Annotated in this window: 65 protein-coding genes and 1 pseudogene; 37 read left to right on the top strand and 29 right to left on the bottom strand. The window is 39.4% G+C overall.

What is annotated here, in order from left to right:
• The first annotated feature begins 254 nt into the window (after positions 1–254).
• Genes LBQ60_00600 through LBQ60_00585 form a run of 4 tightly spaced genes read left to right on the top strand, consistent with a single transcriptional unit; the run spans position 255 to position 8,349 of the window.
• Complete coding sequence (locus LBQ60_00600; protein MDR2036400.1) at positions 255–3,434, top strand: TonB-dependent receptor; 3,180 nt, start codon at positions 255–257, stop codon at positions 3,432–3,434.
• A 10-nt stretch (positions 3,435–3,444) separates the two neighbouring features.
• Positions 3,445–5,385 carry a RagB/SusD family nutrient uptake outer membrane protein gene (locus LBQ60_00595; protein MDR2036399.1) on the top strand — a complete coding sequence of 647 codons (1,941 nt, stop codon included), beginning with the start codon at positions 3,445–3,447 and terminating at the stop codon, positions 5,383–5,385.
• An 18-nt stretch (positions 5,386–5,403) separates the two neighbouring features.
• The gene (locus LBQ60_00590; protein MDR2036398.1) at positions 5,404–6,702 is read left to right on the top strand and encodes a DUF4959 domain-containing protein; all 1,299 of its coding nucleotides are present in this window, start codon (positions 5,404–5,406) and stop codon (positions 6,700–6,702) included.
• A gap of 27 nt (positions 6,703–6,729) precedes the next feature.
• On the top strand, positions 6,730–8,349 hold the full coding sequence (locus LBQ60_00585) for a DUF4998 domain-containing protein (protein ID MDR2036397.1): 1,620 nt from the start codon (positions 6,730–6,732) through the stop codon (positions 8,347–8,349).
• Positions 8,350–8,425: 76 nt separating this feature from the next.
• Here the strand turns inward: LBQ60_00585 and LBQ60_00580 are convergent, their stop codons facing one another.
• A complete protein-coding gene (locus tag LBQ60_00580; protein MDR2036396.1) occupies positions 8,426–12,376 on the bottom strand; it encodes a PAS domain S-box protein in 3,951 nt (1,316 codons plus the stop codon).
• A gap of 466 nt (positions 12,377–12,842) precedes the next feature.
• Here LBQ60_00580 and LBQ60_00575 point away from each other — a divergent pair, with 466 nt between their 5' ends.
• Positions 12,843–13,385 carry a hydrolase gene (locus tag LBQ60_00575; protein MDR2036395.1) on the top strand — a complete coding sequence of 181 codons (543 nt, stop codon included), beginning with the start codon at positions 12,843–12,845 and terminating at the stop codon, positions 13,383–13,385.
• A gap of 25 nt (positions 13,386–13,410) precedes the next feature.
• Complete coding sequence (locus LBQ60_00570; GenBank protein MDR2036394.1) at positions 13,411–15,468, top strand: HDIG domain-containing protein; 2,058 nt, start codon at positions 13,411–13,413, stop codon at positions 15,466–15,468.
• A 104-nt stretch (positions 15,469–15,572) separates the two neighbouring features.
• Here the strand turns inward: LBQ60_00570 and LBQ60_00565 are convergent, their stop codons facing one another.
• The 3 genes and pseudogenes from LBQ60_00565 to polA form a co-directional block, all read right to left on the bottom strand.
• On the bottom strand, positions 15,573–17,399 hold the full coding sequence (locus LBQ60_00565) for an ABC transporter ATP-binding protein/permease (protein MDR2036393.1): 1,827 nt from the start codon (positions 17,397–17,399) through the stop codon (positions 15,573–15,575).
• Positions 17,400–17,456: 57 nt separating this feature from the next.
• Complete coding sequence (locus tag LBQ60_00560) at positions 17,457–18,749, bottom strand: IgA Peptidase M64 (protein ID MDR2036392.1); 1,293 nt, start codon at positions 18,747–18,749, stop codon at positions 17,457–17,459.
• 24 nt (positions 18,750–18,773) lie between these two features.
• A pseudogene (gene polA / locus LBQ60_00555) lies at positions 18,774–21,560 on the bottom strand (DNA polymerase I).
• Positions 21,561–21,778: 218 nt separating this feature from the next.
• On the opposite strand from polA, the gene LBQ60_00550 reads away from it, so the two are divergent.
• The 3 genes from LBQ60_00550 (at position 21,779) to LBQ60_00540 (ending at position 24,692) form a co-directional block, all read left to right on the top strand.
• Positions 21,779–22,708: a Gfo/Idh/MocA family oxidoreductase gene (locus LBQ60_00550; protein ID MDR2036391.1), complete on the top strand. Its 930-nt coding sequence runs from the start codon at positions 21,779–21,781 to the stop codon at positions 22,706–22,708.
• Positions 22,709–22,843: 135 nt separating this feature from the next.
• Positions 22,844–23,614 carry a hypothetical protein gene (locus tag LBQ60_00545; protein MDR2036390.1) on the top strand — a complete coding sequence of 257 codons (771 nt, stop codon included), beginning with the start codon at positions 22,844–22,846 and terminating at the stop codon, positions 23,612–23,614.
• Positions 23,615–23,660: 46 nt separating this feature from the next.
• Positions 23,661–24,692, top strand: coding sequence for an iron ABC transporter permease (locus LBQ60_00540; protein ID MDR2036389.1), 1,032 nt, complete (start codon positions 23,661–23,663; stop codon positions 24,690–24,692).
• A gap of 414 nt (positions 24,693–25,106) precedes the next feature.
• Here LBQ60_00540 and LBQ60_00535 read toward each other — a convergent pair whose 3' ends face one another.
• From LBQ60_00535 to LBQ60_00520, 4 genes are all read right to left on the bottom strand, one after another.
• The gene (locus LBQ60_00535) at positions 25,107–25,886 is read right to left on the bottom strand and encodes a radical SAM protein (protein MDR2036388.1); all 780 of its coding nucleotides are present in this window, start codon (positions 25,884–25,886) and stop codon (positions 25,107–25,109) included.
• Between the two features lie 250 nt (positions 25,887–26,136).
• Positions 26,137–27,324 carry a glycine C-acetyltransferase gene (gene kbl, locus LBQ60_00530; GenBank protein ID MDR2036387.1) on the bottom strand — a complete coding sequence of 396 codons (1,188 nt, stop codon included), beginning with the start codon at positions 27,322–27,324 and terminating at the stop codon, positions 26,137–26,139.
• A gap of 87 nt (positions 27,325–27,411) precedes the next feature.
• Positions 27,412–28,362, bottom strand: coding sequence for a signal recognition particle-docking protein FtsY (ftsY, locus tag LBQ60_00525; protein MDR2036386.1), 951 nt, complete (start codon positions 28,360–28,362; stop codon positions 27,412–27,414).
• 238 nt (positions 28,363–28,600) lie between these two features.
• Positions 28,601–28,765, bottom strand: coding sequence for a hypothetical protein (locus tag LBQ60_00520; GenBank protein ID MDR2036385.1), 165 nt, complete (start codon positions 28,763–28,765; stop codon positions 28,601–28,603).
• A gap of 398 nt (positions 28,766–29,163) precedes the next feature.
• Between LBQ60_00520 and LBQ60_00515 the strand changes: the two genes are divergently transcribed.
• Positions 29,164–30,249: a glycoside hydrolase family protein gene (locus tag LBQ60_00515; protein ID MDR2036384.1), complete on the top strand. Its 1,086-nt coding sequence runs from the start codon at positions 29,164–29,166 to the stop codon at positions 30,247–30,249.
• Between the two features lie 41 nt (positions 30,250–30,290).
• On the opposite strand, the gene LBQ60_00510 is transcribed toward LBQ60_00515, so the two are convergent.
• From LBQ60_00510 to LBQ60_00495, 4 genes are all read right to left on the bottom strand, one after another.
• Complete coding sequence (locus LBQ60_00510; GenBank protein ID MDR2036383.1) at positions 30,291–31,394, bottom strand: LptF/LptG family permease; 1,104 nt, start codon at positions 31,392–31,394, stop codon at positions 30,291–30,293.
• Positions 31,391–32,521 (bottom strand): tRNA guanosine(34) transglycosylase Tgt, encoded by a 1,131-nt coding sequence (gene tgt / locus LBQ60_00505; protein MDR2036382.1) that lies wholly within the window; start codon positions 32,519–32,521, stop codon positions 31,391–31,393. The genes LBQ60_00510 and tgt overlap by 4 nt, the downstream gene beginning before the upstream one ends.
• A gap of 66 nt (positions 32,522–32,587) precedes the next feature.
• Positions 32,588–33,343, bottom strand: coding sequence for a YdcF family protein (locus tag LBQ60_00500; protein ID MDR2036381.1), 756 nt, complete (start codon positions 33,341–33,343; stop codon positions 32,588–32,590).
• A 22-nt stretch (positions 33,344–33,365) separates the two neighbouring features.
• Complete coding sequence (locus LBQ60_00495; protein MDR2036380.1) at positions 33,366–33,989, bottom strand: lipoprotein signal peptidase; 624 nt, start codon at positions 33,987–33,989, stop codon at positions 33,366–33,368.
• Between the two features lie 133 nt (positions 33,990–34,122).
• On the opposite strand from LBQ60_00495, the gene LBQ60_00490 reads away from it, so the two are divergent.
• The gene (locus tag LBQ60_00490) at positions 34,123–36,363 is read left to right on the top strand and encodes a glycosyl hydrolase family 2 (GenBank protein MDR2036379.1); all 2,241 of its coding nucleotides are present in this window, start codon (positions 34,123–34,125) and stop codon (positions 36,361–36,363) included.
• A 350-nt stretch (positions 36,364–36,713) separates the two neighbouring features.
• Here the strand turns inward: LBQ60_00490 and LBQ60_00485 are convergent, their stop codons facing one another.
• The 5 genes from LBQ60_00485 to LBQ60_00465 form a co-directional block, all read right to left on the bottom strand.
• Positions 36,714–37,706, bottom strand: a complete 993-nt coding sequence (locus LBQ60_00485) for an HNH endonuclease (protein MDR2036378.1) — start codon at positions 37,704–37,706, stop codon at positions 36,714–36,716.
• A 14-nt stretch (positions 37,707–37,720) separates the two neighbouring features.
• Positions 37,721–39,592, bottom strand: a complete 1,872-nt coding sequence (locus LBQ60_00480) for a DUF262 domain-containing protein (protein ID MDR2036377.1) — start codon at positions 39,590–39,592, stop codon at positions 37,721–37,723.
• 3 nt (positions 39,593–39,595) lie between these two features.
• A complete protein-coding gene (locus LBQ60_00475) occupies positions 39,596–40,048 on the bottom strand; it encodes a hypothetical protein (GenBank protein ID MDR2036376.1) in 453 nt (150 codons plus the stop codon).
• Positions 40,049–40,158: 110 nt separating this feature from the next.
• Positions 40,159–41,376 carry a plasmid recombination protein gene (locus LBQ60_00470; GenBank protein MDR2036375.1) on the bottom strand — a complete coding sequence of 406 codons (1,218 nt, stop codon included), beginning with the start codon at positions 41,374–41,376 and terminating at the stop codon, positions 40,159–40,161.
• Between the two features lie 262 nt (positions 41,377–41,638).
• Positions 41,639–42,871: a site-specific integrase gene (locus tag LBQ60_00465; protein ID MDR2036374.1), complete on the bottom strand. Its 1,233-nt coding sequence runs from the start codon at positions 42,869–42,871 to the stop codon at positions 41,639–41,641.
• 355 nt (positions 42,872–43,226) lie between these two features.
• Here LBQ60_00465 and LBQ60_00460 point away from each other — a divergent pair, with 355 nt between their 5' ends.
• A complete protein-coding gene (locus LBQ60_00460; protein MDR2036373.1) occupies positions 43,227–43,688 on the top strand; it encodes a hypothetical protein in 462 nt (153 codons plus the stop codon).
• A 158-nt stretch (positions 43,689–43,846) separates the two neighbouring features.
• Here the strand turns inward: LBQ60_00460 and LBQ60_00455 are convergent, their stop codons facing one another.
• The 5 genes from LBQ60_00455 to LBQ60_00435 form a co-directional block, all read right to left on the bottom strand.
• Positions 43,847–45,163 carry a UDP-glucose/GDP-mannose dehydrogenase family protein gene (locus LBQ60_00455; protein ID MDR2036372.1) on the bottom strand — a complete coding sequence of 439 codons (1,317 nt, stop codon included), beginning with the start codon at positions 45,161–45,163 and terminating at the stop codon, positions 43,847–43,849.
• A gap of 163 nt (positions 45,164–45,326) precedes the next feature.
• Positions 45,327–46,841 carry a carboxypeptidase-like regulatory domain-containing protein gene (locus LBQ60_00450; GenBank protein MDR2036371.1) on the bottom strand — a complete coding sequence of 505 codons (1,515 nt, stop codon included), beginning with the start codon at positions 46,839–46,841 and terminating at the stop codon, positions 45,327–45,329.
• A 235-nt stretch (positions 46,842–47,076) separates the two neighbouring features.
• Entirely contained in the window at positions 47,077–47,904 is an 828-nt protein-coding gene (locus LBQ60_00445) for a FecR family protein (protein MDR2036370.1), read from the bottom strand.
• 12 nt (positions 47,905–47,916) lie between these two features.
• Positions 47,917–48,390, bottom strand: coding sequence for an RNA polymerase sigma-70 factor (locus tag LBQ60_00440; protein MDR2036369.1), 474 nt, complete (start codon positions 48,388–48,390; stop codon positions 47,917–47,919).
• Positions 48,391–48,454: 64 nt separating this feature from the next.
• Positions 48,455–49,729, bottom strand: a complete 1,275-nt coding sequence (locus LBQ60_00435) for a carboxypeptidase-like regulatory domain-containing protein (GenBank protein MDR2036368.1) — start codon at positions 49,727–49,729, stop codon at positions 48,455–48,457.
• Between the two features lie 188 nt (positions 49,730–49,917).
• On the opposite strand from LBQ60_00435, the gene LBQ60_00430 reads away from it, so the two are divergent.
• From LBQ60_00430 to LBQ60_00405, 6 genes are all read left to right on the top strand, one after another.
• Positions 49,918–50,709 (top strand): DUF3108 domain-containing protein, encoded by a 792-nt coding sequence (locus tag LBQ60_00430; protein MDR2036367.1) that lies wholly within the window; start codon positions 49,918–49,920, stop codon positions 50,707–50,709.
• Between the two features lie 76 nt (positions 50,710–50,785).
• Positions 50,786–52,057: a DUF2851 family protein gene (locus tag LBQ60_00425; protein ID MDR2036366.1), complete on the top strand. Its 1,272-nt coding sequence runs from the start codon at positions 50,786–50,788 to the stop codon at positions 52,055–52,057.
• Positions 52,058–52,258: 201 nt separating this feature from the next.
• Positions 52,259–52,534, top strand: coding sequence for a hypothetical protein (locus LBQ60_00420; protein ID MDR2036365.1), 276 nt, complete (start codon positions 52,259–52,261; stop codon positions 52,532–52,534).
• A 530-nt stretch (positions 52,535–53,064) separates the two neighbouring features.
• On the top strand, positions 53,065–54,300 hold the full coding sequence (locus LBQ60_00415) for a site-specific integrase (GenBank protein MDR2036364.1): 1,236 nt from the start codon (positions 53,065–53,067) through the stop codon (positions 54,298–54,300).
• A gap of 18 nt (positions 54,301–54,318) precedes the next feature.
• Positions 54,319–55,614: a site-specific integrase gene (locus LBQ60_00410; protein ID MDR2036363.1), complete on the top strand. Its 1,296-nt coding sequence runs from the start codon at positions 54,319–54,321 to the stop codon at positions 55,612–55,614.
• 4 nt (positions 55,615–55,618) lie between these two features.
• Positions 55,619–55,978 carry a protein-tyrosine kinase gene (locus tag LBQ60_00405; protein ID MDR2036362.1) on the top strand — a complete coding sequence of 120 codons (360 nt, stop codon included), beginning with the start codon at positions 55,619–55,621 and terminating at the stop codon, positions 55,976–55,978.
• A 265-nt stretch (positions 55,979–56,243) separates the two neighbouring features.
• Here the strand turns inward: LBQ60_00405 and LBQ60_00400 are convergent, their stop codons facing one another.
• Genes LBQ60_00400 through LBQ60_00390 form a run of 3 tightly spaced genes read right to left on the bottom strand, consistent with a single transcriptional unit; the run spans position 56,244 to position 57,198 of the window.
• On the bottom strand, positions 56,244–56,543 hold the full coding sequence (locus tag LBQ60_00400; GenBank protein MDR2036361.1) for a helix-turn-helix domain-containing protein: 300 nt from the start codon (positions 56,541–56,543) through the stop codon (positions 56,244–56,246).
• A 47-nt stretch (positions 56,544–56,590) separates the two neighbouring features.
• On the bottom strand, positions 56,591–56,890 hold the full coding sequence (locus LBQ60_00395; protein ID MDR2036360.1) for a DUF3876 domain-containing protein: 300 nt from the start codon (positions 56,888–56,890) through the stop codon (positions 56,591–56,593).
• Positions 56,887–57,198: a helix-turn-helix domain-containing protein gene (locus tag LBQ60_00390; GenBank protein ID MDR2036359.1), complete on the bottom strand. Its 312-nt coding sequence runs from the start codon at positions 57,196–57,198 to the stop codon at positions 56,887–56,889. Before LBQ60_00390 ends, LBQ60_00395 begins: the two co-directional genes overlap by 4 nt.
• Before the next feature lie 594 nt (positions 57,199–57,792).
• Here LBQ60_00390 and LBQ60_00385 point away from each other — a divergent pair.
• From LBQ60_00385 to LBQ60_00320, 14 genes are all read left to right on the top strand, one after another.
• Positions 57,793–58,314, top strand: a complete 522-nt coding sequence (locus LBQ60_00385; protein MDR2036358.1) for a DUF3408 domain-containing protein — start codon at positions 57,793–57,795, stop codon at positions 58,312–58,314.
• A gap of 303 nt (positions 58,315–58,617) precedes the next feature.
• The gene (locus LBQ60_00380; GenBank protein MDR2036357.1) at positions 58,618–58,992 is read left to right on the top strand and encodes a MobC family plasmid mobilization relaxosome protein; all 375 of its coding nucleotides are present in this window, start codon (positions 58,618–58,620) and stop codon (positions 58,990–58,992) included.
• Positions 58,982–60,232, top strand: coding sequence for a relaxase/mobilization nuclease domain-containing protein (locus tag LBQ60_00375; GenBank protein ID MDR2036356.1), 1,251 nt, complete (start codon positions 58,982–58,984; stop codon positions 60,230–60,232). The genes LBQ60_00380 and LBQ60_00375 overlap by 11 nt, the downstream gene beginning before the upstream one ends.
• 108 nt (positions 60,233–60,340) lie before the next feature.
• Entirely contained in the window at positions 60,341–60,550 is a 210-nt protein-coding gene (locus LBQ60_00370) for a helix-turn-helix domain-containing protein (GenBank protein ID MDR2036355.1), read from the top strand.
• A gap of 4 nt (positions 60,551–60,554) precedes the next feature.
• On the top strand, positions 60,555–62,129 hold the full coding sequence (locus LBQ60_00365; GenBank protein ID MDR2036354.1) for a type I restriction-modification system subunit M: 1,575 nt from the start codon (positions 60,555–60,557) through the stop codon (positions 62,127–62,129).
• Complete coding sequence (locus LBQ60_00360; protein ID MDR2036353.1) at positions 62,119–63,348, top strand: restriction endonuclease subunit S; 1,230 nt, start codon at positions 62,119–62,121, stop codon at positions 63,346–63,348. The genes LBQ60_00365 and LBQ60_00360 overlap by 11 nt, the downstream gene beginning before the upstream one ends.
• Before the next feature lie 7 nt (positions 63,349–63,355).
• Positions 63,356–64,540: a toll/interleukin-1 receptor domain-containing protein gene (locus LBQ60_00355; protein ID MDR2036352.1), complete on the top strand. Its 1,185-nt coding sequence runs from the start codon at positions 63,356–63,358 to the stop codon at positions 64,538–64,540.
• Positions 64,522–65,118 carry a hypothetical protein gene (locus LBQ60_00350; protein MDR2036351.1) on the top strand — a complete coding sequence of 199 codons (597 nt, stop codon included), beginning with the start codon at positions 64,522–64,524 and terminating at the stop codon, positions 65,116–65,118. Before LBQ60_00355 ends, LBQ60_00350 begins: the two co-directional genes overlap by 19 nt.
• Positions 65,119–65,123: 5 nt before the next feature.
• Positions 65,124–65,585 carry a TIR domain-containing protein gene (locus tag LBQ60_00345; GenBank protein ID MDR2036350.1) on the top strand — a complete coding sequence of 154 codons (462 nt, stop codon included), beginning with the start codon at positions 65,124–65,126 and terminating at the stop codon, positions 65,583–65,585.
• 12 nt (positions 65,586–65,597) lie between these two features.
• Entirely contained in the window at positions 65,598–66,206 is a 609-nt protein-coding gene (locus LBQ60_00340; GenBank protein MDR2036349.1) for a TIR domain-containing protein, read from the top strand.
• A 6-nt stretch (positions 66,207–66,212) separates the two neighbouring features.
• Positions 66,213–66,776: a toll/interleukin-1 receptor domain-containing protein gene (locus tag LBQ60_00335; protein MDR2036348.1), complete on the top strand. Its 564-nt coding sequence runs from the start codon at positions 66,213–66,215 to the stop codon at positions 66,774–66,776.
• A 7-nt stretch (positions 66,777–66,783) separates the two neighbouring features.
• Entirely contained in the window at positions 66,784–69,993 is a 3,210-nt protein-coding gene (locus LBQ60_00330; protein ID MDR2036347.1) for a type I restriction endonuclease subunit R, read from the top strand.
• A gap of 12 nt (positions 69,994–70,005) precedes the next feature.
• Positions 70,006–71,037, top strand: coding sequence for a virulence RhuM family protein (locus LBQ60_00325; protein MDR2036346.1), 1,032 nt, complete (start codon positions 70,006–70,008; stop codon positions 71,035–71,037).
• Between the two features lie 33 nt (positions 71,038–71,070).
• On the top strand, positions 71,071–73,206 hold the full coding sequence (locus LBQ60_00320) for a DEAD/DEAH box helicase (GenBank protein ID MDR2036345.1): 2,136 nt from the start codon (positions 71,071–71,073) through the stop codon (positions 73,204–73,206).
• 385 nt (positions 73,207–73,591) lie between these two features.
• Here LBQ60_00320 and LBQ60_00315 read toward each other — a convergent pair whose 3' ends face one another.
• Positions 73,592–74,455 carry a helix-turn-helix domain-containing protein gene (locus LBQ60_00315; protein ID MDR2036344.1) on the bottom strand — a complete coding sequence of 288 codons (864 nt, stop codon included), beginning with the start codon at positions 74,453–74,455 and terminating at the stop codon, positions 73,592–73,594.
• 372 nt (positions 74,456–74,827) lie between these two features.
• Between LBQ60_00315 and LBQ60_00310 the strand changes: the two genes are divergently transcribed.
• The 5 genes from LBQ60_00310 to idi all read left to right on the top strand — a co-directional run bounded on the left by LBQ60_00310 (position 74,828) and on the right by idi (position 79,972).
• Entirely contained in the window at positions 74,828–75,472 is a 645-nt protein-coding gene (locus tag LBQ60_00310; GenBank protein ID MDR2036343.1) for a PorT family protein, read from the top strand.
• A 19-nt stretch (positions 75,473–75,491) separates the two neighbouring features.
• Positions 75,492–76,676 (top strand): outer membrane protein assembly factor, encoded by a 1,185-nt coding sequence (locus tag LBQ60_00305; protein MDR2036342.1) that lies wholly within the window; start codon positions 75,492–75,494, stop codon positions 76,674–76,676.
• Between the two features lie 541 nt (positions 76,677–77,217).
• The gene (locus LBQ60_00300) at positions 77,218–77,790 is read left to right on the top strand and encodes a TetR/AcrR family transcriptional regulator; helix-turn-helix transcriptional regulator (protein MDR2036341.1); all 573 of its coding nucleotides are present in this window, start codon (positions 77,218–77,220) and stop codon (positions 77,788–77,790) included.
• Positions 77,791–77,877: 87 nt separating this feature from the next.
• Complete coding sequence (locus LBQ60_00295) at positions 77,878–78,168, top strand: hypothetical protein (protein ID MDR2036340.1); 291 nt, start codon at positions 77,878–77,880, stop codon at positions 78,166–78,168.
• 100 nt (positions 78,169–78,268) lie between these two features.
• The gene (idi, locus tag LBQ60_00290; GenBank protein MDR2036339.1) at positions 78,269–79,972 is read left to right on the top strand and encodes an isopentenyl-diphosphate Delta-isomerase; all 1,704 of its coding nucleotides are present in this window, start codon (positions 78,269–78,271) and stop codon (positions 79,970–79,972) included.
• A 207-nt stretch (positions 79,973–80,179) separates the two neighbouring features.
• Here the strand turns inward: idi and rsgA are convergent, their stop codons facing one another.
• The 3 genes from rsgA to LBQ60_00275 form a co-directional block, all read right to left on the bottom strand.
• Complete coding sequence (gene rsgA / locus LBQ60_00285; protein MDR2036338.1) at positions 80,180–81,235, bottom strand: ribosome small subunit-dependent GTPase A; 1,056 nt, start codon at positions 81,233–81,235, stop codon at positions 80,180–80,182.
• 4 nt (positions 81,236–81,239) lie between these two features.
• Positions 81,240–82,085 (bottom strand): class I SAM-dependent methyltransferase, encoded by an 846-nt coding sequence (locus tag LBQ60_00280; protein MDR2036337.1) that lies wholly within the window; start codon positions 82,083–82,085, stop codon positions 81,240–81,242.
• 400 nt (positions 82,086–82,485) lie between these two features.
• Positions 82,486–83,127: a DUF1062 domain-containing protein gene (locus LBQ60_00275; GenBank protein MDR2036336.1), complete on the bottom strand. Its 642-nt coding sequence runs from the start codon at positions 83,125–83,127 to the stop codon at positions 82,486–82,488.
• Positions 83,128–83,139: the final 12 nt, after the last annotated feature.

The following is an 83,139-nucleotide window of genomic DNA, read 5'->3' as shown; positions in this document are numbered from 1 at the left end:
AGATATTTTTCTTCCCTGTTTGTTTTAGTTAAAGTTCTAAAACGAACAGGGATTTTTTTGTTTATACCCATACTTGATCGTTTTCTTGAGAAAATATCTGTACTGCATACACATTTGCTACAATACTCGATAAACATTTGATTTATATATATAACCAATAATTAAAATGCCTATGAAAAAAGCAATATGAATTTACTGTATTAAAACCAATCAGCTAAAAATATGAGTAATAAAATCATTGAAAAATTTATAAAATGAAAAAAAAGCAAGCTATAATTTTATGTTTTATTTTATCTGTTTTTCCTTTTTTGGTACAGGCCAATAATAATGTTTTTCAGGGGACTGTGACTATTAAAGGAAAGATATTGGATGTAGATGTAAGCCCTATACCAGGCGCTTCAATACTTATAAAAGGTACTACACTGGGAACGGCTACAGATATGGAAGGCGATTATACATTAGCTAATGTTCCTGTCGGAAGCACTTTGCAATTTAGTTCTGTAGGTTATGTGACCCAGGAAATCGTTGTAGAAGCCAATAAAACGACCATTAATGTCCAATTATTGGAAGATACTCAACAACTGGATGAAGTGACTATTGTGGCATTCGGTACGCAAAAGAAAGAAAGTGTTGTTGCTGCAATTACTACTATTTCCCCGAAAAACCTGAAAGCTCCTACCAGTAATCTGACCACGACCTTTGCCGGTCAGATGGCGGGTATGATTTCGTACCAATCTTCAGGAGAACCTGGTGCAGATAATGCCGACTTCTTTATCCGTGGTGTTACCACATTTGGCTATAATGCCGATCCTCTGATCCTGGTAGATAATATTGAAATTGATAAAACGGAATTAGCGCGTATCCAGGCGGATGATATCGAGAGTTTTTCTATCATGAAAGACGCCGCAGCTACGGCGCTTTACGGAGCCCGTGGTGCAAACGGCGTTATTTTTATCAGGACTAAAGAAGGACATTCCGGTAAGGCGCAGTTTACCATCAGGTACGAAACAACCATTTCACAGCCGGCTAAAGAGGTTAAATTAGCCGACCCTGTTACCTATATGAAAATGCACAACGAAGCCATCATTACCCGTGCATTAGGTGATCCCCTGCTTTATTCGGATGAAAAGATAGAGAATACAGAGCTCGGCAGATACCCGATACTCTATCCGGCAACGAACTGGCGTGACGAATTGCTGAAGAAGCAAACCTTGAACCAGCGTGTAAATGTGAACATTAAAGGTGGTGGAAATGTGGCAACATATTATGTGTCAGCCGCTTACTCCAGGGATAATGGTGTTTTGAAAGTCGACTCCAGAAATAATTTTAACAACAATATTAAACTGGATGTATACAGTTTACGTTCCAATGTAAATATAAATGTTACCAAGACGACCGAATTGAAAGTGAGGTTGGACGGAACTTTTGAAGACCTTGAAGGCCCTTATGCCCCGCAGGATCAAACAGGAGGAAACTATATGTACAACCTGATCATGAAAAGTAACCCCGTGTTGTTTCCCGCATATTATCCAGTTGACGAAGACCATAGGTATGTAACTCACACGATGTTCGGTAATGCCGGCGATGGTCAGTACCTGAATCCTTATGCGGAAATGGTGAAAGGGTACCGTGAACGCAGTAAATCGGTAATGGGCGCTCAAGTGGAGTTAAATCAGAAATTAGATTTTCTTCTTGACGGACTTTCTGTCAGGGCGTTATTTAATACCAAACGGGAGGCAACGGACCAGATAGCACGTGAGTATGATCCGTATTTTTATAAATTAATCGATCAGAATTATCTGACCGGAGAATACGAGGTGGCGATCATTAATCCGGACGCCGATGGGGAAAGTCTGTCATCATTCATTTCTCTCCCGGAAATTATAAAAACCACCTATTTTGAATCGGCCGCCCTTTATACCCAGACCTTTCAGGATATACATGATGTGAGCGCCCAATTGATTTTTACCTTGCGAAATAGGACAGTTCCTGCTACTTCATCAGGAACCGTATTAGGATCATTGCCTTTCAGGAATGTGGGCCTGGCCGGAAGGTTATCATACGGATATAAAAGCAGGTATTTCGTAGAAGGTAACTTCGGATACAATGGTTCCGAGCGGTTTTCCACCAAGCATCGCTGGGGATTTTTTCCATCTATCAGCGCAGGATGGATGGTTTCTAACGAGGAATTTTTCGCACCATTGAAATCAACGATCACCCAGTTAAAATTCCGTGGTTCTTATGGGCTTGTAGGTAATGACAATATAAGTAGAGAGCGTTTCCTCTACCTTTCGGATGTGAGCCTTAATTCAGGCAGTACTGCTTATAGATTCGGCTACGAGCAGAATGGTTATATCCGTCCCGGTATTTCTATCAGCCGGTATGCCGATCCCGATATTACCTGGGAAGTATCCCACAAAGCGAATATAGCTATGGAATTATCCCTCTTTGGAAATTTAGACATTGTCTGGGAATACTTTACCGAAAAACGGACGAATATCCTGCAGGATCGTACGACTATTCCCTATTCTATGGGCTTATGGGTGAATCCGAAGGCAAATCTGGGTGAAGTAAAAGGTAAGGGGACGGATCTTTCCGTCACACAAAGTTTAACCGCAGGCAATTTCTGGGTACAGAGCCGTATCAATTTCACATATACCAAAAATAAATATACCAAGTATGAAGATTATGATTATGAAACGGAATGGTGGAAGTTACGCATAGGGAATAATGTTGACCAGATATATGGCTATCTGGCGGAAGGACTGTTTATCGATGATGCCGATGTTGTCAATTCCCCTCAACAATTCGGTAGCACCCAGGTACGGGCCGGCGATATTAAATATCGTGACCTGAACGGTGATGGTGTTATCAGCGATCGCGACATGGCACCCATCGGCTATCCTTCTAAACCTGAAATACAATATGGGTTCGGCGCTTCCATGGGATATAAGGGATTCGATTTTTCCTTTTTCTTTAACGGACTCCATCGCCGGTCGTTTATGATTAATTATAATTCAACATCGCCTTTCTTTAATACTACAGGCACCAATGGTAATCCTGGAAGCGTAGTAGGACATAATTCACTGATGCAATTTATTGCCGACGATTACTGGAGTGAATCCAACCGTAATCCTTATGCGACATGGCCGCGCCTGGCAACTGCAAGAACTCAGGTTACACACAATGATCAAAATAATACATGGTTCCTGCGTGACGGATCGTTTCTGCGTCTTAAATCGGTAGAACTGGGCTATACCTTACCCGAAAGAATCACCCAGAAAATACACATGAGTACCTTACGTGTATACGCTACATGCAATAATGTATTTTATTTTAGCAAATTCAAAGATTGGGATCCGGAAATGGCCGGTAACGGACTGGCATATCCTATTCAGCGTACCTATAACCTGGGTATTTTTATCACATTTTAATCATAGAACAATGAAAAAAATAAAACATATCATTATCATTTTATCGGTTTGTATGGCTTCGGCGTGCGACTACCTCGATATCGTACCCGATATGATCGCCACCATTGAGGATAACGCATTTTCAATGCGTTCGCAGGCTGAAAAGTTCTTTTTTACCTGCTATTCATATTTGCCGGCTGTCGGGGGATACGACGGAGACCCTACATTGCTGGGCGGCGATGAAATCTGGTTGGCTACCGAATATACAGCGGCCAACAATGCCAAATACCTTGCTTTAGGTAATCAAAGGTCCAATAATCCGTACTTTGATTTTTGGCGGACATCAGATAATTTGGGTGGAAAACCACTCTACCGTGGTATCAGCGATTGTAATATCTTTCTTGCCAATATCGGGCGTGTTCCCGATATGACCGAAGATGAACGAAATCGTTGGATAGCTGAAGTTGAAGTAATCAAAACCTGGTTGCATTTTTTTCTGATCAGGATGTACGGGCCTATTCCTATTAAGGATGTGAACCTGGATGTACAGGATGACACTGAGACTACCCATGTATTTCGTAATACCATGGACGAATGTGTGGAATATTGCATCAGTAAAATTGACGCTACTATCAATCGTAACCACCTGATGGTCACAGTTCAGGATCAGGCAACCGAGTTAGGGCGGATCACCAGGGGGGTAGCGCTGATGATGAAAGCCAAAATGCTGGTGACTTTTGCAAGCCCTTTGTACAATGGTAATACGGATTATATCGGCCTGAAGGATAAACGGGGTATCGAGATCTTCAATCCCAATAAAACCGAAGAAGAAAGAAGGGAATTATGGGTACGCGCCGCACAGGCTTGTAAGGATGCCATTGATTTCTATCATAATCCCGATATAGGGATCGATAAGCTGTACCGTTATACCGGTACCCAATTTGGTAATATTTCCGAACAGACGAGGCTTAAGCTCAGTATCAGGGGATCATTTGTGGAAAGGTGGAACGAGGAAGTACTCTGGGCCGATTCCCGTAACTGGCCACAGGCATACCAGTTACAGGCATATCCCAGGGATTTTAATGCGACCAATGCCAGCGGACAGACCTCCAACCGGAACAATTATGCCGTACCATTGAAGATCGTAAATCAATTTTATACCAAGAACGGTGTGCCGATCACCGAAGACAAAACGTGGAATTATAACGAACGTTTCACACCCCGTGTCGCCGGTCTCGACCAATTGTATTACCTGCAGACAGGCGAACGGACAGCCGGAATGTTTTTCGACCGTGAACCCCGTTTGTATGCCAGTGTTGGTTTCGACCGCGGCATCTGGTTCGGTCAGGGCAACACCAGTGAAACAGGGCAGGCGCCCCATGCCCGTGCCGGTGAATATACCCAAAATCAAATCGGGCATTCATGGAATATGACCGGTATGTGGCCTAAAAAACAACTTCACTGGCTGACCGTATGTTCCGCATCTACCACGGTAACCTATACCCTGTATCCGTTTCCGGCCTTTCGTTTGCCTGAACTTTATCTGATGTATGCCGAAGCGCTTAACGAAGCATATAATACACAGGATGCAAGGAATGAGGCCATTAGTTATATCGATATAGTAAGGGATCGAGCCGGTCTGAAAGGAGTAGCCGAGTCATGGAACAATTATTCCAATGATCCCGGAAAATATACGCGCCAAGCCGGCCTCAGGGATATTATCCAACAGGAAACATTGATCGAATTTGTATTTGAAGGACACCGTTTCTGGGATATCCGTCGCTGGAAAACAGCTATGAGCGAATACAATAAACCGATTACCGGTTGGAACCTGACCGCATCAGACCCTGTGGAATATTTTTCCGAAACATGGATATATACCCGTAAATTTACCCCTAAGGATTATTTCTGGCCGATACATGACGGAGAAATTCTGCGAAACAGTAATACACTTCAAAATTACGGTTGGTAACCTTTTAATTATATAATAATGACACGATATATTATTCTATTTATTACAGCCTGTTTATGGCTTTATTCTTGTAAAGAAGATGATTTAAACACTCCTAAGGGGAGTACCGAAGTTCCGAAACAGGTAACGGTTACCGGGGTCAGGGATATCAGCGGGGCTTCCGTTATTTATTACGACCGCCCGAACGACAAGCATCTGAAGTATGTAAAAGCTGTATGGACCACCGATGACGGCATCGAATACGATGCCACAGCCTCGTTCTATACCGACTCTATCCTGGTGGACGGTTTTGGCGCCGAAGGTACATATAATGTAAAACTGTATTCCATCAGCGACGGCGGAACCTATTCCGAACCGGTAGAGGCGACCGTCAATCCGGCTCGTCCTCCATACCTGGTTGCATATGATGAAATGAATATCCTGCCTTACTTTTTAGGTGTCCGTGTTGTTTCTGAAAATGAAACGATGGCGAAACTTACTTTCCGTACCTTTAAAAAAGATACCGTAATGAACGAATATGTCGAAGTAGGTACCGATTATTTGATAAGTCCGAATATACAATTCTATAACAAAGGGCATGCGGCAGATACACTACAACATTTTGGCGTACAGGTCCGCGACCGCTGGGGACACTGGTCCCCGATGAAAGAGGCCTCGGTTAAACCCTGGTTTGAAATGGAATTACCCAAGAATAAATTTGCAGAAGTAGCGTTGTGCAACCTGGATGGTGATGGTTCTTTTGTACCTGACCAGACTGGCCAATTACTACCTTCAAATTTCTGGGGGCATAAGATGCATACCTGGAGCGGTTCCACCACCGGAGTCAGATATTTATGGGATGGAAGCCACACATCAGGAGCATGCTATCATACCAAGCCCCTGGCCCCATTCCCGCAGCATGTGACCATTGATCTCGGAGCCCAGTATATGCTGAGCCGTTTACTGATATGGCCCAGGAATGACGCTGCCAATAAGTTCCGTAACGGGCATCCGCAGATTGTACGCGTATTCGCATCTACATATAATGGTAGTGATCCTACTGAACTGGTGGATGATATCAATGATCCCACCGCCTGGCTGGATCTGGGTATCTTCTACATTTCCCGCGCCGACGGCTCATTCGAGCCGTATCCCGGAAATAACGACCGTTCTGCTGAAGATGATGCATTGATAGAAGCAGGGCATGAAATGGCATTGGATGCTACGGACGGAAAAGTCAGGTATATACGCATCCAGGTTTTGAAATGCTTCTCTACCAATACAATAGCCAATGCAGTTATGATGGCTGAAATAAGTGTTTTCGGTTCAGATAAATAAATTTTCATTCATATTAATTTGTAAAACATGAATAATATCAGATATTTATTCTTATTCCTGATCGTTCTTGCAGGTGCCTGTTCGCCTATAGACGATAATTATAAAGATTTTGTAGACGATGGACCGATCACTTATCTTGCCAAACTGGATGAAGCTGAGTTAATAGCCATTGGCGAACGTAACCGTGTCCGTTTTATGTGGCCTAAATTAGAAGACCCACGTGGTGTTAAGGCTGAAATATACTGGTCGAATAAACAAGGACACCACACGCAACCATTTGATCCTTCTGTAGCAACAGATTTCTATATTAATGATCTGGCTGAAGCTTCTTATATTTTTGAAGTATATATTCTGGACGATGAAGGTAATACTTCTGTTCCTACTTCGGTAACTGCGACAGTGTACGGTTCCGTATGGGAATCATACCTGAATAACCGGAATATTATCAAAAATGACCAGATTGGCGCAGACCGGAAGATCGTATACAGGGAAAATGCCGACCAGACTGTCTTATATACGGATTTTGAGTGGAAACAGGACGGCAATGCTTTTTTCGTACAAATCAATTCTTCTGATACTGTAGGTTACCTGAATGATTTCAAAGCAAGCTCGTTCCGTTACCGTACTTCTTATATTCCAGAAGAAGGCGGCACTGACATTTTTCAGTCCCCCTGGCAGTATTTTGTAATGAATGCAACGGAAGCGGAAATAGATGCCGGATTTGATAAACCGACCAATAGTTTTACTTTGCCTGTACCAAATGATGGCTATTGGACCGGTTATGAATTCCGGTGGGTTGATATCACAACAGGTGAAGAAAAATCGCAATCCACTACCTCCAATACGATTACATTAACAGACTATAATGCGCTTGTAGTCAATTGTCTCAGATTATATCAATTTGATGATGTTTCGGTATCAACTACCATGCAGGAATATACAACAGCAAGGTATTTTGATATGGATAGAACCAATTGGTATGCAGATCCGGAAACAGATAAGGAAACCGGAAATCCTATAGCGACTGTGAATTATAAATCATCGGTAAATGACAAGAATAAGTCTCCGTATTTGTCACATCTTTTACCATACAATAACGCTGCACTCAGTAATACTTCCGGTGATGGGACCAACAGCCCAAGTGCTCATTTTGACAGTGACAGCCGCACATATCTGTCGATGGTAAAAGGTATCGGTACTGATGCTACCGATGGTGCCACACATAGTAATGGTGGAGTCAGCATTACTGAACCCAATGAAAAGCCATGGTTCATTATCCGTTTGGATCCGACTACACCTCAGCAATTTAATTATTTCAGTATGCGTTACAGAGAAAACGGAGGCAACGGAGCTGGTCTGAAACCACAGGGTGTAACTTTCTTTGGTAGTAATGATGATGATTGTATTACAGATGAAAGCAAATGGACGCAGATCAATGCCGAACCGATTGTACCTACAAGCTCAACGGCCGATTCCACTCAACCGACTGATAAAGGCGTATTTGCTCCCGGAGCTAATATGGAAAGCGGAAATGTACCACTTCCTGTAACATCTACCTACAAATATGTCAAAGTAAGGTATGATTTATGGACTTCAGCCAGTAATACCATGCAGATAGCTGATTTCAAGCTGGGCTATTATTATTAATGACCCTGAGTGAATGCTTTAAAAAAAGAAGATATCCAAACGGATATCTTCTTTTTTATTCAGTAAGGTATTGATTTTATTCAACAGATTGATGTTGAACGGTAAAATGAAAAGATGTCCCTTCTCCTTCCTTCGAATCGAAATGGATATCACCACCAAGCAGTCGTACCAGACTTTTAGAAATGGATAATCCTAATCCGGTTCCGGAAAGGTTCCGGATATTGTTGTCTTTCGCCTGCCGGAAACGTTCGAAAATGATCCCTTGTTTGTTTTCTGGGATACCGATACCGGTATCCGAAACTGTAAAATGGATGTACCCGTCATCGGGAATATCACATGTTACTTTAATGTGTCCTTTATCAATAAATTTAATGGCATTATCCAGTAAATTATCCAGGATTTGCCGCAAAATTATTGTATCTGTTAGAATGACAGGTAGTTGTGGTGTTTTGTGGCAGATGAACTTCACCTCATTTTTTTTTCTGATTTGTAATTCTTCTTTATAGAAAACGTCAAGTTCATCTAGAAAAATGTTCAAATCACAAAATGTTAAAGAAATATCCACCTGATTCGAGTCGATTTTTGATAATTCAATGATATCGTCAATCAATTTGAGCAGTAAATCACAATTATCTTTAATGATACCTGAGTATTGCTTGCCTTCTTCGGAGCTATGTTCTTCTACAATTAACTGGGAAAAACCAATGATCGCATTCATGGGTGTACGGATCTCATGCGACATATTGGCCAGGAATGCAGATTTTAACCTGTCTGATTCTTCGGCTTTATTTTTTGCTTCTATTAAGTCCAATTCCATTTTTTTCCGCTGGGTAATATCGATTCCTGTAACGATATGGGCCATTCGCCCATCAATCCATTGAAAATTCAGGGCATTTTGCTGCAACCAGATATTGTTACCCGGATTGTAGTGTTCATAAGCCACCACATCGTGTGACCTGTCGTTTTGTAATTCTTCAGGAATTTCTCCATAAATATCATTGATGGAAGAATGAACAATGCTGTTGTGTATGGTCTTTCTTACTCTCTGGTTGGCAAACAATAATTCATTATTGACGACATCCGTTACATAGATATGCAGGGGTGTATTGTCTAAAACCGTAATCATTGACATAAGGGCATTTTCTTTGCTTATTTCGGTTTTTAATTTCTGCAGGGAGTTGGACAATATTTGTGCAAATCCTTTAAGAAGAGATATTTCATCATCCGTCCATTGCCGTTTAAAGCTGCATTCACTGATGCTGATACATCCTTTCAGGATACCGTCCATATACAAGGGTATGAAAAGGATAGAACAGATCCCCTGTACCATTAGTGTTTCATTGAGTGGAGGAGATGCCTTCTCTACATCGTACACGCAAAAAGATTGTCCGGATTTCAGTGATTGGAATAGAAAGCGGTATGTATCATATGAATGGCGTTTAAATTTGTCGATTTGAGGTTCAATACCTGTATTGCACCACTCATAGCTGTAGGTCCAATACATCATATCATTGCTTATTTCATGCACTGATACTCTGCTCACATTGGTATAACGACCGATCTCACCTAATGCTTTCTGGATATTCTGACCCATATTTTTTGCTTTCTGAAGAGGAGTCAAAATCCTGTTTAATAATTCCTGTCGTTCCAGGTTCCGGGCAATATAGCGTTGAGCAGCCAGTTCAGAAGCTGCGGCTTTCTGCTTTTGAAGGGCGCTTGACAATATTTGGGAGAAACTAAGGAAAAGGCTTTCCTCGTCATGTTTCCATTCCCGTTTTCCGCAAACAGAAAAAGAAACCATTCCGAAAATACCCCCATCTACAAATAATGGGATCAATAATGTTGATTCGATCTTCCGTCTTTTTAAGAGGAGTACTACATCTTTACTGACCCGGTTAAAATTAGTGATGTGGATGATCTCATTTTCCCAGAAACGATCTATGGTCACTTCCTCGGATATGATTCCATCTTCAATCATGAATGTTTTTGATACAATAGATATATCATTTTCACTCCAGTCAAACAGGCATTTCATGATTTTCAGATCATCAGCGAACTCATATACTGATATACAGGCTATATTCAGAAATTTTCCGAATTGATTGATTGCATTTTGTATCACAGGGTCAATCACTTCAGTCCTTTGTAGGGGTATTAATATGTTATTTAACAGGCGATGGCGTAACAGGCTTCTTTCCATACGTCTTTGAGTTTCTACTTGCTTAGTAATATCGGTATGGGTAACCACCAGTCCGTTTACATAAGGATCATACAGCATGTTAACAATAGCGGCTTTTACTTCGGCAATTTCGCCATTGGATTTATAAAACCGGTATCTACATTCGGGTAATTCATTACATGTTTGTACATAGTTAATGTATTGGTTGACCGTTTGATTGTCTTCCGGATGTATATATTTAAAAATGGATTGATTAATGATATCATCCGTTTCATACCCGATTATGCTGCGGCAGGAAGGTGTAACATACGAAATGATACCGTTTGCATCCATGACAAGAACCATATCCTGAAGTTTGCTGACAATGGTTTTTAAGCGATGTTCGCTGAATTCTAATGCCTCGCGATATGCCATCTGCTCCGTAACATCCATAACAAATCCGTCGTTGACCAATATGTGGTTGTTTTGGGGATGTGTAATGCCGGATACATGATACCAGTTATGTTCCCGGTTATTTTCGCCAAGGAATGCAGTTGAAATAAAATCAATTGATTTGATATTATCTATTTCAGCTAATTTGTTCAAGCTATCCGGGGGCATCCGCTCAAATAAGATGTAGGGATCTTTCATTACACTTTCCCGATCCAAGCCTGTTATTTTTGTAAATCCTTTACTGAGGTAGGTAAATTTTATTTCTGATGTTTCTGTATTTTTTTCGAAACGGAATATGAATCCATTAGGGAAATTATCACTAAGCGTCCGTAGTTTTTGTTCATTTTCATATAAGGCCTGGGATTTTTTACGGACCAGTGCTTCCAATTCTTCATTATAATCCTTTACTTCCTGTTGATAAAAATATATTTCCGTCTTGTCCTGTAATATTGCGCCTATATATTTTTCTTCATCCACAACAACCGGGAAAAGGATTGTATGGATATAACGGGGCGTCCCGGAATGTGTGATCCGGAAATTATATTCTTCATGGAAAATATCATTTTTTTTACTTTTAATAATATCTTCTATCATTATTTTGTAATGATCCTTATAATCATCATATTGCCTGGGATTAGCCAATGTTGTTTGTGCTATATCCCAAAGATATTTTCCGATGCATTGTTTCTTGTTCAAGGAAAGAAATGTCTCTGCATTTTTATTACATCGTTGAATCTTTCCTGTTTTATCAAGAAGCAAAATGCCTTCGCGGGATTGTTCAAAGAAAGCTGTGAAGATCATCCTGTTTTCTTTTAAATCACTAATGGCCTTATTTTTTTCTGCTATTTGTTTTTCTAATTCTTTATTTGCAGAGGTATATTTTTCATGCACTGTATCCGGTTTCCGGATATTATTTTCCTGCAGACAGGCACAATTTTGCTGTATTTCTGAAGTGATATTTTTTGTTACGATACAAATGAGTTCTTCATTGTTGTCTTTTATCATAAAATAATCAATACACCTTTGTGTAGATGTCTTGTTATTTTGAGTGATTTGGTGAAGCTTGCGGCTTTTTTGTTGGGCTGCATTATATAATAAGGTCATTTTCTCCTCGTTTTCCGGATGTGGGATCATATCTTCCGTAAGATTTAACTCTTCATATTTATCCCAGAATGAATTTCCGATCATTTTTTCATGTCCGGTATGAGAATCACGTCTGGTCGAACTAACGTCTACAATATCTCCAGACATATCAATAGCTATAACACTGTTCGAAATGTTTGAAATGATTTGTTTGTATCTTGAATTGATTTTGGATAATCTGTCTACCTCGCTTCGTAATTTAGCGTTTTCTGTTCGAAGTCTTTTGGTACCCAATATTGCAAAATCGGATCTACTGTTATCCTTTTTCTTCATAGCAGAATGATTTATGGAAAATGTTACAATAAAATAATGGTATTGAAATTACTTCCTTATCAGGACAGGTTGATTCGTTTCTGTTTATATTTAAATTTAATGATTGTGTCAACTTCAAAAATAGAACAATATTTTTAATTTTTGGTAAATGATTATAAAATGGTTAATTTATTGATGTTTTTGGATAAAAAAGGTTTTACTTTTTTTGTCGTTTTTTAAAATATGCTATTATTTTAATTATCAATTAATTGTGCATTGTGTTATCAATGAGTAATTTGTGTTCTTTTCTGTGACTTTTCCTTTATGCAAATATAATTATTTTTTTGAATTTCACATACATATCAAAATGTAATATGAAATTGAGGAACAATTTTTGTATTCAATTTTTAGCGGAAGAGATGAATATTTTTGAATTTCTGGAAATTTTATCCAATGTTTTTCCCTTATTTTGTATGAAATATGTATTATGAGGATTGATAAAGAAAAAAGTATCGGATTGATCGTTGATGTTCAGGAGCGTTTGATTCCGGTGATACATGATCATGAGAAAATAATCCGGAACATACAGATTCTGGTACGTGGTTTGAAGATTTTGGGAGTACCATTGTTGTGGATGGAACAATATCGAAAGGGGTTGGGTGAAACAGTCGAATCTTTGCGAAAATTACTGGATCCGGTACATCCTATCGAAAAGGTATGTTTCAGTTGCTGTGATCATCCTGCTTTTATGGAAAATTTAGCATTGAATAATAAGCAGTATGTGATCATGGCTGGTGTGGAGTCACATATTTGTGTGATGCAGACGGCTATTGACCTGATATATTCAGGTTATACACCTGTAATTATCGAGGACTGTATATCGTCCCGTACTCCGGAGAACAGACGTATCGGGATCAAACGCATGCGTGATGAAGGTGCGGTAACCGGCAGCGTTGAATCTATCCTTTTTGAATTGTGCCGGGAAGCGGGGACCGATACATTTAAAGAAATATCAAAACTGGTGAAATAACCGGATGATTATATAATTGAATAGAATGTCAAGATTTTTACTTTTTATACGTACGCATACTTATGTTATATTGTTGTATATCATAAGTGTTGTTGTTATTTGTTTATTGTTTCCCAGGGAAGGAAAATATCCGTATGAATTTCAGAAGGGAAAGATATGGGGGCACAAAGATCTGTATGCGCCGTTTGATGTACCTATTCTAAAATCGGAATCTGAAATAGCCACGGAAACAGATAGTATTCTTCGTTCCTTTGCTGAATATTATAATTATCGTCCTGAGATTGCCGAACAACAGAAATCAGCTTACCAAAAAGTATTTAATACACATTGGGAAAATGGTCATTTAAATACTTACAAGAAAAAATACCTGTACGAAAAAGGATTATCCTTACTGGATTCTGTGTATAAGACCGGAATTTTTCAAGGCGATCAGCCTTCTTCGGATAACTTATCCAAACAGGTGATGATCATCAGAAACAATGTCGGAGAAGAAATGAATCGAAGTGATGTATTTACTCCGAAAACGGCTTATAGTTTAATTATAAGTCAATTGGACCTGATGGAGCATGAAGAGGAACGGAATTTTCTGAAAGGTCTTGATTTGAATGAATTTCTCCAGCCCAATGTTTTTTATAATGCAGAAATTACCAATACTGCCAAATCTGAAAGTATAAAAAAGATATCTCCTACAAAAGGAGTGATACCCACTAATCGTAAAATAATTGCTAATGGAGAGATCGTCAATGATGAAAAGTTCATTCAGTTGACTTCATTAAAGTATGAATTTGAACATAAGGTAGGCACATCCGGTAATTTCAGCCAGATACTTGTAGGGCAGATATCCGTCATTACGCTTTGTTTTATGCTGGTATACATTTACCTGATGTTTTTCCGTAAGGATATATTCCGGAGTACATTGCGGACAGGTTTTCTCCTGCTGATGATGGTTATGTTTGTCGGGATATCCTGTTTGGTGGTGCGTAATGGATATTTCAGCTTGTATAATCTTCCTTTTATATTGATACCTATTATTATATGTACTTTTTTCGATGCCCGTACGGCAACGTTTATTTTCATGGTATCCACATTATTGATCGGCTTTTTGGCACCTAACGGGTTTGAATTTATTTTCCTGAATTTTATTGCAGGAATTGTCGGAATAGTCAATGTGCAAGCCATTTATCGTCGGGGAACACTCTTTAGGGCTGTTCTTTGGATTATCGCCACCTATTCTGTTACGTATACAGCATTGATCATGATGCAAGGCATTAAATTTTCACAAATCGAATGGATGAATTATGTCCGTTTCGGAATAAGTGGGGCATTGTTATTTGTCGCCTACCCGAGTATATTTATTTTCGAGAAGATATTCGGGTTTATATCTGATATTACGTTGATGGAACTATCGGATACTAACCAGCCTTTATTGCGTAAATTATCAGAAGTTGCTCCCGGCACGTTCCAGCATTCATTACAGGTGGCGAATATTTCAGAAGAAGTCATACAGAAGATAGGAGGAAATCCTTTGTTGATGCGTACCGGGGCCTTATATCACGATATAGGGAAGATATCCCGTCCGGCATATTTCATTGAAAACCAATCCGGAGGAAGAAATCCCCATGAGGACATCAGTCCGGAAAATAGTGCACAAATCATTATTGAACATGTATCCAATGGAGTGGAGATTGCCAAGAAGAACAGGATCCCGCAGCATATCATTAATTTTATCCGCACCCATCATGGTACCACTACAGTCCGTTTCTTTTATCATCAATACCAAAAGCAACATCCCGACCAGAAAATAGACCGGTCTAAATTTACTTATCCGGGACCTATCCCTTTTTCAAAAGAAATGGTCATATTGATGATGTGTGATTCTATTGAAGCAGCTTCCCGGAGCTTAAAGGAAATCAACCAGGCAAGCATCAGCGACCTGGTTGACAATATCGTTAACTATCAGGTTCTGGAGGATCAATATAATGACGCCAATATTACTTACAGGGAGATCAACACAGCCAAGCAGATCATCAAAAACCGGCTGATGAATATCTATCATGTCCGGATCGAATATCCCAAAGACTAAATCGATACTATTTTAGATATTTTATTCAGATGAGCTGTTCGTAGATTGCAGATTTGCGAATAAAAATAGATATTGCACTTCTCCCGCAGATAAAAATGCTGCATTTATTTCACCTGTAACGAATGCAGGTGTTTGTATATTCCTTTTTCAATACGGATCAATTCATCATGTGTACCTTGCTCGACAATGCGCCCGTTATCGAGTACACAGATACAGTCTGCATGCTTGATCGTAGATAACCTATGTGCAATGACAACGGAAGTCCGGTTGGCCATTAATTTTGTCAATGCATCCTGTACCAAGCGTTCAGATTCAGTATCCAGTGCGGAAGTCGCTTCGTCAAGAATGAGAATAGGAGGATTTTTCAAAACTGCGCGGGCAATAGCCAGACGTTGGCGCTGTCCTCCGGATAACCGCATGCCTCTATCTCCGATATTGGTATAATATCCGTTCTCAAGTAAGACGATGAATTCATCGGCATTGGCTATTTTTGCTGCTGTTATTACCTGTTCTTCGCTTACATTTCCCATCCCGAAAGCAATATTGGCAAACACGGTATCATTAAAAAGGATCGGTTCCTGCGTGACAATTCCCATCAAACCAACCAGGTCATCAAGTTTATAATCTTTAATGTTCACATTGTCGATACATAGTTCTCCTAATGTGACATCATAGAATCGGGGTATAAGGTCGGCAATCGTTGATTTTCCCGCACCCGAATGTCCCACTAATGCATACATCTTTCCTTTAGGGATGGTGAGATTAATACTATGTAGTACAGGTTCGGAAGCGTATTGGAAAGTAACATCCCGAAAAGCAATATTTTCCCGAAAAGCACTGATCGCTAAAGGATGTTCCGATTCTGTTATTTTATTTTTTTGGTCCAGAATAGCAAAAATACGTTGGCCGGAAGCCATCCCCCTTTGTATATTACCATAAGAATTTGCTAAATTTTTAGCAGGAGCAAGAAGACTGTAATAAATGGCCAGATAAGACACAAAATCCTCCAAACCCATGTTCATTTTACCGTTGATCATCATGTAACCGGCATAAAAAATGATACAACAAACAATAGCTACTCCTAAAAACTCGGACAAGGGGTTTGCCAGTTCAATCCTATTCATAACCCGCTTATTAACTCTCCGATGTTTATTATTGGTTTCATCAAACTTGTTAGTGATATATTTTTCTGCATTAAAAGCCTTAATAATTTTAATTCCGGATATGGTTTCTTCAAAAATACTGAGAATCCGCCCTACTAATTCCTGCCCTTCTTTTGCATGGGTTTTAAGTTTCTTTACCAGCCGGCCAACAAAAAAAGAGGCTACAGGCAGTGCTATTAAAGTGAACAAAGTGAGTTGAGGAGAGAGATAGAATAAAACCCCCATAGCGACAATTATAGATAAGGGTTCACGGAAAACTACCTGGAAAGAATTTACGACAGATCCCTGTACCTCTGCTACATCATTAGAAATACTTGATAAAATATCTCCTTTTTGTTTGTCATGAAAGTAACCGACATTGAAATGACATATTTTATCAAATATAGCTTTACGTATATTTCGGATTACATTTACACGAAGTGATGTTAAAGTTCTTTGGGAAAGATAACGGAATGTATTGGCAATCAATGAAGCAAAAAGTAGTATGGAAATAACAAAAACCAAAGACCCCATACTTCCATGTTCAACAGTATAAACAGTAAGATAGTAATTGTACATATCTTTACAATAAGTTATCAAATCTTCTGTCATTTCCGGTTTTACCAAATCCAAGTCCGAGTGTCCATTAAAAATTACTTTTAGAGCTGGTGCTATCAATACATAATTGATAGTTCCCATTAAGGATCCAATAATGGTAAACAAAGCATACTTAGGCCAATACCTGCCATAAGGTTTGGCAAAACTTAACAGGCGAAGAAAATCTTTCATTAAATTATACTATTGAAATAAAGGCGTAAAAGTAAACATTTCCCTGATATTTTATACTTACTGATCAATGGTCAGGTCAATCATCCGGTTGATCGCTTTCTGGCATACAGGACAAAAATCGGCATGGTTGGTACGCATCCGGCAATTGATCATCGGACGGTATATACCTTTTGACAGGTATCCGCCTCCTTCATATACACCGGGCTTATCTTTATTTTCTTTTATGTCAGGAGTCGGGATCTGAATTCCCGGAGGCAACATATCTTTCCATTTTGAACTGAAATCGACCAATGTAGTGATGTTCGGTTCCCAAGGCTCGTTTTTCAGGTTATAAAAATCATTGTAGGCCACCTCTGCCGAAAAATATTCGTCGGCCAATCCGGCAAAACTATGGCCGAATTCATGGACGAACACAGGTTCGCTTAACGCATGGTCTGAAGTGCTGAGTCCATAATAATTATAAATGCCACCTCCTCCGTATACATTGGAATTAACCATTACATAAACCGCATCGCAGGAAACATTCCAGATACGGTCCCGTATGGCAGATAGATCGGGAGCAGTCAAATAACGGTCAATACCAAATGTATAGAAGTGAGCATTCAGTGTCGTATTTTTCCAGATGTTTTGTCCGGGAATATCCACACCGGATTCTTCAGACGGGCATTCCACTGCCCATATATTAAAGTCCTTTTTGCGTGTGGAATAGGGTGGTGTTTGAAAGAGATAATCAGAAAAACGGATCACATCTTTCCTGAATTTATCCATTTCTTCTTTCGTATATCCTTCTGCAACAAATACCAGATCGACTTTTCGGGCGCTTTCTCCATTGTTGAGAATAGGGGTTATGGGATATGAAGGCCGCTTTTCCCGGTTGATGTACATACTGTTAGGATCAACCCCTGTTTCGAATAAAGGAATGAATAAACCCGTTTGAAAATTTCTTTCCAGTATTTCCAGACGTATTTTATTCTTAGGGTAAGGAAACAAAATTACCTGATTATAAGAGCGGTTTATCGTTTTGGCTTCATCTGTGGTTCGCCATTCCTGGAAAAGGGAATTAAATCCCCTCTGGAAGATCAACTTTCCGGAAGCTTCATCATATATCCGGTAACAATATTCTCCATATCCGGGATGATCGGTAAGATGAGTAAACGGTCCTCCCCACAGCGGTTCCTCCCTGAAACAATTGATATATATATGTTGTTGTTCCGCATTTCCAGCCAGGTAAAAATCGAACCGGAGCGTTTTCGGCTCAAAAAAGTCTTTATATTCCGTTTGTCCGGAGAGTATCGAGAAATGGAAAACGATAAGAAAGGCAACCGGGATGAGATTTTTAGGAAATAACATTTTATATATCAGTTTTAAAACAGATTAATGAGCTTCCAGCCAATTATAACCTTCACCCATTTCCACTGTAAGCGGAATGGATAAAGGATAAGCGTTCTCCATTTCTTTACGGACAATTTCTTTCACTTGCTGAAGTTCTGACTTCAGCACATCAAAAACCAATTCATCATGTACCTGCAAAATCATTTTTGATTTCAGTTGGGATTGCTCAAAGGCATCATATATACGGATCATTGCTAATTTAATGATATCTGCTGCAGAGCCTTGTAGCGGGGCATTAATTGCATTGCGTTCGGCCATTCACCTTACTACGGCATTTGCAGACCGGATGTCGGGAATATAACGGCGTCGCCCCATCAACGTTTCTACATAGCCTTGCTCCTTGGCCTTGTTGATCGCATTATTCATATAGTTCCGCACTTCTTTATATGCATCAAAATACCCGGAAATTAAATCCTGTGCTTCTGTTCTTGGTATATTGAGCCTTTGGGAAAGTCCGAAAACCGAGATGCCGTAGATGATGCCAAAATTAGCCGTTTTGGCTTTGCGCCGCATGTCGGAGTTTACTTCAGCAACCGGGATCCCGTATATTTTTGCAGCGGTAGCTGCATGGATATCTTCGTTGTTCCGGAAAGCATCGAGCATATTAGGGTCATTACTCATGTGGGCCATTAATCTCAGTTCAATCTGGGAATAATCCGCCGAAAGTAATAAATGATCTTCATCACTGGGTATAAAAGCTTTTCTGATCTCTCGTCCCCTTTCTTCCCGGATAGGGATATTCTGAAGATTAGGATCCGTGGAACTGAGCCTTCCGGTAGAGGTTACAGCCTGGTTAAACGATGTGTGTATTTTTCCGGTATGCGGGTTAATAAGTTTGGGCAGTGCTTCGACATAGGTGGACAATAATTTTTTTAGCCCTCTGTATTCCAATATCTTTGAAACGATCGGATGTTTGCCGGTTAAACTGGACAAAACTTCTTCACTTGTGGAAAATTGTTTCGTTTTGGTTTTTTTGGTCCGGTCACCGTCGTTAATGTTTAGTTTGACAAATAACACATCGCCCAACTGTTTCGGAGATGCAATATTGAAACGGGTATCGGCCAGTTGATATATTTCTTCTTCCAGTTTTTCAGCATCTGCATTCAGTATCTGTGCCAGTTCGTCCATTGCCGATACGTCGATTTTTACTCCGGTTGCTTCCATGCAAGCAAGTACGCGGGCCAATGGCATTTCGACTGTTTGCGCCAGTTCCTCCATGCCTGATTGTCGAAGTTGTATTTCGAGTTTTTCTTTTAGCTGCAATGCGATATCTGCATCTTCAGCTGCATACGATGCAATTTTTTCCAGAGGCACATCGATCATGTTCATCTGGTTTTTCCCACTTTTACCAATCAGTGTTTCTATTTCCACAGGGGAATAATCCAGGTACTTTTCCGAAAGATAATTCAAATTATGCCGTTGTTCCGGCTGGATGAGGTAATGGGCTAACATGGTATCGAACAATGCTCCTTTTGTATCTACTCCATATTGCTTCAGAACCAACATGTCGAATTTCAGGTTTTGCCCGATTTTGCGTATTTCAGGATTTTCGAATAATTCCCTGAACTCAGCAATAATTTCTGATGATTCATCCTGAGGTACAGGTACATACCATGCGCTATGCGGTTTTACGGAAAATGATATTCCCACCAGTTTATTGTTAAAGGTTTCTAACCCCGTTGTCTCCGTGTCGAAACAGAATTCTTGCCGTGTATGTAAAATACGTATCAATAACTGCCTTTTTTCCTGGTTGTCGGCAATATGGTATTCATGTTCTACAGTGTCGATATTCTGATAGATACGTTCCTCGGGAGGGGTATCAGCTGTACCGGCGGTGGGAGTGGCCGAATCGAAAAGACTTAATTGTTGTGGTTGGGAGGATGTTTTCGGACTAATCTTATCTTCTAACCTGCTCAGAAAAGTCCGGAAGTTGAATTCTTTGAATAATTCCTTTAGCCGGGAAATATCCGGTGTTTTGATGGCATAATTTTCTTCCGAGAAAGTAATGGGAACATCTGTGCTTATTGTTACAAGGGTCTTGGATAAGAGTAAATCGTCTTTATGCTCGATAATTTTATCCTTGTTGGCTCCTTTTATATGGTCGATGTTTTCCAGCAGGTTTTCCACAGTTCCGAATTCATCTATTAACTTGGTTGCCCCTACTTCACCTATTCCTTTCACTCCAGGGATGTTATCCGATTTGTCACCCATAATAGCCAATACCTCAATGAATTGTATCGGCTCTTTTACTTTGTAGACCTCACGTACTTTTGCCGTGTCGAGTATTTCAGCCCCTTTTCCTGATCGTGCCGGCTTATACATATATATATGTTCATCTACTAATTGGGCATAGTCCTTGTCCGGGGTCATCATATAAACGTCAAAACCTATGGATGCTGCATGTTTGGCAATTGTCCCTATCACATCGTCTGCTTCATATCCCGGACATTCAATGATGGGTATACGGTATGCTTCAATTAATTCCCGGATACGAGGAACGGATTTTACTATTTCTTCAGGAGTCTCTTCCCGTTGTGCTTTGTATTTCGGATATAATTCATGCCGGAATGTCGGGGTAGGAGGATCGAACGCGACAGCAATGTGCGTTGGCTTCTCCTTATTTAATACTTCTTCTAATGTATTGGTAAAACCAAAAATAGTGGATGTGTTAAATCCGGATGTATTAAACATAGGATTCCGGATCAGCGCATAGTATGATCGGTAGATTAAAGCATAAGCATCCAACAGGAATAATTTTTTGTCAGCCATAATAGGGTATTTTTGATAGGATACAAAAATAATCAAAAGTCGTTCCCCTCTGAAATTTAATTGAAGGGTGCTTATATGGAAATATTCAGAAGCGCTTATGAATGAGCATTACCCGGTAATACGATCTTATTAACATTATTTAGTTGATAAAATGTTCATCAAAAATGAAGAACATCTGAATTCAAAATCTATATTTGTATCATTAATATAATGATTTTATGATTCGGATAGGAATTGTTGGGACGGATGTATTAGCTCATTTGCACACCGCTGTTTTAATGACCAATAACAGTTACGAAATTGTAGGATGCTATGCGTTGGAGAACAGGGAATCAATGGTCTTTGCCAGGCAAAACCGTTTGGTATCTTATTCTTCTTTAGATGCACTTTTTAAATATACGGATGCTATTGACATTACGGATGATGTTCCTGAAATAATGTTCATTGCAGAAAGAGCATTGAAAGAAATGAAGCATGTGTACATTACTCATCCGCAAAATCTTTCCTTAGATGAAATACAATACCTGGTTAAACTGGCCAACGAATCCGGAGTCATATTGCAATTAGCTACGAGACATCGTTATTGCCCTGTATATAACCATGTTTCCGAGTTGGGGATTCCACGTGTTGTTGAAGTCAAACACCATATGAAGAGGAACAAAAGTGAGTTGTGTACACAGATAAAATCCGAGCTGGCTTATGATCTTGATTTTATTTTGGGAATCATGAATGCCAACATTGCGAAGATTGATGTGAAAACATGGTCTGTATCGGAAAGAAATCCGGATTTGCTCAATTGCCGTCTGGAGTGTGATAATGGCAGCTATATCAATATAATGATGCATACAATCCTGGATGGCGATCCCAAAATAGACTTTATGTTTAATTTTCCGGATGTGATCGTTCAGGCTGACATTTTTAAGCCCGTAATTGAAAAACAATATTGTGCATACGATGTAGTTGACCAGATAGAGATTGAAAACTACAATTCGAAGATGGTTTATAAACAGGATTTTGTCAACTTTGAAAAGGCTATTCTTGATGATCCTGATATGTTGTCTCAAATAGAACAACAACTACAGTGTTTTGCGGCAGCCGATGTTATTGTTGAACGTATCAGGCAGGTACAGACAATAAATACTTATTGATTTCATTCTGTTTTGAGAGATGATTTTGTAAATCAGGTATATCATTGCATTCGGCAATATAATTTACATATCATTGACCTTCCGTCTCATTTCCCCGGCTTATTAGGTAAAGTTTTATACCTTCCGGACCGGAAAATGTTATTTCATCTTATTCCCTTCCCGTTTGATAGCACACAGGTAAGTGTGGATTTTTTTCAGAAAAAATCCCTTGAGTTCCTGTTATTTGGGATTCAGGTTATACACTTGTGGCACGACCAATGGATCAGGAGTGAAGATATTGTACGTTCAAGGATCTCGGCTCTTTTAGGATTCAGTACCTGTATTCCGGCTCGTCGGACGAATGTTTTACGTATTGATAAGGAACAGATGAGTGGCTTTTTATCCCTTAACCACTTGCAGGGTGCGGTTACAGCCCGGTATGCTTATGGGCTTTTTTATCAGGACCAATTGTCAGCTGTGGCATCATTCAGTGCCGGCAGGCTTATGGATAGGGGAGGAGTTATTTACCGGTCTTTTGAACTATTACGTTATGCAAATATGCTCAATCATACGGTGGTAGGTGGACTTGGGAAATTAATAACCTGTTTTATCAGAAAACATTCTCCTGAAGATATCATGACTTATGCAGATCTGGATTGGGGTTCGGGTATGGGATATAAAAAGCTTAATTTTAAACAAACCGACATTACTCCTCCTCAAATCTTTTGGGTTGATCCTCAGGAACAGGTTCGTTGGTATCCGCATCGACTTCCTGAAAGTCTTATAAATGAATTTAAGGAACAAGACCAATCAATAACTATCGATGACTTTTTAACCAGAAAGGGATATACAAAGATATATAATGCAGGAAACCTGAAATTTCTTTTGCAGGTTCGTGATATGTCGGATCAGGGAGAATCCTCATAAAAATGATATCTTTGCAACCAGATGAATTGTTTTAACGCATAAACCGATCTTCGTGAGGCATACCGTTATATATATCGTACTGGTTTTGTTGTTTGTTGTATGTTTTGTTCTGGTATTGCTGGTGGGTAACATCCATATCCCTATAAAGAATATTTTTCAGATCTTATTTACGGGTGAAAGTGCTGTGGAGGAATGGGGAACCATTATCCGGGAATTTCGCCTACCCAAAGCCATCACGTCCGTATTGGCCGGAATATCATTGAGTGTTAGCGGTCTGCAGATGCAGACGGTATTCCGTAATCCTTTGGCAGGACCTTATGTGTTGGGGATCAGTGCCGGAGCAAGCCTTGGGGTTGCCATACTGGTGATGGGAGTTTCAGGGATGGCGATTTTCAGTAATACTGGTGTCGTGGGGAACTGGATGATCGTTATTGCTGCTTTTTTAGGAGCATCGGCTGTTTTATTCCTCATTTTTTCCGTATCACTTCGTATTAAGGATGTCATGACAATATTGATCCTTGGTATCATGTTTGGAAGTATTACCTCTTCATTGATCAATGTGTTACAATATTTTACCAATGAATCTTTGCTGAAATCATTTACCACATGGACCATGGGTAGTATTCATGGAGTAACTGTCTCCCAGTTGAAAGTACTGGTTCCATGTGTATTTATTGGAGTATTGGTGGCTCTGTTATCTGTGAAAAGTCTTAATGCAATGTTGCTGGGAGAAAATTATGCCCGTTCGTTAGGGGTAAATATCATCTCATCCCGGTTATTGATATTTTTCAGTACAGGTATACTGGCTGGAAGTGTAACCGCTTTTTGTGGCCCCATAGGTTTTGTCGGTATTGCCGTTCCCCATATTTGCAGGATGCTTTTCCGGACGGCAGACCAGCGGACACTACTTTTAGCCTGTATACTTGTTGGTTCCATCGTGATGATGATGTGTGACCTGATTGCATCATTCCCAGGCAAAGGCGTCGTATTACCGATCAATTCCGTTACGGCATTTATCGGTATTCCTATTATTATATGGATCATAGTCCGCAATCACAAAATGTCGTCTATGATATAATATACCTTATAATTAGGTATGAAGAATATTTCCTTACTTTTCTTTATTACTTTTTACTCATGCATAAATTATTTTCAATGGTATTACGTGAAGGCTTCGCCGTTGACGCCGCAAAAAGTAACCAAAAACGGCTTGACAATTACTCCCTTCAGTCGTGAGAACGCTATGCTAAGTTTTAACTCACTCCGCCTATCGGGTTATTCACTTTGTTCACGAGGGCTTCGCCGTTTGTTCAGACAGAACTTAGCGTTAGCGTTCTCACGCAACGAAGTAAGTAAAATTGTCGAATATGGTAGGCTTCACCTGTTAAACGGACTTCGTCCGCACCATAATTAACATCTATTTATAGATTTCTCTTAATACAACTAATCTATATAAACACTAATATCATAAAAAGAATTGCAGCAAAAAGAATCAGGTAGACACATGTACCGGTATTCCTTGTTTTTCCATACGTAATGCAATGTCTTTCAATGTTTGTTCGGATACTTTTTGCAGGCTTTGGGCCGGAGTGTCCCGGGCAATGGTATAGATCATCAACTGTCGGGGCTTGATCTCAAGGATGGTTTTTTCCCAGGCATCCAATTCTTCCTGTGTCGTATTGTCAACTTTTTTTCCTTCATACATGCCATGGACAAACATGGTCTGGATAACGCATGCTCCCTCAAATGACTTTAACTGATCGATCAGTTTTTTTATGGATATCTTTCCGGCAGGTTGATTCAGCAATTGTATCGTTGATTCAATAGCCGAATCCAGTTTCAATATCGGCATATCTGTTTTTTTTAATGCTTCAACGATCCTGTTCCGGTGCAACATTGTGGCATTAGTCAATACCGATATTTTTGATTCTGGAGCATAACGGTTGCGTAACGAAATGGTATCATCAATAATTTCAGGAAAATCCGGATGAATGGTCGGTTCTCCATTTCCGGCAAAGGTAATGGCATCCGGTAATTCTCCGGATGATTGCATTTCCGTCAGTTTTTTTTCCAGGGCAGAATAAACATCCTGCCTTTTGGGAAGATGTATCCCTGCTGGTCGTTTATCTGCATTCCATCCACATTCGCAGTAAATACAGTTGAAATTACAGTATTTGCTTTCAATGGGTAGTAAATTGATCCCCAATGATATTCCTAATCTTCGGCTATGTACCGGACCAAAAACAAGTTGGTCGAATAAAAAAGTAGACACGACTTAATTCAGAAATCAATCAGGCATTTTGAACAAAAAAAGCATGGTTGTCCTCAGGCATACTATTCTGATAGAACGAAGGACAGTTACAAGGGGCTGCCTTACGCCGCTTTTTATAGGGGCTGTGTGATCTACTGCAAGCCCCTAACAAGAAACTGAGAAGCAACAATACAGATATTGTCTTACCTAATTTTACCAAATTTATATATTTTCAGGATGATATTGTATCATCCGTTGGTTAAAAACTTTATCAAATTACACCCAACTCTTTCCCTATTTTGGCAAATGCAGCCAGTGCTTTGTCCAGATGAGCCCGGGTATGAGCGGCAGATAATTGTACCCTGATACGGGCTTGTTCTTTTGGAACAACAGGATAATAGAACCCTACCACATATATGCCTTCTTGCAATAATCGTTCCGCAAATTTTTGTGAAAGAGGCGCATCATAAAGCATGACAGCAACAATAGCCGATTGGCTTGGTTTGATATCAAACCCCAATTTTTGCATGGCAGACATGAAATACCGTGTATTTTCGACCAGATGATCATGTAATTCGGTGGAACCTTCCAAAAGATCAAAAGCAGCAATACCCGCCCCGGCAACCGAAGGTGGAATGGAGTTGGAGAACAGGTATGGACGTGAACGTTGTCGTAACATCTGGATAATTTCTTTCCGTCCGGTAGTAAATCCTCCGATTCCACCCCCTAAAGCTTTTCCCAGGGTACCGGTGATGATATCTACTTTTCCGCGAACATTGAACAATTCAGTGACACCACGTCCGGTTGAACCTACCACTCCTGCCGAATGACATTCATCGATCATGACCAGCGCATCATATTTTTCTGCCAGTGCACAGATTTTGTCCATTGGGGCGACATTACCGTCCATAGAAAATACTGCGTCAGTGACAATAATCCGGAAACGGTGTTTTTGGGCTTCTTTGAGCTGTGCTTCCAGATCAGCCATATCTGCATTGGCATAACGGTACCGGGCAGCCTTGCATAAACGTACTCCATCTATGATAGACGCATGATTCAGGGAGTCGGAAATAATGGCATCTTCTTCGGACAATAACGGTTCGAAAACACCTCCGTTGGCATCAAAGCACGCAGCATACAAGATGGTATCCTCCGTTCCGAAATATTGGGCAATCCGCTGCTCCAGCTCCTTATGGATGTCTTGTGTGCCGCAAATAAAACGAACCGAAGACATACCAAATCCATGACTATCAAGAGACTCATGGGCGGCTTTTATGATGGCCGGGTGGGATGAGAGTCCCAGGTAATTATTGGCGCAGAAATTCAAGACTTCCTGACCATTATCCAACTTGATCTCAACTCCCTGGGGAGTAACAATGATCCGTTCGTTTTTGTATAAGCCGGCTTGTTGAATATTTTCCAGCTCTTTGGTTAAATATTGTTGCAGTTTTCCGTACATAGCTTTACCGTTTTTGAATAATAAAATGCTAATGTAGCATTTATCGGTAAATCATAATATGAGATTTATCATAAAGGGAAGAAACAGTTATTTAAACAGGGAATCGACAAATTCATATTTATTGAATACCAGCAGATCATCCATTTTTTCACCTACTCCGATATATCTTACCGGAATTTTAAATTGATCGGATATGCCAAGTATTACTCCCCCTTTTGCAGTACCGTCTAATTTTGTTAATGCCAACGCAGAGACTTCTGTTGCCAGGGTAAACTGTTTGGCTTGTTCGAAAGCATTCTGTCCTGTGGATCCGTCCAATACCAGCAATACTTCATGAGGGGCATCCGGGATGACTTTTTGTATTACTTTCTTGATTTTTGAAAGCTCATTCATCAGGTTCACCTTATTGTGCAGGCGCCCGGCCGTATCAATGATCACTACATCAGCATTATTCGCTTTTGCCGAACTTACCGTATCATACGCTACCGATGCAGGATCGGATCCCATTTGTTGTTTGACAATATCTACCCCGACACGTTCCGACCAGATGGTAAGTTGATCTACTGCAGCAGCCCTGAACGTATCAGCAGCCCCCAGGCAGACTTTTTTACCTGCTTTTTTGAACTGGTATGCCAGTTTTCCGATAGTGGTGGTTTTACCTACCCCATTAACACCTACCACCATAATTACGTAGGGTTTGTTTGTGATCACAGATGCAAAATCATCGATATTTCCGGTATTGTTTTCCTCCAATAGAGCTGCGATTTCTTCCTTTAAAATAGTATTCAGTTCATTCGTATTCATTACTTTATCGCGTGCAACCCTATCCTCAATTCGTTTGATGATCTTTAATGTAGTTTCTACACCTACATCGGAAGTGATCAGTACTTCCTCAAGATTGTCAAGGACTTCGTCATCTACCTTAGATTTTCCTGCAACAGCACGTGTTAATTTCTGAAAAAGACTCTCTTTGGTTTTTTCAACTCCCTTGTCGAGGCTTTCTTTTTTTTCTTTTGAGAATAATCCGAAAAATGCCATATGGATAATAATTTAAGCACTTGAGTGAAAACAAATGCAAAGATAGTTTTTTTGTGTTCATGCACAAGTTAATACATGATATGATTCTTATCGCTCTGTATGGTGATCAGGAAATCAAGAAAATTTTATACACCTGTGATCATATAAAAAACTACAGGTAATTACCTGTAGTTTTTTATATTTTACGTTAATCACGAATGTCGGTTGTTTGGACTATTTAGTCCTGCAAAACAAATTTTTAAAACCGGGTAGAGGTATTTATTTTTCTACCTTTTAATGCCTCTGTGAGAGTTGTGTCATCGATTTTTTTGATCAGATAATTCCTGAAAATGCCAACAGCCGTCCGGGCTTGCTTTTTATCCAGGTTCACCTCATTTTGCAACTGTGTTATTAGTTCTTTCATGACAATTATTTATTTTGTATTTTCTGCTACATAGTAATATAACAATTTAAATGCCAAAAAGTTTATTAAAATGTGAATACAAAATATTATTTATTGATGACAGGTCCAAATAGATTTAACATGCTGGCAGGAAAACAATCAAATAATGATCAGTAGCAGGTAATAAGTTTTATTTTCATAAGCATAAAAAATGATGATTATTTATCTTTTAGAAATTTTTAATGTAAATAGAAAAAATATGGGTGTAAATAAAAATTTGGATATTTTTATGATTGAAAATAGTATTTATATTTGAATTTCAGGAACTATAATGCTTTTTGGAAGTTACGATTAAATAAAATATTATTGTATAAATTTTATACCTGATACCAAAAATGATATTATCCCGACGAATATTTTTGAAACAGTCAACCTACGGTGTACTGGCTTTATCCCTTTTACCATTTTCGTGCAATGAAAGACAACCGGAAGCATTTATCGACAGATTACTGCCGGCACCTGTCGGTGGTGGATTCTCCATGGATGACTATTGGATTTGGGGATCGTCTGTTGTGAAGGGTAATGATGGAAAGTACCACATGTTTGTTGATCGTTGGGCTAAAAACCTGGGATTTGGGGCCTGGGTGACCAATTCGGAAGTTGTACACGCCATATCCGATACCCCGGAAGGGCCTTATGTCTTTTCCGATGTAGCTTTACCTGCCCGTGGCGCTGGGTATTTTGATGGTTTGGTGACTCATAATCCCCGTATTGTCTTTTTTGAGGGACAGTACTATTTGTACTATTTCGGGACTACTTATGATTTTCCGGTTCCTACGCCCGGATGCAAATGGGAAGACGATTGGTTTGAAAAGGCCTGGATGAATAAACGAATCGGTGTGGCAAGTTCACAATCCCTTTATGGCCCGTGGAAACGTATGGATAAACCGGTGATCGAACCTCGTCCGGGGCATTGGGATGCCACTATAACAACAAATCCATCTCCTGTCATTAATCCTGAAACCGGAAAAATTTTACTGATCTATAAATCATCACAATTTAGTTCCAGACCACCTTTGTTATTGGGTGCAGCAGAAAGCGAACATCCCCAGGGTATATACCGCCGGTTGTCTGATGATCCTATTTTTCGTTTTGATACGGATGCTCAAAAGGATAATGATGTTGAAGATCCTTTTGTCTGGTGGGCAGACGGCCATTATGAACTGATCATGAAAGACCGTTTCGGTCATGTGTGCGGAGAAGAGGGAGGAGGAGTACATGCTGTTTCCCAAAATGGAATCGACTGGAAATTATCTGATCCGGTCAAGGCATATTCCCGGCATATATTATGGGATGATCACACGGTTACGGTACAGGCTAATTTTGAACGGCCTTTTTTATTGTTTGAGGATGAAAAACCTGCCTATTTATTCGCTGCAACCGGAGAGGGATCAAGCCCATGGAATTTTAAGAGAACCTGGAATATGGTCATTCCACTGAAATAAATTCCTGTTTTCCGGTTCTGTAAAATAATGGATGGATCAGATTATTTAGGAGCCATGCGGTAAAGAATGATTCCCACTATTCCGAAAATGATGTTCGGGATCCATGCAGCTATAAAGGGACTGAGGTTCCCTTTTGTGGCAAATTCCGAAGAAAACTGCATGAACAGTATATAGAGGAAACAAATAGTGATCCCAATGGCGATATGTATACCGATTCCACCCCTTACTTTACGGGTCGATAAGCTGACACCAATTAAAGTAAGTATAAACGTGGAAAAAGGATTGGCAATCCGTTCCTGAAGGTCAATGATATACTGGTTGATGTTGTCGGCTCCCTGCATTCTCAATTCATCAATGAAATCTTTTAGTTCCCCCATATTCATCTGTTCTGTGAAATTCTCGCGTCTTTTGAATTCACTGGGATGCAGATTGATGGTAGTGTCGATTCTTTCGCCGGAAGTAATGGTTTCATTACCCAAAGAATCAATATCCCGGATATGGTATTTTACCACGGTCCATTTTTCCTTTTTCTTGTCCCATAGAGCTTTGTCAGATATGAGTTTGGATACCAAACGGTCCCCGTCAAATCTTTCCATGGAAAAACGGTATGCCTGTTCGGTAGCATTACTGAATGATTCCAGGTATACAAATAATCCGGGTTCAACCTGTTTATGCACATTTTGCTGCAAATACATCACCGGCTTTTTGATGTATTTGTCATCGAATGCCAGACGTTTCTGATTGGCCGAAGGCATGATCACATCATTCAGGAAGAAAGTAAAAATCACCAGAAAACAAGAACTGATAAAATAAGGGTATAGAAATCTCCGGAAGCTGATCCCACTACTCAGGATAGCAATAATTTCGGTGTTGTACGCCAACTTCGAGGTAAAGAAGATCACCGCGATAAAAATGAACAGGGAACTGAACATAGTAACAAAATACGGGACAAAATTGACGTAATATTCAAAAATAATGGCATTTAACGGGACTTTCTTTTCAAGGAAATCGTCGATTTTTTCAGAGATATCGAAGACAATAACAATGACAATGATCAATAACATCGAAAAGAAAAAAGTACCAAGGAACTTCTTGATGATGTACCAATCCAGGATGCCTAATTTTAATTTTCTTAGAAATCTCATAATTTTCTTGATAATTTCTCTACCATTTCAATTTTCCAACCGGCAAAATTGCCTTCTTTGATTTGTTTTCTTGCCTCGCGTGTTAACCATAAATAAAAAGCAACATTGTGAAGACTGGATATTTGTGCGCCTAATATCTCCTTTGAAATAATCAAATGGCGAAGATAGGCTTTTGAAAACATTTCATCAACAAAAGACGCGCCACCTTCTTCAATTGGCGAATAATCTTTTTTCCATTTTTCATTTTTGATATTGATCTGTCCCTCCCGGGTGAAGATAGAACCGTTGCGCCCGTTACGGGTAGGCATGACACAGTCAAACATGTCTACGCCTAATGAAATGGATTCCAAGATATTAACAGGAGTGCCCACCCCCATCAGGTAACGTGGTTTATGTTCAGGCAGGATCTGGTTTACCAGATGTATCATTTCATACATCTGGTCGGCTGGCTCACCAACGGCCAGTCCACCGATAGCATTACCGGGACAGTCAGTTTCCGCTGTCCTTTCTGCTGAGATCCGGCGAAGCTCAGGATAAACGCTTCCTTGTACAATAGGGAAAAATGCTTGTTGATAATCATAAACAGGATCGGTTTCCCCGAAACGTTTCAATCCGCGGTCCAGCCATCGTAATGTTCGTTCCATCGATGATTTGGCGTATTGAAAATCACAAGGATATGGAGTGCATTCGTCAAAAGCCATCATGATATCCGCTCCGATAGAACGTTGGATATCCACCACACGTTCAGGAGTGAAAAAATGTTTGGCGCCGTCAATATGGGAACGGAATTCAGCGCCATCTTCCTTTAATTTTCTGATGTCGGATAATGAGAACACCTGGAATCCTCCGCTATCGGTTAATATGGGGCGTTTCCATCCTATAAAGCGGTGTAACCCTCCTGCTCCCTCCAGGATATCAAGGCCCGGACGCAGAAATAAATGATAAGTATTTCCTAGAATAATTTGTGCCTGTACATCATCTGCCAGATCGCGTTGATTGATGCTTTTTACGGTTCCCTGTGTTCCCACAGGCATAAAAATTGGTGTTTCGATCTCTCCATGGCAGGTTGAGACGATGCCACACCGGGCAGCACTATGCTGGTCGCTGTCTGTTACCCTGAATTTCACTTAATTTTTTTGTATACAAAGATATGTTTTTATGGGGAGCCAATCTATAAAAATAATATAGCATTTTCATAGATAACCTCGTATCTTATAAGCCAGGATCCCTACCCATTCATTGATCAACCTGTCCCAATCCTTGAGTATTTCCGGGCGGGGAGTGATCCATTCCGCCCATATCCGCTTATCATGACGGGTAAGATGCTCTGCCGGGAAGGCATCAACCGGAAGTCCTACTTTTTTGGCGCAGCCCATTGCGCGGGGAATATGTATGGCTGAAGTGATGACCAGACACCGGGCATCCGGTTGTACGGAACGGATAATTTCAGCACTGTTGTTCAGGTTTTCAAAGGTATTCCTGGAAGCTGTTTCGAAGAGGATCACACTATCAGGGATACCGAATAAAATTAAACTTTCCCTGGTGGCTTCAGCTTCTGACTTAGTATCTTTTATTCCTCCTCCGCTGATGAGTATTTTTTTGATTTTCCCTTTTTTGTAAAGGTAGATGGCTTGCCAAATACGGTCTCCGGCATCATTTAGTTGGGTCTTTTGGTATTCGGGTAAATAGCGGGCAAAGCCACCCAGAACAATGCCGATGTCATAAATCCCATCTAACTGGTCGATATCTATTGGCTTAGGCTCCCATTTACTGAGTGAAAAATTCAGGAACCATGGATTGGAGAAGACAAGTAATACCAACAACGACGTAATCAAACATATTCTTTTCCATTTGGGTTTCCGGAGGAATACAGCCAATATCATCAGGATCACCAACCATGAAAAAGGTTTGGTAAGCAGTCCGATGGTTTTGGATAAGAAAAAAAACATTTTTGAAGTTTAAAATACTCAATCAGGATTTACTGATATTTTTCAAGTAACTCCAGTAAAACAATATAATGGATAGCACTCCTATAGTTACGGCAGAATCTGCGATATTAAATACCGGACGGAAGAAAAGGAATTCTTCTCCACCTACCAAAGGGAACCAGCCGGGATAGGTTCCATGAATGATCGGAAAAGAAAGCATATCCACTACTTTTCCGAATAAAAACGGTGCATATCCACCCCCTTCGGGAAGAAATTCGGCAACAATACCGAAGTTGCTTTCACTGAACAATAATCCGTAAAACGCACAGTCGATCATATTTCCCATAGCGCCGGCAAGGATGAGTGAAACGCATAAAATAAAACCATTGGGTGCTTTTTCCCGGATCAGGATGCGTATATACCAAATAATGGCTGCTATAGCTACAAGCCGGAACAGGCTTAATACCAGTTTTCCCCACTTCCCGCCGAGTTGCCAGCCAAATGCCATTCCCGGATTTTCTACAAAATGAATGTGAAACCAGTTTCCTAATAGAGGTATATCTTCACCAATACTCATATTGGTTTTTACCCATACTTTTAATATTTGATCGAATAAAAGGATCACAAAAACCAGAAGTGCCGATTTCCACGCGATAGATTGCTTCATTTGTAAAAAATTAAAAAGTGCACAAATGTAGCTAATTTTTGCTACATGCATATAATGCACCTGACCAATGCTGATTATTACCATGTTATTTATATCTTTGTATCAATAGAGTAATCTTTTTATAAATTTATCAATGAGGGAAATATACTGTTGTTTATTGTTTTTTTGGATATCAGCCTGTTCTTCCCCTGTAGACACATCCTGGCCGGAAACATGCAGGGAGAATAAACCCGGGGTTCGTTGGTGGTGGCTGGGTAATGCAGTCGATTCAGCCGGATTAACTATAAGTATGGAAGAATTGAAAGAGGCCGGGATCGGAAGTGTTGAAATTACACCTATTTATGGTATCGATAGCGCAGAAAGCAGGCATATTGACTATTTATCACCCCGGTGGATGGATATGTATCAACATGTGAAAGCGGAAGCAAAGAGACTGGACATGTCTGTTGATATGGCGACCGGAACCGGATGGCCTTTTGGCGGACCTGATGTAATGATCAATGATGCTGCTTGTAAGGCCATATTTCAACAATATAAAGTAAAGGGCCCTTATCGTTTGGAAAAAGAAATAACCGTAAATGACCGCAGGCAAACCGATGTCGCGACAATAGCTGCTGTTGTTGCTTATGGTCAGGAACAGAAAATAGAATTGACGGATCGTGTAACCGGAACAACACTCCTCTGGGATGTTCCGGAAGGGGACTGGACAATATGGACTGTGTTTAATGGTAAAACATTACAGAAAGTAAAACGTGCGGCTCCCGGAGGCGAGGGATGGGTGATCAATCATTATTCCCGGAGATCACTGGACCGTTATCTTACTCGTTTTGACCGGGCCTTTACCGATGCAGGAGCATCATGGCCAGATCATTTTTTTAACGATTCGTACGAAGTATATGGCGCAAACTGGTCGGAAAACCTAATGGAAGAATTTGAAAAAAGGCGGGGTTACAGGTTACAGGAATATCTTCCTGAATTGAACAGGGAAGGAGATCCGGATATTTGTGCGCGTGTGGTTTGTGATTACCGGCAAACTATTGCTGAACTGTTGTTGAACGAGTTTACCATTCCCTGGACGGATTGGGCACATGCGCGTGGATCTGTTACACGGAGTCAGGCTCATGGATCTCCGGGAAACCTGATCGATTTATATGCTGCGGTTGATATTCCGGAATGCGAGTCTTTCGGGAGAACATTTTTTGACATTCCCGGCCTTCGTATTGACAGTGGGATGAAAGAAAGTGATTCCCATCCGTCTGTATTGAAATATGCTTCTTCAGCGGCACACATTACCGGAAAAAAACAGGTGTCATCCGAAACCTTTACCTGGTTGACTGAACATTTCAGGACCTCTTTATCCCAAATGAAACCGGAAATCGACCAGATGTTTGTTGCAGGGGTGAACCATATGCATTATCATGGTTCGCCTTATTCACCCAAAGATGTACCCTGGCCGGGATGGCTGTTTTATGCGTCCGTCAACCTGAATGCCAACAATACTATTTTCAGGGATATAAAAGGATTGAACGAGTATATTACCCGGACACAGTCATTTTTGCAACATGGTGAGCCGGACAATGACTTTTTGGTTTATCTGCCTATCTATGATATATGGCAACAACAGTCAGGTATGTACCTCATGTTTGATATTCACAGGATGAAACACCTGATGCCCGCTTTTTTTGAATGGGTGGTCAATATCCAGTCTCTTGGTTTTGATGTGGACTATATCTCGGACCGGTATATTTTACAGACCAGTGTCTGCAACCATCTTCTGCAGACTCCGGGAGCCTCTTATAAAGCCATTATAGTCCCGGATGTCCGGTATATGCCTTACGAAACATTGGCCAAATTAATTGAACTGGCCAAAGACGGTGCTACTGTAATATTCACGGATCGGTTTCCTGAAGATGTTCCGGGATTACATGATCTGGAACGTCGCAGAAATGCATTCCAAAAAATACTTGCCGATATACGGAATGATGATTTTAATGATTCCATAGTAATACAGGCTGTAGGAAAAGGCAATATATTATCCGGGAAAGACTACCTGAAGTTGTTACAGGCGTCTTCGGCGAAACCGGAAGAAATAAAGGTCGAATATGCAGTTCAGACAATTCGTCGCAAGCATAAAGATGGCCATTTTTATTTTATTGCTATGCTGGAGAATAATCATCTGGATAATTGGGTCGGTTTGTCCGTAAATGCACAAACCGCTATGATATATGATCCGCTTACCGGTGAGAAGGGAAAAGCAAATCTGAGAAAACGTGACGGAAAAACAGAGATATATCTTCAATTAGCGCCCGGACAATCCCTGATAGTTAAGACATTTGACCGATCCATACCGGATATTCCGGATTATTTATTTTAGATTTTCATCGGTTTGACTTAACCTGTTGAAGAATAAACCTTTCGCAGAGTTTTTGAATTTCAGAAGTAACGATTTAGTAACCGTGCGTATCTCAGCGTTTTGCGGTACAATACAATCAAATAACTCACGCCAAAAATAAGCAATATTTCTGAGACTATACGCATATTTTTTCTCTTTCTTTATCCGGTAAACACCTCTCCTATGGAAAGAATGAATTAGGCAATACTTTTTGTAGATTTACTCTTTTCGGAACGAAAAGGAAGAAATCTACAAAAACCGCTTGCGGCTCGGTGTTGCCGTTCCATTCTTGGAATATATCTTTGTGTTCGGATAAAGAAGGGGCTATTCATTCAGCAATAATCATCAATAGAATCGCCACCACTCCATTCAAAACCTTGGGCAAGAGTGAATTGTTTCTCCGCTCCCTCTTTAGAAAAGAATGTACGCCCTGTATGAATGAAAAGGTTATCTTCATAAGTAACCTCTGCAAGTGCATAACGCTTAACCGACTCTTCACCATCAGATGATTCTGTCATCACATATAGTGATTGGCGATCTTCGGAAAATCCACTATTTACCACTAAGGATGAACCATATATATTTTGAGAAAAAACAGTTCCCTCTTTCAAATTATCGGCGTAGGCAGTTAAAGAACTATTCCCCATTTCGTGAGGTGTACATGGAAATTCAGAAGGTGTACGCCAGTTGCGTTGTACCGCCCCAGGTGTTAAAGATATTATAAAATCAGGTTCTTCCGGAGCCACTATTGTTTGTTCGCCCTGTAAATTATTCCGAGTAAAAATCCATTTATCCAAAGATGTCCCACTTTTTGACGGTTTATCGCTCTTAGCCCATGCTAACATCCGCTCCAAACTTATTTGGGCTTCTTCTGTACTAACTGTCTGCATCCATTGTTCATACGGTTCTGAGAACATATCACGGTATTTTGCCGGATCAGACAAAAATGCCTCTACACTCCCACAAACATACGCTATACGCTTTGCCGTAATTGGATTAAGCAATACGTTTTCCAATCTTGTAACCCACCGTAGATTTTTCGCTCGGTTATTCCGCTTGTTAGTATCAATATGATCGACTACATGTTCTTTCGTTGGTGGTTCTCCATGAAACGCAGTTGCAACTATTCTATGTACGCGAACAGAGGCTATTTCCATATAGCCAGTTTTATTGTTTGGCTTACCGAATGTCCAATGGTTATCGTTTGGTCGCGGGCGTTTACCCTCGCAAGGATGACGTAAAATAGCCCCATTATCACGAACAGAGTATTTTTCTCCTTTATAGATACAATTTACTTCACTACTATAATCATTAACATCTACCATGCTTTCTTCTGATATTATTTCGTTTCCGATACTATAAGGCTTTCGTTATAATACTCTGGTGACCAGAGCTTCTCGCAAATTCGTTGAAGCAATCTCTGTCTTTCAGCAATGTCATCCTTTTTAAAGTCATGATGGGGTTTAAAGTCTAAATCTTTTATTATATCAGACTTTAAAAAATTCGGATTCTTGATATAGTAATTAGGGTGCAGAGTTTGTGCGTATGTATTCTCTTTTAGGTAATGTTCTATTTTATCTGCATATTTATCACTATTAAAAGACTGATTAGTTCCATGAGGTAGTAACAGTAAAGCCCCTGCGGAATTTCGCCATTTATTAAACTCAGATTTTTGCTCAAATTCATCCGTATGCTCTTCGAACTTGTCGGCCCATATGTGTTCAATTTCAAATTGTTTGCCGTTCGGATGATGATAAGTAACGTAAGTCGTGTCTTTTCCAACCAGATTATCGAGGTAGCTGGAAACTCTTGATAATAAATGTTTAACAAACTTCCTGTTCATCCCATGTAATCCGAAATACCATACTCCATCCCATTGTTCATCTATCCTTTCCGTTTCTTTGATAAGATTGTGGGACAATTTATCCAAATCATTATCGCGGATTAGTCGTATTATGTTGAAAATGGAATACTTAATAGCAGTTTGTCCAAACTTTCTATAGTTGACACTTCTTCTTACAGTAAATGTTTCTATGAACCTTGCAACAAAATCAAGTTTCTGATTTATTACAGATGGATTATCGTCAATATTAATCGAGGCCATCAACAATGGATCCTGTAAAGATTCGGCAATACCCCAATGATTTATGTAATGTAAGTGCGGAGTTTTAGGATTATAATGAGCCTGATCTTTCCACATGTTAATAAATATTTTCACATAGAATGGAAAATATCTCTTAAAAAAAGAATAGAAATCATCAGAAGACGATAAGTTGAATATAGACTTGTGATTATCTTTAAACCAATTATGAAAACGGGAGCCAATTAATTCAAAGTCTTGGTTTTCAGAACCAGCTTTCCCCGGACGGATTGTGTTTGCATACTTGCCTCGAAACCATGCCTGAAAAAAGCTTTGGTCTGCATTCTCGTCATATTCATGCAGCTTCTGAATCTCATCTTTCCATAAATCATTTATTTCAGTCCTTTGTTTTTTATTTGTGATTTTTGAGAGTATATAACCCTTTAACATTTCTGTAGGAGTAAGGTTTAATCCCCTGTCATTCATGGTTTCAAAGATTGTATAAGCATTTTCATCCGAATATGCCGTAATCTCGACAATTACTACATTATCTATAAACCAATCGATGAAATAAGGGAGAGCCTCACCAGTTAATTCTTCCGGAAATGATTCGACTATATCCTCGTATCTTTCAAGCATATTAATTACTGTCTCGTCATCATTATCCTGAAGTGTATAATCTCCTTTCTCAAATAATGAAGTTAAGCATTCTTCCCGTGAATCATCGGACATATTAAATGACTTCTCGCCATATTTCTCAGAAAAAATTAAGTGAGTGATATTAATCTTTTGGGGACATTCAGCTTGCAGGTGGTTCAGGTATATAAGCAAAAGGGTAATTGAGGTTATTCTCTGCTGTCCGTCAATAATGGATTTTTTGCCGTCCTCATTAATATTAAAAACTACGGGACCCAAATAATAATTCTGATAATTTGCAACTTCAGATCGCTTATCGCCGTCCTTGTAAGATTTTAAAAATGTAGTGGAAAGGTCTTCTATTAAAAGTCTAATATGTTTCTCTTGCCACCTATACTCTCTTTGAAAATAATCAATTGTGAATTTTTGATCTTTCAGTAATTTACTGATACTCGTATCTGTAGCCTCAATCTTATTTTGGAGTTTCTGATTCATATCTTAAAAGTGTTTTTTCATTTGCTCTATAGCATTATTAATAGCACGATTCATATCTTGTTCTACTCCCCATCCCAACCCATATGCACCACGAAAAGATGCCACAGGTCTGCCAGACAAGTATTCTACAAAATTTATACTGACAACAGACTCGGCATCATTCTGCGTTGCAGTATATCTTACAAGCAATAATTCCTGTTTTTGAGGTAAAGAAAGAGCTTCAATTTGCTTGTCCCCAATTACCGTCAATCTGGTCTTAGAAAGAGCATCATATATCCTTACAGATAGATCCATTAATACCGGAGATCCACCATATCCCTCTACATCAGTTATAGTAGCATAATTATATTTTGATAAGTCTGCCGAATCAGAAATAGTTGTTTTGTTTATCGTTCCGCAGGCAGAAGCAATAACTAAAAAGAGTAAAATCGGGGTAAGTTTCAAGTACTTCATCATCAATACTATTTTTTAAAGTTTCTGACTGCAAAAGTAGTAAATCTCTGCAAATCAAACATACTATACTATCTAAAACCTTTGCCTTTATTTAGTTTCAGCTTTGGGTAGACTTATATTCCTCTCCCTTTCTTCGGTGTGGGTGGAGCAGGCTTGATATGCGGTCTAACCACCTGCCGGATTTCTTGATACTTCTCTTTGAACCAGTCGATGATATTCTGTCCGTTGATAGATAATTTCAGCCTGTCGGAGTCCTTGCTCTCCTTAAATAGCTGTAATTTGGCATCCTGCACGTTGAAGGAATGATTATGTTCGGGCGAATGGAGCTTACCCGTAACCGATACGGCTTCACCCTTAAATAACAGCTTAATGGTGTCTATTGTCAATCCGATACCCTTGCATAACTGCGCTATCCGTAGCCGTTCGCTTAAATGAGGAAATACATCGAATAGCAAATTTATATCGTCTTGCGCCTTGTAAGGTTCATAATCCAGTTTTAGCTGTTCTATACGAGTTTCAAGGTCGGATATTTCCGTTTTTTTCCTTTGGGTATATTCGTGCATGTTCAGGAACTTCTCCCGGGCTTCGTCCTTTCGGTCGTACATATCCCGTACTTTTTCGTAAACCTCCTGCTTTTCCTCTTGCAGATATTCTATATTTTCTTTCAGGTCTTCGTTTTGGGCGAATAACTCTCTGTAATATTGGGGCGTAGAGATATGCCGGGCATCAGAGCCTTTGATACCCCGTTGCAATCCGTATTTCTGCATTTTCTCGGCGTATGTATCCTGAAACCGTTCCAGATTATCGCGTGTCATCACATCATCGGCGCAGAGCCGGATGGTATCTTTAGGCTTTTTCCGGTATTTCTTCTTGCCATTGTTCTCTTCCTGTTTGGCTTTTCTTCTTTCACCGGATACGATAGGAACTACCGTAGCGTGGATATGTGGAGTTTTCTCGTCCATGTGTAAAACAGCTGATACAACGTTTTCTTTTCCGAACGTATCTTGTAACCAATCAATATTACTCTGACACCAGTCATCTATTTTTCCCTCGTTCTGTATGCGTTGCATATCTTCGGGAGTACCTGACAGCATGACCTGTAACGCACGTACCTGATTCTCCCTGATTTTACGGGTTATCCCTGCGTTCTCTATCCGGTGCTGTATCGCCTGTGTCCGGTTCTCCACTCCGTCCGGAAAAGTGATAAACTCTTTGTTGAGGTCCTTTCGTTCCGGATCGGCGTTGCCCGGCTGTACCGTCCGTTCTATATGCGCCGTCGTTCGAGCATCGTTGCCTTTCGGCTTCTGTATATGTAATACGACAAATCCCATTTGTGTAGGTAAATTTTAAGTCGATAATTTATTATGATAACCGCCCGAAGCGGTTGCGGTCGGAAGGCCGCTTTAGGGTGTCCAGAGGGTTTACCCTTTGGCTTATTGGGGCATTTTTAGCAGTAGTGAAACGGATGCGTTAAAAAAATGCCCTAATAAGCTACGGCTTTTCTTTAAAAGCCCATTGGGGTCGCTGCGGTTAAACTCTGATAGCAGCCATACCCGCTACACTGAAGATAGCGGGTACAGTATGCCGACAGGTTTAGATAGCTTCACAGATATTCTTCTCCATACCCTCCAACTTGTGCGAAAGGGCTTCCATATCCCGACTTATCTTTTGATTAGTGATTCGGGCATATATCTGCGTGGTTTTGATATTCGTGTGTCCGAGAATACGGCTCACGGTTTCGATGGGTACGCCGTGCGATAAAAGGATAGTCGTGGCCGCGGAATGCCTTGCGACATGATAGGTCAGCCGGGTTTTGATACCACACTGTACGCCTATCTTTTTCAGTTTCTCGTTGCAACTGCTGTTACTCGGAACAGGGAAAACACGATTATCTCCCGTTAAGCCCTTGTATTTTTCTATTATCCGCTTGGGAACATCTAATAGCCGGATATTGGAATCTGTGTTAGTCTTTCGTCTGCGGGTAATAATCCATAGGTTGCCGTCAAAGAACGTTTGCAGGTTGTCGGTGGTGAGTTTTTTCACATCCGCATACGACAAGCCGGTGAAAATAGAAAAAACGAAAAGGTCGCGCACCAGTTCGTATGTTTTATTTTTCATGGGAGCCTCTATAAGTGTCTGTATTTCCTCTTCTGTAAGATACCCCCTGTCCACGCTTTCGGGACTGTTGATATATCCGGCAAAGGGATTGAACGGCAATAGTCCGGTATTCCGTGCAATGGAAATAATATGCTTCAAAACAATCATATATCCCCACACGGTATTGGTACGGCATTTCTTTTCTTCCCGCAGAAAGTATTCAAAATCGTTGATAAATGTCAGGCTTAGTTCTTTGAGCGGTATATCCTCTCTGTGGTAGGTAGAGGGAAGAAACTCCCGGATATGTTTACAGACAGTACGGTAGCGGGCGAAAGTACCCTGTGCCCGGCTATAGCCCACTTTCTTCTCAAACTCGGCATTGTGCTGTTCGAATAGCTTTAACAACGTTTCCTGCTTTACCCCGATTCCGAGATAAGCGTTTTTCAACTTAGTTGCGGTAACATAGCCGTCCGCCTGCATCAGTTCCTGATAACGGCGGTTTATATCCACTCGAATTTTGTCGATAGCGCGGTTGATTTTCTGCGCTTCCGCACTCTTTCCCGGTGCACGATTGTTCTTCACATCCCACAAGTGGAGTGGAATGTCCATTTTGCAGCTGAACTGTTTAACTTCGCCGTCCACCGTGATACGGCACATCAAGGGCAGGTTCCCGTTGGGTTTCTCGCTGCCTTTCTTCACGTAAAATAATACTTTGAATGTTGACCTCATAACTCAATGTTTTTTCTGGTTACAAAATTAGTTATCATTGAGTTATCTGACGCTATGCAAAACTACGCAAACCACTGAATAAAAACCTATTAGCAAAGAATTTGCATCACTATTCAAGTAATGGGATAGTAACGAAACTACTGCTGTGTTCTGCCTAAATATGCTTTTCTGCCTTTTGCAATACAAAGCAAAACAGAGTGTAACGAACGCTGGTTCAGCTAATTCGCTACACTCTGCTTAATTTTACTTTCTGCTTAGAAGTTTATTTTATAAAGAAGGTACTCCATATACTATTGCTGGAAACTGGTCATTCAGTTTTACAGAAGGAATTCCGGACATCCCGGGAATATATACAATGGAAGGGTATCCCATCTCGTGGACGGAGTTACCTCATGACAGTGCCGGGATATATGCGGGAACCGGGAAGTATAGCATCGAATTTGAATTGACAGGGAACGCCGAAGAATGGTTGCTTGATCTCGGAAACCTTTGTGAAAGTGCACGGGTATATGTGAACGGAAAAGATGTGGGGATCGTTTGGTCATTGCCATATACGATACAGATTGGCCAACATTTGAACCCGGGAAAAAATTTACTGGAAATTGAAGTAACCAACCTCCCTGCCAATCTCATCCGGGATTATGACAGGAGAGGGGTTAACTGGCGTATTTTTAAAGACATTAACTTTGTCAGTGTTTTTTATAAGGATATTCGTTTTGATAACTGGGATATATCTCCTTCGGGCCTGACCGGTGCGGTTACACTTATTCCTTTAACCCGGATTTTCAACGGTACGGGAGCGATTTTACATCAATAGGCGGGTTGAAAAAGTTCAAAGTTCAAAGTTCCGGGTTCAATGCCCATTTTCCGGATGAACGTGAGACTATTCGTTGAGAAGGTAAGTCTTGTTCTTTACTCACCATAAATAATTTAGAATTATTTTGAACGATTACTTATTTTGTTGTATAGGAAAAATTATTTTTTCCCTATGCATACATATTCAAATCCACTCTCCTTTAATTCATTTTTATCATAAATATTTCTTCCGTCAATAATGAATGGTTGAGACATTGTTTTCTTTACTACCGGCCAGGCAGGAAGCCGGAATTCAGTCCATTCAGTAACCAACAGTAATGCGTCGGCATCTATGGTTGCTTCATATTTATCTTTGCAGTAAGTAACAGGATCTTTGATCCTGATCCTGGCTTCATCCATAGCCACCGGATCATATGCTTTGACTTTTACACCTGCCTTGATTAATCTATCGATCAGGCTGATTGCCGGAGCTTCCCGCATATCGTCTGTTTCAGGCTTGAATGATAATCCCCAGATGGCTACCGTTTTGTTTTTCAGGTTGCCCTGGTAATGATCCGATAGCTTTTGGAAAAGAATTTCTTTCTGGGCTTCGTTTACTTCTTCTACCGCTTCAATGACCTTCATGCGATACCCATTTTCTTTGGCCGTCTTTATCAGTGCTTTTACATCTTTCGGGAAACAGGAGCCTCCATATCCGCATCCGGCATACAGGAATTTCGAACCGATGCGGCTATCCGAACCGATACCCTTACGGACCATATTGACATCTGCCCCCATGATTTCACACAGGTTGGCGATATCATTCATAAAACTAATGCGGGTGGCCAACATGGCATTGGCTGCATACTTAGTCATTTCTGCGGATGGGACATCCATAAAAATTACCGGAAAGTTATTCAATAGAAAAGGGCGATATAGTTTTTTCAGGATGTTTTCTGCTTTTTCGGATTCCACACCCAGTACCACTCTTTCCGGGTACATAAAATCACGGATGGCAGCTCCTTCCTTCAGAAATTCCGGGTTTGACGCTACATCAAATTGAATATCCACCTTTCTTTTGTCAAGTTCTCCCTGAATGGCCTGACGTACTTTTTTTGCGGTGCCTACCGGAACCGTACTTTTGGTGACGGCTAAGACATATTTATTCAAGTTTGCTCCAATGGTCCGGGCAACATCCAATACATATTTGAGATCGGCACTTCCGTCTTCATCGGGAGGAGTCCCCACCGCAATGAAAACTACTTCCATGTCTTCCATGCAGGCGCTTAATTCTGTTCCAAAGTGCAAACGTCCAACCTGCATATTTTTCAGGACCATTTCTTCCAATCCGGGTTCATATATGGGAGTGATACCCTTGTTCAGATTATCGATTTTTTTCTGATCAACATCTATACATGTTACATCCAGACCTACCTCAGCAAAACAAGTACCGGTGACTAATCCGACATAGCCAGTTCCTACAATAGCAACTTTCATATAAAACGATTATAATTTAGAGAGTATGATATCAATTTTATTGCAAGTATACGGAATTCATCAGTTTTTGTTTGTTCGATATATCAAAATAAAGCCTGTTTTTATTTGTCCGGTTAAGAAATTTTGATGAGTAGTCTTTTAAATGTCTGTTTCAGTAACTTTATTAGAATTCTATTTTTTCTTCAATTTTTGAAGTGATGCGGGAAATAGCATCACTTAGTTTTTCTTCGGGTAAAATCATATTGAAATTCTCCCAGAATCCGGCATCATACACATAATGGGTTTCCGAAAAGACTTTGTGTGCGGGTTGTACTTCTTTGAAAGGAATTTTTTTGACGTTTAGCGTATCTATGGCACAGGTAACCATTTCGAAATAAGTATGGATGAGAGATGGGACAGAGAATATTTTTTTTAACTTCACCTTAAAGTGCAGATCCCCACGTATATGATTGATGTAATATTTGCTGTTCCATAAGCGATATGAAACGGAATACTCCGCAGATTGTACAGAAATATTCACATTACGGCCTTTATTGGCAACCAGTAGCGAATTGGCTTGTTCAATATAGGCAGGGTTGATCTGAAAATGAGTATGTATGAGTGCATAGCTTTTTTCGTCTATATACAGCGAACCTTTATACAAAGGACCTCTTATTTCCGGTTTTTGTTCGAATGTGATCACATGGGTCCGGTGTTCATTCATGGTTTCTATGCCGGTTTTTCTGTAATCAAACATGTTTCCGTCAATTTCCAGAAAATCGGGTATGTCTTTTACAACATCCAACATCAGGATAGCACTAACTCCGGCTTTCATTTTCATGATTACTGTATCCTGTTTCCGGGCATCGGAAATTTTACGCATTTTCATCAGTTTTACCTGTTCTTTTGATGTAGAGTTGTATCCTGTTTTATAAATACGGAATACTCCTTCGGAAAGACTGCAAAATCCTTTTTTCCGGTTGATCCCTTCTCTGTAAAAACTGGTTGTATAGAATGGTCTGGATGGATAATTACGGGAACGATTTTCCATCATATCCTTCAATATTTTTTGCGGATCGATATAGTTGATGATGACACTTTCCAGTGCAATGGCTTGGGCATTCAAATAAATATCAATTGTATGGTCCATGAATAAATCAGCCGGAATGTTTTGGGATTCATACCCGATATGCGAAATCCGGACACTTGTATTCTTTAGGGAATCAGGTAGTTTTAATATAAATGCCCCATTTTGGTTGGTCACAGTTCCCATTCCGTTTTCCGATATGTTCACCGAACAATATGGGATAGGTTCATTATTTTCCTTGTCTTTAACAATTCCTTCAAGTATCAGATGACTTTTATTCCTTTCAGTATGCTGATTTTGATCAGATGATTTATGGAGCAGAATATGCCGGTCAATGACTTTTATCTGTATCTCAAAATCTGTTACTTGTAAAATGATATCTTTGAGTGAATAATCTCCGGCGGGGATTTTAATATTTCGTTCGTTATTTACGACTTCGCTATCATACATAAACAGGTACCCGGAGAGATCGGAGATTTTTTTTAATACCTCATAAGTGCTGCCTTTTAGCTTGGGGATATATAATTCCTTGTTTAGGATATCATTATCCTGTGCATTTAAAGGAAGAATAAACAATAGCCCAATACACATCCATACCTTTCCGAACATCATATTTCCCGTTTATATCAAATATAGTGAAAGCCGAGAAGGCAAGCCAAGCTTGCTTGAGCTTGTCCGAGGCACATCCTATATTCTACAAATATATGTAATATAAAACAATTAATGTTACACTTTCTGAGCGTAATCAACTTGATCAATGCGATTTAAGAAAACAATAAATAGCACAGAGTGCTTAAAATTAATTCTTTTTCTGCATTTTGATTTTGTTATGGTATTGTTTTGGGTTCTATTCGGCATCAATCCATATAGTATGCCCGTCATCATTATATTTTAATCCCATTGCAATGCATAATAGTTCAATCATATCCGATGGTGTATTGTTAGAGAAGCTAATGGTCATTTTCCTTTCAGCCACATCTGTATTTTTCAAAACCACAGGTTTGTCGCAAATCAGATTGATTACTTTAATGATATTGGACAATGACTCATCTTTGAAATCCATTTTTTCGGTATACAGGTCGTAAATTTCGTGTCCGGATATTGTTTTGTGTAGCTGTCCTGATTCCAGTTGTACCGATTCCCCTGCTTTGACAATGGCGTTTATCATTGAATTTTTTAGCGATATCTTTACAGTTCCGTTTTGCACAGATAATTTAAACGATTCTTCTCCATTAGATATGATATCAAATGTAGTACCTAATACTTCAACTGTTACTGGTTTGGTTTCAATCAAAAAAGGAGATTCCTGGTCGGGAAAAATATCGAACATGGCTTCGCCTTCGAAGGATACAGTTCTTTTTTCTCCGGTGAAGTGTTTCGGATATGAAAGTGTGGAGCCTTTTTTGAGGAAGACGATAGATCCGTCTTCCAGGGTATTCACCAATGTGTTCAAAATATCCTGATTTTGTACAGTCAACCAGGTATTTTCTTTTTCTTTGGATATGATAAAATAAGCTATAACCATACCACAGATACACAAAACGGCAATGCCTGCCACCCATTTCCTGGTAAAGGCTAATATACGTATTTTTTGATCATGTTCGGGAACGAGCAACTGCTCTTCTTTTATTCTTGTGTATACTTTATCCCAGGCTTTATCTGTATTGATCTTCATCTTCTTAACATTTTATATGTTTTTTATATTTTTTCTCAATGTTTGGAGTGTTTTGCTTATTTCGGCTTCTATCGTTTTAACCGATAATGATAATTCCCTGGCTATTTGTTCATAACTTTTTCCTTCGATACGGCTCATCTGGAAAATTTCCCGCCTGCGTTTCGGAAGATTTTCCAGTACAGATTCATATTGTCGTTTTAGCTCATTGTATTCCAGAACATCCAGAGGTGTTGGATTACTCATATCCATATCTAAAGTTACCCGGTGGTATTGTTCCCGGACTTTCAGATGTTCCAGGTATTGGAGCGATTGATTCCGTACAGCACCATATAGGTATGATTTTACAGATAATCTTATTTTTATACTATGGCGGTCTTTCCAAAGTTTATAGAACAATTCCTGGACAATCTCTTCAGAGACACTCATATCATCTACTATCCGGTTACTATACAGGCATAATGCTTCATAATACTGCCTGAAAAGCATTTCGAAAGCCCGGATATCCCCATGACGGATCTTTGTATAGATCAAAAATTCTTTCAAAGTGTTGTTATTTAGTTGATTGGGTGTTTTCTTTCCTTTTCTTAAGCCGCGAAATTGCTAAATCCAGCGACTCGGTAGGTTCTATGATATTGTATGCACCCCAGAAATTCTGATCATAAAAATTCATGATCTCATCGGTTAATATCTGATTCGTATGGAAAGCAGACTTTTTGGGAATAACAGATACATTTTGTTCATCAATATTGGTTACTACCATTTCACTTACGATTGAATAATTGGTGGAAAACAATTTTCTTTTCCAGTCACATTTGAATTGAAAATTGTTGCGAATGTAATGTAAATAAGTTTTTCCATCTTGTTCCCGATAAGTAATTATGTAAGATACTTTGCTCGGCTTAAAACGAAGTCCGATCGGTTTCTTTTTCAACAATATACTGGTTACTTTATTTTTATCGCTCATATCAAGATCAATATCTGCACGACTAAATGCCAGATTTTCCTTATCAATGTAAAAAGTACCCGTATACAGCAGGTGATCAGGTAGTGTGACCTTTGGTTCGAAAGATATGATGAACTGATCGCGTCCGTTAAGTTGTGTTGTACCTTCCAATTCAAATGAAAAGAAAAATGAAGCATCTTTACTTAATATGAAATCAGGATCTTTGACAACATCCAGAGCAACAGACAGGTTAGGTCCACCCATTAAATTAATAGCCAGAGTGTCCGATTTCCTGGGACTTAGAATTTTCCTTCCTTTCATTATTTGTACAAGGTCCCGGTCAACTCCCATGGTATATGCTGTTTTGTATATATCAATAATAGCTTCGGTAATGTTGATATAGTTATGTTTTTTTTGTATGGTTTCCCTGTAAAAACCGGTGAGTCGTGTAGGCGAAGAACTATAATTGTCTCCGATTTTACGAATGGCTTCCTGGATCAGGTATTGGGCATCCCATCCCTGCACTATTACTTCATTGATAGGTGCGGTATAAGGAGTGAGAAATATTTTCAGGTCTGAAGCGTCATTTCCATCGGTAGTAATGCGAATGCTATAATAACCTATATGAGAGCATTCTATAAATGTTTTTTTACTGATGAAAGCAGGGATTTTTAGTGAAAAATCACCATCTTCATTGGATATGGTCCCGATGTTGTACCCAGTTACTGATATGGTGGCGTATTCAATTGGTTTTTTCGTGATCTCATCTTTTATAACACCGCTGATGGTGAAATAATTTTCTTGTGCAGTGGTTGTCATTCCTGAGAAAAAAAGACCGGAAAACAATACGCATAAGATTATTTTTTTGATAAGAGAATTCATGTCTGTATTTTTAGATAAGTTTATTTGACATACCTATGATGGTTCAGCATGAAAATACCCTATGAAATAATGCATTTTTGTTGAGGGAAAGTAAAAATTATTGTATGATACCTGAAGGATGATCAGCGATATCTGTTTTCTTTGTATGATTTTTGATCCGTCCACATTCAAGATAATAATATCCAATAGTGAACCTAAAAATAGTCATATATATAATTCTGTCTTTTTGCAGTTGTTATTTTGTACGTGCCCAGTGCCATATCGATGAAAAAGCTTTTATGCCCGGCGAAGTGCTTACTTACAATGCTTATTACAATTGGGGCTTCATTTGGCTCAATGCAGGAGAAGTTGAATTCAATGTAACTGCTAAACAATATGAGGGACGAGAGGTATATCACATATATGCATTTGGAACTACTTATAAATCCTATGACTGGATTTTTAAAGTCAGGGAGAGATACCAGTCATATATTGATCCTCACACCCAAATGCCGCTATGGTATGAACGGGATGTGGTTGAAGGTAGTTATACGGCATTTGAAGACTATAAGTTTGATTATGAAGACAGTGTGATTCATACCTATGTCCAGAAACGAAAAAAACCGGGTGTAAACGGGACTTTACCCTTAACATTCTGCCTGTTTGATGTCATGTCGGCAGTGTATTATTTCAGGAGCATTGATTTTAGCCGTTTTGAAGTAGGAGAGAAGATACCCATCAATATGATCCTGGATAGTGAAGCTTATCATTTACATCTCAGGTATCTGGGAAAAGAGGAGATTAAGACCAAGAACAAAAAGAAATACAATTGTATCAAATGTGCCATACAATTGGTGGAAGGTACTTTATTCAAAGGGGATGAGGATGCAATTATCTGGGTGACGGATGATAAAAATAAAATTCCGGTCATGGTTGAAGCGAAGATTCTGGTAGGTTCGGTCAAGGCTATTTTAAGGGATACAAAGGGGCTGAAACATTGACGAATTTATTTTGATTTTCTCCGTCAGTTTATTTCAATTTTTCTATCTTTGAACAAACTATTTAAACGAATGAGCGATGACGGAAGATTTTCTGCACTATGTCTGGAAGCACCGGTTATACCTTACGCAAGATCATACAGCCATCGGGGGTGAAAAAATAGAGGTGCTTCATCCCGGAATAGCTAATACCCACGCCGGGCCTGATTTTTCAGATGCACGTATCAGGATAGGAACTACCTTATGGGCAGGTTGTGTAGAAATACACATCTGTTCTTCCGATTGGGAAAAACACGGACATCATCATGATCCGGCATACAACAATGTGATTTTGCATGTGGTTTACCAACATGATACGGATGTATATACCGAAAACGGACAAAAGTTGCCTGTGCTGGAATTACATTTTGATGATCGTTATTATGAAAATTATCTTCAGCTTGCCGGAAAAAAAGAAACCATTGCCTGTAAAGAAAAACTGGGATCTATCGATGAATTTACCTGGATGGCCTGGCTGGACAGGATGGCCATTGAAAGACTGGAACAAAAATCCAATGATATACTACGCACTTATTCATCAACAGGAAATAATTGGGAAGAAACTTTTTACCGGAGATTGGCCCGTAATTTTGGGTTCAGTCTAAACGGGCTGCCTTTTGAAACTTTGGCAAAATCATTGCCATACCATCTTTTGCTGAAACATAAAGATCATCCGGATCAGTTGGAAGCATTGTTGTTCGGACAAGCAGGAATGCTACAGGATAAATATGAGGATGCTTATTATACCGGATTGCAGGATGAATATCTTTTCCTGCGGAATAAATACCAATTGGTACCCATCGAATCTCATCTATGGAAATTTCTCCGGTTGCGTCCGGTAAACTTTCCCACTGTCCGTATTGCCCAGTTTGCTGATTTGATTCATCGTAACGATCATTTATTTTCACGGATTATTGGGTCGGATACAACCCGGCAATTAGAGGAAATGTTCACGATACGGGCTTCCGGTTACTGGGATACACATTACGTTTTCGGAAAAGATGCGGTTGACCGGAAAAAGACATTTGGAAAGACAGCATTCCATTCCGTCATGATCAATACTGTTATACCTTTCCTATTTGTCTACGGTAAAGTTCGCAGCAAAGAAGACTTTTGTATCCGTGCTATTGATCTTCTGCAAAATCTTCCTCCTGAAAAAAATACGATCTTAACCCTATGGCATGAATCAGGGGTGGATAATCCTACCGCACTTACTTCACAAGCTTTATTACAGCTTAAAAATGAGTATTGTATGTCCAAGCGTTGCTTGCATTGCGCCGTGGGAAATAAGATAGTGAATATCCTGGATTAAAATGTTCGCAATATTGCGAATTTTTATGATTAATTATTCATGTTATTCATGGATGACCATCTTTTATATCAGATTTTAATGCTATTTCCGTATTTTTATTTTTAACAATTAAAAACATTCCTGTTTTTGTTTGTTATCTGAATGAAAAATATTATATTTGTGAAACATCGTTATGATGTATAACCTATAAATCATACGACTATGGCAAGCAAAAGAATATTAAAGAAGAACATCAATGTTCTTACCGGTGAGTTGTTAAATGAGTGTTTTGCTTTTAGTTATTTTCATCCGGAAACTAAGCCCAAACAGGTGAAAGAAACCATGTGGGCATTAGCTCATACACGAAACGAATTGATATCCAGGATGAACAGGAATGTTCCGAAATCAGAATCGGAGGCGAAAAAAATCAAGTCGTTTTATAAAACATTAAGGGCTGATATGACCAATATGCCAAGCCTGTTGGATCATTTTGCCTAGAATAAATTCTACCTTTTACATTATTATCTATACCTTGTTTTATAACAAGGTATTATAAGGTAAGGATGTATCTATTTCCTTATTCCGGACCAAAAATATGGTCCGGAATAAGGTTTTCCTGTCAATTATTTGGTAAAAGAGATATTTTAAACAACGGAAAACCTAAACCGACCAAAGTGTTTCGCTCGTTTCTAAACTATGCACCGAAAAAGCAAAAACGGATAAAATGGCGTAAATGGCTGACCCATTGGTGCGAACTTCATTAATCTTCTCTCCGCTGCAAGCAGTAAAAAAGCAAGATATTGTGTATTTCGGAAGACTTTCCGTTACGAATGCGTTACCTGTTTTTGTATTGCAGCAACCATTCAAACTACGGATTTTCCCATGAAAGAAGAAGGATTCTTGTCTTGTTCTTCTGTTATGTAAGAAATAAGCCTGAGTCCGGGTTTTTATTCACTGAATCACAATTTCTTGCGTAACATTGATTAGCTCTATAACAGTTAATTTTGTAATCTGTAAAAGAGTTAATTATGACAGAAGTAAAAGTAAATTTCTACCTCAAACGAAATGAGGAGAAAGCAGACGGAACCGTTCCCGTTCTGGGGCGTATCCGCATTGGTAAATCAATGGTACAGTTCAGTGCCAAAGTGAGTATTCCTGTATCCCTTTGGGATACCAAGTCCGGCAGGGCTACCGGAAAAAGCAAAACCGCCCTCTCCATTAATGCATCCCTAAACAAGATTTGTGTAGCTGTTCATTCCGCCTATCGGGATTTGTCGGTGAAAAAAGAAAACGTATCTGCCGGAGAGGTGAAAAATGCGTTTCAAGGCATAGCATCCAAGCAGGATACTCTTGTCAAATACTACGAAGCGCATAACGAGCATTTCCTGAAAAATGTCGGCGTAAACCGATGCATGGAAACCTACAAACGTTATGGCATCTCTCTTAATCACCTGAAAAGATTCATGCGAAAGAAATATAATGTGAGCGATATGTCTTTTCAGGCATTGACCCCATCATTTGTTGCCGATTATGATTATTACCTGCGCGTGGAACTCCGCTTCGCTGCCCAAACGATTGTGAATACAATTTGCCAGTTGCGCAGAATCATAAAGATAGCAATCAATAACGGATTACTCCGCAATGACCCGTTTCTTGGCTATGAGTATATCACACAGCCTATTGTTCCCAAATCACTGACGACAGAAGAACTACAAACGCTGATAAAAGCAAAGCTATCCCGTCCGAACCTGAATTTTATCCGAGATATGTTTTTGTTTTCATCGTTCACCGGCATCGCATTCAGCGATATGCGTAATCTGACCGAGAAAAATCTATCTACAGCCGAAGATGGTATCCGGTGGGTGCATCTTAAAAGAAAGAAGACCGGTGCGCCCTGCCATATACCACTATTGGAAATTCCAATTAAATTAATCGAAAAATATCGGGGATTAGCGAAGGATGGCAAACTATTCCCCATGATTAGTTGCAGTAAGACCAATATTTATCTGAAACGGATAGCCAATGAATGCTCTATAAGTAAGCGGATTACCTTTCATATGGCGAGACATTGCTACGCAAGTATAGTTACTCTTTCACAGGGAGTTCCACTGGAAACGGTAGGCGAATTGCTCGGTCATACTGATTGGAGAGCCACCCGTATCTATGCTCAGGTAAACAATGAGAAAATCGACGAAGACATGAAACTACTGAATAAACGACTGTCCGGCAAGTTTCATTTGGCGAATAATAATGTAGCATTATAATCGGGAAAGGAGGATACAATGAAGACCAACAATAATAGAAACAAGAATAAGAGCAATCAGGCAAATACCGCTTATAGCACATTCGCAGTCTTGTTTTATATCAATCGCCAAAAGATAAAGAAAAACGGTATGTGTCCATTGATGGGAAGAATATCCATCAATACCGAAATCGCTCAATTCTCAGCCGGAATAGATATAGATCCATCCTTGTGGGATGCGAAAGCATATTGTATGAAAGGTAAAAGCCGTCATGCCACCGAAGCAAATCATCAGATTAGGCAACTGAAAGAAAGGATTGACCGGTATTATAAGCAGATACTGGACGAGCAGGGATATATTACGGCAGAGCTTGTAAAAAATGCAGTCAGTGGTATCGGGAGAAAAAGAGAAAACCTGTTGGAACTCTTTAGGGAGCATAATGAGGAATATGCCAAACAGGTTGGTGTTACCCGTTCCGGTGAATCTCTTCGTAACTATATCTCTGTATATAAGCAGACAGAGCGTTTTTTACAAGTTCATTACGGTGTAGAAGATATTCCATTGCGACAGTTGGAACTGTCATTTATCGAAAAGTTCGATTCTTTTCTACGCATCGAGCAAGGATTTACCGCCCATACGGTATCCGGCTATACCATAATTCTTCGCAAGATGATTCGACGGGCAATTAGTCAGGGAACATTACACAAGAATCCTTTTGCAGCCTATATCCCGGAACAGCCTCCCCGTAAACGCAGGCACATGACACAGGAAGAATTGGAAAAATTCATGAATGTTCCGGTAGCATCCAAACGTTTATGCCACTCACGGGATATGTTCATTTTCGCCACTTTTACTGGTTTGTCGTATGCGGATATGTGTAATCTATCGGAGGAGAATATTCATAAAGGTAAGAATGGCAGCCTTTGGATTCGCATCAATCGGCAGAAAACCGGTGTCCGGTGTGATATTCCATTACTGGATATTCCTTTACAAATTATGGAGAAGTATAAGTCGGAACGAAAAGGAGACAAGTTGTTCAATATGGTAACGCTTCCTCGTGTGACTGTCAATCTGAATAAGGTTGCCAAATTATGCGGCATAGAGAAGCGGATTACCTACCATCAAAGTCGCCATAATTTTGCGACCCTAATCACTCTATCCAAGGGAGTTCCGTTGGAAACCGTCAGTCAGATGATGGGAAACAAATGTTTCCGCACGACCCAGATTTATGCCAAACTTACACGGAAGAAAATCAATAAGGATATGAAAAAACTAAGCGACTGCATCGGTCAGAAATATAAATTGCCTGATGATAATAATGACAAAAGCAAATAAATATATGGAAAACAGCATAATTAAAATAGAGAATGGTTTTGTGCATATCCCTCAGTTTACTGAAATCTGGATGACACAGCATCAGCTTGCCGATTTGTTCCAATGCTTTATTAGCAAAATAAATGCGAACATTCGCGCCATCCTGAAAACCGGAGTATTGGATGAAAGCAAAGTCTGCCAGACTTATCATTATAAGAATGGCGATTTCGTAGAACAATATAATCTGGAAATGACTATCGCTCTTTCGTTTCGTATTCAATCGAGGAATGCAGAAGCTTTTCGGAAGTATCTGACAAGAAAGTTGTCGAAACCGGAAATCCCCGAAATACTGATAAGGAACATTCAAAATCCGATATTGAATTGAACAGATTTTTTCAAACGAGGACGGCAGGCTATCTACATTAAAGCCTGCCGTTTTTCATTGTCCTTTCTCATCTGAACACAAAGAAAAAAGAAGGAAATAAAACGACAAGGCTAAATCCTACGGGTATTTTGCCAAATCTTCCTTTTTCGCCGGACGAAAAAGAGTATTTACCAAAATAGCCTTGTCTTATTTATTCTCCTTCCGTTAAGAGGTGTTTATCAGTCGAAAAAGGGAAAAATATTCGTACTTCCCTTATATGGAGCGACTACCTGAGCTTGTCCCGATACCCATCTTCTAACAATTTCTCAATATCCGAACTGCGATAGAGGATTTTGCCTCCCAGCTTGATATAAGGAATTCGTCCTTCATTTCTGTAGTCCTGTAAACTCCTCTGACTTATTTTCAATTTCTTCGACAATTCTTTGTCCGAATAAAAACTATCACCGCCAAAGGTTGGTTTGCGAGAGGCAAATAATTTCTCTACTGCGACAGATATCCGTTCGAGCGTAAGAAAAAATCCCTTGACCCTCTCATTGTTCTCCCGTGTAATTAACTGGTTACTCATAATGTTACTCCTTTCTTTTTTATGTTAAACTTGATTTTCGTTTCATTCTAATTTTTCATATAGCTGCCCCAATCCCCAATACATAATCCGTATGGATATTTCTCTTCCGTCAAGCGATAATGCTTTGTCCCCATGCAGATATAGCAACTGTTTTCGTCTGACTCTATCCTATGACAAGAGAAGTTGCCACGTCCGTAATCTCTGTCATAGCTATATGTAAGCAGATAGTAACTACCGTCATAATCCCGAAAAATATATACATCGGGATTACCATTTATACTTTCCCAACCGCCTTGCCAAGAAAACAGGTGATTGAAGCCTGATTGATATTCCTCTTCCGGTCTCATAATTGTTTCCCATTATACTTTGCCTGTTTTCGTTTTTCCTCCACTACCGGAACAACCTGCAGAACGTCTTCCGGTCTGTAATAGGTCTTATGGCTGATTTGGGTATATGCCAGTGTTCCGTTATCCCGAAGCGTTTGAAGTGTCCGTTTCGAGATATTCAGAAGTTGACATACATCCTGATTGTCCAACCACTCTTTCATATCCTTATCTCCATGCAAGCGGGAGAGTTTCTCTATCCGGCTGGCAAAATCTTCGAACTTCGAGAGCATCGCCTCGAATGTTTCCGCATCAACATTAATGATTTGCATAGTCTTGTTATTTAATTTATAATTCAAATTTTCTTTGTTCTTGCTCAAAATTACAGTGTCTGTTTAGCACCTGAAAGAATTCCGTTTCGTATGTAACCGGATACAGTATTTTTCTACGGTATCACCTCTTCCGGCGGTGCTGTCTTCACCGTTTCGCCAACGAAGTAAAGCAGAATTGTCCGCTATTCAATGGATTCTAAATCAGGTGGCAGCATGTGGCACCGATTTGGCATAGAGTGGCTTCGAAGTCCTGTAAAATTGCGTTCGTCCAATACGAAGAAAAACAGAAAAATTCATATCCCAATGGCTCGAAACCATATGCGTACTTGTGGCTGGGAGTGGCTTCAAAGTTTCTATAATTCATATAATCCACTTTCAAAAATCAGAGTGCATTATTGGTACACCACAATCAAATCGGAAAATCGGTGCAGTCTGAACCAATTGCAGGGTAAGCAAAGTAGAAAGTTATTGCGGATTATTTCATATAAACCAATTCTGTTCAGCCTGCTGATTAATAGTCGTTTATTTGTTGTCGATAATTGGTTGCCCATAACATGGGAAGCCATAGTAATAATTTTCTAAACACAGTATGCTATGAGTAGTAAGCAAACAGAAAGCCGGAAAGGCAAAGTACAGATTCCCGACGGTTGGTTGCCAACTTCGGGAGAAGAGAAAGGTGGATTTGTAAAACCAACCAATAAGGAATTGGAGGAAGTATTTCAAAAGGCGGTTGAAAGAGAAGTTACCAGTAACGGTATCAGCACCGATGAAACTATCCTACAGGACGAAGCGGACGAGACTATGGATAGTCTGCAAACCGAAGCGGGAGTATCAACCGAAGTGGAACAACCGCCTATCCCAACGGTAGTATCCAAACGCAGTACCACCAAGCAACGCAAAGAATCGCTTGAAGAGTATCGGCAAACATTTCTAACTGTTCCCAAGCTTGAAGACCGCAAACCTGTCTTTATCAGCCGTGAAGTTCGGGATCGGATTGATGAGATAGTCCACCGCTTGGGCGGCAGAGGGCGAAGCGTGTCGGGCTTTATTGAGAATCTTGCCCGCCACCATCTGGACATCTACAGGGAAGATGTCGAGGGATGGAAGAAGCTTTAATGTTTAGCTTCTACCAGTTGAAGAGTAAGCCTGTATCATTTATGGCTTACTTCTCTAACGGAACATGAAATGTTCGGTAGCAAGGTAATCGCACGGGTAACCCGAAATTCGCCTTCGGCTCTTTCTTGTTCCTCCTGTGCATACCTTGCCCTGCGGGGCAGTGACCAGACCTAATGCGCCCGATGGTTGCAACCGGTAAGGTCACTTCACAACTGACTACTTCGCTCCCGATGGTCACTCCGGCAGTCTGTTGTGTGAACGTCCCCGCTCAATCTCCCGATGGTCGCTTTCGCTTCGGCTTAAATGAATATTTTCAATCAAAATATTATCGAAAACAAGGAAGAACATAAAGCAAAACTCGGTCGCCCTTTAAAAGAAAAGACCAAGTTAGCCCGGTCAATTAATCTGAAATTGACCGAAGATGACTATGCTTTATTGAAAGAGAAAGCCGAAAAACTGGGAATGAAAGCAACACAATATGCACGGGAAATGGCTCTCAAAGGGAGGGTTAAATCTCGTTTTACGATAGAGGAACTTGACTTGATGCGTAAACTTTCAGGTATGGCAAACAATCTGAATCAGATTACAAAACTTGCTCATCAAAGAGGATTATATATGGTAACAGAAGTTCTTATCGAAATTATTGACAAAATCAAAAGCCTGTTCCATGATCGCTAAGAATATCAAAGGGAAATCATTCAAGGGTTGTGTTTCGTATGTGATGCACGATGGAGCAACCATGCTCGAAGCGGAAGGTGTATGGGCATCAACCAAAGAAGATATTATTAGGAGCTTTGCCATGCAACGCTCCGGCAGAAAGGAAGTCAAACAACCTGTCGGACATATCCCGATTGCTTTTTCGCCAGAAGATAAACACAGAATGACCGATGATTTTATGGTGCAATTAGCCAAAGAATATATGCAGGAAATGGGTATTGGTAACACCCAATATATTATTGTTCGCCACCATAACACGGAGAATCCACACTTGCATATTGTCTATAACCGAATCAACAACGACCTTAAACTTATCTCCGTGAACCACGATTACAAGCGGAATATCAAGGTTTGCAAGATGCTGAAAGACAAATATCAGCTCACTTATGGCAAGGATAAAGAGAAAGTCAAGCGGGAAAAATTGAAGAATCCTGATAAGATTAAGTACTATATCCACGATGCCATTAAGTCGGTTTTGCCCGATTGTAAGAATCCTGCTGACCTGAGATTTGCTCTTGAAAAACATGGAGTTGAGATAGATTATAAGTTTAAGCGAGGCTCAAATGAGATTCAAGGTGTATCGTTTCGATACGAAAATGTAGCTTTCAAAGGCTCCGAAATTGATAGAAAATACAGCTTCGGGAATCTGAAAAAGGAGTTTCAGAAGAATCTCTTGGAAGAAAACAAGCGAATAGAAGAAGTATATCTACGGCAGCAAGTAGAGCAAAAAGCGAAACAGGAAGCCGAAGAAAGAGAGCAAGCGGTCAAACGGAATATTATTGTCAAAGGTGTGGAATTGAGTGACAAGCAACAGGAAACACTAATGAGTGGAGGTCATATCTTCCTTGAAAACATGACAGCTAAAGATGGGAAAACACAATTTTCGGCTTATGCTTTCCTCAATGATGAAAAGAAACGAGTGCTTCTCAGCTATGACAATCCTGATGAATTTGTCAAATACGGCAAGTACGAAATGCGTATCCGGGATAAGGTTCTGATCGAGAACGGATATATCACCAAAGCCAAAGTAAAATGGTGGGGTATGGGAAGCTATGCGAATCCTTACTTGTGGAAAGAGAATAAAGCAGATGCTGAATATAAGGAGTCGTGGAGCGACCCACGTTTGCCAGAACCTCCAAAGGAAGAACAAAAACGTAAGCAGCCTGTCGTTCAGCAGAAAAATAGAGGGCAGAAGAGGTAAACAATGCCATGCTTAAAGTACGTGTTTTGGTAATATGTTGAAAAGTTACTGGTTTTGAATATGGAAGCTTTCGATAAAAATCAATATATTTGCGTTTAAAATCAACAGATGAGAGCGATGAAACCTATTAATCGGATTAAAATTGTGTTAGTTGAAAAGCAAAAAACCGGCAAATGGCTGGCGGAACAACTTGGAAGAGATCCTGCAACCGTATCTCGATGGTGCTCAAATACCATGCAGCCACCCATTGAGACATTTGCAAAAATAGCTGAGTTGTTGAATGTAGATGTGAAAGATTTATTAAATAGTAGCAAATAGATACATGGCTAAACAAGCGAAAGAAAAACAAGAAAAGCCCATTGAGGTAAGTCTGTGGGAGTCGGCGAATAAACTGCGTGGAAGCGTTGAGCCTTCGGAATACAAACACGTGGTACTGGGACTGATTTTCCTGAAATTTGTCAGCGACAAGTTTGAGGAACACCGATCCATGCTCATTGCCGACGGAAAAGAGAAATACGTGGAAATGCCCGAATTTTACAATATGAGCAATGTGTTTTTTCTTGAAGAAATATCGCGATGGAACTATATCAAGGAAAAAGCCAAACAAGACGATTTGGCTCTCATTATCGATACCGCCCTCCATACTATTGAAAAAGACAACAAAAGTCTGAAAGGAGCATTGCCCGATAACTACTTCTCTCGTTTAGGTTTGGAGTCGTCAAAATTGGCTTCATTAATTGATGAAATAAGCGAGATAAACACCCTGAAAGATAAAGAACAAGACATTGTAGGACGTGTGTACGAATACTTTCTTTCAAAATTCGCTTTGGCGGAAGGAAAAGGGAAAGGCGAATTCTACACCCCAAAAAGCATTGTAAACCTGATTGCCGAAATGATTGAGCCTTACAAAGGAATCATTTATGACCCTGCTTGCGGTTCGGGTGGTATGTTTGTGCAGTCCATTAAGTTTATCGAAAGCCACCACGGAAACAAACGCGAGGTTTCCATTTACGGACAGGAATACACCAACACCACCTACAAACTGGCAAAAATGAACCTTGCCATTCGTGGTATTTCCGCCAACTTGGGAGCAAAAGCCGCCAATACGTTTTCCGACGATCAGCACAAAGACTTGAAAGCTGATTACATTATGGCAAATCCGCCTTTCAATCAAAAAGACTGGCGTGCCGAAGACGAACTCATTGACGACCCGCGTTGGCGTGGCTACGATGTGCCGCCCAAAAGCAATGCCAATTACGGTTGGATTCTCAATATGGCAAGCAAACTTTCCGAAGATGGCGTTGCGGGCTTTATCCTTGCCAATGGTGCTTTGAGCGGCGGAGGCGAAGAGTATAAAATTCGTCGAAAACTAATTGAAAATGATTTGGTGGAGGCGATTTTGGTTTTGCCTCGAAATATGTTTTACACCACCGATATTAGCGTTACGCTTTGGATATTGAACCGAAATAAAACAGTTCGAACAACACAAGTTGGTAGTGAAGAACGCAATTATCGACACCGAAAGGGCGAAATCCTCTTTATGGATTTACGCCAAATGGGCGAACCATTTGAAAAGAAATTTACTCAATTTTCTATTGATGACATTCGTCAAGTTGCCACAACCTATCACGATTGGCAAACTTCAGTATTAGAAAACGTTTCGGAGGCTTTCAACCAAGAAGAATATTGTTATTCCGCTTCGCGTGAAGAAGTAGAGACCAGAGATTTTGCCTTAGTGCCGAGTAAATATATTGCGTTCAAGAATCGAGATGAAAATATCGACTTCGACGAAAAAATGAAAACTCTACAATCCGAGTTCAAGAAATTGTTGCAATCCGAGGAAGAGTCGAAAAAAGAATTGCTCAACGTATTTAAAGGTTTAGGCTATGAACTATAAGCGATTGGGCGATTATATTCGCGAAGTTAATATCCGAAACACAGAATTAAAGGTCGAAAAGCTATTGGGTGTTAGCATTCAAAAAGCGATGATGCCCTCAATTGCAAATACCGTAGGAACTGATATGTCCACTTACAAGATTATGAAACGTGGGCAGTTTGCTTATGGACCTGTTACTTCTCGAAATGGAGATAAAATCTCAATCGCTTTGTTGAACGAGTACGACGAAGCGATAATTTCACAAGCCTACACCAGTTTTGAAGTGCTTGATAGAGAAAAACTTCTTCCCGAATATCTGATGATGTGGTTTCGTCGCCCTGAATTTGACCGATATGCTCGTTTCAAAAGTCACGGAAGTGCAAGAGAAATATTTGATTGGGATGAAATGTGCAACACAGAACTCCCCATTCCCTCTCCCGAAAAGCAACGCGAAATAGTAGCCGAATACAATGCCGTACAACACCGCATTGACCTAAACAACCAACTGATACAAAAACTCGAAGAAACTGCACAGGCTATTTACAAGCAATGGTTTATAGATTTTGAATTTCCCAACGAAGAAGGAAAGCCTTATAAAAGTTCAGGCGGCGAAATGCTGGAAAGCGAGTTGGGCGAGATTCCAAGGGGATGGAGAGTGGAGAAATTAAAAAACATTTGTGAGATAAAAGGAGGTAAACGACTTCCAAAGGAAGCCAGTTTAAATAATAAAAGGGAAGGCAGACCTTATATTAAGGTTGCAGATATGAGTAAAGATAAATATATTGTGTTATCTAGCGATTTCGAATATGTTGATAACAATACTCAAAAAGCAATATCAAAATATATTGTATCTACCGATGATGTTATTATTTCAATTGTTGGGACAATCGGACTCGTTTCGATGATTGATAAATCCCTTAATAATGCTAATTTGACAGAAAATTGCTTCAAATTAACTAATCTGAAAGAGTTGTGCCCTGATTTATTATACTATTATCTAAACTCACCTGTTGGACAAAAGGATATAGAAACAAGAATGGTTGGTGGAGTTCAAGCGAAATTACCAATGTATAATGTAGAGTCTATGCCTATGATAATCCCAAATGATAGAATAGTTAACATATTTAAAAAGACTATTTCCTCCATTAATGAACTACAAGCTTCTTCATTAGAAGAGCGACATAAGTTGATAGGATTGAAAACACTTCTTCTTTCGAAAATGGCAACAATAGAAAATTAAAATGGACATGAAGTATAAATACCAATTAATTTTATTAGGTTCAGACGTTCCAATTAAGCAAGATATATTGAGTCAAATCAATAAAGATCTTGCACACCTTGGATTACCTGAAAATTTTATAAAAATCATAGAACCAAAAGATTTGGAGCGTGAATACAAAGGAAATCAACCCGCTTTTGCAATATATTTTGGAGATGAAGGTGGCGATTTCAAGGACTTAGATATTATCGAGAAACTTATCAAAGATGGTACTATGATTCTGCCTATATATTTTAATGAGGGAGCATTTGGAGCTGAAATTCCTAAAAAGTTAGAAAACCAAAATGGAATTCAATATAAAGAACTTGAATTAAACAGAATTGCCAATATCGTGCTGCAATCATTTGAATTGTTAAGAAGTACACGAAAAGTATTTATAAGTTACAGAAGAACAGAATCTACACCTATTGCAATTCAACTATTTGAGGCATTGGAGTCTCATAATTTTGACGTTTTCTTGGACACTCACTCTATTGAAAAAGGAGAACCATTTCAAGATGAATTATGGCATAGAATGACTGATTGTGATGTAGTTGTCCTACTTAACACCCCAGGCTTTTTAGAAAGTCATTGGTGTAAAGAAGAATTTGCAGAAGCTGCAGCCAAGCAAATTGGAGTAGTTCAATTAGTTTGGCCAAACCATAAGATAAAAGATATTGATCCGTCCTCACATTTAAGCTATCCATTACAATTGGTTGCAGATGATTTTGTAGACAGCGACTATTCTGATAAGGATAAATCAAAATTAGCAGTAACCATTGTTGACAAAATAATATCTGAGGTTGAGTCTGTAAGAGCTCGAAATTTAGCAGCAAGACAAGATAATCTTATAACCGAATTTAGAAATATTGCAGATAAAAATGGTAGAATTGTAACTGTTCAACCTGAGAAAATTTTAACAGAAGACTTGCCAAATGGTAGTCGTGTAATTTATATTCCGACTATCGGGATTCCACAATCCACTAATTGCCAATCGGCGGAAATCAAGAGGGAATTATTGGGATATGATGAGGTTTCTATTCGCTTGATATATGATGATTTGCGAATTCGAGATAAATGGCTAAATCATTTGGATTGGTTGAACGACAATTTCAAGAAAGATATAAAAACATTAAAAAAACAAGACTTTGAAACATGGCTACAAATGAAGTGAAAAACATTTTCCTTTCAGCAAGTGCTCCATTGCCTGAAAGAGATCCTAAATATATAGGAACGGCGGATATTATTGCAATTAGAGATTCTGTAATTGCTTTAGCCACCACAGTGCTACCGAAACATCGATTAGTTTGGGGCGGTCACCCTTCCATTACACCACTGATATACTATGTAATGCAAAAACTGAATTTAAGCATTCAAAATCATGTATTACTTTACCAGTCTCTATTTTTTAAGGATAAATTTCCATCTGATAATAACAAATTTGAAAATATAGTTTTTACAGAGAATGTCGGAGATGTTCACTCTAGCATTCAGCACATGCGAAATAGAATGTTTTCGGAGAATAAATTTTCAGCTGCTATTTTTATTGGAGGAATGGATGGTATAGAAGTCGAATACAATATGTTTATTAAATATCACCCTGATGCTCTTATACTACCAATTGCAAGCACAGGAGCGGCAACTAAACTTGTATATGACAATCAGTTTCCAGAAGAGTTGAAAAATGAACGATTCTTAAAGGATTACGGATACATGTCTTTGTTTCAGAAATTTTTAATTGATAAAATATAATAATTATGGCAAGAAAAGTTTTTTATAGTTTTCATTTTGATGATGATAACTGGCGAGCGGGTCAAGTTCGCAACATAGGAACTGTTGAAGGAGATAAACCTGTCAATGGAAACAAATGGGAAGATGTTAAGAGTAAAAGTGATTCAACAATCAAGACATGGATTGATGACAATTTGAAAGACAAATCTTGTTTGGTTGTTTTGATTGGTGAAAAAACGAGTGAACGAAAATGGGTAAATTATGAAATTAATAGAGCTTGGGAATTAGGAAAAGCGGTTTGTGGGATTTACATACACAAGTTGGAAGATGTATTAGGAAATCAGTCTTCTAAAGGAAAAAATCCGTTGGCAAGTCACGTACCTATTTTTGAATCGACATATTCCACAAGTAAATATGTTTATGATGATATAAAGGAGAATATTGCAGAACTTGTGGGAAGGGCAATAAAAATAAGAAATCAATATTAAAAGGACGATATCATGGCTAGAAAAACTTTTATATCATACAAGTATAGCGAAGCTCAAAATTTACGAGATAAAATCATCAGGGCTTTAGGAAATGATGCTCAGTATTATCAAGGAGAAACATCTGATTCTCCAGACTTAACAGATACATCAACTGATAATATAAAAAACAATCTAAAAGACATGATGTACAACACGTCTGTTGCAATTGTTATTATTTCTCCCAGTATGGTCAAAAGTAAATGGATAGACTGGGAAATAGAATATTGTCTAAAAGAAATATCTAGAAAAGACAGGAAATCATATACTAATGGTGTTGTTGGTGTAATTATGAATGTGAATGGTTCTGCAGATTGGTTAAAAATACACAGTTCAAATATTCATGGAAGTCCAACAGTCAGTTACAAGCAAGAATTCCTTTATCCTATAATTTATAAAAATAGATATAATTCAACACCTGCTCTAAAACATTGTCATGAATGTAATACATATGATTTTATGAATGGGTCTTATATAACATTGGTTGATGAAAATGATTTTTTGGCTAATCCCTCTTACTATATAGAAAATGCATTTGATAAGAGCGAGAATACATCAAAATTTGACTTGACAAAACAACGATAATTAGTTATGAGTTTTATTACGGAATCACAATTAAAGAGATATAGAAATACCACAAGGTTTTTTTCTGCTACTGAGAGTTTGAAACAGATTCGAAACGAATCGAAGTCAAATAAAACGACTATTTTTCTATCACATAAGCATGATGAACTAGAGGTTCTAGATGGTGCAATATCCTTCTTAAAAAAAGAAGGAATTGATGTTTATGTCGATTGGTTAGATGAAGGTATGCCAAAAACAACTAGTGGTGAAACAGCAAGAAGAATAAAGCAAAAAATAAAAGAGAATGACAAATTCATTCTTTTAGCTTCAGAAGGGGCTATTAACTCCAAATGGTGTAATTGGGAGTTAGGTTTAGGTGATGCTGCAAAATATATTGAAAAAATAGCATTATTTCCTGTAGAAAAAGATAATGCAAGTTTCTCTGGTGCAGAGTATTTACAGATCTACCCCTACATAGTGTATAGAGATGGAACTACAAAATATAACAATGGAAATTTTGTTGCTCGTGGTTATTATGTAAAATATCCCAACAACAATATTATTCCTTTAAAAGATTGGTTAAGAAAGTAATATTATCATGAAATTCACCGAATCCAAACTCGAACACGCATTTGCAGAACTCTTGGCACAGGAGGGCTATCCGCATTGTTTGGGCAATACGCTCGCTCGTCAGCCCGATGAAGTGCTGATAGAAGACGATTTGCATAACTTCCTGAAAAAACGTTATGCCAATCATGGCATTACCGATACGGAAATCAAATCTATTCTATTGGAGTTGAAATCGCTTCCCGCTTCCGATCTGTACGAAACCAACAAGCGTTTTATGAAAATGCTGTCCGATGGATTTATCCTCAAACGTGAAGATCATAACAAAAAAGACATTTATATTCAGTTGGTTGACTATTCGGGGCTGGAAAACCAGACTTTTATGCCCGAAGATTTAATTTCTATTGTGGCTGAACCGCAAGCCGAATACAAAACGGATGCGAATATCTACCGTTTTGTAACTCAATTGGAAATTCAAGGTTCGGAAAAACGCATTCCCGACGGGATTTTATACATCAACGGACTGCCTTTGGTGGTGTTCGAGTTCAAAAGCGCCATTCGCGAAGATGCCACCATTCACGATGCTTACACTCAACTTACCGTTCGCTACGAACGCGACATTCCCGAATTATTCAAATACAATGCTTTCTGCGTAATCAGCGACGGCATAAACAACAAAGCGGGTTCGTTTTTCGCTCCCTACGATTTTTTCTATGCATGGCGACGCATTGCAGGAATGAGTAAAGATATGGATGGAATAGATTCCATGTACACCTTGATTCAGGGTATGTTTCAAAAAAACAGGTTGCGGGATATTCTGCGAAACTTTGTTTACATTCCCGACTCGTCGAAGAAGAATGAGAAAATAGTTTGTCGCTATCCGCAATATTACGCGGCTCGTGCCTTGTACGACAATATAAAACAAGCACAAAAACCGTTTGGTAATGGCAAAGGCGGAACATATTTCGGAGCGACAGGTTGCGGAAAAAGTTATACCATGCTTTTCCTTACTCGCTTGCTGATGAAAAGCGAGTATTTCGGAAGTCCAACCATTGTGCTTATTACCGACCGAACCGATTTAGACGACCAACTGGCAGGACAGTTTACCAATGCCAAGCAATATATCGGCGACAACAATGTGATTAGTGTTGAGAGTCGCGAACATTTGCGAGAGTTATTACAAGGACGAGAAAGTGGCGGCGTGTTTTTGACCACCATTCACAAATTTACCGAAGACACTAAACTGCTGACCGACCGACCAAATGTAATTTGTATTTCGGACGAAGCTCACCGTAGCCAAACCAATCTCGACCAAAAGATAAAAGTAACAGAAAAAGGCGTTTCCAAAACATTTGGTTTTGCCAAGTACCTGCATGATTCGTTGCCGAATGCGGTTTATGTTGGCTTTACAGGTACGCCGATAGATGCGACACTCGATGTGTTCGGCAAAGTGGTGGATGCTTATACCATGACCGAATCGGTTCGCGATGAAATTACCGTTCGCATTGTGTACGAAGGACGAGCCGCAAAAGTGGTTTTGAACAACAGCGAACTGCAAAAAATAGAACAATACTACAACGACGTTGCCGAAGAAGGGGCGAACGAATATCAGATAGAGAAAAGCAAACAGGAATCAGCCCGACTAAACGCCATTCTCGGTGATCCCGACCGATTAAAAGCTCTGGCGGAAGATTTTGTAAAACACTACGAAAACCGCATATCCGAAGGCTCTTCGGTAAAAGGCAAAGCCATGTTTGTGTGCAGCAATCGCACTATTGCTTACGAGTTTTATAAAAAAGTGCTGACTCTTCGTCCCGAATGGGGAGAAAGCCGATTTGCGGATAATAGCGTTGAGCTTACTGATAAAGATAAACGTGAGTTGAAACCGATGGAGCGTATAAAACTTGTTATGACTCGCAGTAAAGATGATGATAAAGAGCTGTACGATTTACTTGGCACAAAGGAATACCGCAAGGAACTCGACCGACAATTCAAAAATGAAAAGTCGAATTTCAAGGTTGCCATTGTGGTTGATATGTGGCTCACAGGATTCGACGTGCCGTTTCTCGACACCATTTATATTGATAAGCCGATACAGCAACACAATCTGATACAGACTATTTCGCGCGTAAATCGAAAGTTTGAAGGTAAAAATAAAGGTTTGGTAGTCGATTATATCGGAATCAAAAAGCAGATGAATCTTGCTTTGGCTCATTACAACAAAGGCGACAAAGATAATTTCGAAGACATTGCCCAGTCACTTGTGGTGGTAAAAGACCATTTGGATTTGTTGGCGAAACTGTTTCATAAATTTGACGGTTCGGATTATTTTTCGGGCAGCACATTGGAGCAGCTGAATTGCCTGAACAGAGCCGCCGAATATGTACAATGCACCAAAGAATTTGAAACCCGCTTTATGGATTTGGTAAAGCGTCTGAAAGCGGCTTACGATATTTGCACAGGCAGCGAACAACTCACACAGGAAGAGCGGGATTATACACATTTCTATTTGGCTGTTCGTTCCATAGTTTTCAAACTCACCAAAGGCGATGCACCCGATACGGCGCAGATGAACGCCAAGGTGCAGGAAATGATAAAAGATGCTTTGATTAGTGATGGTGTAGAAGAAATCTTTAAGTTGGGTTCGGAAGATGAAACCGAACAGGATATTTTCGATGAAGATTATTTGGCAAAGATTGATAAGATAAAACTTCCCAATACAAAAATAAAGCTTCTCCAAAAGCTGCTGGCGAAAGTAATCGGCGAACTGAAAAAAGTAAACCGAATAAAAGGAATCGACTTCAGTAAAAAGATGGAACGTCTAGTAGAACATTACAACAACCGTAATGCCAACGATATTTTGCGAAGCGAAGTCTATGAAGAAATGGCAGAACAGCTAACCAACCTGATTTGGGAGGTGTATAAAGAATTTTCGGCAGGCGATGCAATGGGTATTGATTTTGAGGAAAAAGCGTTTTACGATATTCTTAAATCGCTCTGTGTAAAGTACGACTTCACCTATCCTGATGATAAAATGATAGAGCTTGCCAAAAACGTCAAAACACTGGTCGATACACAAGCCAAATATCCCGATTGGGACAAACGAGACGATATAAAATCCGCGTTAAAAGTCGGTCTTATCCTATTGCTCGACGAACACGGCTATCCACCGGTAGAACGCGACGAGGTTTATACAGAGATTTTTGAACAAGCGGAGAATTTTAAGAAGAATAAAAACTAAAAGGAATCATATATGCTGCCCCAAAAATCAAATAGCGAAATATTGTTATATCAATCCGAAGACGGGAAAATCAAGATACAAGTACGCTTGGACGATAATACCGTTTGGCTGACACAAGCCGACATGGTCGAATTGTTTCAATCGTCAAAATCTAATATAAGCGAGCATATAAAGCATATTTTTGAAGAAGGAGAGCTAATGCCTGATTCAACTGTTCGGAATTTCCGAACAGTTCGATTAGAAGGTAGCCGGCAGGTAGAGCGTGAAATTGAACACTACAATCTGGATGTCATAATCTCCGTTGGTTATAGAGTAAAGTCGCTGAGAGGTACTCAATTCCGAATATGGGCTACCGAACGGTTGCGTGAATATCTGATAAAAGGATTCACGATGAATGACGAACTATTAAAACAAGGAGGAGGATATTTTGAAGAATTACTCAACCGGATTCGCGATATACGTTCTTCCGAAAAGCTTTTCTACCGCAAGGTTCTCGAAATTTATGCGACAAGCATTGATTATGACCCTCGAACTGACATTACGCAAAAGTTTTTTCAAACCGTGCAAAACAAACTGCATTGGGCGGCACATGGACATACGGCAGCTGAAGTGATTTTCCAAAGAGCCAATGCCGAACTCCCTTTTATGGGTTTAACCGCCTTCAAAGGAAAGAAACCGACCAAGCAAGAAATTACTGTCGCAAAGAACTATCTGACAGAAGAGGAGCTAGCTCTTTTAAATCGCCTCGTTTCCGCTTATTTAGACATTGCAGAAATAAATGCCATACAGCAGAAGCCGATGTATATGAAAGAATGGATTGAGGTGCTGGACGGTTTCATTTCAATGAGCCGACAAGATGTTTTAACTCATGCCGGCAAAATATCGGCAGAATTAGCACAAAGAAAAGCTTTGGCTGAGTATGACGCATATAAACAAAAAAGTAATGCTGAACTTTCAGAAGTCGAAAAACAATTTATAGCAAGCATTGAGCAAGCTGAGGAAAAACTAAAATTGCTTGGTAAAAAGAATAATAAGAAATCGTAGGAATATGAAACATTAGCCATAAAAGTCTTTCCAATGCAAATACTCCAATCCCACATAGATACCCACAAATCTCTTTTTCGAGGAAGGGATGATGTTTATGCGGTTCGTTGGGAGAAGGATGGACGAGGCGGATATATGCCAGCCTACAAAGTGGATTGGGATGATTATAATAAACACAAAGCCTCAGGAGGAACATTTGCCAGTTACACGAAAAAGGAATATCTTCCATTTAATGACACAGCATTAAAAGATCACTTCTCTGGAAAAACGACAGTCGGAATTTATCCTCTCTTACAGGATAATACTTCGTTTTTCATTGCGGCCGATTTTGACGAAGAAAATTGGCAAGAATCCATACTCAAACTGTACAAAGCATGTCAAGAAGTCGAATTGCCTGCATATATAGAACGTTCACGCTCCGGTAACGGCGGACACTTGTGGTTGTTCTTTGAAGAGAATATCCCTGCTTTCCAAAGCCGGAAAATAATCTTCGAACTTTTGCTACAATCCGGCATTATATCTAAATTCGAAAAAGAACCGAGTTTTGATAGACTCTTTCCTAATCAGGATATTCACTCAGGAAAAGGTGTCGGCAATTTGATTGCTCTTCCTCTGCAAGGCAATTCATTAGCACAAGGAAACTCTTGTTTTATAGAGCCGGAGACATTCGCTCCCATTGAAAACCAGTGGACTTTTTTAGAAACCGTCAAGAAAATACCTAAACAGAAGATAGATTCTTTGCATTTACTGCTATCAGGAAAAACAAAAGAAGTCTTCACTTCAAAATATACCGATTCTAAATCCATCTTCGAATTAGAAATACTTATAAACAGTGAGATATATCTCAAAAGAATACAACTAAATCAGAAACTGATTGATTTTCTACGGGATAATCTAAACTTTCTGAACTCAGATTATATCGTCAAGAAGCGGTTGGGGAAAACCGCATACAACATTGAAAAATATTTCAAGCTGATAGAAGAAACTACGGAGGGAATCATTATTCCTCGTGGATTTGCTTCTTCTCTGGTAAAATTTTGCAATTCAGAAAACATTCCTATCAAAATCATAGACGAGCGATGTCGGCAGGAAGAGATTATCGTAAACTCTAAAATTGACTTACTCCCACATCAACAGGAAGTATTGGAGCGAACAGAGACGAAAGACTTTGGAGTAATTGTTTCTCCTCCCGGTTCGGGCAAGACAATTATAGGGTTAGAATTGATTTCTCAGAAAAAACAGCCAACTCTCATTCTCGTTCATCGCAAGCAACTATTTGACCAATGGATTGACCGAATACAAAACTTCTTATCTATATCCAAAAAGCAAATTGGACAAATCGGAAATCAGAAAGATAAAATAGGAAAAGAAGTGACCGTTGCCATGATACAGTCATTAACCAGAGGTGATCTGTCCGAACTGAAAAGCCGATTCGGAATGGTGATTGTTGATGAATGCCATCATATACCGGCGAAGTCGTTTCGGGAAGTCATAACTCAACTAAATTGCTATTACCTGTACGGACTAACAGCTACTCCAAAGCGGAAAAATAACGATGAGAAGTTGATCTATGTATATATTGGCAACATCATCTATGAAATGACCCAAAAGGAGCTACTGGAGCAACAAAACAGCAAAGCTGAAATTAATATAAAGGAAACAGAACTGTTCGTTCCTTTCGACTACAAAACCGATAACTACGAAACGGTTTCGCAGGTTCTTATATATGACACTGCTCGAAATGGCTTGATTTTAAAAGATATTGACGAGAATATCTCTCGGTTCAAATCCATACTGATACTGACTGAAAGAAAATCTCATGTGAATATCCTAAACCTCTATTTGAAAGAAAAATACGAAACGATTGCCATTTCGGGAGATGATTCGGAAAGAAGTCGGAAAAGTAAGTTGGAACAGATTGAGCAGGGACATTTTCAAATTATTATTTCCACAGGACAATACTTTGGGGAAGGAATTGATATAAGTGCCTTGGAATGTTTGTTTATCGTTTACCCATTTACTTTTGAAGGGAAGTTGGTGCAATATATAGGAAGAGTTCAACGCTCAGGAAAACCTCCGGTGATCTTTGACTATCGAGATTCCAAGATTGATTATTTCGATAAGATGTTCAAACAGCGAAACCGATACTATAATAAGCTCCGAAAATAATGATATTGGAGTGAATGATATATAATTTGAAAAATTGTGTTACCTTTGCCCTAAGCTAATCAACCTGCTCAAAGCGGGGCAAATTGATGAAGTTATCTCGTTACTTATCCGTTACCTATTCTGAATAACAGCCAAGCCAAACGGTTGATTCAGAAAAGAATAATCAAAAAGCATAGTTTTGTTTCTAAATCACTGCCTTTTTTTGATTCGTTAAGTAGTTGTAAAATAGCTTGATAGTGGATAAACGCATTAAGCTATGGTATCTTCATTGAGCGAATACCTGTAGTGTTTTTTGAATGCGGTTGTAAAGTGAGAAAGGTTTTTAAATCCAACATCATAACAAACATCGGTTACTTTGATATATAAGAAAGGAACAATTAGGCACTTAGCTATTTCTATACTCTTTAGGAGACATTCCGGCTAACCTCTTGAAATATTTGCTGAAAGACGATTGTGTGGGAAAGTTTAATAGGTCGGCAATTTGCTGGGCTGTCATACTCGCCGATTTTAACAAAACTTTTGCTTCCAACATTACACGACTATCAATCCATTCCCCTGCCGACTTGCCACTCCCTTCTTTAATAATTGTGGACATATACTTGGGTGTAAGACAAAGTTTTTCTGCATAAAAGCTCAAATCCCGATATTCTTTAAAGTGTATTTCAAGCAATTTCAGGAATTTACCTGCCAATTGCTCATTTTTATTTTTTTTATCCTCGGGCATTTTGTGTATATAGTAGCCGATACCGTAGAAAAAAGCTCTTGTCAGATTCTTGGCTATTTCCAAGCGATACGGATTATCATCTGCTGCAATTGTGCCTAGCATCATGTTATAATATCCTAACATCGCATGAAGCGCTTTTTCGCTTAATGGGATGTAGGGATTTTCCCGAATAGTCCTAAATGCAGATAAGTTTTGGTCAACATTCAGGCTTTCAAGAAAGCGTCTAGACATGACTATATAAACTGCTTCGTAATCATCACTCATAGAGTCATGCTGCAATATCTGGTCCGCCATAATGACGGTCAGTCCAGGAGCTTCCGACCTACATAGCTTTAGATTTATTTTTCCCTGTGCAAAACCTTTTATAGATATCACAGCCGTTAATAAATCCATTCTGAATGGGTGCAAAAATTCCGGAAAAATGAATGCTTTATCCAGTAACATGAAATCCCTATCAATACTATGCACATTTTCACTCTCATCCAATAGTGAATATCCGCTGTACTTTCTAATCTGTGTATTCATAATATCCATATTTTTTCAAATATATTCTCTTTTGTCTTATTTTCAAACTCAATTCCGACCAAACGGAAAGTAATTTATCCATATAGCCTTTTTTAGCTCCTGTCTTCCCAATACTTTTGCTTCATCTAAAATTAATATTGATATGATGAAGAATAAAGTCATGAAAAATAGATATGTCCGCTGCGGAACATTTATTATGTACTTTTCATTGATATTGTTTTGTTGTTGTATGTCCGCATGTAACCCTGTGGACCCTATTCTGGATCCGTACTCAATACAATTCAAATATCAGATTCAAATGAGTGGGTATGTTTCAGTATTTTATTTGATTTCAGTTGTCGGTGATATTAATATAGACAATTTTTATAAAAAATGAAAAAAAAATCAGCAATAACTTTACTCCTGATAATCTGTTTGACAGGAGCATACGCTCAAAACGAGAACAACAGATCAGTCAAAACCACATGGGGACTCAAAGCCGAAATGAATTTATCCGGATTCATTGTGTCCGGTACTTCCGTTGTGACAAGCGATATGAAGCTTGGAGGTTCAGGCGGCGGATTTGTGAATTTCGAATTCACAAATCATTGGGCTCTCCGGGGAGAATTACTGTTCCATTACAGGGCATCGGGCATGGAGATACAATGGATGACCAACGAATTTCAGTATTGGGGAGTGCAGATCCCAATGTATGCGGTTTATCAATGGAATTTTAACAGGGGAGGCAGGGTTTATGCCGGTTTAGGCCCTTATGCGGAATTTGGGTTTAGCGCCCGTTTGAAGCGGGAGGGAGAGAAAATGGATTTGTATGAAAAAGACGGAGCTACCGAAATTTCTGCAATGAAAGACTCTGATATCGGATTTGGAATGATGGTTGGTTATGAATTTGCCAATGGCATACAGATCAATGCCAGTTATAAAATCGGAGTTGCCAATATTCTGGATGCAAACAGCAGCATATTCAAAATGATGCCCCATGCAGCCAGTCTCGGCTTGGGATATCGTTTTGGAAAATAACATTATTAATTCTGAAAAAATGAAATACACTGTTTTCAAAAACATATCCGCTCTCGTCTGCTTTATCCTACTCTTAGATTTCAACTCATATGCCCAACAATCTACCGCGGAAAAACCCGGTTCGTTGGTCGCCGATTCACTACAGTCGGTTAAAGTGCCGAAAGACAACTATTGGAGGCGCCTTATTTACGGGCACATAGACCGTACTTTCGAGAAGAAATTGGATCTTAGTTTTGTCGTTGCTCCTTCCTATACCCGCGAAGCCAGTTTCGGTATCGGCGGTATGGCAACTGGTCTATATCGTTTAGATCGCACGGACTCCCTAATGATGCCTTCTAATATAACACTGACATTCAATGCCTCAGTTAAAGGATTTTATGCGTTAGCGGTTGAAGGGAATAATAATTTCAAAGGAAATAAGTCGCGCCTGTCTTATCAGGTTGCCTTTGCCAATAAAAATCTCGACTTCTGGGGAATAACTTTTGATGACTGTGATGAGAATCCGGTTATCAGCTATCAACGCCAAACCGTAAAAATTTATGGTAATTACCAGTATGAGCTGTTGCGTCATTTCTACGCGGGAGCTACATTGGACTTCTTATATACCAGTGCAAGCAAAATTGATGACATCACTTACCTCAAAGATCAGAAAGATTCATATGTAACCACCGGGTTGGGGCTTTCAATACAATACGATTCCCGCAACTTCATTCCCAACCCGAAGAGGGGGATGTATATTTTTCTGCGTCAGACCATTTATCCGGAAATATTTGGTACCGTAAATAAGGCCTTATGGCGGACAACTTTCATTGCGGACTTTTATCAGCCGATATGGAAAGGAGGCATTTTTGCCCTTGATCTTTATGGGCAGGTTAGCAGTAAGAATCTTCCCTGGGCCTTGAGGGAAGAGCTTGGTGCCCACAATCGCATGAGGGGGTATTATGTCGGTAGATATATTGATAATAACATCGTCTCCGCTCAAATGGAACTAAGACAACACATCGTAGGTCGTTTCGGTTGTGCCGCTTGGGTTGGTGCCGGAACCGTATTCCCCGCTTTCAAAGAATTTGATTTTAAGAATGTGCTTCCGAATTATGGATTAGGATTACGTGTGGAAGTAAAGAAAAACGTAAATGCCCGTATTGATTTTGGTTTTGGTAAAGAAACCAGCGGTTTTGTGATTGGAATCAGCGAAGCGTTCTAAAAACCAAACAGGAGCATTTGATTCTCAAATGCTCCCTATCATGCTCTTGATGATAGAATTTACTAACAACAATCAAATTGAAATATGTTACAAGTTAAAAAGTAGTTATAGTGCGAACTTTTTCCGATTACAGGGAGAAGTTTGTTGTTTTGTAGCTCAAGTAGCTTTACTCTGAAGTTCACGGATGTTATTTATCTAAATATCAACTGTTATATATTTCTTTTTAATTATGGGTAGATTTAAGTGCAAAATATAGTTTCACTATGTCAGCCACGATTCTTAGCCGAATGGCAATCTTCAATTACTTGTAAATGATTAACATAACAGCGAAAAATTAGTATAATCTTACTTAATAAGGAGTGTATATTTTCAGGTTCACCTTATTACTACGAATTATTTCTTGTGTTTATTTCGCTAATAATAAGTACTATAGAGTGTTGGCATAAAATAATGTATAATTATTTTTTTACTTCAAAAGTATTATCTATTTTTGCAGAGCAAATGCTCTGTTTTTGATGTGAAAGATTCTAAAGAACATATCATGAAGACAGCCTTCATGCTTTTTATGCAAAAAAGTTTTAAGGCTGTTACACTCCGGGAAATTATTGCCAGGTCAGGCTTTTCTAACGGAGCTTTTTACCATTATTTTAAAACAAAGGAAGAACTTTTCATAGAAGTTGCTAACCATTATTGGTTTGAATTTATCAATCTTCCTTTTCCTGCACAGGAAGGAATCACCTTAAAAGATTTTATTCAGGGTTCTTTAGAACGAAGCGAAAAAGTGATGGATATAATTGATAAGGAATTCAATATAGATAGTGAAGGCGCAAATTTTTATTCTTTTATATTCGAGGCTTACCGGATTATTCCAACTTTTAAAGAAAGAACACTTCTTGCCCAGAATAAGGAGTTAACTATATGGATGGAGGTTATTGCCAGTGCCAAGCGATCAGGAGAGATTAAATCTGACCTGGATAATGAGATATTAGCCCAGTATTTTGTAACCATATCCTATGGGAATGCTATCACAAGGTTGATCAATCAGGATGTGGGTTATATGCGAAAGACCATGCGTTTATTGTGGGAAGGATTATATACCATGCTTAAAGCTTAGGCTATTTTTTTGTCGACAAACAGAGAGATTGCTCTGTTTGTGAAATATAATAATCAACTAATGCCAATAAATTAATGTTATAAGTAATTGTTCAAAATTATACCATACATATATGGAATCATTTTTACCCTTCTTTTCCTTGATAAAAAGAAGCAAAAATCAAGGCTTACTTCCTCAGCGACCAGCCACTGCACGCTACGGGACGCCGGAAGGACTCACCTGACGGCTCAGACAGCTTCCGGCTTGCCCCTTCACTTTGCAGGACTGGTGCCCACTTTCGGAAGCTCAGGCCTTCCTGGTGTAACACCACTGTATGAACAGGAGAATAGTAAATATGCTATATGTGAACTAATTATGAACATCTACTTAATTAAATAGCCGTAATCAATTTGATCAATGCGACTTAAGAAAACAATAAATAGCACCGGGTGTTTAATACTAAAATATAAGAAATATTTATCAAAAAAAGAATATAAATATGGAGCTCACCTACTCAATTAGTGCAACGAACAACGGCAATAATAATTTTTATAAAGACATTGCCGGACTCACGGATTTTGTATCAACACAGGCCGTACCTCTATTCAAGGTAGATATAGAAAGATATCAGCAGTTTATTATAGATGCAAATATTGAAGAGTGCAGATCATTTGATGAATATCTGCTCGAAATCATTATGATCGGAGTGCTGTGGCGTTCTTATGAAAATGAAGCGAAACGTACACCGATATGGCAAAGCCGGCTTTTATATAAGTTATATCTAGTGCGTAAAAACAATCCGAAATTGAAAAAAACAGTTGATAAGGTACGCGGAAAAATGATGACACCGATGCTCTATAACAAACCTGAAGGAAGTAACTTATATTTTACCGGCCGATCATTCGGCCGCCTGATAGGTTGGTTAAATGCCACCGGTGAATTTTTTGAGGAAACCCGAAGAATCACTAACTGGTTCAGATACACAAAATTGTTATCTGCCTCAGAAACGGACAGTTTGTTAAAAAAGGCCTACGATTTCGCAGGTTGGTTTGAAGAGGTATCCAAAGATAAATTAGGAGCTTATACCCGAAACGTCAATCCTTTTATCGAAAAAGCCAAAACCGAATACAGGCAGAGAGAAGACTATGGTCTGGCTACCCGTAAAGAGATCGAGTACCATTTTAACATGGTGGCTGCAGAAATCCTGAACAGGGCTTTGAGGGGGAAATTTATGGAAGCAAAACGTAAGGTAGTTTTACTACCTACCTGTATGCGCATAGTGGATGATCATGCCTGCAAAGCTAAACCGGAGGGTTCAGAAAAAAAATGTATCTGTTGCCATTCACAATGCAACGTTGGAAAAGTAAGTGCCTCCTTAAAAAATTACCAGATAGATGCTTACCTTATTCCTCACAGTTCGAACTTCTCAAAAACGCTGAAACGCTGGAAAGAGGTGCCGGATGTTTCATTGGTAGGTGTTGCCTGTGTATTAAATCTTTTGTTGGGAGGTTATGAAATGATCAGTCTGGGAATACCCTCCCAATGTGTGTATCTGGATTTTTGCGGATGTAAAAAACATTGGGATAAAAAAGGGATTCCCACATCGCTTAATACCGGACATTTATTACACATTTTGGGAGTGAAAGAACAACATAATAAAGGTAAGGAGCAAATTGCACTTGTAAATATGAATGATGAAATAACCGGATTTGAAGAAAAAATGCGGGTTCACCAGAAGGGCCTTCTGCACAGGGCATTTTCTATTCTCATTTTTAACCGCAAAGGAGAATTGATGCTACATCGCAGAGCTATGGATAAATATCACTCCGGCGGATTATGGACAAACACATGTTGTAGCCACCTCACTCAGGAAGAAAGAATGGATTCGTATGTACACACCAGATTACAATATGAAATGGGATTTGATTGTGAACTAACGTTCGTAAAAAAATTTCATTACAGAATAGATTTCAGCTATGGCATGATAGAAAATGAAATCGATCATATCTATGCCGGTTTATATGATAAAGATCCAAAACCTAATAGTGCAGAGGTTTGCGAATGGATGTGGTGCGACATCAAACATTTACAGGCAGACATGGATCGTGAGCCGGAGAAATATACCTATTGGTTTAAAAACATTATGGTAAATCATTTAGAAGAAGCAAAAAACTTATTTTTATCCAGGTTTGAGACTTGTTGAAAAAGAAGAGCAGTAAAGTGTTATCGCTCACTACAAAGAAATAGTTTCCTGATATGATTTTCATATCCTTTCCCGGAAATGAAAAACAGATGGACAATTCTGTATCTGATTACGAGAACGGCAATCATCTGATATTGAATTTCGGTATGTCCTTTAAAAATATAACAATGCGGATATTCGAAAATACCCGCATTGTTCAAATAGAAATCAAAGCTCAGCCTTGCGCTTCTTTACTTCGTCTACGAGTTTTGAAAAGGATTTATCCCTTTTGCGCTTTTCATGTTCTGAAGTAGAAAAGTGCCATGCTTCCCGACGGAGTTTCAGATAGCTTCCATAGACTTTACGGTCTAATGCACCGTTGTTTACGGCTTCTAACACAGCACATCCGGGCTCGTTGATATGCTCGCAATCCTTGAAACGACACGATTGTGCAAAGTCGGAAATGTCCAACATTTCAGCGAGTGAATCGGGATTATCGATAGCCAGGCCGAATTCCCGGACGCCCGGAGTGTCGATTAAGACACCTGAACCGTCCATCAACACCATTTCCCGGCGGGTCGACGTATGGCGACCTTTTCCAGTGGATACGCTGATATCCGATGTGAGCAATACCGATTTTTCGCAAAGTGCATTCACCAACGAACTTTTCCCGACACCCGAAGAGCCGACAAATACAACCGTTTCGCCTTCCGAGATTGATTCCCGTAGCCGGAGAATCGTTTCGGGTTGATGTGTACTTGTGAAAAATACTGGCATCTGACTGGCAATGTGTTTGATCTGCTCTTCCACTTTCTGCCGGTCGAAATCCAGGTCGGCCTTATTGAGCACCAGTACGGGTTTGATATGCTCTTCCAGTATCTGAACCATAAAACGTTCGGCCCGGCGCACGTTGAAGTTATCATCGAGGCTTTGTACGATAAACGCCTTGTCGACAAAGGAAGCAATGGACTGCCGGTCGGCAACTGTTCCGCTTTTCTTGCGATACAAGGTTCGTTCGCGCGGTAACATATCCACTATAATCCCTTTACTTTCGTCGAAGGGTTGAAAAATTACCCAGTCGCCCACGCAAGGCAGTTCAAAGTCCGATTTACCGTACATCATATTTCCGGTGAGTTCGCACTGGAACAGTCCGTCTTCGGAAATAACGTCATAACAGGTTCGATGTACAATGGCAACCCGTCCGTGAGGCAAGGTTCTATGTATGGATCCTTGTTTTAGTTGGTTTAACTTTTCGTTCCAACCATATGTATTTAAATGAATCATTGTTCTATCTTTTTTTTGCTATGAAAAATGTGTAGCCGTAGAATTCTTTATACTTGCGGTACAATTCTCCTTCATGAGATTGCATTGCGTTGAATTCTTCGGCTGCTTTATTTCCTGCATATTTATTCATAAAGATCTCCTGAGCTTTAACCTTCGGAGCAAAGTAATGCTCTGTCCAGCAATTCTCCGGCAGAATAAAGGTGGCGACGGGAAGATACCCTGCTTTATGTATCTTGGCTACCTGATTGGGGATGGTATCTATTTCGGGATACGCATCGACCCAGAAATGGTGGATATCTGCAGGCCGTTCGTCCGTAAACCACGAACTTTCGGAAACAGCAATATATCCTCCTGTTTTCAGGTATTTACGCCACTCGTTGAGTCCCCGTTCAAAACCGATATTGTAAATGGCTCCTTCGGACCAGATAAGGTCTAACTCCTCATGTTGAAAAGGAAGATCATCCATTGAGCCTGCAATACCTTTTACCCTGTCCTGCAAACCTAACCGCTCTGCATTCCGGTTGAAGATATCGATAAATTCGGGAAACAAGTCGAGTCCGGTAAAATGCCCGGGTGCATGCTGAGCCAGTACCATTGTCTGTCCGCCTGTACCGCAACCGAGATCGGCGATACGGGATTTTTCGGTCAGATTGTCGATGAAACTCAGTGCTTTAAGAGTGACTTCAGGACTCCCGGGCCCCTGCCGCTCCATATTGGAGAAAAATTCGCAGATTAAACTTAAATCGAATTCATGAATTGTCCGGTTAGGCGAGGACGAAGTGTGTTCACTCATTTGGTCGAGCATGAGGTCATTGGAGTGTAGCTCAATTGTTTTATTTTTGTTACTCATTATCTTAATGTATTTTGCATACACTATACAGAAAGCATACCAATGCTTTCATCATTGTACGCAGATTAAAAACTAAAATTATAAAATATAGGAACTACTCCCGAAAAGAGTCATCCGAGAGCAAACGAAGGGACAATCTGTATAAGAATTACAGATTGTTTACTACACCAAATCCGATTGTAAAGTATTTAACATTTTGCAAAGATACATCATATATTTTATTATTTGAATGAAAATTTGTTGCCAATCAATTAAATATTCTTGTTTTCAATCAATTGACAAAGTAAAGGATGGAAGAATAAAGCTAAAAATAGGGGAGTAGTACACTTACTCCCCTATAAATAATGTACATTTGATTGATCGTCAGGATAAAAAAATCAATGATATATACATATCCCCGTTAATCCCCGGTTTTGCATGAATCTATGGTATTATCCCGTTTATATATGCTTTGCAACTTCTCCTTATTTATCCATACAATATCTCCATCCCTGACTTTGTGTTTTTTGAGTGAATAGCCTTGCAGTACATAAATTTCATCTGTTTCAATCATCCGGTTAAATTGATTTGTCGATATCCCTAAACATGTTTTGATGACAGAAGATAATTTTAGCCCGAATTTATAATTAGCTTTAATCTTAAATGCTATTGCCTTATCCTCAACGTTTAAAATATCATTTATTGAAATATTGTCATATGCAATCTCATATTCGACAGAGTGATCATCCAATTCAACATTGTTTTTTCTTACTGTCTCAGAAGAGAAAGCATATTCCCACGCGGTCGCTTCGTCATTCTCTGAGAATTTGAGAAATAAATCTTTTTTTATTGCTTCGGGTTTTGTACGCGATAATATGGTCAGATTATATGTACTATCACATTTTGTACATCGGTAAATCAACCATATATCAATATTTCTTTTCTGAGAATTCATCCTGAATTTGTTACTGCAATAAAACCTGTCACCATTACAGTGATTACATTTTCTTTTTAACAAAGGGGTGTTTTTAACATTTATTTCCCATATATATTCTTTTTTCATTATCTATACTAT

The sequence above is a fragment of the Bacteroidales bacterium genome (assembly GCA_031275285.1).
Classification (GTDB): domain Bacteria; phylum Bacteroidota; class Bacteroidia; order Bacteroidales; family UBA4181; genus JAIRLS01.
Note: the sequence above shows the minus strand (reverse complement) of the source record. Positions and strands in the feature narration are given on the sequence as shown.

What these genes read in the sequence shown, in the direction of transcription:
- LBQ60_00600 (MDR2036400.1), top strand. Translation starts at nt 255, where the DNA reads ATGAAAAAAAAGCAAGCTATAATTTTATGTTTTATTTTATCTGTTTTT.
- LBQ60_00595 (MDR2036399.1), top strand. Translation starts at nt 3,445, where the DNA reads ATGAAAAAAATAAAACATATCATTATCATTTTATCGGTTTGTATGGCT.
- LBQ60_00590 (MDR2036398.1), top strand. Translation starts at nt 5,404, where the DNA reads ATGACACGATATATTATTCTATTTATTACAGCCTGTTTATGGCTTTAT.
- LBQ60_00585 (MDR2036397.1), top strand. Translation starts at nt 6,730, where the DNA reads ATGAATAATATCAGATATTTATTCTTATTCCTGATCGTTCTTGCAGGT.
- LBQ60_00580 (MDR2036396.1), bottom strand. Translation starts at nt 12,376, where the DNA reads ATGAAGAAAAAGGATAACAGTAGATCCGATTTTGCAATATTGGGTACC.
- LBQ60_00575 (MDR2036395.1), top strand. Translation starts at nt 12,843, where the DNA reads ATGAGGATTGATAAAGAAAAAAGTATCGGATTGATCGTTGATGTTCAG.
- LBQ60_00570 (MDR2036394.1), top strand. Translation starts at nt 13,411, where the DNA reads ATGTCAAGATTTTTACTTTTTATACGTACGCATACTTATGTTATATTG.
- LBQ60_00565 (MDR2036393.1), bottom strand. Translation starts at nt 17,399, where the DNA reads ATGAAAGATTTTCTTCGCCTGTTAAGTTTTGCCAAACCTTATGGCAGG.
- LBQ60_00560 (MDR2036392.1), bottom strand. Translation starts at nt 18,749, where the DNA reads ATGTTATTTCCTAAAAATCTCATCCCGGTTGCCTTTCTTATCGTTTTC.
- LBQ60_00550 (MDR2036391.1), top strand. Translation starts at nt 21,779, where the DNA reads ATGATTCGGATAGGAATTGTTGGGACGGATGTATTAGCTCATTTGCAC.
- LBQ60_00545 (MDR2036390.1), top strand. Translation starts at nt 22,844, where the DNA reads ATGTTATTTCATCTTATTCCCTTCCCGTTTGATAGCACACAGGTAAGT.
- kbl (MDR2036387.1), bottom strand. Translation starts at nt 27,324, where the DNA reads ATGTACGGAAAACTGCAACAATATTTAACCAAAGAGCTGGAAAATATT.
- ftsY (MDR2036386.1), bottom strand. Translation starts at nt 28,362, where the DNA reads ATGGCATTTTTCGGATTATTCTCAAAAGAAAAAAAAGAAAGCCTCGAC.
- LBQ60_00520 (MDR2036385.1), bottom strand. Translation starts at nt 28,765, where the DNA reads ATGAAAGAACTAATAACACAGTTGCAAAATGAGGTGAACCTGGATAAA.
- LBQ60_00510 (MDR2036383.1), bottom strand. Translation starts at nt 31,394, where the DNA reads ATGAGATTTCTAAGAAAATTAAAATTAGGCATCCTGGATTGGTACATC.
- LBQ60_00500 (MDR2036381.1), bottom strand. Translation starts at nt 33,343, where the DNA reads ATGTTTTTTTTCTTATCCAAAACCATCGGACTGCTTACCAAACCTTTT.
- LBQ60_00495 (MDR2036380.1), bottom strand. Translation starts at nt 33,989, where the DNA reads ATGAAGCAATCTATCGCGTGGAAATCGGCACTTCTGGTTTTTGTGATC.
- LBQ60_00490 (MDR2036379.1), top strand. Translation starts at nt 34,123, where the DNA reads ATGAGGGAAATATACTGTTGTTTATTGTTTTTTTGGATATCAGCCTGT.
- LBQ60_00485 (MDR2036378.1), bottom strand. Translation starts at nt 37,706, where the DNA reads ATGGTAGATGTTAATGATTATAGTAGTGAAGTAAATTGTATCTATAAA.
- LBQ60_00480 (MDR2036377.1), bottom strand. Translation starts at nt 39,592, where the DNA reads ATGAATCAGAAACTCCAAAATAAGATTGAGGCTACAGATACGAGTATC.
- LBQ60_00475 (MDR2036376.1), bottom strand. Translation starts at nt 40,048, where the DNA reads ATGATGAAGTACTTGAAACTTACCCCGATTTTACTCTTTTTAGTTATT.
- LBQ60_00470 (MDR2036375.1), bottom strand. Translation starts at nt 41,376, where the DNA reads ATGGGATTTGTCGTATTACATATACAGAAGCCGAAAGGCAACGATGCT.
- LBQ60_00465 (MDR2036374.1), bottom strand. Translation starts at nt 42,871, where the DNA reads ATGAGGTCAACATTCAAAGTATTATTTTACGTGAAGAAAGGCAGCGAG.
- LBQ60_00460 (MDR2036373.1), top strand. Translation starts at nt 43,227, where the DNA reads ATGGAAGGGTATCCCATCTCGTGGACGGAGTTACCTCATGACAGTGCC.
- LBQ60_00455 (MDR2036372.1), bottom strand. Translation starts at nt 45,163, where the DNA reads ATGAAAGTTGCTATTGTAGGAACTGGCTATGTCGGATTAGTCACCGGT.
- LBQ60_00450 (MDR2036371.1), bottom strand. Translation starts at nt 46,841, where the DNA reads ATGATGTTCGGAAAGGTATGGATGTGTATTGGGCTATTGTTTATTCTT.
- LBQ60_00445 (MDR2036370.1), bottom strand. Translation starts at nt 47,904, where the DNA reads ATGAAGATCAATACAGATAAAGCCTGGGATAAAGTATACACAAGAATA.
- LBQ60_00440 (MDR2036369.1), bottom strand. Translation starts at nt 48,390, where the DNA reads ATGCTTTTCAGGCAGTATTATGAAGCATTATGCCTGTATAGTAACCGG.
- LBQ60_00435 (MDR2036368.1), bottom strand. Translation starts at nt 49,729, where the DNA reads ATGAATTCTCTTATCAAAAAAATAATCTTATGCGTATTGTTTTCCGGT.
- LBQ60_00425 (MDR2036366.1), top strand. Translation starts at nt 50,786, where the DNA reads ATGACGGAAGATTTTCTGCACTATGTCTGGAAGCACCGGTTATACCTT.
- LBQ60_00420 (MDR2036365.1), top strand. Translation starts at nt 52,259, where the DNA reads ATGGCAAGCAAAAGAATATTAAAGAAGAACATCAATGTTCTTACCGGT.
- LBQ60_00415 (MDR2036364.1), top strand. Translation starts at nt 53,065, where the DNA reads ATGACAGAAGTAAAAGTAAATTTCTACCTCAAACGAAATGAGGAGAAA.
- LBQ60_00410 (MDR2036363.1), top strand. Translation starts at nt 54,319, where the DNA reads ATGAAGACCAACAATAATAGAAACAAGAATAAGAGCAATCAGGCAAAT.
- LBQ60_00405 (MDR2036362.1), top strand. Translation starts at nt 55,619, where the DNA reads ATGGAAAACAGCATAATTAAAATAGAGAATGGTTTTGTGCATATCCCT.
- LBQ60_00400 (MDR2036361.1), bottom strand. Translation starts at nt 56,543, where the DNA reads ATGAGTAACCAGTTAATTACACGGGAGAACAATGAGAGGGTCAAGGGA.
- LBQ60_00395 (MDR2036360.1), bottom strand. Translation starts at nt 56,890, where the DNA reads ATGAGACCGGAAGAGGAATATCAATCAGGCTTCAATCACCTGTTTTCT.
- LBQ60_00390 (MDR2036359.1), bottom strand. Translation starts at nt 57,198, where the DNA reads ATGCAAATCATTAATGTTGATGCGGAAACATTCGAGGCGATGCTCTCG.
- LBQ60_00385 (MDR2036358.1), top strand. Translation starts at nt 57,793, where the DNA reads ATGAGTAGTAAGCAAACAGAAAGCCGGAAAGGCAAAGTACAGATTCCC.
- LBQ60_00380 (MDR2036357.1), top strand. Translation starts at nt 58,618, where the DNA reads ATGAATATTTTCAATCAAAATATTATCGAAAACAAGGAAGAACATAAA.
- LBQ60_00375 (MDR2036356.1), top strand. Translation starts at nt 58,982, where the DNA reads ATGATCGCTAAGAATATCAAAGGGAAATCATTCAAGGGTTGTGTTTCG.
- LBQ60_00370 (MDR2036355.1), top strand. Translation starts at nt 60,341, where the DNA reads ATGAGAGCGATGAAACCTATTAATCGGATTAAAATTGTGTTAGTTGAA.
- LBQ60_00365 (MDR2036354.1), top strand. Translation starts at nt 60,555, where the DNA reads ATGGCTAAACAAGCGAAAGAAAAACAAGAAAAGCCCATTGAGGTAAGT.
- LBQ60_00360 (MDR2036353.1), top strand. Translation starts at nt 62,119, where the DNA reads ATGAACTATAAGCGATTGGGCGATTATATTCGCGAAGTTAATATCCGA.
- LBQ60_00355 (MDR2036352.1), top strand. Translation starts at nt 63,356, where the DNA reads ATGAAGTATAAATACCAATTAATTTTATTAGGTTCAGACGTTCCAATT.
- LBQ60_00350 (MDR2036351.1), top strand. Translation starts at nt 64,522, where the DNA reads ATGGCTACAAATGAAGTGAAAAACATTTTCCTTTCAGCAAGTGCTCCA.
- LBQ60_00345 (MDR2036350.1), top strand. Translation starts at nt 65,124, where the DNA reads ATGGCAAGAAAAGTTTTTTATAGTTTTCATTTTGATGATGATAACTGG.
- LBQ60_00340 (MDR2036349.1), top strand. Translation starts at nt 65,598, where the DNA reads ATGGCTAGAAAAACTTTTATATCATACAAGTATAGCGAAGCTCAAAAT.
- LBQ60_00335 (MDR2036348.1), top strand. Translation starts at nt 66,213, where the DNA reads ATGAGTTTTATTACGGAATCACAATTAAAGAGATATAGAAATACCACA.
- LBQ60_00330 (MDR2036347.1), top strand. Translation starts at nt 66,784, where the DNA reads ATGAAATTCACCGAATCCAAACTCGAACACGCATTTGCAGAACTCTTG.
- LBQ60_00325 (MDR2036346.1), top strand. Translation starts at nt 70,006, where the DNA reads ATGCTGCCCCAAAAATCAAATAGCGAAATATTGTTATATCAATCCGAA.
- LBQ60_00320 (MDR2036345.1), top strand. Translation starts at nt 71,071, where the DNA reads ATGCAAATACTCCAATCCCACATAGATACCCACAAATCTCTTTTTCGA.
- LBQ60_00315 (MDR2036344.1), bottom strand. Translation starts at nt 74,455, where the DNA reads ATGAATACACAGATTAGAAAGTACAGCGGATATTCACTATTGGATGAG.
- LBQ60_00310 (MDR2036343.1), top strand. Translation starts at nt 74,828, where the DNA reads ATGAAAAAAAAATCAGCAATAACTTTACTCCTGATAATCTGTTTGACA.
- LBQ60_00305 (MDR2036342.1), top strand. Translation starts at nt 75,492, where the DNA reads ATGAAATACACTGTTTTCAAAAACATATCCGCTCTCGTCTGCTTTATC.
- LBQ60_00300 (MDR2036341.1), top strand. Translation starts at nt 77,218, where the DNA reads ATGAAGACAGCCTTCATGCTTTTTATGCAAAAAAGTTTTAAGGCTGTT.
- idi (MDR2036339.1), top strand. Translation starts at nt 78,269, where the DNA reads ATGGAGCTCACCTACTCAATTAGTGCAACGAACAACGGCAATAATAAT.
- rsgA (MDR2036338.1), bottom strand. Translation starts at nt 81,235, where the DNA reads ATGATTCATTTAAATACATATGGTTGGAACGAAAAGTTAAACCAACTA.
- LBQ60_00280 (MDR2036337.1), bottom strand. Translation starts at nt 82,085, where the DNA reads ATGAGTAACAAAAATAAAACAATTGAGCTACACTCCAATGACCTCATG.
- LBQ60_00275 (MDR2036336.1), bottom strand. Translation starts at nt 83,127, where the DNA reads ATGAAAAAAGAATATATATGGGAAATAAATGTTAAAAACACCCCTTTG.